Source organism: Ectothiorhodospira marina, from assembly GCF_900109495.1.
GTDB classification, from domain to species: domain Bacteria; phylum Pseudomonadota; class Gammaproteobacteria; order Ectothiorhodospirales; family Ectothiorhodospiraceae; genus Ectothiorhodospira; species Ectothiorhodospira marina.
Genome location: NZ_FOAA01000005.1, coordinates 57,672 through 170,911, shown reverse-complemented (window position 1 = coordinate 170,911; position 113,240 = coordinate 57,672). Strand labels below are relative to the sequence as shown.

106 protein-coding genes, 1 tRNA gene, 3 pseudogenes and 1 riboswitch (2 of these 111 cut by a window edge) are annotated in these 113,240 nt (G+C 62.9%); of the genes and pseudogenes, 34 read left to right on the top strand and 76 right to left on the bottom strand.

Annotated features, from left to right (window positions below):
* Positions 1-35 carry the start of a type II toxin-antitoxin system VapC family toxin gene (locus tag BMY52_RS06580; RefSeq protein ID WP_090252435.1) on the bottom strand. Its footprint begins 397 nt before the window's first position, so the window shows 35 of its 432 coding nt (coding positions 1-35); its start codon is at positions 33-35; its stop codon lies beyond the left edge, outside the window.
* Positions 36-47: 12 nt separating this feature from the next.
* Complete coding sequence (locus BMY52_RS06575; RefSeq protein WP_090252561.1) at positions 48-290, bottom strand: FitA-like ribbon-helix-helix domain-containing protein; 243 nt, start codon at positions 288-290, stop codon at positions 48-50.
* 117 nt (positions 291-407) lie between these two features.
* Between BMY52_RS06575 and BMY52_RS06570 the strand changes: the two genes are divergently transcribed.
* Positions 408-1,226: a transposase gene (locus tag BMY52_RS06570; protein ID WP_245740658.1), complete on the top strand. Its 819-nt coding sequence runs from the start codon at positions 408-410 to the stop codon at positions 1,224-1,226.
* A gap of 646 nt (positions 1,227-1,872) precedes the next feature.
* Here BMY52_RS06570 and BMY52_RS06565 read toward each other — a convergent pair.
* The 8 genes and pseudogenes from BMY52_RS06565 to BMY52_RS06535 all read right to left on the bottom strand — a co-directional run bounded on the left by BMY52_RS06565 (position 1,873) and on the right by BMY52_RS06535 (position 8,646).
* Positions 1,873-2,490, bottom strand: a complete 618-nt coding sequence (locus BMY52_RS06565) for a HEPN domain-containing protein (protein ID WP_281244070.1) — start codon at positions 2,488-2,490, stop codon at positions 1,873-1,875.
* A 37-nt stretch (positions 2,491-2,527) separates the two neighbouring features.
* Complete coding sequence (locus tag BMY52_RS06560; protein WP_090252429.1) at positions 2,528-3,721, bottom strand: DUF262 domain-containing protein; 1,194 nt, start codon at positions 3,719-3,721, stop codon at positions 2,528-2,530.
* A gap of 155 nt (positions 3,722-3,876) precedes the next feature.
* Positions 3,877-4,062: a hypothetical protein gene (locus BMY52_RS15160; RefSeq protein WP_143050436.1), complete on the bottom strand. Its 186-nt coding sequence runs from the start codon at positions 4,060-4,062 to the stop codon at positions 3,877-3,879.
* Positions 4,040-5,332, bottom strand: coding sequence for a hypothetical protein (locus tag BMY52_RS15155; RefSeq protein ID WP_143050435.1), 1,293 nt, complete (start codon positions 5,330-5,332; stop codon positions 4,040-4,042). Before BMY52_RS15155 ends, BMY52_RS15160 begins: the two co-directional genes overlap by 23 nt.
* Before the next feature lie 529 nt (positions 5,333-5,861).
* Positions 5,862-6,133 (bottom strand): annotated as a pseudogene (locus BMY52_RS06550) (transposase); the annotation flags it as partial.
* A 120-nt stretch (positions 6,134-6,253) separates the two neighbouring features.
* Positions 6,254-7,507 carry an ammonium transporter gene (locus BMY52_RS06545; RefSeq protein WP_090252422.1) on the bottom strand — a complete coding sequence of 418 codons (1,254 nt, stop codon included), beginning with the start codon at positions 7,505-7,507 and terminating at the stop codon, positions 6,254-6,256.
* Positions 7,508-7,543: 36 nt separating this feature from the next.
* The gene (glnK, locus tag BMY52_RS06540; RefSeq protein ID WP_090252420.1) at positions 7,544-7,882 is read right to left on the bottom strand and encodes a P-II family nitrogen regulator; all 339 of its coding nucleotides are present in this window, start codon (positions 7,880-7,882) and stop codon (positions 7,544-7,546) included.
* A 68-nt stretch (positions 7,883-7,950) separates the two neighbouring features.
* Entirely contained in the window at positions 7,951-8,646 is a 696-nt protein-coding gene (locus tag BMY52_RS06535; RefSeq protein WP_090252417.1) for a TorF family putative porin, read from the bottom strand.
* Positions 8,647-9,276: 630 nt separating this feature from the next.
* Here BMY52_RS06535 and BMY52_RS06525 point away from each other — a divergent pair.
* Positions 9,277-9,564 (top strand): accessory factor UbiK family protein, encoded by a 288-nt coding sequence (locus BMY52_RS06525; protein WP_090252411.1) that lies wholly within the window; start codon positions 9,277-9,279, stop codon positions 9,562-9,564.
* A 288-nt stretch (positions 9,565-9,852) separates the two neighbouring features.
* On the opposite strand, the gene BMY52_RS06520 is transcribed toward BMY52_RS06525, so the two are convergent.
* The 14 genes from BMY52_RS06520 to purE form a co-directional block, all read right to left on the bottom strand.
* Positions 9,853-10,446, bottom strand: a complete 594-nt coding sequence (locus tag BMY52_RS06520; protein ID WP_090252409.1) for a CBS domain-containing protein — start codon at positions 10,444-10,446, stop codon at positions 9,853-9,855.
* 349 nt (positions 10,447-10,795) lie between these two features.
* Positions 10,796-11,605 carry an indole-3-glycerol phosphate synthase TrpC gene (trpC, locus tag BMY52_RS06515; RefSeq protein ID WP_090252406.1) on the bottom strand — a complete coding sequence of 270 codons (810 nt, stop codon included), beginning with the start codon at positions 11,603-11,605 and terminating at the stop codon, positions 10,796-10,798.
* Positions 11,602-12,621 carry an anthranilate phosphoribosyltransferase gene (gene trpD / locus BMY52_RS06510; protein WP_090252404.1) on the bottom strand — a complete coding sequence of 340 codons (1,020 nt, stop codon included), beginning with the start codon at positions 12,619-12,621 and terminating at the stop codon, positions 11,602-11,604. Before trpD ends, trpC begins: the two co-directional genes overlap by 4 nt.
* Positions 12,618-13,271, bottom strand: coding sequence for an anthranilate synthase component II (locus BMY52_RS06505; protein WP_090252555.1), 654 nt, complete (start codon positions 13,269-13,271; stop codon positions 12,618-12,620). The genes trpD and BMY52_RS06505 overlap by 4 nt, the downstream gene beginning before the upstream one ends.
* A gap of 70 nt (positions 13,272-13,341) precedes the next feature.
* The gene (locus BMY52_RS06500; RefSeq protein WP_090252401.1) at positions 13,342-14,418 is read right to left on the bottom strand and encodes a zinc-binding metallopeptidase family protein; all 1,077 of its coding nucleotides are present in this window, start codon (positions 14,416-14,418) and stop codon (positions 13,342-13,344) included.
* Positions 14,419-14,539: 121 nt separating this feature from the next.
* Complete coding sequence (locus BMY52_RS06495) at positions 14,540-16,417, bottom strand: glycoside hydrolase family 15 protein (protein WP_090252399.1); 1,878 nt, start codon at positions 16,415-16,417, stop codon at positions 14,540-14,542.
* A complete protein-coding gene (gene treZ, locus BMY52_RS06490; protein ID WP_090252396.1) occupies positions 16,414-18,249 on the bottom strand; it encodes a malto-oligosyltrehalose trehalohydrolase in 1,836 nt (611 codons plus the stop codon). The genes BMY52_RS06495 and treZ overlap by 4 nt, the downstream gene beginning before the upstream one ends.
* A gap of 323 nt (positions 18,250-18,572) precedes the next feature.
* Complete coding sequence (gene treY / locus BMY52_RS06485) at positions 18,573-21,311, bottom strand: malto-oligosyltrehalose synthase (RefSeq protein WP_090252393.1); 2,739 nt, start codon at positions 21,309-21,311, stop codon at positions 18,573-18,575.
* A gap of 412 nt (positions 21,312-21,723) precedes the next feature.
* Positions 21,724-23,205, bottom strand: coding sequence for an anthranilate synthase component I (gene trpE, locus BMY52_RS06480; RefSeq protein ID WP_090252391.1), 1,482 nt, complete (start codon positions 23,203-23,205; stop codon positions 21,724-21,726).
* 13 nt (positions 23,206-23,218) lie between these two features.
* A complete protein-coding gene (locus BMY52_RS06475; protein WP_090252388.1) occupies positions 23,219-23,899 on the bottom strand; it encodes a phosphoglycolate phosphatase in 681 nt (226 codons plus the stop codon).
* 8 nt (positions 23,900-23,907) lie between these two features.
* Positions 23,908-24,597 (bottom strand): ribulose-phosphate 3-epimerase, encoded by a 690-nt coding sequence (rpe, locus tag BMY52_RS06470; protein WP_090252386.1) that lies wholly within the window; start codon positions 24,595-24,597, stop codon positions 23,908-23,910.
* Positions 24,598-24,764: 167 nt separating this feature from the next.
* Positions 24,765-25,355, bottom strand: a complete 591-nt coding sequence (locus BMY52_RS06465; protein WP_090252384.1) for a class I SAM-dependent methyltransferase — start codon at positions 25,353-25,355, stop codon at positions 24,765-24,767.
* Positions 25,356-25,372: 17 nt separating this feature from the next.
* Positions 25,373-26,515 carry a 5-(carboxyamino)imidazole ribonucleotide synthase gene (locus BMY52_RS06460; RefSeq protein WP_090252380.1) on the bottom strand — a complete coding sequence of 381 codons (1,143 nt, stop codon included), beginning with the start codon at positions 26,513-26,515 and terminating at the stop codon, positions 25,373-25,375.
* Entirely contained in the window at positions 26,512-27,012 is a 501-nt protein-coding gene (purE, locus tag BMY52_RS06455) for a 5-(carboxyamino)imidazole ribonucleotide mutase (RefSeq protein ID WP_090252377.1), read from the bottom strand. Before purE ends, BMY52_RS06460 begins: the two co-directional genes overlap by 4 nt.
* A 153-nt stretch (positions 27,013-27,165) precedes the next feature.
* On the opposite strand from purE, the gene BMY52_RS06450 reads away from it, so the two are divergent.
* Both BMY52_RS06450 and bioD read left to right on the top strand, forming a co-directional pair.
* Positions 27,166-28,062, top strand: coding sequence for a phosphoribosylaminoimidazolesuccinocarboxamide synthase (locus tag BMY52_RS06450; RefSeq protein WP_090252375.1), 897 nt, complete (start codon positions 27,166-27,168; stop codon positions 28,060-28,062).
* A gap of 72 nt (positions 28,063-28,134) precedes the next feature.
* A complete protein-coding gene (bioD, locus tag BMY52_RS06445; RefSeq protein ID WP_090252372.1) occupies positions 28,135-28,827 on the top strand; it encodes a dethiobiotin synthase in 693 nt (230 codons plus the stop codon).
* Between the two features lie 112 nt (positions 28,828-28,939).
* Here the strand turns inward: bioD and BMY52_RS06440 are convergent, their stop codons facing one another.
* From BMY52_RS06440 to BMY52_RS06430, 3 genes are all read right to left on the bottom strand, one after another.
* Positions 28,940-29,470 (bottom strand): molecular chaperone TorD family protein, encoded by a 531-nt coding sequence (locus BMY52_RS06440; protein WP_177169873.1) that lies wholly within the window; start codon positions 29,468-29,470, stop codon positions 28,940-28,942.
* Positions 29,471-29,810: 340 nt separating this feature from the next.
* On the bottom strand, positions 29,811-30,551 hold the full coding sequence (locus BMY52_RS06435) for a hypothetical protein (RefSeq protein WP_090252367.1): 741 nt from the start codon (positions 30,549-30,551) through the stop codon (positions 29,811-29,813).
* Between the two features lie 154 nt (positions 30,552-30,705).
* Positions 30,706-31,140, bottom strand: a complete 435-nt coding sequence (locus BMY52_RS06430; protein WP_090252364.1) for a hypothetical protein — start codon at positions 31,138-31,140, stop codon at positions 30,706-30,708.
* 343 nt (positions 31,141-31,483) lie between these two features.
* On the opposite strand from BMY52_RS06430, the gene BMY52_RS06425 reads away from it, so the two are divergent.
* The 3 genes from BMY52_RS06425 (at position 31,484) to metF (ending at position 35,822) form a co-directional block, all read left to right on the top strand.
* Positions 31,484-32,902, top strand: a complete 1,419-nt coding sequence (locus BMY52_RS06425; RefSeq protein ID WP_090252362.1) for a dihydrolipoyl dehydrogenase — start codon at positions 31,484-31,486, stop codon at positions 32,900-32,902.
* 114 nt (positions 32,903-33,016) lie between these two features.
* Positions 33,017-33,090, top strand: a riboswitch (S-adenosyl-L-homocysteine riboswitch).
* An 83-nt stretch (positions 33,091-33,173) separates the two neighbouring features.
* On the top strand, positions 33,174-34,589 hold the full coding sequence (gene ahcY / locus BMY52_RS06420; protein ID WP_090252360.1) for an adenosylhomocysteinase: 1,416 nt from the start codon (positions 33,174-33,176) through the stop codon (positions 34,587-34,589).
* Positions 34,590-34,958: 369 nt separating this feature from the next.
* Complete coding sequence (metF, locus tag BMY52_RS06415; protein ID WP_090252359.1) at positions 34,959-35,822, top strand: methylenetetrahydrofolate reductase [NAD(P)H]; 864 nt, start codon at positions 34,959-34,961, stop codon at positions 35,820-35,822.
* Positions 35,823-35,888: 66 nt separating this feature from the next.
* On the opposite strand, the gene typA is transcribed toward metF, so the two are convergent.
* Positions 35,889-37,706 (bottom strand): translational GTPase TypA, encoded by a 1,818-nt coding sequence (typA, locus tag BMY52_RS06410; protein ID WP_090252356.1) that lies wholly within the window; start codon positions 37,704-37,706, stop codon positions 35,889-35,891.
* Between the two features lie 131 nt (positions 37,707-37,837).
* Between typA and BMY52_RS06405 the strand changes: the two genes are divergently transcribed.
* Entirely contained in the window at positions 37,838-38,197 is a 360-nt protein-coding gene (locus BMY52_RS06405; RefSeq protein WP_090252354.1) for a cupin domain-containing protein, read from the top strand.
* A 7-nt stretch (positions 38,198-38,204) separates the two neighbouring features.
* Here the strand turns inward: BMY52_RS06405 and BMY52_RS06400 are convergent, their stop codons facing one another.
* On the bottom strand, positions 38,205-38,450 hold the full coding sequence (locus tag BMY52_RS06400) for a YcgL domain-containing protein (protein ID WP_090252553.1): 246 nt from the start codon (positions 38,448-38,450) through the stop codon (positions 38,205-38,207).
* A gap of 2 nt (positions 38,451-38,452) precedes the next feature.
* A complete protein-coding gene (locus BMY52_RS06395; protein ID WP_177169872.1) occupies positions 38,453-39,220 on the bottom strand; it encodes a hypothetical protein in 768 nt (255 codons plus the stop codon).
* 136 nt (positions 39,221-39,356) lie between these two features.
* Here BMY52_RS06395 and BMY52_RS06390 point away from each other — a divergent pair, with 136 nt between their 5' ends.
* A complete protein-coding gene (locus tag BMY52_RS06390) occupies positions 39,357-39,872 on the top strand; it encodes a GspH/FimT family pseudopilin (RefSeq protein WP_090252351.1) in 516 nt (171 codons plus the stop codon).
* Between the two features lie 209 nt (positions 39,873-40,081).
* On the opposite strand, the gene BMY52_RS06385 is transcribed toward BMY52_RS06390, so the two are convergent.
* Positions 40,082-40,405: a high-potential iron-sulfur protein gene (locus BMY52_RS06385; RefSeq protein WP_090252348.1), complete on the bottom strand. Its 324-nt coding sequence runs from the start codon at positions 40,403-40,405 to the stop codon at positions 40,082-40,084.
* Between the two features lie 244 nt (positions 40,406-40,649).
* On the opposite strand from BMY52_RS06385, the gene speA reads away from it, so the two are divergent.
* Positions 40,650-42,530, top strand: a complete 1,881-nt coding sequence (speA, locus tag BMY52_RS06380) for a biosynthetic arginine decarboxylase (protein ID WP_090252346.1) — start codon at positions 40,650-40,652, stop codon at positions 42,528-42,530.
* Between the two features lie 601 nt (positions 42,531-43,131).
* Here speA and BMY52_RS06365 read toward each other — a convergent pair.
* The gene (locus tag BMY52_RS06365) at positions 43,132-43,539 is read right to left on the bottom strand and encodes a DUF4168 domain-containing protein (RefSeq protein WP_090252550.1); all 408 of its coding nucleotides are present in this window, start codon (positions 43,537-43,539) and stop codon (positions 43,132-43,134) included.
* 262 nt (positions 43,540-43,801) lie between these two features.
* Complete coding sequence (locus BMY52_RS06360) at positions 43,802-44,548, bottom strand: outer membrane protein assembly factor BamD (RefSeq protein ID WP_090252338.1); 747 nt, start codon at positions 44,546-44,548, stop codon at positions 43,802-43,804.
* Positions 44,549-44,622: 74 nt separating this feature from the next.
* On the opposite strand from BMY52_RS06360, the gene BMY52_RS16005 reads away from it, so the two are divergent.
* The 7 genes from BMY52_RS16005 (at position 44,623) to BMY52_RS06325 (ending at position 53,344) form a co-directional block, all read left to right on the top strand.
* A complete protein-coding gene (locus tag BMY52_RS16005; RefSeq protein ID WP_143050434.1) occupies positions 44,623-44,895 on the top strand; it encodes a S8 family serine peptidase in 273 nt (90 codons plus the stop codon).
* Positions 44,895-45,458: a fibronectin type III domain-containing protein gene (locus tag BMY52_RS06355; RefSeq protein WP_090252335.1), complete on the top strand. Its 564-nt coding sequence runs from the start codon at positions 44,895-44,897 to the stop codon at positions 45,456-45,458. The genes BMY52_RS16005 and BMY52_RS06355 overlap by 1 nt, the downstream gene beginning before the upstream one ends.
* A 36-nt stretch (positions 45,459-45,494) precedes the next feature.
* A complete protein-coding gene (locus tag BMY52_RS06350) occupies positions 45,495-45,785 on the top strand; it encodes a hypothetical protein (RefSeq protein WP_090252332.1) in 291 nt (96 codons plus the stop codon).
* A 417-nt stretch (positions 45,786-46,202) separates the two neighbouring features.
* Complete coding sequence (locus BMY52_RS06345) at positions 46,203-48,362, top strand: hypothetical protein (protein ID WP_090252330.1); 2,160 nt, start codon at positions 46,203-46,205, stop codon at positions 48,360-48,362.
* Between the two features lie 69 nt (positions 48,363-48,431).
* Positions 48,432-49,529: a hypothetical protein gene (locus BMY52_RS06340; protein WP_143050433.1), complete on the top strand. Its 1,098-nt coding sequence runs from the start codon at positions 48,432-48,434 to the stop codon at positions 49,527-49,529.
* A 173-nt stretch (positions 49,530-49,702) separates the two neighbouring features.
* Positions 49,703-51,250 carry a hypothetical protein gene (locus tag BMY52_RS06335; RefSeq protein WP_090252325.1) on the top strand — a complete coding sequence of 516 codons (1,548 nt, stop codon included), beginning with the start codon at positions 49,703-49,705 and terminating at the stop codon, positions 51,248-51,250.
* 690 nt (positions 51,251-51,940) lie between these two features.
* Positions 51,941-53,344, top strand: a complete 1,404-nt coding sequence (locus tag BMY52_RS06325; protein ID WP_090252319.1) for an MFS transporter — start codon at positions 51,941-51,943, stop codon at positions 53,342-53,344.
* A gap of 198 nt (positions 53,345-53,542) precedes the next feature.
* On the opposite strand, the gene BMY52_RS06320 is transcribed toward BMY52_RS06325, so the two are convergent.
* From BMY52_RS06320 to gspC, 12 genes are all read right to left on the bottom strand, one after another.
* Entirely contained in the window at positions 53,543-54,322 is a 780-nt protein-coding gene (locus BMY52_RS06320; RefSeq protein WP_177169871.1) for a type II secretion system protein N, read from the bottom strand.
* Between the two features lie 45 nt (positions 54,323-54,367).
* Complete coding sequence (gspM, locus tag BMY52_RS06315) at positions 54,368-54,853, bottom strand: type II secretion system protein GspM (protein ID WP_245740657.1); 486 nt, start codon at positions 54,851-54,853, stop codon at positions 54,368-54,370.
* Positions 54,850-56,091, bottom strand: a complete 1,242-nt coding sequence (gspL, locus tag BMY52_RS06310; protein ID WP_090252314.1) for a type II secretion system protein GspL — start codon at positions 56,089-56,091, stop codon at positions 54,850-54,852. The genes gspM and gspL overlap by 4 nt, the downstream gene beginning before the upstream one ends.
* A 141-nt stretch (positions 56,092-56,232) precedes the next feature.
* Positions 56,233-57,078 (bottom strand): type II secretion system minor pseudopilin GspK, encoded by an 846-nt coding sequence (gene gspK / locus BMY52_RS06305; protein WP_090252312.1) that lies wholly within the window; start codon positions 57,076-57,078, stop codon positions 56,233-56,235.
* Positions 57,078-57,707 (bottom strand): type II secretion system minor pseudopilin GspJ, encoded by a 630-nt coding sequence (gene gspJ, locus BMY52_RS06300; protein ID WP_090252310.1) that lies wholly within the window; start codon positions 57,705-57,707, stop codon positions 57,078-57,080. The genes gspK and gspJ overlap by 1 nt, the downstream gene beginning before the upstream one ends.
* A complete protein-coding gene (gene gspI, locus BMY52_RS15615) occupies positions 57,704-58,057 on the bottom strand; it encodes a type II secretion system minor pseudopilin GspI (RefSeq protein ID WP_425429222.1) in 354 nt (117 codons plus the stop codon). Before gspI ends, gspJ begins: the two co-directional genes overlap by 4 nt.
* Positions 58,058-58,254: 197 nt before the next feature.
* Positions 58,255-58,851 carry a type II secretion system minor pseudopilin GspH gene (gene gspH, locus BMY52_RS06290; RefSeq protein WP_245740655.1) on the bottom strand — a complete coding sequence of 199 codons (597 nt, stop codon included), beginning with the start codon at positions 58,849-58,851 and terminating at the stop codon, positions 58,255-58,257.
* Between the two features lie 47 nt (positions 58,852-58,898).
* Entirely contained in the window at positions 58,899-59,333 is a 435-nt protein-coding gene (gene gspG / locus BMY52_RS06285; protein ID WP_090252303.1) for a type II secretion system major pseudopilin GspG, read from the bottom strand.
* 43 nt (positions 59,334-59,376) lie between these two features.
* The gene (gene gspF / locus BMY52_RS06280; protein WP_090252300.1) at positions 59,377-60,591 is read right to left on the bottom strand and encodes a type II secretion system inner membrane protein GspF; all 1,215 of its coding nucleotides are present in this window, start codon (positions 60,589-60,591) and stop codon (positions 59,377-59,379) included.
* Positions 60,592-60,596: 5 nt separating this feature from the next.
* The gene (gene gspE / locus BMY52_RS06275) at positions 60,597-62,141 is read right to left on the bottom strand and encodes a type II secretion system ATPase GspE (RefSeq protein WP_090252297.1); all 1,545 of its coding nucleotides are present in this window, start codon (positions 62,139-62,141) and stop codon (positions 60,597-60,599) included.
* Entirely contained in the window at positions 62,138-64,081 is a 1,944-nt protein-coding gene (gspD, locus tag BMY52_RS06270) for a type II secretion system secretin GspD (protein ID WP_090252544.1), read from the bottom strand. The genes gspE and gspD overlap by 4 nt, the downstream gene beginning before the upstream one ends.
* A 127-nt stretch (positions 64,082-64,208) precedes the next feature.
* The gene (gene gspC, locus BMY52_RS06265) at positions 64,209-65,129 is read right to left on the bottom strand and encodes a type II secretion system protein GspC (protein WP_177169870.1); all 921 of its coding nucleotides are present in this window, start codon (positions 65,127-65,129) and stop codon (positions 64,209-64,211) included.
* 155 nt (positions 65,130-65,284) lie between these two features.
* On the opposite strand from gspC, the gene BMY52_RS06260 reads away from it, so the two are divergent.
* Positions 65,285-65,875, top strand: coding sequence for an FHA domain-containing protein (locus tag BMY52_RS06260; RefSeq protein ID WP_090252292.1), 591 nt, complete (start codon positions 65,285-65,287; stop codon positions 65,873-65,875).
* Positions 65,876-65,878: 3 nt separating this feature from the next.
* Here BMY52_RS06260 and gpmI read toward each other — a convergent pair whose 3' ends face one another.
* The 10 genes and pseudogenes from gpmI to hisB form a co-directional block, all read right to left on the bottom strand.
* The gene (gene gpmI, locus BMY52_RS06255; RefSeq protein WP_090252289.1) at positions 65,879-67,426 is read right to left on the bottom strand and encodes a 2,3-bisphosphoglycerate-independent phosphoglycerate mutase; all 1,548 of its coding nucleotides are present in this window, start codon (positions 67,424-67,426) and stop codon (positions 65,879-65,881) included.
* Between the two features lie 66 nt (positions 67,427-67,492).
* Positions 67,493-68,299 (bottom strand): annotated as a pseudogene (tatC, locus tag BMY52_RS06250) (twin-arginine translocase subunit TatC); the annotation flags it as partial.
* A gap of 165 nt (positions 68,300-68,464) precedes the next feature.
* Positions 68,465-68,723, bottom strand: a pseudogene (gene tatB / locus BMY52_RS06245) (Sec-independent protein translocase protein TatB); the annotation flags it as partial.
* A gap of 63 nt (positions 68,724-68,786) precedes the next feature.
* Positions 68,787-69,065 carry a Sec-independent protein translocase subunit TatA gene (gene tatA, locus BMY52_RS06240; RefSeq protein ID WP_090252282.1) on the bottom strand — a complete coding sequence of 93 codons (279 nt, stop codon included), beginning with the start codon at positions 69,063-69,065 and terminating at the stop codon, positions 68,787-68,789.
* 66 nt (positions 69,066-69,131) lie between these two features.
* The gene (locus BMY52_RS06235; protein ID WP_090252279.1) at positions 69,132-69,485 is read right to left on the bottom strand and encodes a phosphoribosyl-ATP diphosphatase; all 354 of its coding nucleotides are present in this window, start codon (positions 69,483-69,485) and stop codon (positions 69,132-69,134) included.
* On the bottom strand, positions 69,478-69,882 hold the full coding sequence (gene hisI, locus BMY52_RS06230) for a phosphoribosyl-AMP cyclohydrolase (protein WP_090252276.1): 405 nt from the start codon (positions 69,880-69,882) through the stop codon (positions 69,478-69,480). The genes BMY52_RS06235 and hisI overlap by 8 nt, the downstream gene beginning before the upstream one ends.
* 44 nt (positions 69,883-69,926) lie before the next feature.
* Positions 69,927-70,697 carry an imidazole glycerol phosphate synthase subunit HisF gene (gene hisF / locus BMY52_RS06225; RefSeq protein WP_090252274.1) on the bottom strand — a complete coding sequence of 257 codons (771 nt, stop codon included), beginning with the start codon at positions 70,695-70,697 and terminating at the stop codon, positions 69,927-69,929.
* A 15-nt stretch (positions 70,698-70,712) separates the two neighbouring features.
* Positions 70,713-71,453 carry a 1-(5-phosphoribosyl)-5-[(5-phosphoribosylamino)methylideneamino]imidazole-4-carboxamide isomerase gene (gene hisA / locus BMY52_RS06220; RefSeq protein WP_090252271.1) on the bottom strand — a complete coding sequence of 247 codons (741 nt, stop codon included), beginning with the start codon at positions 71,451-71,453 and terminating at the stop codon, positions 70,713-70,715.
* 24 nt (positions 71,454-71,477) lie between these two features.
* On the bottom strand, positions 71,478-72,125 hold the full coding sequence (gene hisH, locus BMY52_RS06215; protein ID WP_090252268.1) for an imidazole glycerol phosphate synthase subunit HisH: 648 nt from the start codon (positions 72,123-72,125) through the stop codon (positions 71,478-71,480).
* 34 nt (positions 72,126-72,159) lie between these two features.
* Positions 72,160-72,753, bottom strand: a complete 594-nt coding sequence (gene hisB / locus BMY52_RS06210; RefSeq protein WP_090252542.1) for an imidazoleglycerol-phosphate dehydratase HisB — start codon at positions 72,751-72,753, stop codon at positions 72,160-72,162.
* A 180-nt stretch (positions 72,754-72,933) separates the two neighbouring features.
* Between hisB and fnr the strand changes: the two genes are divergently transcribed.
* Positions 72,934-73,722 (top strand): fumarate/nitrate reduction transcriptional regulator Fnr, encoded by a 789-nt coding sequence (fnr, locus tag BMY52_RS06205; protein WP_090252265.1) that lies wholly within the window; start codon positions 72,934-72,936, stop codon positions 73,720-73,722.
* A gap of 74 nt (positions 73,723-73,796) precedes the next feature.
* Here fnr and BMY52_RS06200 read toward each other — a convergent pair whose 3' ends face one another.
* From BMY52_RS06200 to pip, 6 genes are all read right to left on the bottom strand, one after another.
* A complete protein-coding gene (locus BMY52_RS06200) occupies positions 73,797-75,164 on the bottom strand; it encodes a sigma-54 interaction domain-containing protein (RefSeq protein ID WP_177169869.1) in 1,368 nt (455 codons plus the stop codon).
* Positions 75,165-75,399: 235 nt separating this feature from the next.
* Positions 75,400-78,438, bottom strand: coding sequence for an OmcA/MtrC family decaheme c-type cytochrome (locus BMY52_RS06195; RefSeq protein WP_177169868.1), 3,039 nt, complete (start codon positions 78,436-78,438; stop codon positions 75,400-75,402).
* 98 nt (positions 78,439-78,536) lie between these two features.
* Complete coding sequence (locus BMY52_RS06190) at positions 78,537-80,621, bottom strand: MtrB/PioB family decaheme-associated outer membrane protein (protein WP_177169867.1); 2,085 nt, start codon at positions 80,619-80,621, stop codon at positions 78,537-78,539.
* Between the two features lie 58 nt (positions 80,622-80,679).
* On the bottom strand, positions 80,680-81,558 hold the full coding sequence (locus BMY52_RS06185; protein WP_090252256.1) for a DmsE family decaheme c-type cytochrome: 879 nt from the start codon (positions 81,556-81,558) through the stop codon (positions 80,680-80,682).
* 382 nt (positions 81,559-81,940) lie between these two features.
* A complete protein-coding gene (gene dtd / locus BMY52_RS06180; RefSeq protein ID WP_090252253.1) occupies positions 81,941-82,387 on the bottom strand; it encodes a D-aminoacyl-tRNA deacylase in 447 nt (148 codons plus the stop codon).
* Complete coding sequence (gene pip, locus BMY52_RS06175) at positions 82,384-83,340, bottom strand: prolyl aminopeptidase (protein WP_090252249.1); 957 nt, start codon at positions 83,338-83,340, stop codon at positions 82,384-82,386. Before pip ends, dtd begins: the two co-directional genes overlap by 4 nt.
* A 515-nt stretch (positions 83,341-83,855) precedes the next feature.
* Between pip and BMY52_RS06170 the strand changes: the two genes are divergently transcribed.
* A complete protein-coding gene (locus BMY52_RS06170; RefSeq protein ID WP_090252539.1) occupies positions 83,856-84,668 on the top strand; it encodes a PP-loop family protein in 813 nt (270 codons plus the stop codon).
* Complete coding sequence (locus BMY52_RS06165; RefSeq protein WP_090252246.1) at positions 84,656-85,531, top strand: lysophospholipid acyltransferase family protein; 876 nt, start codon at positions 84,656-84,658, stop codon at positions 85,529-85,531. The genes BMY52_RS06170 and BMY52_RS06165 overlap by 13 nt, the downstream gene beginning before the upstream one ends.
* A gap of 1 nt (position 85,532) precedes the next feature.
* Here BMY52_RS06165 and BMY52_RS06160 read toward each other — a convergent pair whose 3' ends face one another.
* From BMY52_RS06160 to BMY52_RS06150, 3 genes are all read right to left on the bottom strand, one after another.
* On the bottom strand, positions 85,533-86,720 hold the full coding sequence (locus tag BMY52_RS06160) for a sensor domain-containing diguanylate cyclase (RefSeq protein WP_090252244.1): 1,188 nt from the start codon (positions 86,718-86,720) through the stop codon (positions 85,533-85,535).
* A gap of 7 nt (positions 86,721-86,727) precedes the next feature.
* On the bottom strand, positions 86,728-87,588 hold the full coding sequence (locus BMY52_RS06155) for an HDOD domain-containing protein (protein ID WP_177169866.1): 861 nt from the start codon (positions 87,586-87,588) through the stop codon (positions 86,728-86,730).
* Between the two features lie 71 nt (positions 87,589-87,659).
* The gene (locus tag BMY52_RS06150) at positions 87,660-87,935 is read right to left on the bottom strand and encodes a PilZ domain-containing protein (protein WP_090252238.1); all 276 of its coding nucleotides are present in this window, start codon (positions 87,933-87,935) and stop codon (positions 87,660-87,662) included.
* A 256-nt stretch (positions 87,936-88,191) separates the two neighbouring features.
* On the opposite strand from BMY52_RS06150, the gene BMY52_RS06145 reads away from it, so the two are divergent.
* Entirely contained in the window at positions 88,192-88,494 is a 303-nt protein-coding gene (locus BMY52_RS06145) for a c-type cytochrome (protein ID WP_090252235.1), read from the top strand.
* An 18-nt stretch (positions 88,495-88,512) separates the two neighbouring features.
* The gene (locus BMY52_RS06140; protein WP_090252233.1) at positions 88,513-89,808 is read left to right on the top strand and encodes an NAD(P)/FAD-dependent oxidoreductase; all 1,296 of its coding nucleotides are present in this window, start codon (positions 88,513-88,515) and stop codon (positions 89,806-89,808) included.
* Positions 89,809-89,840: 32 nt separating this feature from the next.
* Here the strand turns inward: BMY52_RS06140 and BMY52_RS06135 are convergent, their stop codons facing one another.
* From BMY52_RS06135 to BMY52_RS06120, 4 genes are all read right to left on the bottom strand, one after another.
* Positions 89,841-90,038: a YdcH family protein gene (locus BMY52_RS06135; RefSeq protein ID WP_177169877.1), complete on the bottom strand. Its 198-nt coding sequence runs from the start codon at positions 90,036-90,038 to the stop codon at positions 89,841-89,843.
* Between the two features lie 97 nt (positions 90,039-90,135).
* Positions 90,136-93,051 carry a bifunctional diguanylate cyclase/phosphodiesterase gene (locus BMY52_RS06130; RefSeq protein ID WP_090252230.1) on the bottom strand — a complete coding sequence of 972 codons (2,916 nt, stop codon included), beginning with the start codon at positions 93,049-93,051 and terminating at the stop codon, positions 90,136-90,138.
* Positions 93,052-93,053: 2 nt separating this feature from the next.
* The gene (locus BMY52_RS06125) at positions 93,054-94,262 is read right to left on the bottom strand and encodes a TonB-dependent receptor (protein WP_090252228.1); all 1,209 of its coding nucleotides are present in this window, start codon (positions 94,260-94,262) and stop codon (positions 93,054-93,056) included.
* Positions 94,259-94,705 carry a type 2 periplasmic-binding domain-containing protein gene (locus BMY52_RS06120; RefSeq protein ID WP_218140404.1) on the bottom strand — a complete coding sequence of 149 codons (447 nt, stop codon included), beginning with the start codon at positions 94,703-94,705 and terminating at the stop codon, positions 94,259-94,261. The genes BMY52_RS06125 and BMY52_RS06120 overlap by 4 nt, the downstream gene beginning before the upstream one ends.
* Before the next feature lie 235 nt (positions 94,706-94,940).
* On the opposite strand from BMY52_RS06120, the gene BMY52_RS06115 reads away from it, so the two are divergent.
* Positions 94,941-95,438: a transcriptional repressor gene (locus tag BMY52_RS06115; RefSeq protein ID WP_090252534.1), complete on the top strand. Its 498-nt coding sequence runs from the start codon at positions 94,941-94,943 to the stop codon at positions 95,436-95,438.
* Between the two features lie 18 nt (positions 95,439-95,456).
* Here the strand turns inward: BMY52_RS06115 and BMY52_RS06110 are convergent, their stop codons facing one another.
* Entirely contained in the window at positions 95,457-96,197 is a 741-nt protein-coding gene (locus BMY52_RS06110; RefSeq protein ID WP_090252224.1) for a ferredoxin--NADP reductase, read from the bottom strand.
* 103 nt (positions 96,198-96,300) lie between these two features.
* On the opposite strand from BMY52_RS06110, the gene BMY52_RS06105 reads away from it, so the two are divergent.
* The 3 genes from BMY52_RS06105 to BMY52_RS06095 are packed head-to-tail and all read left to right on the top strand — an operon-like array spanning position 96,301 to position 100,157.
* Positions 96,301-97,086, top strand: a complete 786-nt coding sequence (locus tag BMY52_RS06105; protein WP_090252222.1) for a TatD family hydrolase — start codon at positions 96,301-96,303, stop codon at positions 97,084-97,086.
* Between the two features lie 43 nt (positions 97,087-97,129).
* On the top strand, positions 97,130-97,861 hold the full coding sequence (locus tag BMY52_RS06100; RefSeq protein ID WP_245740662.1) for a tRNA threonylcarbamoyladenosine dehydratase: 732 nt from the start codon (positions 97,130-97,132) through the stop codon (positions 97,859-97,861).
* A 43-nt stretch (positions 97,862-97,904) separates the two neighbouring features.
* Positions 97,905-100,157: an EAL domain-containing protein gene (locus BMY52_RS06095; RefSeq protein ID WP_245740651.1), complete on the top strand. Its 2,253-nt coding sequence runs from the start codon at positions 97,905-97,907 to the stop codon at positions 100,155-100,157.
* Between the two features lie 5 nt (positions 100,158-100,162).
* Here BMY52_RS06095 and BMY52_RS06090 read toward each other — a convergent pair whose 3' ends face one another.
* The 4 genes from BMY52_RS06090 to glyQ all read right to left on the bottom strand — a co-directional run bounded on the left by BMY52_RS06090 (position 100,163) and on the right by glyQ (position 104,733).
* The gene (locus BMY52_RS06090) at positions 100,163-100,927 is read right to left on the bottom strand and encodes a lysophospholipid acyltransferase family protein (RefSeq protein WP_238627661.1); all 765 of its coding nucleotides are present in this window, start codon (positions 100,925-100,927) and stop codon (positions 100,163-100,165) included.
* 225 nt (positions 100,928-101,152) lie between these two features.
* Complete coding sequence (gmhB, locus tag BMY52_RS06085) at positions 101,153-101,728, bottom strand: D-glycero-beta-D-manno-heptose 1,7-bisphosphate 7-phosphatase (RefSeq protein ID WP_090252216.1); 576 nt, start codon at positions 101,726-101,728, stop codon at positions 101,153-101,155.
* Entirely contained in the window at positions 101,725-103,803 is a 2,079-nt protein-coding gene (gene glyS / locus BMY52_RS06080) for a glycine--tRNA ligase subunit beta (protein ID WP_090252213.1), read from the bottom strand. Before glyS ends, gmhB begins: the two co-directional genes overlap by 4 nt.
* A 3-nt stretch (positions 103,804-103,806) precedes the next feature.
* Positions 103,807-104,733 (bottom strand): glycine--tRNA ligase subunit alpha, encoded by a 927-nt coding sequence (gene glyQ / locus BMY52_RS06075; protein ID WP_090252211.1) that lies wholly within the window; start codon positions 104,731-104,733, stop codon positions 103,807-103,809.
* Positions 104,734-105,324: 591 nt separating this feature from the next.
* On the opposite strand from glyQ, the gene glnA reads away from it, so the two are divergent.
* The 4 genes from glnA (at position 105,325) to ntrC (ending at position 110,174) form a co-directional block, all read left to right on the top strand.
* Complete coding sequence (gene glnA / locus BMY52_RS06070; RefSeq protein WP_090252208.1) at positions 105,325-106,734, top strand: glutamate--ammonia ligase; 1,410 nt, start codon at positions 105,325-105,327, stop codon at positions 106,732-106,734.
* A gap of 47 nt (positions 106,735-106,781) precedes the next feature.
* Positions 106,782-107,411: a DUF4124 domain-containing protein gene (locus tag BMY52_RS06065; RefSeq protein WP_090252206.1), complete on the top strand. Its 630-nt coding sequence runs from the start codon at positions 106,782-106,784 to the stop codon at positions 107,409-107,411.
* A gap of 290 nt (positions 107,412-107,701) precedes the next feature.
* On the top strand, positions 107,702-108,769 hold the full coding sequence (glnL, locus tag BMY52_RS06060) for a nitrogen regulation protein NR(II) (protein ID WP_090252203.1): 1,068 nt from the start codon (positions 107,702-107,704) through the stop codon (positions 108,767-108,769).
* Entirely contained in the window at positions 108,762-110,174 is a 1,413-nt protein-coding gene (gene ntrC / locus BMY52_RS06055; RefSeq protein WP_090252201.1) for a nitrogen regulation protein NR(I), read from the top strand. Before glnL ends, ntrC begins: the two co-directional genes overlap by 8 nt.
* A 48-nt stretch (positions 110,175-110,222) precedes the next feature.
* Here ntrC and BMY52_RS06050 read toward each other — a convergent pair whose 3' ends face one another.
* The 3 genes from BMY52_RS06050 to BMY52_RS06040 all read right to left on the bottom strand — a co-directional run bounded on the left by BMY52_RS06050 (position 110,223) and on the right by BMY52_RS06040 (position 111,348).
* Positions 110,223-110,627, bottom strand: coding sequence for a Fur family transcriptional regulator (locus BMY52_RS06050; RefSeq protein ID WP_090252198.1), 405 nt, complete (start codon positions 110,625-110,627; stop codon positions 110,223-110,225).
* 56 nt (positions 110,628-110,683) lie between these two features.
* Positions 110,684-111,142, bottom strand: a complete 459-nt coding sequence (locus BMY52_RS06045; protein ID WP_245740649.1) for an NAD(P)/FAD-dependent oxidoreductase — start codon at positions 111,140-111,142, stop codon at positions 110,684-110,686.
* Between the two features lie 132 nt (positions 111,143-111,274).
* A tRNA-Gly gene (locus BMY52_RS06040) sits at positions 111,275-111,348 on the bottom strand.
* 117 nt (positions 111,349-111,465) lie between these two features.
* On the opposite strand from BMY52_RS06040, the gene thiS reads away from it, so the two are divergent.
* The 3 genes from thiS to trmB all read left to right on the top strand — a co-directional run.
* The gene (thiS, locus tag BMY52_RS06035) at positions 111,466-111,666 is read left to right on the top strand and encodes a sulfur carrier protein ThiS (protein WP_090252526.1); all 201 of its coding nucleotides are present in this window, start codon (positions 111,466-111,468) and stop codon (positions 111,664-111,666) included.
* Positions 111,667-111,703: 37 nt separating this feature from the next.
* Entirely contained in the window at positions 111,704-112,516 is an 813-nt protein-coding gene (locus BMY52_RS06030) for a thiazole synthase (RefSeq protein WP_245740647.1), read from the top strand.
* Between the two features lie 88 nt (positions 112,517-112,604).
* On the top strand, positions 112,605-113,240 hold the 5' portion of the coding sequence (gene trmB / locus BMY52_RS06025) for a tRNA (guanosine(46)-N7)-methyltransferase TrmB (protein WP_090252521.1). The gene runs 72 nt beyond the window's last position; 636 of the gene's 708 nt are visible here — the first part of the coding sequence; it begins with the start codon at positions 112,605-112,607; the stop codon falls past the right edge of the window.

Here is a 113,240-nt window from a genome sequence, read left to right as displayed (position 1 = left end):
AGCTCCGAGATCACATTCGTGTCGATCAGGATCATTACCGGTCCGCTTTAGTCAAACCGCAGCGGTTCGGGCATCGGTTCCCGCGGCGGTAGTGGGAGATCAACCCCACCGAGCGCCGCGAACCGGCGGTGGATGGTCTCGCCGAGGTTCTTGGGCGCCGCCGGCTTGCCGATGGCCTGGCGCAGGATTTCCCGCGCTTCCTCCTCCATCGACCGGTCATGCTCGGCCGCGCGAATGCGCAGGCGATGCTTCAGGCCCTCGTCGAGATTGCGAATCGTGATACTGGCCATAGCGCTCTCCATCAAGCTTTCTCAAGATTAAGCTTTGATTGCATTGATATCAACTCTCCAATCACCGTCGAGGCCAAGAAGGGACGGCCAGAACCGGGACAGCCATCATTTGCCATCATGTCCAGCCACTATCACTTGGTGTTGCGTATCGATCAGGGCACCGCCAAGCAGTGGGATAGCGAGCAAGTCATTGAACACTGGGGAAGACTCTACAGTGTGCCAGTGCTGGTCACCCGCTACCAGCGTGGTGAAACGACCAGCAAGGCCGAGAACATCAAGGCCGAGGAAATCATCGAAACCTGGCGCGAACGCCTGACAGACATCTCCTGGTTCATGCGCAGTCTCAATGAATACCTGGCCAGACGGGCCAATGAAGAAGACCACTGCAAGGGCCATTTCTGGGAGAGTCGCTTCAAAAGCCAAGCCCTACTCGATGATGCCGCCGTGCTGGCCTGCATGAGCTATGTGGACCTCAACCCAGTACGTGCCAAGATGGCCGACACACCGGAAGCCTCCGACTTTACCTCCATCCAGCAACGCCTACGCGACATGGCACCGAAGCAGACAAAGCCAACAGATGAGGCTCCCATTAAAGCAATCCCTTTGATGAGACTGGTCCCACAACGCCATGACCCGCACCCCAACAGTATTGGCTTCACACTCCCCGACTATCTGGAACTGGTCGACTGGGCCGGCCGGGAAATCCGCGAAGGCAAACGCGGCTCCATCAACACAACTGCGCCCCCCATCCTGGAACGCCTCCATCTTGATCCCCATCGTCTGATGGACCACCTGCGTGGTGAGGCGATGATAGAAATACCTGTCATGCTTGGCTCGGTAGAGAAGCTGAAACAGACTGTCGCAACATTCGAGCGCAAGTTCGTGAAGGGTATCAGCGAAGCAAGGCGATTGTTCCGACCACCGATTGTTACCTGACCACCCGCAATACCATCATCACGCGTTCAAGCCCAGCCACTCCATGCAGATGTGGCGGACGTCCTATTGCCAAAATATCCCATCTATCAATTTGCAACGCCGAGTAGACAGCTTTCTATTCCATATATGCGCTATGACGGCGTGATCGACACTATTTCCTGGCTAACCAGCTAAGCAATTCATCTGGACTTCGATTTTTAAATCATGCCTGTCCCCGCTTTTCACCGTGACCAGCAAAAGCACCATCCCGGCCGGCATCGTTAGAGCCTAAAAAGGACTGTACGGTTTGCCCTAGGACTTCCCGTGTTATTGTAAGGCAAAGCTGTTGAAAACTATTCCATCCAAGACGGTGCAAATCGTACATATTATTAAAGCCTGCTGATTACCCGATTCATCTTGTATTCGCTATTGGGGAGAAAGCGGACTTGCTACGCCACTGTATAACGCCAATATTCAGCGGCGACCTTTGCGTAGCGAAGCGGAGAAAAGGCCGTCCGGTGGTGGCCCATCAGGGCTGTAACGAACTGAAATGACTGGTTATGTGAACTCATGCCGACACGCAACAGTATTTTGCCAGTATTTTGTTTATGTCCCAGTGTTTTGTCGGTCCCACCATGTGGGCGCGATGCTCACTCTTCCTCTGTGCTCAGGAAGCTTGCGACTCTAGTATTTTCTCGTCTAGTTCCTTCAACCCGTCCAGTAGCTTTCGGACCACTTTATACTCGTCTTCCGGGTTTATCTGCCCGCTAGCCCTTTTCGTCTTATGCGCAGTTTCTCCCCTGTTAGCACCGAAGCTATCAAGGTTTGTCAGCCAAGTCGCGTCGAGCTCCTCGACGACGACTCCTAAGGGAAGCATCAGCCCCTTAAAGTTCTTCTCCTTTACGCCATGGTTGTCACGAACTCGCTTTACGTACTGCCTCTGGGCAATGTCAATTGCCTCGTCGACAGAGCCCTTAACACGGCAACGCGCCTTCGCCAACTTGATAATGTCCTCATTTGCCCTTTCATCGTCGGTATCCCAGCCTGAGTGGTATGCGGCCAGAAAGGACACCAGTATCATTGAAGGCTTCCTGGCTGACTTCCATTCGCGGATAGCCTTTGTCACAGCCTCACGCGCCACATCCTCAAGATAAGATTCGATTTCTGCGTGGACTAGGACACGATACCCGCGAGCCCGGTCCAACTGTCGGTCACTATAGGTTCCCGTCGGCGAGAACTTTGACGGTAGCATGTGCTCTCGAAGCTCTGATAGCCGCGTTCGCATTTCTCTAAATCGCTTAGACACCGGCATTTTCTTCTACCTATGGAGTTCCGGCATCCAACAGTCTCGGCAGGGGGAGATTTGTCCCGAGCAGCTTATTTAGCTTTTCATTCCAACCCGATATGCGGATTTGGGTCGCCCGAGTACTTTTTGTAGTCGTCTCTATAGAGTTCATGAAGGCCCTGTTGTTCTCGCATAATTCCTGGAACGCACCTTGGATTTGAGCTTCATGTCCGGCGGCTGCCATACGAACATCCTGGCGCGCGAAGGCGAGGATTAGAACATCGAAGACCGCACGATTGAATCGTCGTTCGTACGATTGTCCGTTCCACTTCCTGTACAGGTTCTCGCCAAATATCGTCTTCAATGATTGATGTGCCTGCTCGAACTCGTCTAGCTGACCAAATAAAGTTTTCTCCTGTGTATCCCAAGCAGCATTCAGTTTTTTGCAAGTCGCATCAAGAAACTTTTTGAGGTTGCCTGTATATTCTTCGAGGTAGTTCTTAAATGCATAGTATCTAAGCAATAGCTCGGCGTCGCGCATCCTGAAGTCGGGCTTCTTCAGGTTTAGAATTTCGCGAAGCGCAGAGCTTTCAGACGAGGAACGGTCCAGGAACGTAACAAACGGTCCAGGATGAAGAGCTTGCCGAAGCTCTTGCGGCGAAAGCGAAACGCTCCCAGTGTTTAGCCGAAGAAAAACGTGATATAGAAAATCTTCATTTGGCCAGTTTTTAATAACTACCGTTCTAATGGGCTGGTTTTCGAATGCAGAAAGGTCATCATATAGGGCAATATCCTCTTGCAGTGAGCTTAGTGTCTTTCCTTTTAAGTCTTCTCGTATCTCTAAACCCGTAAGCTTCAGCTGTTCGTAGTCTGGGTCATCTTCACGCGCCGCGAACTGTCGAATGCTAAGCATCCGCTGCTTGCCATCCAGCACGATGTATGAACCGCGCCGTTCCTTTGACTCAGCGAGCACAAGCTGAGGAACCGGGAGGCCAAGTATCAGAGATTCTACAAAGAGACTTTTTCTCTTCTTATCCCAAGCGTCGCGGCGCTGGAAATCGGGATTTAGGAGTATGTTGCCCTTGTTGATTTGGTTTATTAGTGTCTCCGTAGTCCAGTCGTTCCCGCTCACGACAGCGGAGGAAAACTGGGACTGATCGAGATCAACAATATCCTCTTCTGTCTCTCGCTGATCTTCTTCCTCGAGAAAATTGCTTTCTTCCTCAGCCATATTTGCTCCTAATGGTTTCACTCCGAGTCCAGCCGTAGTTTACCTCGCATAGGCGTAACGACGGGGGGTGTCATTTGCGCGCTAACGCTCGGCTCTGCGGCTGGCAAAAGTGGAGGCAAAGCCGGAACTTTTGCGAGTCCGACAGCAGCCGTTTGTTATGCATTTTTTCCCCTACGCTCCCGAAACAGTTCCTCAATCGCCTCATCGGCCAAGCAGGTTCCAATTTGAGTGGAATCAAATTTTGAAGACTTCCTACGCTCTTCTGCAGTTAAACAAGGAAAGAGATCGGCTTTTACCTGTTCAAAAGATTTAAATATGTTAGCTTTCTCTTGTGTTTTCATTGCCTAGTCCTCTGAAATAGTTAGCAAAGAAGTGTTGGTTAAGATCTGCAGGGAAGTAGTGTTTTCTTTTTACCCAAATTAATCCATCCCCTTTAGAAATAACAGCTACATCAATAGGGCCTCCTACAGTTTCCATTGATTCAGTGATACGTCTCTTGAAGGCTGTCAAATTTACGAGAGATTCAGCCATGTCTGCCAGCTCATCCTTTGGAAGCACCGTGACCATACGTAACACAGGGTGTGAGTGCTCATCCCGCAAATGCTCACCGAACTTATCAAAAAAACCATTAAGTAGCTTAGACGCTTGCTGATTGAAGCGCTTTTTATCGTCTGTGCTGATCTTTTCATCATCTAAAAGGTCTGGTAAGCGCCTAAATATCTCGCCCAAATAGCTCTCCACAAAATGAAGAACTTGTGGGTTTATCCCATTCATAAATGTGGTGACCATATCTTCTTGTGCGAATGCGATTATCCTACATTCACTTCCACTGGAAATGGAGTGCGACTTACCATGGTTCTTCCGATACTTAAGCCTATTTTCAACAACACCCTCAATATCAAAAGTAAGTACGGACGGATAAATTTCGGTTTCTCCATAACCAGCTATTACTAGCCCAGATACACCCATAGAAAAAATCTGTCTAGTTTGTATGAACGTGGCTATGTCATACAGTTTGGAAGCAGTGGTACCCGTAATTTTAGCTTTTTCAAATATTCTTTCTCTCAGCTCTTTAAATTGCTTAAGGTATTTAGATCGAACTTTTTTTTCAAAGGCTGATGTCATACCTTCAGCGTAAGAATGCCCCTTTAACCTTGAATGATGTTTATTAACTACCGTACGCAAGGCTTCTGTCGTCTCCTCAATACTCACTTGTCCTTTCTGTTGAAGGACCGGGTGCAATTCTTCAAAAAATTCATCCCTTATCAGACTGAAGTATCCATTAACATTACCGAGTAGCCAATTCTTCTGAGACTCTTCTGGGAATGTTTTAGGGCTGTCGTTTAAGTAGTCCAGAAAGTCTGTTGCGTACTGCTCCAAGGTGTCGTAGGTCTTTCCACCTACCGATTTTCGATACGTCTTAATAAGTGTTTCCCAAGGAACACTAAGTAAACCGGCATTCCCATATATCATTACTCCAACAGGAGCTACCTTTGATAGGGAAAATAATTTCAACGCGGAATTGTATATTTTTTGATCGCCAATAGTTACAGCGCTATCTGCCGCTAAGGCTATAGCCGATGCGTTTGCAATTGCGACTTCTGCCGTCATTATTGTCTCCAGTTTCTATAGCTTACTCTCGTTCGCATAACATATAAGCGTTTATCCGCCGTGCGCAGCATGGCGGATAAACGTCTGTTGGACGAAGCCATGTGCTGCACATACTCTAAATAGGGGATTGTATTCAGGGCGAGAGGCCAAGTAGGCGGCATGCAGCGCTCTGAACGGCGCGAGAGGCCTACGCCGGATCCTTTGAGTACATCACATCTATTCCGGAGGTATCCCTGACGGCCCATTCAGGCTCAACATAGCCCGATTTCGTGATGACTTTCAATGTGTCACCCGCACTCGAGCGCGGCCCGTACCAGGGCCGCAGTCAGGGCGGCTTGTCATCAGTCATGTTTCAGTCACTTAGCATCGTCGCTCCTTGAGATGATTGCACGAAATACCCCGCGGGATTTCGGCAATCACACGCAACTGGCCGCTACGGCACCGTGGACAGGGGTAATGCGCCGCTGCCGTACTCGGTGATGCCGCTGGCTTCTGCGGGCCCTCCTGCCGCGGTGAAGTGAACCCCGCCGTTATCCACGCCGAGGACCCGCTGGTTGCTGATGGCGATGCGGTGGGTGTAGCGGCCCAGGTAGTCCACCACCGTCGCGCTATAGTTCAAGCAGGCCTTGGTGTAGACGTTCCACGGGACCTGCATCAGTTCGTCCAGCAGATAGTCGACCTCCCCGGGGCGAGTCACCCGAGACAGCTCCCCACTGTCGGACGCCTGCCTCAAGCTCGCGACCATATGGCCACGAAAGCGCGGGACAGGGCCTTGATGGGGAACAGGTAATTGCTCTTGCTATCCCAAGGCATCACCCTCGGGAACAGCGCCAGTCAGGCGCTGCGCGCCATGCCTGGCGCACCAAAAAAAAGCGGGCGCCTTGGGCGCCCGCAACCACTTCACTCCCTGCAGAGGAGACTTTACTTACGGCCGGCGGTGAACTCCGGGTAGGCCTCGAGGCCGCACTCGGCGATGTCCACGCCTCGCAGTTCATCCTCTTCGCTGACCCGGATCCCCATGGTGTACTTGAGGATCAGCCAGAACAGCAGGCTGGCAACGAAGACGAAGGCGAAGATGGAGGCCACACCCACCAACTGGCCCACGAAGCTGGCGTCCGGGTTGGAGAGGAGCACCGCGAACACGCCCCAGATGCCGGCCGTGCCGTGGGCGGAGATGGCGCCTGCCGGGTCGTCGATCTTCACCTTGTCCAGCAGGACGATGGAGAAGACCACCAGCACGCCACCGATGAAGCCGATCAGGACCGCCAGCGCGGGATGCGGCATCAACGGTTCAGCGGTGATGGCCACCAGGCCGGCCAGGGCGCCGTTCAGGCCCATGGTGAGGTCGGTCTTGCCGAACAGCAGGCGGGAGGCCAACAGGGCGGCCACCACACCGCCGGCGGCGGAGAGGTTGGTATTGGTGAACACCCGTGCCACGGCGTTGGCGGATTCAACGTCCGAGATCTTGAGTTCGGAACCGCCGTTGAAGCCGAACCAGCCCAGCCAGAGGATGAAGATACCCAGGGTGGCCAGGGGCATGTTGGCACCCGGCAGGGCGTTGATCTGGCCCTTGGGACCGTACTTGCCCTTTCTGGCGCCCAGCAGGAGCACGCCGGCCAGGGCGGCCACGGCGCCGGTGAGATGGACGATGCCGGAACCGGCGTAGTCCGAGTAGCCGATGTCGCTCAGGAAGCCGCCACCCCAGCTCCAGAAGCCCTGGATGGGATAGATGAAGCCGGTGAGCACCACGGCGAAGATCAGGAAGGCCCAGAGCTTCATGCGCTCGGCTACGGCACCGGAGACGATGGACATGGCCGTGGCCACGAAGACCACCTGGAAGAAGAAGTCCGACAGGTTGGAGTAGTAGATCTCCCCACCGCTGGCAATCACCTCTTCAGCGGTATTATCCACCGAGCTGAGCATGGGCCAGAAGCTGGGAATGAGCGAGTTGATGCCGCCGCCATACATGATGTTGTAGCCGATGAGCATGAACATGATGCAGGCGATGGAGTACAGCGCGATGTTTTTGGTGAGAATCTCCACGGTGCTCTTGGAGCGGACCAGGCCCGCCTCGAGCATCGTGAACCCTGCGGCCATCCACATGACCAGGGCGCCGGACACGAGAAAATAGAACGTGTCCAGCGCGTATGCGATTTCTATGACTTGGTTTTCCACAATGAATCCCCCGCCAAGTGAGTGTTTGTTCGTGATTTAGAGTGCGTCGGTACCGGTCTCGCCGGTGCGGATGCGAATGGCCTGTTCCAGCGGGAAGACGAAGATCTTGCCGTCGCCGATCTTGCCGGTGTTGGCGGACTTGCTCACCGCCTCGATGACCTGATCCACCAGGGGATCATCCACGGCAACTTCCATCTTCACCTTGGGCAGGAAATCCACCACGTACTCGGCCCCCCGGTAGAGTTCGGTGTGGCCCTTCTGGCGCCCGAAGCCCTTGACCTCCGTGACGGTGATGCCCTGCACGCCGATCTCCGACAGGGCTTCCCGCACGTCGTCCAGCTTGAAGGGCTTGATGATTGCTGTGACCAGTTTCATGTTCGCTGCTCCTTGGGTGGACAGCCGGTCAGGCCGCCCACCGTGTGCGTGGGTGTCTCTGGGTCGGATTAGAAGGACATGACGTAGGAGACGTTGACGCGCGGGTCGTCGATGTTACTGCCCTGGGGTGCGTCGATGTCGTTCTGGGTGTAGGCGAAGGTGAAGTCACCCAGGTCGGTGACCTTGGTGGCGTAGAGGGACCACCAGGTGTAATCGCCGTCGCCTTCGTCGGGGTCCACATAGCCGACGGTGGCGCCCAGGCTGGTGTCACTCATGATGTCGAAGGCGTAACCCAGTTCATAGGAGAGGGTGTCTTCCAGCTCACTGGTATCTGCATTGGTGACGAAGTTGACCATGCCATAGAAGCCCATGAAGTCCAGGGCGCCGTAGAGCTCGCCCAGATCCGCATCGTCCAGCGTGGGATAGGCGTAGTAGATGTAGCCCACATCAAAGCCCACACCGGAATCGCCGATGCCGCCGGCCACGCCGAAGTAGCCATCGATTTCGTAGCCCGTATCACCCCCGCCAAAATCCACGTTGGAGGCCCAGGTGCCGGCGTAGAAGCCACCTTCGTGCTCGTAGTCCAGCCCCCCCTGAACGGCCGCCTGATCGTCCGTCTGGGTGATGCCCCGGAACATGTAATTGCTGGTGAAACCGATATTGGCGCTGACCTCGGCCGAGGCCGTGGAGGTGATGGCCGCGCCCGCCAGCAGGGCGGTGGTCACGGCGGCGGTCAGGGCGGTTTGGGTCAAGGCCTTGCTCATGGATGTTTCCTCTCGCAGGTTGTTGTTCACGTCTGTGGTGTAAATGTCACTGCCGGGAGGGGTAAAGCACTTGGCGTGCCAGGTTTGTTTTTTTCGGTTTTTCAATGTTTTGTGAATTGGCTCACGCTTTTGGTTGTGGGGGGCGCCCTGTTTTGGGTGGCTGGGCGGGGATTCTTGCACTGTGATGGGGCATATCTGCGGTGGGGCTTCGCTATCCCCTCACCCCAACCCCTCTCCCCTGAGGGGAGAGGGGCTCAGCAATGGGGAGTTACCCCCTTCTCCGTTTTGCAAGACATACTGCTGATCACTATGCAATGGAGAGAGGCTCAGCGATGGGGGGTTACCCCCTTCTCCGTTTTACAAGACATACTGCTGATCACTATGCAATGGAGAGGGGCTCAGCAATGGGGAGTTACCCCCTTCTCCGTTTTGCAAGACATACTGCTGATCACTATGCAATGGAGAGAGGCTCAGCGATGGGGAGTTACCCCCTTCTCCCCTCTGGGGAGAAGGGCTGGGGATGAGGGGAGCGGCGGGCACGATGCCAAGGTGGCAAACACGGCGCCTGCCCTTCAATCGGCTTAAGGCGTAAAATAGGCACAACACACGAACACCGCACGGAGGTGCAGCATGATCGACAACAAGAGCCTGGATGAGATGGTCCGCAAACTGACCGGGATGATGCCCGAATCGGTGCAGCATGTTCAGGCGGACATCGAGAAGAACCTCAAGGCCGGCCTGTCCGGCGCCTTCCATCGCATGGATCTAGTGACCCGTGAGGAGTTCGAGGTACAGGCAGCCGTCCTGGAGCGCACCCGCGAGCGCCTCTCGGCCATGGAGCTAAGGGTGAAGGCGCTGGAGAAGGAGTTTTTGGTGCCGCGGGCACAGGGGGATGAGAATCCGGCGGGGGATTTGTAAGAACAGATACAAGATAGGGGCATCTGTACGGGCCGTTCGTGAACGGTCCCGGCGGGGTGTCCGGAGTGGGTGGCCTGTCGGGTGGGTGGGGTGGTATCCGTCGCAACGGCCGGGCGCTTCTCGAAGCGCCCCTACGGTGTTGTGCGTGCCACCGCGATTTGTGCGTGCCGCCGCCCAACCTGTGCGTGTGCCGCCGCGATTTGTGCGTGCCGCCGCCCAGCCTGTACGGGCCGTTCGTGAACGGCCCCGTTGTGCGTGCCGCCCCCGCCAAGGTTTGAACCGGAACCTCTAGCGATTCAACAACTTCTCAATCTCCGCAAAGCTCTGCACCGGTCCCTCGGAGGTGATCTCCACCCCCAACTGGCGGCCGATCTGTGTCAGTGAGAACAGCCCCCGCAAAATCTCGCGGCGCTGATCGTCGTATTCCACCACCAGGGCGTGCTGACGCCCCGCGTCGCGCAGGGTGACCACCACATCCCCCACCCGGGCCGTGACCACATCAAAATGGTCCATCACACTGAGCTCCCCCCGGGGCGTCATCACATGCTGCACCAGTAGGTCGTTGTGCGCGATGCGCTCATCCGAGACCGTCTTCACCGGCTTCTCACCCATGATGTCCCGGGCGGTGACCACCCCGAGCACACCCTCATCCCGGTCCACCACGATCAGCAATCGCACCCCTGCATGGATCATCTTCTGCAGGGCCGCATCCATGGGCATCTCGGGGGGCGCGGTGACCGCCTCCACGCGGCGGAAATCGGTCATGACATCTGCGGCCGGATCCTCCATGGTCACCCGGGAGGGCAGACCCTGACCAAAACGGTGAACCGTGACATGTTCAGACAGCGTATGGGACGGAATCAGAGCATAGCGTGCGGCCATGGCAGCCTCCTTTGGTGTCGGGCTTTTGTTTATTCTCTCCACGCCGTGGGGCGTGGGGTGCCTCACTGGTCAGATTACGCCTGCCGATGGTGGTTGTCGATTCCCGGGCGGGATGGTGGGTTATGGGGTTCTGCCCTTCGCGGGCAGGCCCGCTCCCACGGTGCCCGAGGTCAGCTCTGGACCAAGCCCATCATGGGGCCCGAAGTCAGGTCTGGACCAGAGCCCATCATGGGGCCTGAGGTCAGGTCTGGACCAGAGCCCATCATGGGGCCTGAGGTCAGGTCTGGACCAGAGCCCATCATGGGGCCTGAGGTCAGCTCTGGACCAGAGCCCATCATGGGGCGCGATCTCAGGCTTGGGTGAAGCCCATCATGGCGGCCAGTGCCTGGCCCGGGTCGGGGGCCTTCATGAAGGCCTCGCCGATGAGGAAGGTGTGCACGCCCGCCGTTCGCATGCGCTCCACATCCTCGCGGCTGTGGATGCCGCTCTCGGTGACCAGGAGCCGGTCCTCGGGTACGCGCGTCACCAGGTCCAGGGTGGTTTCCAAGCGGGTCTCGAAGGTGCGCAGGCTGCGGTTGTTGATGCCGATCAGGGTGGCATCCAGGTTGAGGGCGCGATCCAGCTCCTCCCCGTCATGCACCTCCACCAAGGCGTTCATGCCCAGTTCGTGGATGAGCAGCAGAAGGTCCTTGAGGTTCGCATCCCCCAGGGCGGAGGCGATGAGCAGGACACAGTCGGCCCCCATGGCCCGGGCCTCGTAGACCTGGTAGGGATCGATGATGAAATCCTTGCGCAGCACCGGCAAACCACAGGCGGCACGCGCCTCCTGCAGGTAGACCTCATGCCCCTGGAAAAAATCATGATCCGTGAGCACGGAGAGACACGCGGCCCCGCCCTGCTCGTAACTTCGGGCGATGGCTGCCGGGTTGAAATCCTCTCGCAACACCCCCTTGCTGGGGCTGGCCTTCTTCACCTCGGCGATCACGGCCGGATCGCCGGCTTGAATGCGATGGCGCAGGGCCTGTAGGAAGGGGCGCACGACCGGGGCGACATCCATGATGCGGACCAGGTCGTCCAGGGGGGTGTGCTGGCAACGCTCGGCCACTTCCTCGCGCTTGCGGGCGAGGATTTTCTTGAGAATATCCGGTGCGCCGCTCACTGGATCGCCCCCGATACGGCCACCAGCTCGTCCATCTTGGCGGCGGCGCCACCATTGTCGATGACCTGGGCGGCCCGCTGGACACCCGCTTCCAGGGTGTCGGCCAAACCGGTCACGTAGATGGCCGCACCGGCGTTGAGCAGGGTGATATCCCTTGCTGGCCCGGGGCGACCTTCGAAGACGCCTCGAATCAACGCCAGGCTCTCCTCGGCGCTGTCCACCCGCACCGCATCCAGGGGCGTGCGCTCCAGACCGAACGCCTCGGGGGCAATGATGCGTGTGGTGACCTTGCCATCACGCAGCTCCGCCACCCGGGTGGGGGAACCGATGCTGATCTCATCCAGGCCATCCTCGGCATGCACCACCATGACATGACGGCTGCCCAACAGCCTGAGCACCTGAGCCAGGGGCTCCAGCCAATGGGTACTGAACACGCCCAGCACCTGATTGGGGGCGCCGGCCGGGTTGGTGAGCGGGCCGAGCACATTGAACAGGGTACGCACCCCCATCTCGCGACGGGGCCCCACGGCGTGCTTCATGGCCCCATGATGACGAGGCGCGAACAGGAAACCCACGCCCACCTGGTTGATACAGCGGGCCACCTGTTCCGGCTCCAGATCCAGATTGACGCCGGCAATTTCCAGCACATCGGCGCTGCCGGACCGGCTGGAGACGGAACGGTTGCCATGCTTGGCCACCCGCCCGCCGGCGGCGGCCACCACGAAGGCGGCGGCGGTGGAGATGTTGAAGGTGCCGGAGGCATCCCCCCCCGTGCCACAGGTATCCACCAGGTGTTTCGTATCCACCTCCACCCGGGTGGCCAGTTCACGCATGACGGAGGCCGCGGCGGCGACTTCATCCACGGTTTCACCCTTCATGCGCAGCCCCACCAGGAAACCGCCAATCTGCGCGGGGGTGGCCTCGCCGGTCATGACCTGGCGCATGACGGTGATCATCTCCTGCCCGGAGAGATCCCGGTGTTCGGTTACGGCCCGGATGGCCTCCTGCATGTTCATGGTGTCGCCCGCCCCCTGTCTTGGTGTTTGGCGGGATTTTCACGGCCCCCGGGCGACCGGTCAACCACTAGGGGCGTGCGCAGGAAGTTCTGCAGCAGCTCGTGCCCCTGGCGGGTGAGAATGGATTCCGGGTGAAACTGCACCCCCTCCACCGCCAGTTCCCGGTGGCGCACGCCCATGATCTCGTCCAGCCGCCCATCCGGGGTTTCTGTCCAGGCGGTCACCTCCAGGCAGTCGGGCAGGCGGGTCTTGTCGATCACCAGGGAGTGGTAGCGGGTGGCTTCCAGGGGGTTTTCCAGGCCCTGAAAGACACCGATGTCCTTGTGATGCACCATGGAGGTCTTGCCATGCATGATCTCCCGGGCGTGGATGATGTGTCCGCCAAAGGCCTGGCCAATGCTCTGGTGACCCAGGCATACGCCCAGCAGCGGTATTCGCCCGGCAAAGCGGCGGATCACCTCCAGGGAGATTCCCGCCTGATCCGGGGTGCAGGGGCCGGGAGAGATGACGATGCGCTCCGGGGCCATGGCCTCGATCTCGTCTGCGGTGAGGACATCGTTGCGGCGCACATCCACATCGGCACCCAGCTCGCCCAGATACTGCACCAGGTTGTAGGTGAAGGAATCGTAGTTATCGATCATCAACAGCATGATGTGGGCGGGCTCCCGGCAGCGGTCTGTTCGTGTGATGCAAGGAGCATCGTGGATGCCGCGCACCAGGTCAAGCTGGCCGTTCCCCGCCAACGATCCGGTGGATCCATGTCATCTTCTCCACCACCTTGGGGGACAGGACAAATGGGTAGGCAGGGCTGTGTCCCATGCTGCGATTGAGGCTGTTGAGGGCGTAGGTCAACGGCAACCAGTGGTCCACGAGGGCGGTGAATTCCCGCTGTTCATAAGGATCGAAATCCGGCGCGGCACGCAGATGCGCCCCTTGCTCCAGTCGCGGCCCCACTTCCAGCCCCCATGCATGGGCCGTTTCCAGGGTGTCGATGATGTGCAGATAATGGGCCCAGGTCTCTGCCCAGTCTTCCCAGGGGTGACTGCTGGCATAGCTGCTGATGAAGTGCTGCCCCCAGTCCGGCGGCGGCCCCTGGCGGTAATGCCGCTGCAGGGCCTGGGCATAGTCCTCCCGTTCATCGCCGAACTGGGCCCGGAAGGTCTCCAGCCAGGGGGTGTCCCGGATCATTCGTTCCCAGTAGTAGTGGCCCGACTCGTGCCGAAAATGCCCCAGGATGGTGCGATAGGGCTCGGCCATCTTTTCCCGCAGGCGCTCGCGGGTGGCAGGGTCGGCCTCGGCGACGTTGATGGTGATCAGACCCCGGGCATGCCCGGTCATGACGCGCTCGGTTTCGAAGAACTGGGGTTCCACATCGGCCATGAAGGCAAAGGCCAGCCCGGAGGGGTCGTGGGAACGGGGGACCACGGGCAGTTTCAGGCGCAGCAGGCTATAGATCAGGCGGCGCTTCTCCGTCTCCAGGCGGTACCACAGCGTCTTGTTGCCGGGCACGCCCAGATCCGGGATCACCTGATTCAGGCGGCAGGCGGCGCAGAACCCCTCATCTTCTTCAACGGGCACCATCCAGTTGCACACCGCATCGCGGGCGTAATGGTTACACATGCGATAGCGTCTCTGGGAGACGGCACCCACCGGCCGCCACCATTTGCCCTCCTCCGGCTCCAGAGCCGCCAGCTCCAGGGTATCGGGCAGGAATCCCAGGGTGCGGCCACAGCGGGTGCAATGGGTGTTTTCAAAGTAGATCAACTGGCCGCAAGAGCCGCAGTTAAAGAGTCTCATGGGGGTGCGAGTGACCTTCTGAAACGCTCTCGATCATTGAGCATAGCGGATAGCATACGCCTTTAAAGTGAACGCTACGGAGACTCCCTTCCCCTCGGGGAGAAGGGCCGGCTCTTGCCCCTCACCCCAACCCCTCTCCCCCTCGGGGAGAGGGGCCTGGAACGTCTCTTCCATCATCGGGTGTGGTTCGACCGAATCCGGCCCGGGCCAGGTTGATGGCGCTGGAAATCACGCCCACATGACTGAAGGCCTGAGGGAAGTTGCCCAGGAAGGCGCCGCTGGCGGGATCGATCTGCTCCGAGAACAGGCCCAGGGGATTCGCGCGTTCACACAGAGAGTCGAACAACGCCATGGCCTCATCGTGGCGACCCTGCCCCAGCAGATTGTCCACCAGCCAGAAACTGCAAAGCAGGAAGGCCCCTTCGTGACCGCTGAGGCCGTCGGGGGACTCTTCCGGCAGGTAACGATAAAGCAGTCCATTGCCGGCCCCAAGATGCTTCATCACGGCCTTCGTCGTGGCGACCATCTTCGGATGGTCCGCCGGAATCACGCCCCGCAAAGGCAGGGCCAGCAGGCTGGCGTCCAGAGCGCCGCCGCCCAGGTGCTCGGTGAGGGATTCCAGTTCAGGATCCCAGGCGCTTTCCAGGATGGCCTCACGGATTGCCTGGGCCTCGGCACGCCAGTGCTCCACATCCCCGGGCAGGTGATGAGTCTCGGCCAGGCGGGCGCCGCGGTCCAGGGCGACGGCGCACAGGGCGGCGGAGTAGGTGAAAGGACGACCGGCGGTGCGCACCTCCCAGATGCCGTGATCCGGGTTGCGCCATTCCCGGGCAGCGGCATCCACCAGGCGTCGCAACTGCGTCCAGAGCCTGACATCCAGAGAGCCGCCCCATTGTACCCAGCGGTAGGCGCAGTCCAGAATTTCGCCGAAAACGTCATGCTGGCGCTGTTCTGATGCATCGTTGCCCCAACGCACGGGCCGGGCACCCCGGTAGCCGCCCAGATCCGGGTCCTCCCGTTCCGGAGGCGGCACATGGCCATCCACGTCATACAGCACCCGCGGCCAGCCGGCCCGCTCGACGGCGTCCAGCACCCAGCCGATGAAACCTTCGGCCTCATGCTGCAGGCCGATGCGGCCCATGGCATAGACCGAGAAGGCGGCATCACGGATCCAGGCATAGCGGTAATCCCAATTGCGCGGCCCCCCCAGGGCCTCGGGCAGGGACGAGGTGGGGGCGGCGATCATGGCACCGGTGGCGGTGTAATCCATGAGTTTGAGGGTGATGGCGGAACGCCGCACCAGCGCCTCTCGCGGCCCCTGGTAATCGAAATGGGTCATCCACTGGCGCCAGACCTCCAGTGTGGTCTGCAGGGTTTCCTCCGGACGATGCAGGTGAATACGGCGGGCATGCCCCCCCCAGGAGAGCACCAGGTGATGGGTATCGCCGGCGCGCAGATCGAAACACTGATCCATCCCCTCCAGAATCAGGCTGGAGCCCAGATGCAAGTCCAGGCCCGGCTGACGCTCGGGCCGCAAGGTCAAACCCGCGCCATGGGGATCGCAGCGGGCTCCACCCCGGGGGTGAATACGCAGGCGCAGACGCACCCGACCACTGACCACCCGAATGTAGCGCAATAGCTCACCGCGCCCTGCCGGGGCATCTTCCGACAGATCGGCACCAGCCCGCAGGGTGAGCGCATCGGTCACCTCCACGGTGCCGTCGGGACCACTCATGCGGGTGACCAGCACGCCGGTGTCGGGGTGGTAGGACTGGCAGGCGCTGAGCAGGGGTTCGGGGGCGACGGTGAAGGCCCCTCCTTGGTCGTGGTCCAGCAACCCGCAAAACAGGGGGTCGCTGTCGAAACGGGGCACGCAGAGCCAGGAGATGGCGCCGTCCCGCCCCACCAGGGCGGCGGTGGTGCCATCGCCGATGAGGCCATGATCTTCGATGGGGAGGAAATGGCCGCGGCGGGTGATGGGTTTTTCCTGATGGGTCATGGTCTGTTCTGGTTGTTGTCTGTGTGTGAAGCCCCTCTCCCGCTGGCGGGAGAGGGGTTGGGGTGAGGGTGGAAGGGGAGAAGGGAGCAGTCGGGCTCGCTGTCGGATGTTTCCAGGATCACCACCGACTCGGCCGGCAGCTGGACGCCGCCAGCCTCCAGGCTCACCCCGGGTGCCGAGGCGAGCAGGATCTTGCCGGGTTGCTGCATCAACGGCACCCGTTGCCCTGTGGGGGCCAGGTTGCAGGCCACCACGATACCGGGGCGGGACATCACCCACCAGCGGGCCTGCTCATCGCCATGGGCCGTCACCCGGTCCAGGCGGTCGTCGCTGAATGCGGGATGATGCCGGCGCAGGTGGATCATATCCCTGTGCCATTGCAGCAGATCCCGATGCGGCTCCCGCTCCCGCTCGTCCCAGTCCAGGCGGGAACGCTCGAAGGTTTCCAGGGCCTGGGGATCGGGCACCTGCTCCGGGTCCCAGCCGAAGGCGGCGAACTCCCGGCGGCGCCCTTCCCGCACGGCCTCGGCCAGGTCCGGCTCCTGGTGATCGGTGAAGTACAGAAACGGCGTACCCGCCCCCCATTCCTCCCCCTGAAACAGCATGGGCACGAAGGGTGCGGTGAGCACGATGGCCGCGCCCACCTTGAGCAGACCGGTGGACAGCAGTTGGGTGCTGCGATCACCCGCCGCCCGGTTGCCGATCTGATCATGATTCTGCAGGCAACCCACGAAACTGCGCCCCGGCAGATCGGCGGCGCTGCGGCCGTGATGGCGACGCCGGTAGGTGGAATAGTCCCCGGCATAGCAAAACCCCCGGGTGACGGCCCGGCTCAGGTGCGCCAGATCGCCGAAGTCCTCGTAATAGCCCTGACGTTCCCCGGTGAGGGCGGCATGCAGGGCGTGGTGAAAATCCTCATTCCACTGGGCGTCCAGCCCGAGCCCGCCCACGGCCCGAGGCCGGATGATGCGCGGGTCGTTCAGGTCGCTCTCGGCGATCAGGGTGAGATGGCGACCCAGGCGTGCCTGCAGGCGCTCCACCGCTTCAGCGAGGGTTTCGAGAAAATGCGTGGCGGAGGTGTCGATGATGGCATGCACCGCGTCGATGCGCAGGCCGTCGATGTGATAGTGCGCCAGCCAGTGCAAGGCGTTGTCCACGAAGAACCGACGCACCTCGGGGCTGTCGGCCCGGTCCAGGTTGACGGCATCGCCCCAGGGGGTGTGATAGGCATCGGTGAAATAGGGGCCGAACCGACCCAGGTAATTGCCGCTGGGCCCCAGATGGTTGTAGACCACGTCCAGCAGCACCGCCAGACCCTTGCCATGGCAGGCATCCACCAGTCGCTTGAGCCCCTCGGGACCGCCGTAGGGCGCGTGGGGGGCAAACAGGGCGACGCCGTCATAGCTCCAGCCGTAACGGCCGGGGAAGGCGGCCACGGGCATGAGTTCCACATGGGTGATGCCCAGATCCCGCAGGTGATCCAGGCGCGGGATGATGGCCTCGAAGGTGCCCTCGGGGGTATAGGTGCCCACGTGGATCTCCTGGATCACGGCACTGGCCAGTGGCGGGGCCTGCCAGCCTGCGTCGTGCCAGGTGAAGCGGTCATGATCCAGCCACCGGGAAGGCCCATGCACCCCCTGGGGTTGCCAGGCGCTGCGAGGGTCCGGGTAAGGCCCTTCGCCGTCCAGGAGGAAGGCGTAGTCGGTGCCATGTTCCAGTGGCTGACTGTCCCACCACCAGCCATCACTTCGGCAGGTCAGGGGGCGATGTTCACCCTGGCAGTCCAGATGAACCTGATGGGCATGGGGGGCCCAGACACGGGGAATATTCATTTGGGTTGTCAACCAGTTGCCTTAAAATGAATGGACCCATTCAGCTACAGATACTCCCTTCTCCCCCTGGGGGAGAAGGGCCGGGGATGAGGGGGCGAGGCAGGCACTGTGCTGGCCCTCGCCCCTCACCCCAACCCCTCTCCCCCGGGGGGAGAGGGGCTTGTAGCAGCAGGTGCGGCAGGTGCCTCCAGCCCACCCCTCTCCCCGGGGGGGGAGAGGGGCTTGTAGCAGCAGGTGCCTCCAGCCCACCCCTCTCCCCGGGGGGGAGAGGGGCTTGTATCCGTTCATCACCGGGGATGACTCGCCATCGTGATGCATGAGCGTCAGCTGGAATCTCGATTCTGCTCGGGCGCCGGGGGCGGCGCCGACGCGAGCAGCGCCACCGGAAAGCGCGCCAGCAGATCCGCCACTGGGTGCTCGCCGCCCTCCAGGGTGTCGCCGGTGAGCCAGTGGTGCCAGCGCCCCCTGGGCAGGGTCAGCCGGGTATCGGACCAGTCCCCGCCCAGACGCAGGGTGAGGCGTGGCACGATGACCACCACGCCCTCGGCTTGACCGCCCTCACCCGGATCCGGCCCGCGCCGGTAGGCGACCGCCGCTTGTCGCGGGTCACCGGTGGCCTGCAGGGGGTGATACCCGGCCCGCTCATCGAACCAGTGCGGATGCTGCCCCCGCAGGGCCAGGGTCCGGTGGATCACCCACAGCTTGGGCAGGCCTGCTTCCATGTCTTCAAGAATGCGCTCGGGCGCGGGACCGGCCTTGCACACCTCAAGCCATGCCTGCCGCTCGGCAAAATCCACCGGGCGGCGGTTGTCCGGGTCCACCAGACTCAGATCCCACAGCTCCGTGCCCTGGTAGATGTCGGGCACACCGGGGGTGGTGAGCTTGATGAGGGTCTGGGCTAGACTGTTGACCCGGCCCGGTTCGATCAGGGGCGCTGCGAAGGCCTGCAGTTGTTGCAGGAATGTGTCATCGCCCAGCGTGGCCTCGACGAAATGCTGCACGGCCTGTTCGTATTCCGGGTTGTTGTGGGTCCAGGAGGTGTGCACCTTGGCCTCCCGGGCGGCCTTCTCCATGAAGCCCTGCAGACGGGGCAACAGCCCCTTGACGACCTCTTCATCCGCTACGCCGGGCCACACCCCCACCAGGGCCTGATAGTACAGGTACTCCACGGCCGGATCCGGCCCCTGCGACGAGCGATGCCGTGCGTTGTGGGCCCAAAGCCCCCGGACCGCCTCGGCCCAGGCCTCGGGCACCTGGGAGAGCAGGCACAGGCGAGCCCGCACGTCCTCGCTGCGCTTGGTGTCGTGGGTGGAGGTGGCCAGCATGGCCTGTGGATGGCGGCGGTGCGCCTCGGCGCAGGCCCCGTGAAAATCTTCGGGTGACAGACCGAATTGCCCCGGGTCGCCGCCCACCTCGTTCAGGGCGATCAGCCGGTGGTAGCGGTAGAACACCGTATCTTCCACCCCCTTGGCCATGGCCGGACCGGTGAGCTGCTGGAAGCGCAGCGCCAGCTCCGTCTCCCGGTGACCTTCGCGCGCCAGGGTGAGCAGGGTCTCGAGAAACGCCAGCAGTTCCGGGTCCAGGTCGGGACGGCGCGCCTTCACCCGGGACAGGGCCTGATGGATGTGGGCCCGGTCCGTGGGGTGCACGGGCTCGCCAGCACGCAAATAGCTGCGATACACGGGGAAGCAACTGGCGGCCTCCAGCAACACCTGCTGGAGCTGGTGTCGGGTGTAGTCCCGGTGACGGCGCTGGCCTTCGCAGATACTGACGAACAGGGAGGTGAGCCGGTTCAGTTCGCTGCCCAGCAGATCCTGCAGCACCTGGCGCTTGGCCTGGTAGACCTGATCCTCTAAGGGGGCGGTCTCGCCGGTCAGTGCTTCCCATAGGGTCGTCAGTGGCGCCTCGCCATCCGGGTCCACGAACAGGCCCTGCACGCGATTGAGGAAGTCATAGCCGGTGGTCCCGGCGATGGGCCAGTCCTCCGGGAGTTGTTCACCGGGCTCGAGGATCTTTTCCGCCACCACCCAGGCACCGGGGCAGGCCTGGGCCAGTCGCTGGAAATACTGGGCCGGGTCGCGCAGTCCATCCGGGTGATCGATGCGCAGGCCCTGCACGCTGCCCTCCTGGTACCAGCGCAGCGGCAACTGGTGAATGGCCTCGAAAACTTCCTGGTCCTCCACCCGCAGGCCGGCCAGGTCCTTGATATCGAAGAAACGCCGGTAGCCCAGGTCCCGGTCGGCGGTGCGCCACCAGGCCAGTCGGTAGTTCTGGTGTTCGATGAGGGCGTCCAGGGCGTCCGGGTCCTGATTGATGCGTTCCACCCGGGCCAGGATGGCCGCCTGGGCATGGGGTTCGTCTCGGCAGGTGCCGGCCAGCAGTTGATGGATCACCGCCTTGTCCCGATGACGCCGTTCCCGCTGGCCGCCGGTGGTCGACCCGGGGCGGGGCAGTCGGGCGCAGGACTCGGCCAGAAAGCCCAGCAGTTCGCTGCCGCTGTCCTGGTGGGCGCCCCCCAGGATGCCGGCCAGCGACCAGGGGTCCAGCGGGAAGCTGTGTTCGTGGTAGCGCAGGGTGAAGTGGCCCTCATGGAAACGGACCTTGAGTTCGCCATTTTCCAGAATGCGACCGTAGTGGTCCCCCAGCACCGGCAGCAGCACCTTGTTGGGCCAGCGCTCCTCCGAGGCCTCCCAGTCCACATCGAAGTACGGGGCATAGCGGCTCGCGGGGCCGTTTTCCAGCACGTCCCACCACCAGGGGTTCTGGTCACCGGCCACGGCCATGTGATTGGGGACGATGTCCAGGACCTGCCCCATGCCGTGCGCCTCGAGGGCCTGGCAGAGGCGCTGACGGGCGGGCTCGCCCCCCAGTTCCGCATTCACCCGGGAGGGGTCCACCACATCGTAGCCATGGGTGCTGCCGGGGGTGGCCTGCAGGCAGGGGGATAGATACACATGGCTGATGCCCAGCCTGGCCAGGTAGGGCACCTGGGCAGCGGCATCGTCCAGGGTGAATTCCGGTCGCAGCTGCAGGCGATAGGTGGCGACGGGGATGGTGTCCATGGGGCGCCCGGGGTGGCGTGTTCTAAGCCACTAATATGCACGCGCAACCCCTGTCTGGGAAGGGGAGCCCCTCTTGGGTTGCAGCGCGGAACAGGGCCGTTCGCGAACGGCCCGTACGGGGGGCGGGGCAGCCGGGGGGCAGGTGCCCTTGGTTTCTGTGTACGGGCGCTTCGAGAAGCGTCCCGGCGGGGCTGGCGGGGCCGTTCGCGAACGGCCCGTACGGGGGGGAGGCAGCCCGGGGGGCAGGTGCCCTTGGTTTCTGTGTACGGGCGCTTCGAGAAGCGTCCCGGCGGGGCTGGCGGGGCCGTTCGCGAACGGCCCGTACGGGGGGGAGGCAGCACAGGGGGCAGGTGCCCTTGGTCTCTGTGTACGGGCGCTTCGAGAAGCGTCCCGGCGGGGCCGGCGGGGGTGTCTAGCGCCCGGGGTGGACCTCCAGGCCGGCCTCTACCATGGCCACGGCGCGGAAGATGGCGCGGCCCTTGTTCATGGTCTCGGCCCATTCGTTTTCGGGGAGGGAGTCGTGGACGATGCCGGCGCCGGCCTGGATGTGCAGGGTTTCATCCTTGATCACCGCCGTGCGGATGGCGATGGCCGTGTCCATGTTGCCCTGCCAGGACCAGTAGCCCACGGAGCCGGAGTAGATGCCCCGCTTCACCGGTTCCAGTTCGTGGATGATCTCCATGGCGCGGATCTTGGGGGCGCCGCTCACGGTGCCCGCCGGGAAGGTGGCGCGCAGCACGTCCATGGCGCTCAGGCCCGGGCGCAGGCGTCCGGTCACGTTGGAGACGATGTGCATCACATGGGAATAGCGCTCCACCACCATGCGCTCGGTGAGGGCCACGCTGCCGATCTGTGACACGCGGCCGGCGTCGTTGCGCCCCAGGTCGATGAGCATCAGGTGTTCGGCCAGTTCCTTGGGGTCGGCCAGCAGGTCCTGCTCCAGGGCCCGGTCGGCGGCCTCGTCTTCCCCCCGGGGGCGGGTGCCGGCAATGGGCCGCACGGTGACCACGTCGTCCTCCAGGCGCACCAGGATCTCCGGCGAGGAGCCGACCACATGGTGGTCGCCCAGGTCCAGATAGAACATGTAGGGCGAGGGGTTGAGGCTGCGCAGGGCCCGGTAAAGGTCCAGCGGGCGGGCGCTGTAGGGAATGGACAGGCGCTGCGAGAGCACCACCTGCATGACATCGCCATCGACGATATAGCGCTTGCAGCGCTCCACGGCCTCCTTGAAACCGGCCTCGGTGAAGCCGGAGACGAAGTCCGACTCCTGCACCCGCCGTGGGCTGCCGGGCACCCCGGCACTGGCCGAGGCCTCCCGCAACTGGGCCTGCAGGGCATCCAGTCGCCGCTCACCCGCCTCCCGCTCGCCGGGGCCGGCGTGCACCACCAGGTACAGACGTCCGGCCAGGTTATCGTAGGCCACCACCTCATCGCAGACCATGAGCAGGATGTCGGGCACCCCCAAGGGGTCGGCCTTGTCGCCATCGGCCAGCCGGGGCTCGATATAGCCGATGGTGTCGTAACCGAAATAGCCCACCAGCCCCCCACTGAAGCGGGGCAGATCCGGCAGGTCGGGCACCCGGTAACGGGCCTGGAAGGACTCCAGCCATTCCAGCGGATCATCCACTTGCAGGGATTCGGTGACCTCGCCGCCCTCCTCCACCTGGACCTTCTTGCCCGTGACGCGGACCACCTTGCGGGCCGGCAGGCCGATGAAGGAATAACGCCCCCATTTCTCGCCCCCCTGCACCGATTCCAGCAAACACGAATACGGCCTGGCCGCCAGCTTCATGTAGACACTCAAGGGGGTGTCCAGGTCGGCCAGCACCTCCCGCACCAGCGGGATGCGGTTATAGCCCTGGGAGATCAGGTGGTCGAAGTGTTCAGGGGTCATCGGGGGTTCGTCATCAGGCGGTCCGGGCCATGAGGTCGGGGAGTTCCGTGAGGCTATCGATCACCGCATCCGGTCGCTGCTCTCGAATATCGTCACCATGGTTGTAGCCGTAACTGACACACACGATGGCGAATCCAGCGGCCCGGGCAGCAGTCACGTCGCTGCGCGAGTCGCCGACCATCAGGGCGTCTTCCGGGGCCACGTCGAACTGCTCGGCGGCAAACAGCAAAGGGGCCGGGTCCGGCTTCTTCTGTGGCAGGGTGTCGCCGGCCACCACCACCTCGAAATAGCGGTCGATGTCCATGGCTCGCAGCAGCGGCGCCGTGAAACGTGCTGGCTTGTTGGTGACGCAGCCGATGCGCAGATCGTCGCTTGCCAGCGCCTCCAGACCTTCCCGCACACCGGGATACAGCTGGCTGCGCTTGGCATTGTTCTCCCGGTAGATCTCGGTGAAGGCGGCCAGGGCTTGCTCATAGAGGGCGGGGTCCGGGTCGCCGTTCAGGTCGTCCATGAGCGCCCGCTTGACCAGGCGCTCGACACCGTTACCCACCCAGTTGCGCACCTTGGCCTCGCCGCGCACCGGCATCTCCAGACGTTCCATCATGCGATCCACGCTGAAGGTCAGGTCAGGCACGCTGTCCACCAGGGTGCCGTCCAGGTCGAGGAGGATCATTTTGGGGGCTTGAAGGGTCATGATCGTGCTCAGGCCTTGGCCAGTTCCGTGCGCATCTTGTTGATGATGCTGTCGTAATGGTTGGGGTCTTCGCTGCGGGCGGCGCTGAAGATGGCCGACCCGGCCACAAAGGTGTCGGCGCCCGCGGCCTTGATCTCGGCAATATTGTCGGCCTTGACGCCGCCGTCGATCTCCAGGCGGATATCCAGGCCGGAGGCGTCGATGCGGCGGCGTGCCTCGCGCAGCTTGTCCAGGGTGGCAGGGATGAAGCTCTGCCCCCCAAAACCGGGGTTCACCGACATCAGCAGGATCATGTCCACCTTGTCCATCACGTAGTCCAGATAGGACAGGGGCGTGGCCGGATTGAACACCAGGCCGGCCTTGCAGCCCTCGGAGCGGATCAGTTGCAGGCTGCGATCGATGTGATCGGAGGCCTCCGGATGAAAGGTGATGTAGTCAGCCCCCGCCTTGGCAAAGTCCGGGATGATGCGGTCCACCGGCTTGACCATCAGATGCACGTCGATGGGGGCGGTCACTCCATGCTTGCGCAGGGCCTCGCAGACCAGCGGCCCGATGGTGAGGTTGGGGACATAGTGGTTGTCCATCACATCGAAGTGGACGATGTCGGCGCCCGCGGCCAGCACGTTCGTGACTTCCTCGCCCAGGCGGGCGAAGTCGGCGGACAGGATGGACGGTGCGATCAGATCGGCTTGTGCCATGGGTCTTGCCTCGTTATGGGTGATACCGGTCTCCGGTCAGGCGCGTCGCAGGGACGATGGTATCGTTCGTTATGTCGGTATGACTTCCTCGGTGGTTTGGGCAATGTACCTTATGGCGCCGGGAAAATTAACCCGGTCTTATACTCGGGACAGGCATGGGGCACGGATCACCCGGGCTTGCGGGCCATGGCCACGGTGTATTCCCGGCCCTGCTTCACCTTGTCGTAGTTGCCGAACACCTCCTTGAAGGCCCGCTCGATGAAACGGCGCAGGCCCGTGATGGTGACCACGTAGATGCGCCCCCCCGGATGCAGGTGCGCCAGGGCATCGTACAGGTAGAGGTAGAGCATCTCCTTGCCCACCTTGGCGGGGAGGTTGGAGGTGACCAGGTGAAAGCGGCGATCCCCCACGTGGGAGAACCCGTTGCTGAGCATGGCCTCGGCGTTGCCGATGCCATTGAGGGCGGCATTGGTGTGGGTGTACTCCACGGCCACAAAGTCCTTGTCCACCAGCAGGGTCTGCCCCTTGGGGGCCAGCCGGGCCAGGGTGAGGCCAATGGGGCCATAACCACAGCCCAGGTCGAAGCAGTCGTCGGTCTCCTGGATCTCCATGTGATCCAGCAGCAGGCGGGTACCGGCATCGATCCCCCGGGGGGAGAACAGGCCCCAGGTGGTGCGATACTGCAGGGTGTGCCCGCACAAGGTGTCGGAGAAGGTGATGTCCCGGCGTAGGGACTGGATGTATTCGGCGCGTTCCAAGACGGGCTCCCGGGTATTTAATCGTCGGCCCGCACGGCCAGTAACGCGTTGAACAGACGCTCCGCATCCCGGATGGCCTGGTCCTGATCGGTGTCCAGGACGCAGAAATGCCCCATCTTGCGGCCTGGGCGGGCTTCCTCCTTGCCATAGAGATGCAATTTGGCGCGGGGATGGGACAGCAGGTGGCCCCAGTCAGGCTCCCCGTCCTTCCACAGATCCCCCAGCAGGTTGACCATCACCACCGGCGAAAGCAGGCGCGTGTCACCAAAGGGCAGACCGCAAAGCGCGCGGACCTGCTGCTCGAACTGGGAGGTGATGCACGCATCCAGGGTGAAGTGGCCGCTGTTATGAGGACGCGGGGCCACCTCGTTGACCAGCAACTGCCCCTCGGTGGTGATGAAGAATTCCACGGCCATCAGGCCCACGTAATCCAGGGCCACGGCCAGGGCGATGGCGGCATCGCAGGCCTCGCGGGCCGTGGCATCCGGCACCCGGGCAGGCACGATGCTCATGTGCAGGATGCCATCCTGATGGATGTTCTCCGCCACCGGATAACACAGGCAGGCCCCGTCACTTCCCCGGCTGAGCACCACGGAAACTTCCACGGCCAGGTCCAGCTTGCGTTCCAGTACACAGGGCACGCGCCCCAGCCGCTCGAAGGCCTGGCGGCAGGCCTCGGCACTGTCCACGGAGATCTGCCCCTTGCCGTCATAGCCCAGGGCGGCACGCTTGAGGATGGCGGGATCACCCACGGACTGGAAGGCGGCCTCCACCTGGTCCTCCGACGCCACCACCTCGAAGGGGGCGGTGGCCAGTCCGGCCCGGCGGATCATGTGCTTTTCCCGCGCCCGGTTCTGCGTCTGCTCCAGGGCCGCCGCACCCGGGCGCACGGGAACCCTGTCAGCCAGGTGACGCAGGGTATCGGCGGGGATGTTCTCGAACTCGGTGGTGATGGCGGCACAACGCTGTGCCAGTTGATCCAGGGCCCAGCCATCCCCGTAGGCGGCGTGGACATGGTCATCGGCCATGCGGCCGGCGGGACTGCCTGAATCCGGATCCAGCACCATCACCCGATAGCCCAGTGTGCGCGCGGCCACGGTGAACATGCGGCCCAGCTGGCCGCCGCCCAGCATCCCCAGGGTGTGACCGGGCAGGATCATGACGACGGCGGCAGTTGCATGGCCAGCACCGTATCGCGCTGCTCAGCGCGGAAGCGGGCCAGTTGCTCGGCCAACCCGGGGTGATCGGTCGCCAGCATGGAAACGGCAAACAACCCGGCGTTGGCGGCCCCGGCCTCGCCGATGGCGAAGGTGGCCACCGGAATGCCCTTGGGCATCTGCACGATGGAGAGCAGGGAATCCTCCCCCTTCAGGTAGCGGGAAGGCACCGGTACGCCCAGGACCGGCACCGTCGTCTTGGCCGCCAGCATGCCCGGCAGGTGGGCGGCACCGCCGGCACCCGCGATGATGCAGCGAAGACCCCGCGCCGCAGCCTGTTCCGCATACTCGAACAGCAGATCCGGGGTGCGGTGGGCCGAGACCACGCGGGCCTCGTGAGGCACGCCGAAGGCGTCCAGCTGGTTGACGGCGTGTTGCATGACGGGCCAGTCGCTCTGGCTGCCCATCACCACGCCCACGATAGGGGATTGGTTTGGCATCGGCGAAGGGTAATGGAACCGGGTTGGAGTTGAAAGATAAAATTCCAAAGATACAAGATATTGGCGGGGGTGGCCATGCGGATGCGCCCGCGGGTGCATCCGCCCACGCCAGGTCGTACACTGCGGGCCTGATCCATTTTGTGCGAAACCTCCATGCCTGCCCTGTTTGAAAGCCAAGTGTCGTCCCTGCCCCTGATCCACAAGGGCAAGGTGCGTGATATCTACGCTGTGGACGACCATCATATGCTCATCGTCACCACCGACCGCCTGTCAGCCTTTGACGTGATCCTGCCCACGCCCATCCCGGACAAGGGCCGGGTGCTCACGCAGATCTCGGCGTTCTGGTTTGACCGCCTCTCCCATGTGGTGCCCAACCAGTTGTGCGATCTCACCCTGGCGGATGTAATCCCCGATGCCGCCGAGCGGGCGCCGCTGGCAGGGCGCAGTGTGGTGGTGAAACGCCTCAAGGCCCTGCCCGTGGAAGCGGTGGTACGCGGCTATCTGATCGGCTCGGGCTGGAAGAGCTACCAGGCCGACGGCACGGTGTGCGGTCTCACCCTGCCCCCGGGCCTGAAGATGGCCGACCGACTGCCCGAGCCCCTCTACACCCCGTCCACCAAGGCGGAGGTGGGGGACCACGATGAGAACGTGGACTATGCCCACACGGAGCGCACGCTGGGCCCCGAGGTGGCTGCCCAGGTTCGGGACACGGCCCTGGCCCTCTACAAGGAGGCCGCCGCCCATGCCCTGGAGCGCGGCATCATCATTGCCGACACCAAATTCGAGTTCGGCCTGGACGAGCAGGGCGTGCTGCACCTGATCGACGAGGCCCTCACCCCCGACTCCTCGCGTTTCTGGCCGGCGGACACCTACGCCCCCGGGATGAGTCCGCCCTCCTTCGACAAGCAGTATCTGCGCGACTATCTGGAAACCCTGAACTGGGACAAGACCGATCCGGGTCCGGCGCTGCCTGATGAGGTGGTTGCCCAGGTGGCCGCCCGATACCAGGAGGCCCTGGAGCGGTTGACCGGGGAGACACTGGCGGACTGACGGCCAGACGTTCGACTGGAAAGAACTCGGCTGGAAAGAACTCGGCTGGAAAGAACCAGGAGGCAGGAATCCATGAGCAGTCTCATGTACGGCACCGGGCTCTTCATTACCGGCACCGATACCGGCGTGGGCAAGACGGTCGTCGGCTGCGCCATCCTGCGGGCCTTGAGGGCCCGCGGTGTGAACGTGATACCCCGCAAACCCGTGGAGTCGGGCTGCCGGGAAGAGAGCGGTGGGCTTTGGCCGGAAGATGGGGCGCAACTCATGGAGGCCGCGGGAGGCGGCAGTCTGGAGCAGATCACTCCGTGGCGCTTCACCCATGCCCTGGCCCCGGACCGGGCCGCACGCCTGGCCCGCACCCGGATCAGGCTGGATGCGCTGGAATCCGCCTGCCAGCCCACCCCGGGGGAGACAGGTTTCCGGCTAGTGGAGGGGGCCGGTGGCTTTCTGTCGCCCCTGGCGGAAGACGGTCTCAACGCTGACCTGGCGATGCGCCTGGGCCTACCGGTGCTGTTGGTGGCCCCCGACCGGCTGGGCGTGATCAATCACATCCTGCTGACCGCCGAGGCCATCCAGCGCCGTCAGCTACACCTGGCCGGAGTGGTGCTCAACGATTGTGCCGGACCGGGTCCGGAGGGGATGGATAACCGGGGGGATCTGGAGCGCAGGCTGCAGACACCTATCTGGTCGTTTGCGGCGGTGGAGGGCGGGGAATTGCCGTCGGACCTGGATGGACTGGCAGACTGGGTGAGGGCAATCCTATGACCCCCATCAACATTGGCGTGAGGGTCTGCAACGCCCCCTCGGGCGCGCTGGGTCCATGACCCCTCTCCCGCTGGCGGGAGAGGGGCTGGGGTGAGGGTGGTGACGAGCCTCCTCAATGCCGGGTGTTTCGCTCGCTGAACAGCATCTCCAAGCGCGCCCCCAGGGCGCGGTAGAGCTCCACCCGGGCCTCGGACTGCAGACAACGGGCGAAGGGGGGCACCCAGCCCGAGAGGTGATGCCAGATCACACGCCAGCCAGCCGGGGCGTTGGACAAATCCTGCTCCAGATACCAGGCCGCGTAGATCAGTTCCATGGACAGGGAGTCAGGCTCACGGCCCTGCAGGGCGATCCCCGCCTGACGATACAAGCGCTCCAGATTCGTCCCCCCGCCAGCCAGCACCTGAGCACTCCAGGCCGACTCCCGGGCCGGGCAGTCATCCATGACCAGCAGGCGATCATACTCACGGCGCAAACCCGAGAGCCCCAGGTGGCGAATCTCCATGACCGCCGGTGACAGCCAGGTCCAGCCCTTGGCCATCTCCTCCAGTGCGTCAACGGTCTCCTGAGTGGGCGGCGAGAGCAGTCCACTCAATATGCAGAGCTCGTCCACATCCAGTTCATCGCCGGGCAAGTCGTTTTCCATCAGTCGATTTCCATACGGCGGCCCTGCAAGGCCGTCAGGCATCAATCAACCTGCGGTGTTGTCGGTTGGGGAGAGGCCCCAGGCCACCCAGGCCACGACTATGCGATCGGGGTTCATGGAAGGAAAATCGAAAACCCCGCAGACCTTGAGCCGGATCAAGAAAGACGCAGCCTGACCAGGAAGACGGGGGAAAGGAGCCGGACAGGCACGATTCTCGGCCCGCCCTGCCGTGGGTGACAAGAACACAACCAGGTAGCGGCGCTACGCGAATCCCCTCGGGAGGCTCGCGCCGCGCGCTATCCTTCCCCGCCTGGAAGAACGGGACTTGCCGCGCACCGGATCAGGAAGACTGGGCGGCTTCGGCGGCCTGTTCAACGGCTTCCAGCACCTGCTCGTCCATCTCGGGCAATTCAGGCGCCTCTTCACCACTGGCCTTCACCTGATCGATCAAGGATTCAGACACCTTACGCAACTCGCGATACTGTTCGGCGAGTTTGGCACTGCCTTCCAGGGCTGCCTGGAACTGAGCGAGTTTTTCGTCGACCTCTCGCTTGTCCTTTCGCAGCGCGTTGAGCTGAGCCTCCACCTGCTTGCGGGCATCCGACTCTTCGTTCTTCTGCTTCTTGAGTTGCTTGAGCTTCTTGACGACGTTTTCGGGGGTATCGGCCAGCGACTTGTTGATCGCCTTGAGGGCCTTTTCCTTTTCCACCAGAGAGGCCTTGATGGCCTTCATTTCCTTGGTGTGGGCCACGCGCTCGGCGGCCATGTCCTGTTCCCCGCTTTCCAGCTTGGCCTGGGCCTCGGCGCGGGCGGCTTCCGCCTGCTTCTGGGCCTTTTCACTGGCCTTCACCTTCTTTTCCATGGCGTCAATGGCTTCCTTGGCCTGCTCATTGGTCTGCTTGATCTTGCGGTCGGCTTCGTTGCCCTTCTGGATGGCGACATCCAGGGCGACCTTGAGTTCGTCGGCACTGCAATCCGGGTCCAGACCCAGGGCGTCTGTCGCGCCCTTCATCAGTACTTGCTTGCTGACGGCAAGTTCCTTCCAGACTTTCAGCTGTAATTCTGCTTCTGCTTGGTTCACATATCACTCCTGCTAACGCATGTGCATGTCAATTTGATGGGTGCGGCCATTCGTGGGCGCGCATTCTATCTCATCTGGAATGCGAATGCTGCACCCGAAGTCAAGCACCGTGGGCCGTCCCATGGCCGGCCTCACGGCTTCACCCATCGATTGCTCAGGCGGCCCGATAAACGCCGCGACGCGGTGAGTCCAATTTGCCCTGACGCTTCAGGTAACCCAGGGTCTGGCTGATGTTCTTGACGTCCAGGCCGGCCTGTTCTGCCTGAGCACGGATCTCACTGATGGTCATCTCGCCCTGATCGGAGACGATCTGACACAACACCTGACTGGGGCCTGCCTGGGAACCGCCACGACCCGCGCTGCTGCCACGGCCGGTTACGCGCCCCCCCAGTTTTCTGATTTCACGATCCAGCGCCGCCAGCTCCTTGCGATGCTGCTTCACCAATTCACGGCGCTTCTCACGCAGGGCCTCGCGTTCCTGACGACGGGCCTCTTCCTTTTCGGCAGCCTCCTGTTCTTCACGCCGACGGGCCAGCGCAAAGAGTTCTTCCGAAGACATCTCATGGGGGCTCTTCATCTGTTCGGTCATTCTTCTCTCCAAAACCGTATTGAATGCTTATTCAACGCAAACGCCCGGACCATGGAGCCCGGGCGCCTTTTCTTTTCCTCGGTGATCCATGTCTGGCGCTTTCATCACTCCAGGCAGGACTCCGGTGCCCGGCGAATTATGGCATAGAGTGAAAACACTTTCATATTTTTTGTCATTCCCGGTTTGCGCGGATCTCGAGATTTGTGAATGTGATTTTCCCCAGATCATGCAAGTGGACCGAACCCACCCTTCCACGCACGATCACACATCACGACGCACCATATTGCATGAATATCAGCAAACGCTTATTTTGAATGGCAGACACAGCATCGAGGAGGCATCCATGCCCCAGGACATCCAGACAGACGTAGCCATCATCGGCGCCGGTACCGCCGGCCTGTTCGCCATGAAACAGGCTCGCAAGGCCGGCAAGTCGGTGACGATCATTGACCCGGGCCCACTGGGCACCACCTGCGCGCGAGTGGGCTGCATGCCCTCGAAAGTGGCCCTGCATGCCGCCCATCTGTGGGACCAACGAGAAGAAATGGCCGCGTATGGCGCACACGGCATAGAGCAATTATCGCTGGACCGGGATGCCGTCTGGGACCGGGTCAGTACGATGCGTGACCGATTCGCCGGCAAAACGGAGGCAAACGCCCGCAAGGCCATGGGGGATGACCTGCTGGAGGGCCCGGCCCGCTTCCTGGAACCAACCGTGCTCGAAGTGGCCCTGCCGGACGGCAAGCAGCAGGTGGTACGGGCACAGGCCGTGGTGATCGCCAATGGCTCGCGCCCCATCATGCCCGACTGGCTCGCCCCCCTGGGGGATCGGGTGGTGACCACCGACACCCTGTTCGACCTGAAACATCTGCCCGATTCAGTGGGCGTGCTGGGGCTTGGCGCCATCGGCCTGGAAATGGGACTGGCCCTGTCACGCCTGGGCGTGCGCGTGATCGGCGCCGACATTGCCAGATTCCCAGCGGGCATCAGCGATCCCGAACTGGGGCAGCAGGTGGTTGAGCAATTCAGTGCCGAGTTCCCCCTGTGGCTGGGAGAGAGCGCCGAACTCAGCAAGGAAGACGACGGTATCGTGATGAAGACGTCCCAGGGCCGGGAAAAAGTGGACATGATCCTGGCATCCCTGGGCCGTCGCCCCAATACCGACACGCTCAATCTGGCCGATGCCGGATTTGAATTAAACGATAAAGGCCAACTGCAATTCGACCCGGCCACCCAGCAGGTTCAGGATCTGCCGGTATTCATCGCTGGGGACGTGAACGGCCAACGCCCCCTGCAACATGAGGCCGCAGACGAGGGCACCATCGCCGGCTTCAACGCCGTGCGGGGCATCACCCGTTTTCGTCGCCGAACGCCGTTGAGCATCGCCTTCACTCATCCGGACATTGCCGTGGTCGGCGCGCGATTGGAGGATCTCGACCCGGATGAAACCCTCACGGGCACAGCCGATGGCAGCGGCAATGGCCGGTCTGTGATCCTGGGCGCACAGAGCAATCTGATTCGTCTCCATGCGGATGCGAAAACCGGTCGTCTCAGGGGGGCTTCACTGATGGCCACACACGGTGAACACCTGGCGCATTTACTGGCCTGGGCCATCCAGCGTGGAGAAACCGCGCAGGATCTGCTGGCCATGCCATTTTATCATCCCGTGGTGGAAGAAATACTTCCCGACGCCCTGCAGGAAATCGTCTCCCAGCTACCGGAAAAGGACGACCTGCCCAAGGGATTTCTCCGCGAGGCATAACAGGAGTTTTTCATTGGGATGACAGGATCTTTCGTGCCCGATTGCCCGGCGGCGATCGGGCACGAAACGACCCCGGTGTGAAATTCCTGACTGAATGCGCTATACTTTGCGGCTCTGTCTGAGGAGCGCTGCAACGGGTCATCGAATCCGCCAGGCTCAGACACCTCCTAAAACGGCGCTCGCTGTACCCGCGAAAGTGGTCGGCGAGCTGAACTGTTTCGCTGTGCTCCGACCGCTTCGCACTCGCCCAAAAGATTTAAGGAGTGTGTTCATGAACGCAGTCGTTGATAGTCAGAACCACGATTACGCCGTAGCCGATATCAACCAGGCCGACTTTGGCCGCAAGGAAATCGCCATCGCCGAGACCGAAATGCCCGGTCTGATGGCCACCCGTGAAGAATACGCCAAGGACCAGCCGCTGAAGGGCGCCCGCATCGCCGGCAGCCTGCACATGACCATTCAGACGGCCGTGCTGATCGAAACCCTGAAGGCCCTCGGCGCAGATGTGCGCTGGGCTTCCTGCAACATCTTCTCCACCCAGGACCACGCTGCTGCGGCCATCGCTGCCGGTGGCACCCCCGTGTTCGCCTACAAGGGCGAAACCCTGGAAGAGTACTGGGAATACTGCCACAAGATCTTTGAATGGTCCGATGGCGGCACCCCCAACATGATCCTGGACGATGGCGGTGACGCCACCCTGCTGATCCACCTGGGCGCCCGCGCCGAGAAGGATCTGTCCTTGGTGGACAACCCCACCAATGATGAAGAACGCGTGCTGTTCGCCCAGATCAAGGAACGCGTCAAGAGCCAGCCGGGCTGGTACTCCAAGGTTCTGAAGAACATCCAGGGCGTGACTGAGGAGACCACCACGGGCGTGCATCGCCTGTATCAGATGGCGAAGGAAGGCTCCCTGCCGTTCCCGGCCATCAACGTGAACGACTCGGTCACCAAGTCCAAGTTCGACAACCTGTATGGCTGCCGTGAGTCCACCGTGGACGCCATCAAGCGTGCCACCGACGTGATGATTGCCGGCAAGACCGCCGTGGTCTGCGGTTACGGTGACGTGGGCAAGGGCGCTGCCCAGTCCCTGCGCGCCCTGTCCGCCGAAGTGTGGATCACCGAAATCGACCCGATCTGCGCCCTGCAGGCTGCAATGGAAGGTTACCGCGTGGTGACCATGGAAGACGCCTGTGACAAGGCCGACATCTTCGTCACCGCCACCGGCAACAAGGACGTGATCACCGCCGATCACATGTCCCGCATGAAGGATCAGTCCATCGTCTGCAACATCGGTCACTTCGACTCCGAGATTGACGTGGCTGGCCTGCGCAAGTACGAGTGGGACAACATCAAGCCCCAGGTGGACCACATCATCTTCCCGAAGGGCAACCGCATCATCCTGCTGGCTGAAGGCCGCCTGGTGAACCTGGGCTGCGGCACGGGCCACCCGAGCTTCGTGATGTCCAACTCCTTCACCAACCAGACCCTGGCCCAGATCGAGCTGTGGGTGCATGGCGACAAGTACAAGAACGACGTGTACGTGCTGCCCAAGCACCTGGACGAGAAGGTGGCTTCCCTGCACCTGGGCAAGATCGGCGCCAAGCTGACCAAGCTGACCGACGACCAGGCCCAGTACCTGGGTCTGCCGGTGGAAGGTCCGTACAAGCCGGAACACTACCGGTACTGATCGCGGCGCCGTGGGCTTGGGGCGCCTTCGTGCACCCCTGGCGCGGCACGCGAGCCAGGCAGCGCCCTTCGGGGCGCTGCCACTTGGGTGGCCCCGGATTCCGGGGCCTTCCCGTGTCAGCGGCGTCTACAGTGTGCCCCGCACCCCTGCCCTGCCCTGCCCCTTTCAGATTTCCTTCCCTTGATCGCATTCATCCGGCATGACTGACGCATCGACGCCGGCACTGGATGGCAAAGACCCGAACAGGATGACAACACCTCCTGACATGGCCCTGCCGACTCAGGCCACGGGGAATCCTGCCCATCCCTACCGACGTGACCCGTTGACCCGCGATCGAATGCCTGCCCGCACAACTTGCGAGGACCTGACATGAAGACCCAGAAACAGCACGAACGCACGTTCAGTTTCGAGTTCTTCCCGCCCAAGAACGACGAAGGCGCGAAGAAACTGAAGGACACCTGGACCGACCTGGCCCAACTGGAACCCCGCTTTTTCTCCGTGACCTACGGTGCCGGCGGCTCCACCCAGGCCCGCACCCTGGAAACGGTGCTGGACATCCACAAGAACTCCGGCGTGGATGCCGCGCCGCATCTGTCCTGCATCGACTCCACTGCCGAGCAGATGCGAGGCATCCTGCAACTCTACAAGGACAACGGCCTGCGCCACATCGTCGCCCTGCGCGGCGACCTGCCCTCGGGCATGCGTGACCCGGGCGAGTTCCGCTACGCCAATGAGCTGGTGGAGTTCATTCGCAAGGAGACGGGCGATCACTTCACCCTGGAAGTGGCGGCCTACCCGGAGTTCCATCCTCAGGCACCCAACGCCCTGAAGGATATGCAGAACTTCAAGCGCAAGGTGGATGCCGGCGCAGACTCGGCCATTACCCAGTATTTCTACTCGGCAGAGGCGTATTTCCGCTTTGTGGAAGATTGCGAGAAATTGGACATCAATATCCCCATTGTGCCGGGCATCATGCCCATCACCAACTACAAGCAGCTGGCCCGCTTCTCGGACGCCTGCGGCGCCGAGATTCCTCGCTGGATTCGCAAGCGCCTGGAGGCCTTTGGCGAGGATTCCGCTGCCATCAAGGCCTTTGGGGAAGAGGTGATCACCGATATGTGCGCCCAGTTGCTGGAAGCCGGGGCCCCCGGCCTGCACTTTTACACGATGAACCAGTCCGGCCCGATCAAGGCCATCTGGAAGAACCTGGGGCTGAAGCCGGAACCGAAGTAAGGTTCAGGGCCACCCGACCCTCACCCCAACCCCTCTCCCGCCAGCGGGAGAGGGGCTTTCCTTAATTCAGCCTGCCGAGCGTGCGGCGCGCTTGCGTTCATGCTCCAGCAGCAGCTTCTTGCGCAAACGGATGGAGCTGGGGGTGACCTCCACCAGTTCATCATCTTCGATGAACTCCAGCGCCTGCTCCAGCGACAGGCGCAAGGGCGGGGTGAGGATGATGTTCTCGTCAGAACCCGCTGCACGGATGTTGGTGAGCTGCTTGGCCTTGAGCGGGTTCACCACCAGGTCGTTGTCCCGACTGTGGATGCCGATGACCATGCCCTCGTACACCTCCTCACCGGGGCCAATGAACATGCGGCCGCGATCCTGCAGGTTGAACAGGGCAAAGCCCAGGGCCTTGCCGGCGCCGTTGGCAATCAGCACCCCATTGTTGCGCGGCGCCACGGCGCCGGGACGGAAGGGGCCGTAGCTGTCGAACACGTGATGCAGGATGCCGGTGCCGGAGGTCGCGGTGAGAAACTCCGTCTGAAAGCCGATCAGGCCCCGGGAAGGCACCCGGTAATCCAGGCGTACCCGACCCTTGCCATCCGGGATCATGTCCAGCAGCTCGCCACGACGACTGCCCAGCTTCTCCATGATGGCACCCTGATGCTGCTCCTCCACGTCCACCGTGACCATTTCATAGGGCTCTTCCTTCTCCCCATCCTTCTCACGCACGATGACCTCGGGGCGTGACACGCCCAGCTCGTAGCCTTCGCGACGCATGTTCTCGATGAGGATGGACAGATGCAGTTCACCCCGCCCGGACACACGGAACTTGTCCGGGTCATCCGTCTCTTCCACCCGCAGGGCCACGTTATGCTTCAGCTCTTCCTGCAGCCGGTCGCGGATGTTACGGGAGGTCACGTACTTGCCATCACGACCGGCAAACGGGGAGGTGTTCACCTGAAAGGTCATGTTCACCGTGGGTTCGTCCACGATCAGCGCCTTGAGGGGTTCAACGGCAGAGGGATCACACAGCGTATCGGAGATATAGAGCTCATCCATGCCGGTGAAGGAGATGATGTCCCCGGCACTGGCTTCGGGCACTTCCACCCGCTCCAGCCCCTTGAAACCCAGGATCTGCAGCACCCGGCCATTGCGGACGTTGCTTTCACGGTCCATGACCTTGACCGGGGTGTTGGTCTTGATGCGCCCCCGCTTGATGCGGCCGATGCCGATCAGGCCCTGGTAGGAGTTGTAGTCCAGGGACGACACCTGCAACTGGAACGGGCCATCCGGATCCACGGACGGCGGCGGCACCTTGTCGACGATGGTCTGGAACAGGGGCGTCATGTCGCCTTCGGTGACATCGTGCTCCATGCCGGCAAAGCCTTTCAGGGCCGAGCAGTACACCACCGGGAAATCCAGCTGTTCCTCATCGGCACCGAGACGATCGAACAGGTCGAAGATCTGGTCCACCACCCAATGGGGCCGTGCGCCGGGGCGATCCACCTTATTGATCACGACGATGGGCTTGAAGCCCATGGCAAAGGCCTTGGCGGTCACGAAGCGGGTCTGGGGCATGGGACCGTCCACGGCATCCACCAGCAGCAGCACCGAGTCCACCATGGAGAGCACGCGCTCCACCTCTCCGCCAAAGTCGGCGTGTCCGGGGGTGTCCACCACGTTGATACGGTAGCCCTGCCAGTCCAGGGCGGTATTCTTGGCGAGGATGGTGATCCCACGCTCCTTTTCCAGGGCGTTGGAGTCCATCATGCGTTCCACCACCTGGGCGCGCGCATCGAGGGTACCCGACTGCTGCAGCAATTTGTCCACGAGGGTGGTCTTGCCGTGGTCCACGTGGGCGATGATGGCGATATTGCGAAGCTTGTCGGTCATGAAACGTTCGGCCTTCCGGGGGTGCGGTCATTGCAGGGCTGGAGATTATACTCCCCATTGCCGGACGGGGATATGTGCGTCATGGCATCATGGAAATCACCATTAGCGCCTCCGGGCGCAGGAGGCACCCAATGAAAACCCGATATCAGGACATCGCCGCCTACGACACCAAGGATGGGTCGGAAATCCGCGAACTCATGCACCCTCGGCTGCACGGTGATGGGGCACAGAGCCTGGCTGAAGCCCTGGTGCATGTAGGCGCCTGCACGACGCTGCACCGCCACCCCGTCACCGAGGAGATCTATCACTTCACCCAGGGCGGGGGCATGATGCAGATGGGCTCGGAAGAGTTTCCAGTCACGACGGGCGATACCGTGCGCATCCCGCCCGGCACGGCGCACAGGGTGCGCAATACCGGGAACGTTCCCATGCGCATCCTCTGTGCCTGCACACCGGCCTACAGTCATGAAGACACGGAATTGCTGGAATAAGACAGCCTTATACCGGCTGATCGTTCTCGGGCGGCATCTGTAAATGAAAACCCTGGTTCTTGAGGTTGGTGAGCACCTGCAGGGGATCTTCCCGAGCCAGTCGACGATCAGGGGTCAGAACCAGCTCCAGGGCAAACTCCGGCTTGCCCAACAGATTGAGCAACCCGTCGGGGATGTTGGAAAAATCATCCTTGCCGGGCAGAAAGACATAGGTATCCTGCCGACGGGAGCTGCGATAAACATAGCACTGCATCATCAGTCCTCAGTGGATTGGGGGGCTTCGAAGATGACCGCAGGCGCCGGCAAGGCTTCGACCGACTCAGCATCCGGCCGCACCCGTGGCGAGGCACCCGGTGCATCCCAGACTTCCATGCGCCGCACGTCGTCGCGGCGATATTCAAAGGCCACATGTCCGCCCTGCACTATTTGCTGAACGAACAACGAGCGGGCGGTCGCGGCAATGAGATTGCCCTCGCGCACGTCCCCATCCGCCAGGGTGAGGCGCACACGCTCACCCTCCAGTGCGCCCCATTCGGCGGGAATGGCCTGCCGATAGGCCCATGAGGCGGCCTGGCGATCCGGGGCAAGACGGAAGCTCTCCGCCGGTGGTAGCGGCTGCGCCGTGGTGGGTGCGTAGGGATCGAACTCAATGATCTCCAGGGGCTCGCCGGTTTCTTCCTCGATCTGGCGCACCAGCGCCTGGTTGGGCAACTCTTCATCCCAGGGCCGGGTGACCGGCATCTCCATGTCCACCTCAATGTCGTGCCGGGCCAGTGTTTCCCTGACGGTGCGGTCCGCACCGCCATACAAGGCAGCGGCCACCACCACCAGCCCCATCAGGCTGAGGATGAAGCCCACCCGAGCCCGCCGCCAGTACAACAGCACGAAGGCCAGCGACACCCCCGGCACCAGGTTGATCAGCCCCCAGAGCAGTTCACGGCGAAAACCCGCCGCCACCACGAGCCCGTAGCCCAGAAGCGTCAGCGCTGCACCCAACAGCAGGGCGCCGTCCTCCACGGTCATGTCTCTACCCTCATGTGGTGGCCAGGGAATCCAACGGGCCACAGAGTATAGCGCGACTGCGTTGCAGTCCGCTCACGGCGGCGTTAACCTCGCAGATGGCCCTAATGGCTCATTTCAACCTCAAGGAGAGAGGCCCATGCCCAGGGAACATGGCATCACACTGGTGGAACTGCTGGTCACACTGACAGTGGCCACCTTGCTGGCCACCATCGCGTTGCCCGGCTTTGCCGGCCTGCTACAGGAGCAACGCCTGGTCACCGCCACCAACGACCTGATGGCAGGGCTGCGCCTGGCCCGGTCCGAGGCGGTGCAGCGGGGCGAAGGCGTGCTGATCTGTCCCTCGGCCGACGGCATTCACTGCCAGGAGGAGGCGTATACGGTGGGCTGGATCGTGCGCCTGGCGCCTGAGTCCGACGCGGACGTCTCCGAGTCGGGTGAGGTGTTGAGGGTATACGGTGGCCCACCCCATGCCGTGAGCATTCAGGCCAACGGCACCATGAGTCAATACATCGCCTACCGGCCAGACGGTCAAACCCGACAGATCAACGGTGGCCTGCAGATGGGCACGGTGTCGCTATGTCATGGAGAGAAGGGGCGGAGGATCATCATCAGCCGCACCGGGCGGGCACGGGTGGAAGGGGTGGATTGCTGAGTGAAGCAGTGGGCCCGTGCCATCCGCGGTCGGGGGCCGCTCCCACGGGGGGGGGTGTCCTGGGGGCTGGAGGCCAAGGCCCCGCCCCCCCTGTGGGAGCGGGCCTGCCCGCGAATGGGTTTGGCGGCGGGGGGTTGGGTGCCGTGCCCGCCGCCATTCGCGGCCGAGGGCCGCTCCCACGGGCGGGGCGGGGCCCTGTTAGCTGTGGCTCAGCCCACCCAGGCGCTGCACCAGCCACCTTCAGCCACCAGACTACCGGGGAACACGGCGCAGGGGCCCCACCCTTCGGCGCTGGGATCGGTCCACAGGTCACAGTTGCTGCAAACCTGACCCTCCTCATAGGCATCATGGTCGGCATCGCTCGCAGCGTGGACGTAGTCCAGGGCCTCAGCCTGCGCCGAGCCTTCATCCAGACGTTCCATGGCCTGGGCGGTGGTGCTCCAGCCCAGGCCGGCCATGGGCACGGCCAGCAGGCCATAGGCACCGAATTTCAGGAACCCGCGGCGGCCGGCGTTGTGGTCACGATCATTCATGTCTCTTCTCCTGCAATGGGCTTGAGGTGAACCTGAAATTCGATGCCGGCCCGGCCGCGTGGCCTCTGATTCCGCAATCATGGTGTGTCGCATTTCCCTGCCAGACCACCGTGTGTCGCTGGACGTGGCACCCCGTGGACACGGTATCGAATCGCGTATTTCGCCGCAACTCGAGGTCAACGGGGATACCGTCCACTTCACCTGCGTTATCATGGCCCCCGCATAAAGACCTGAAGACCCCCCCATGACAGACTGGACCACGGAATCCGCCCGCCAGACCTACAACATTGATCACTGGAACGGTGGCTATTTCCACATCAATGATGAAGGGCGAGTGATTGTCAGACCACCGGCCCATGCCGGACACCCTGGCGTGGACCTCTACGAGCTGATCTCCCGGGTGAAGCCCATGAACATCGATGTGCCGGTGCTGGTGCGCTTTCCCGACATCCTGACCGATCGGGTGGAACGCCTCACCCGGGCCTTCCGGCAGGCCTTCGAGGAGACCGAGTACCCCGGGCGCTACACCGCTGTCTATCCCATCAAGGTGAACCAGCAGCGCAGCGTGGTGGAGCGCATCCTCACCTATGGGGTGGACAAGGTGGGGCTTGAGGCGGGCAGCAAGCCTGAATTGATGGCGGTACTGGCCCTGTCACGGCCGGGTGGGGTGATCGTCTGCAATGGCTACAAGGACCGGGAATACCTGCGCCTGGCCATGATCGGCCAGATGCTGGGTCACCGGGTGTACATCGTCATCGAGAAGCCCTCCGAGCTCAAGGGCGTGATCGCCGCCGCCCGGGACCTGGGCGTGAGACCCTGCCTGGGGATGCGCGTGCGCCTGGCCTCGGTGGGCAAGGGTAAGTGGCAGAACACCGGCGGCGAGAAGGCCAAGTTCGGGCTCTCCTCCGCGCAGGCCCTGCACCTGCTGGAGCAGCTGCGGTCCCATGACATGCTGGACTGCATGCAGCTGCTGCATTTCCACATGGGCTCGCAGATCGCCAATATCCGCGACATTCAGGCGGGCATGTTCGAGGCCTCGCGCTTTTTTGCCGAACTGCACCGCCTGGGCGCCCCCATTCAGGTGGTGGATGTGGGCGGCGGCCTGGCAGTGGACTACGAGGGCACCCGCTCGCGCAACCTGTGCTCGATGAACTACAGCCTGCAGGACTATGCCAATAGCGTGGTGCGCATCCTGGCCAACACCTGCCGGGAGTATGACCTGCCTCACCCGGAGATCTTCACCGAATCCGGTCGGGGCACCACGGCCCACCATGCGGTGCTCATCACCGATGTGATCGATACCGAGCGAGCCCCGGTGGCGGCGGACATCCAGCCCCCGGACGAGGATGCCCCCGCGGTACTGCTGGACATGTGGCGCCTGTTTGAACAGGCCGAAGACAATGCCCCCACGGAGGTCTTCCACAACATGCTGGACTGGCTCGGGGAGGTGCGCTCCATGTTCTCCCACGGCCTGCTGGACCTGGAGCACCGGGCGCTGGCCGAGCAGATCTACTTCGCCACCTGTCGGCGGCTGCTGGTCACCCGAGCGGATCGCCTGCCCCGGGACATCGGTGATGAACTCAACGAGAAGCTCTCGGACAAGTACTTCTGCAACTTCTCGGTGTTTCAATCCATTCCCGATGCCTGGGCCATTGACCAGATCTTCCCCATCATGCCCTTGCATCGATTGAACGAGCGACCCACACGCCGGGCCGTGCTGCAGGATCTCACCTGTGATTCCGATGGGCATGTGGATCGCTACGTGGACGGCGAGACCACAGCCCCCAGCCTGCCGCTACATGAGCTGCGGGAGCATGAGGACTACCTGCTGGGCATCTTCATGGTGGGGGCGTATCAGGAGATCCTGGGGGATCTGCACAACCTCTTCGGCGACACCGACGCCATCAACGTGGTGCTCAAGGAGGACGGCGGTTACGAGGTGGTGGAGCCGGAACAGGGAGACACGGTGGCCGAGTTGCTGCGCTATGTGCACTACGACACTGAGCTACTGGCAGGGGCGTATCGGCAGAAAGTGGCGGAATCGGGGCTGGAGCCCTCGCGCCAGGCGCAGGTCCTGGCGGAGCTGGATCATGGTTTGTCGGGATATACCTACCTGGAGGAGTGAGACGCCTCGGGATCAAGCTCACGAGAAGCCTGCGAGGCGCTCACCATGTGCTCCATCAGATCACTCCGGGTCCGCGGGCGGCATCTCCAGGCCACCCTCCCCGCCATCATCCGGGGGCATCTCCAGGTCTCCTCCCGGGGGTACAGGCGGTTCACCCATACCGCCGCCGGGCTGATCACCTGGTGCCGGCGGAGGGGCTCCCATGCCCCCACCTGCCGGGGGCCCGGACGGCTGCCCCATGCCTCCGCCGGGCTGACCATCCGGTGGTGGGGCACTACCCGGAGGTGGTGCTGTTCCGCCCCCGGGGGGTGGTGCGGGCTGTCCGGCACCCGGCGGTGGAGCGGCCCCACCGCCGGGCGGGGGCGCAGGCTGTCCAGCACCGGGGGGCGGGGCCGCCCCACCTGGCGGCTCCATGCCGCCACCCGGGGGAGCACTATCGGCTCCCGGAGTACCGAATCCACCGCCAGCCGGCTCTCGATCCATTGCCTCGCGGTCACCAGGCTCAAAGCCCGGCCCGGCCATCACTGCAAACGGCACCACCGCCAGCAGGGCCAGACCTTTCGCTGAATATCTCATGGCTGACCTCCCAAGGTTGTGATAATTACTGGCGCTCTTCGGCCATTTGCACCACCTGATCCAGCAGTTCCGGATCGTTCTGTAATGCCATGGCCACCTCGTTGTATTCCTCCGCGTTCATGCCGGTGTCCTCAACGGCCTGCACCATCTCCTCCTGGGCTTCCTGGTGCAGGGCCTGGGCCTCCTCGGCATCCGTGGCATCCTCCAGGCGCTGGGCGAAATCCTCGTTCACTTTCTGCACTTCCACGAAGGCATCCACAAAATCGTCGATGGTGCCCTCGGAAAGATCCACATCAGCCCCGGGCATGGCGCCCTGCTGCTCCGGCGGCGGCGCGCCGCCTTCCTGCCCCCCCCCGCTCTGGGCCCCCGCGACACCGGACACGGCAAACAGGGTGGCGAAGGCACAGGTGAGTGCTGTTTTGCGAAATTCCATTGGACCCTCCAGAGGGAAATCTTGGATGTGGAGGCCATACAGCATGGGCCATGCCAACAGCCCGACACAAATTGATAACCCATTAAAAACAATAAGTTAAAAACTCAACCATCGCCGTCGACCATGAGGACACCCAAGATGAGGGTGTGTCAAAAAAAACCATGGGTCACAGAGCCAGTGTCAGATTGACCTGGTGGCGTGGAGCAAGGCGCCAACCCGCAGGGATGCAAGCATTCCCGTGGGCACATCCCCCCGACGGCCGCTAGTGATCCAGATCCGGAATCGCCGGGGCCCGGCGGCGGATTCTGACGGCCTCGTCCTCGTCCCCCAAGGTCTCCCGCACCTGGGCCATCAACAACAGGGCACGCCCCTGGGCCTGAGTGTTGGGGAAATGTTCGTTCACATATTCGGCCCTGGCCAGGGCCTGCCGGTGGTCCCCCTGTTCAAATCGGGCCTGCGCCATGCGCAATTCCGCATGAGCCAGGCCCTCCCGCAACGCCACCAGATGCGGAATCACCTCATCCCGATAGGCGGAATCCGGAAACTGCCGCACCAGGTCACGGAACAATGCAAAAGCCTCCCGAGCGGCGGCTGAGTCCTGGTCCGGGTCCGGCACCTGCTCCCCCTCATGCAGGGCCTGCCAGGCGGCAAACCGGGACAGTCCCGCCAGGTAGTAGCCATAGTCAGCATGAGGATGGCCCGCAAACTCTCTCAGAAAGGCAACACTCTGCTCCCAGGCAGCATCCAAGGCGCCGTCCGAAAGGCACAGGTAAGCCACCTCAAGCCGCGCGTCGGCCATCACCGCCGCCTGAGCCCCCTGCTGAGGGGCGAGCCTATCCATGGCCTGAGTCGCAGCCTCGCAGTCCTGCTCGTTCAGGGCGCGCTTCAGAGGCGAATCATCCACCTCGCCGGGTTCGTCCCCGGGCACGCTGGCGCAACCCGCCAGTACCAGGCTCATCATGAGCAGTGCGATCAAGGGAAGGGAGAGATTCGGGAGTGATGATTTCATGAGATCAGGGGACCATCAGCCAAGCCGGCGACACCTTAGCATGAGACGATCACCAGAGCAGTAGCCGCTCCCATATGACGTCCCTCCAGGAAGGAGGCTCATCTGCCTTCACCCAGTTCAGTCGACGAACGGTCGTCCAGGGATGCACAGAGCGTCCCCTACTGAATGGCTTAGCCCGTAGCATTTCCTGCGCCGGAAACACCGATGCCTCGTACTGCCTGGTGAGTGGCACCTCCATGTCGGCCCCCATGGTCAGCGGCGCGGCTGCCCTGCTCTGGTCTCAAATGGACATGGATGATCTTTCCTGGAAACGCGTGCGCGACGCATCCTCACCACGACACGCATAGTGGAAGACGCCCATCCCACCCTGACCGGTGGCATCCTGGATCTGGGTCGATTGCTGAACGAAGAGCCGGCCAACCTACTCCCTTTTCAGCCCACTTATCTTGAGGTCCGCCGGGGAAACGACGGTATGAAATTGAGTTGGTTGAACAACTCTGCCAGCGCCACGGGCCAGACCATGGAGCGCTGCGATGCGCATGAACTCAGTCAGGATGGATGCACCGAAGATGACTTCCTGCCTCTGGGCGCCCTGGATCCGCAGACCAGCGAGTTCACAGACGCTGACGCCTCCGCACTGGAAGGGACGCTTTACACCTACCGCATACGCGCCTCCAGCGCGCAGGGAAACTCCCCCTGGTCCAACACGACACAGATTGTCACGCCCCCGCTGGCCCCCGCCGATCCCAACGCCACCCGTTTCAGTGACGGCATCCGCCTGACTTGGACCAACCGCTCCCAGACCGCAGAACGCCTCCGCTTGGAGCGGTCGCGCGATGGCGGTGCGTTCGAAGAGATCGCCGAACTCCCCCCCGATAATGAACGCTACGAAAACACGCTTACCCGGTAAGGTGACTACCGATATCGTCTATGTGCCGACCACGGCGTGACCGGCTGCTCGGACTATGCCACCACGGACACGGTGCAATTCCGCCTGCGTGCCTCATCCAACGGCAGCACCTGCCTGGTGAATTCCGCCACCGCTGGCCTACCGGCCCAGGAACGGGAACGGGAACGGGAACGGGAACGGGAACGGGAACGGGAACGGGAACGGGATACCGTGCCCACCGCCCTTCGGGATGAGAGGCTCAAGCCCCATCGGTCGCTGGCTGGTCACCGCCTATTATCGCGCCAGCCCTGGTCTGGTGGAGTGGATGGAGAGGTCGGGACGGCGTAAGCGGGCAGTGCGCAGGGTGGTCCTACAGGTGGGGAACTGGGTGGCCAAACAGGGAGAACCCTTGTCTTCAGGCCGTTCCTAGCCCCATTGGATCTCGATGAACTGAAGCCGCATCCACTCCGGTCCCCCTGGCCGTTAACTTTTCCTCCTCTCCATGCCCCCTCTGACGATCCCAAGTGCTGCCCCCAATGCCAGGCTGGGTGTGCGCGCATCAGGAATTGCCCCTGTAGGGATTTCCCTACAAAAAATGTGATCAACGTCGCGTTTTTACGGACGACCTGCAGCCCGTTGCGTTGATGGGCCAAGCACACTAGTTGAGAAATACGGCGGAACCAACGGCTTGGCAAGCCCAGGCATTAGATCCGCACGAATTTCTCGGTAATACAAAAAGTTTCCGAAAAAAATAAGGGGTTATCGATGTCAGCAAAAGTCCTTGGGGTTCCTTCCGTCATTGCCAGTGCCGTTCTTCTGGCCGCCTGTGGTGGCGGGGGAGGCAGCAGCGGTGGCGACACCACAACGCAGACCGCCACCGTCACGGGGGTCGCTGCGAAGGGCTTGCTGTTGGGCGCGCAAGTCGAGGCCTGCGCCGACATGGAATGCCGGGAAATCGTGGCCGAAACCAAGACGGATGATGATGGACGCTACCAGCTCCGTCTGCCGGTGGATGAGCACTTCGTCATTCGGGTACGGCATACCGAACACGCACAAATGATTTGTGACTTACCACAAGGTTGCGGTGATGAGGTGAAGTGGGGAGAGCCTGGGCTCATGCCGAAAGACATCACCCTACGCTCCATCGCCCGTGTGGATCGAACCTCCCAGGAGGTCTCCGCCCACGTGACACCACTGACCGAGTTGGTAATGATTGCCGCCCAGGTGAGCAATGCCGGAGCAATCACGCCCCCACCCGAAAAGGCCACTGAAAACGGCCAGGAAGCAGTCCTTAAACTGCTTGGAATCGAAGCAGACACTCCGCTGGACCTGACGAAATTGGAGCCCGTGAACATTACCAAGGGCGACCACCTAGAAGCTGCCACTCCCGAGCAACGCAATCTCTCCGTGATCTCGGCGGCATTCGGCAGGAAGGACGAGACTGCACGCTTCATTTCGGATTTTGCTAAGGGATTCTTTAGCGAAACGACACAAGATGACATAAATAAACTGCAAGAAGCAGTCGACAGTTTGAACAACAAGACTGAACAACAAGCCAAAATCAACCCCACCGCCACATCTGATATACCTCTTACCCCAGTCACAGATTCTCAACGCAGCCAGCTCAGTCAAAATGCCATCGCAGTGCGCAATTTAGTTGAGGATATCCGTACTGTCGGCATCGATATCTACAAACAGTATGACGAGGCAGACTTACGGAACACAGGCTTGCTTGGGCAAATTCAGGGCATCGAAGACTTCGCTCAAGACGCCATCCTGTGGAATTTCGAAGCGCTCGCAAGGGTCAATGATGCCATCAGCAACGGTTTGATCGAAGAATACGCAAACGATCCGGAGTGCGCGCTTCAATGCTCAGATACTCCCAATAGCGTGGATCTGCAAACTGATCTAGGTGCTGACAATGACATCAGCGGCACCCTGACCCGGGTCGGCGATCGTTGGACTCTGGACAACGGTCGCCTCTCGACCCTCGATGGGGATCCGATCGACGTGACAGTGGAATTCACCGTACCGAAGGTCCTGGGTGAGAATCAATTTGCGTTTGAGATACTCTCGGCCAAGGCCCAAGGACTGGGAGCACAAGTGGAACTATCTGATGCCCGTCTCAGCGTAGTTGCGGACCAACCCTTCACGCAGGATCAATTAAGGGATGACATCCCCGTGGAAGGAGATGGCAACTTCCTGCGTCGGCTGGAACTGGCCGGCACGCTGAAGCTGCAATACACGGATAACGAACAGATCCTCGCCTTTGAGGGTTCCACGAAATTCCTCGCGGCCACCAACAACAACATGATTGAAGATAACCGCGGCAACCCCGAGTTGGATGGGGATACCCTGCTGCCGGTCTCCTTCCGTCTTGATGGCCGTTTTGACAATGGTGTTTTAGGTGATTATCTGAAAGCTGAGGTACTCGTCACGCTGGACAACGCGAATGAATATTCATTGGTGCAAAATCAGGGTGCTGCCAGTTCCGAAGGGACAGGGGATCGCTTCCCTCTTGCGACGATGCAAGTAAAGACCGCCGGTCGCATCACTGAAAACCTTCCTGAAATGGACATACTCTTCCGCCTGCAGAGAACTGGCGAAGAGGATGCCAAGGCTTCAATCACCCTGGGCTGGAACGGTTACAACGACCAGACCGCGCGCCGCTTCTTAACACTGGAAATGGCGTATTCAGGTGACACTGAAGACCTGGGCTTGATGGCCACCAATGCCTCGGGCGCCACATTTGAGTTGCTACCCCGAAATCAATATGCCAGCAACGATGTAGTGGGATATGTATTCATGGACGGCGCCCGGCATGCAACCATCCGGGAAGAAAGGTCTAACGTCTTCACCATCACCTATCACTTCGATGAGGAGGGGAATCGCTCCACCAAAGAAGCGTTTGAGACGTTGTTCTAACATCTCATATAGGCATTAAGATCTTGGGCCACGATGGTACATCGTGGCCCTTTTTTTGATGGGCACACCATGATTCGAATGCTCTTTCCTTTGGGGCTGGCCACTGCGACATTCGTCGTGCCTCAGTTGGCTTATGCCGATAATTGGCAACTCCACTATGCGATCAACAGCCAGAGCTTCAGTGACTCGGCCTCCATCCATGACCTAGCCAAGGACTGGCGCAACGAACCCACACCATCGGGTAGCATCGCGTACTCCCGCAACCGCGTCACACTGGGAGCCAGACGAGAGAACGTCTCGGTGGATCTTATCTATCGTCAGGACTGGATCTTTGAGTTCCACCCCGACACAGCGCAAATTGTCTACCGCGACAAGAACAAGATCCCCTTGGAGCCGGGGCAGGATTATCGGGTCAAGCTTCGCGCCCGAGCCCTCGGCGCGGAGGGTATCCGGCTGGGGTTTGAATCCGATGCGAACGAAGGCTGGGGGCTTCGCGGCGCGGTCAGTTTGCTGCAGGTCTCCGAATTCCAGGAAGGACGGCTCACGGGAAGGGTTGCGGAAAACGCCGATGGACACTTCGAAGGTTTGGGGCAGATCGACTACCGATACGATGAAGACCATTTTTTATCTCACTTGGCATCGCCCCCTGACGGCTATGGTTTCGCGGTGGACATCGGGATTTTCTGGTCGAACGAACAATACTACGCCAGCCTAGACATCGAAGATGCCTGGACACGATTTGAATGGGAAGACGCCCCATATACACGGGGCCAGATCGATACGGACCAGTCCAGCTTCGATCCGGACGGCTACGTGAGCTACAGACCCCTCCTGAGCGGAGTGCGTGGCACCGAATACTACAGGCCTACCAACTTCCTCCCCAGAGCCACCACAGGCCAACTGGGAATGCGACTGGAGCAATGGGACGTATCAATCAACACCTTCCATTTCCTCGGCACCTTGTGGCCGGAGGCCCAGCTCACATACGCCACACAAGGCCGAATGCACTACAGCGCGGCTTATGAGGCCAAGAGCGACCGAATCACATTAGGGATCGCCAGCCAAACCTCGACCCACTCCTTTCAGTTTCAACTGGGCATGGACAACGAACGCTGGCAGGAAGCACACGCTCTGCTCATAAACCTTTCCGGCGCCTGGCAGTTTTGACATATGCCAACTGACGCAAACGCCTCCTCAAAGAATCAACCGTTTATCTGGAATTTGGACCCAGGTTTACAAAAGTCGACACCGGCTACCGTTGCCCCTACGGCTCCTCGCTCCTAGAGTCAGAAGAAACACCTCGTATTGAGGCCATTCCCTTTTTGACCGGGAGTCATTAGATGAACGCTCTACCCTACTACGCCCTCAGGATCCGTTATCTGATCCCCCTTGCTGTGGGTCTGCCCCTGACCTTGACTGGCTGTTTCGCGAGCAATTCGAGCGGCACGGATGAGTCGGAGGCGCTGGAGGATACGTTGTGGATAGCTTATCAGGATGGACCCAACGGCCTATGGAACACCATCGACACGGGTGACGCGAACGTCGCGGGGCAGCTGGGTGATTCGGCCGTGACAGCGCTTCAGGAGGCGATTGATGGGGTAGAGAAAGAGACCTTCAGCATTACATTGCTCATGGCAAACGCCGAGACCCGCCACGTGACGGCCTTTACGATCCACTTGGCTGCAGAGGACGTCAAGGATGTAGATCTTGAGCGTCTCGTAAAGGCCCTGCAGCGAGATGACGAGGATACTCAGGTAGAAGTGCAGGTATCTAATTTCTCAGATGAAGAGAATTCATTCAGTGCTCACATTGGATATTCCAGGACGTCTACCACTCTCAGTAATATCGAGCCTGGCAACGTCGATGATGTCGAACAACTTACGATAAACACTCTACCCGGCGTTCGTGACTTGGCCATCTTGACTAAAATCGGGGAGTCACCAGCCCAGACCAGCACAATGGATGCCCAAGCAGTCGATGGCCCATCTGCAACCCCTCTGCGACTCATCATTTCCAGGGACAAACAGATTCCTGACGACCTTGGAGAGTCACTTGTTTGGACGATTGACCTGAATTCACCTGAGGATGATGCGTCGAGAACCGACTACGAAATAAGTCATGATCCAGCCGAACTATCCTTTACGGAACCTGACACCCTTGAAGATGCTTACGTGCATTTCTTCAGCAAGAATAATACTTACGTTGATCTGACAGACAACTGGACTGAAGGCGATCAAGCACTGACTTACTGGGTCACCAAAGGGGATGAGCAAAGCGCAACAGGAGACCGGCTAATTGCAGTGGGTGAGTGGGAAGTTGAGACAAGCGAAAAAATCAGCTATCGCTATCATGCTACCGCCTTCGAAACGCATGGCCTGGCGGAAAAACCGACACTCTCAAGACCTGACGAATTCACAGGTCATGTCAGCGACTCTCTGTCAGCTGGTGTACTACTACCCATCATGGAAAACGCCAAGTATGTCTCTGCAATACTCTCTGCCGAGGGTGTAACGACATCATCATCTTACTACCTATTCAGTGCTGAATACCTTGATGAGGCCGGCGACCTCAATTACCACCATACTGCGGTGGCCTCCAGCCAGTGGCTCACCTCGCGGGATGTCACTGGATTCGGTACACCCGACATGTCACAGGTCAGCGAGTGGAATGACATGTGGTCCATACCGGCACCTGCGGAGCGCTTGAACTGGGTCACAGCGGTGATTTCGGGTAACCTTCCCCACCTCAGCCAGGTCGTGGAGGCCATTGATTCACGGCCAATTGAAGGTATTCCAGACATCATCCCCTTCGAGGTGGGCGACTCAGTAGCTGCCGTCATCAACTACGACCCTGAAACCGCTGAACTCAATCCCACTGTGGAATTCTGACAGACAGATATCAACAGCGCTCAAGGTTCGGTGTTGTTTCCCAGATTATTGCCCGCCCCTTTTCCCACGCAGATCCTGGCTGCAGGCCGGGGGGTTTCCCGGATTATGCCCTCGGATGGAGGATTCATGGAAGGTGAACGGATGCGGGAAGCTGAGGGCGCGAGAAATCAGAAGGGATCCTGCTCGTCGTCGAACAGGGAGGTCTGGCGACAGGCACAGATCCTCCAGATCCTGCCTCGGGTCCAGATAGCGTACCTGGTCACCATCCTGAACCCAGCGCTCCAGGGGCGTCATCTCGTCCAGGGGTCAAAGTGCAGAACCCGGCCCGCGAAGTCCTCGGTGATCATGGCGTCGATTTCGGCGATCAGGCGGTTGCGTCGTTTGTCCTCGGATATCATCGCTGCCCCAACAGGATCATTACCGGTCCGCTTTAAGGGCCTGGGCGTTCTTTTTGCCTTCCATGACGGCGCTGAGGTCGACGACCTTGGCGCCCACATGACTGCGCATCTTCTTGATGAGCTTGTCGGCCATGGGGCTGCGTGTGGAGGCCTTTTGGAGGTCGGGGTGCTTTTCTTCCTGGTCATAGGTATCACCTAGCCACGGCCCGATCCCACCCAACCACTGGCCTCCCAACCCGCTTCCCCTGTATCTTGTGGGACTTTCCCGTGCCCACGAGATGCTGAGCCTCAGATGACCCAGACCACCGCATCCGAACCACCCCACAGTGCCCACCGGATCGGGCCCATCTATCTGGCGCCCGGGGTCATGCCGTTTCATGGCTGGACCTTCTTCTACGCGGGCTTTGTGTCCATTGGCCTGATCGTGTTCATCACCATCGGGCAAACCTATATCCTCAACGAGCACCTGAACATCCCCATCGAGGAGCAGGGCACGCTCAGCGGCGACCTGGTGTTCTGGACCGAGGTGGTGGCGCTGCTGCTGTTCATCCCGGCGGGCATCCTCATCGACAAGATCGGGCGAAGGCCGATCTATATCGCTGGCTTCATGCTGACTGCCGCCTGCTATGTGCTGTATCCACTGGCGGGCTCGGCGGAAGACCTGTTCATCTATCGCATCTTCTATGCCATGGGCATCGTGGCCATCGCCGGGGCCCTGTCCACCGTGCTGGCGGACTACCCGGCAGAACGCTCCCGGGGCAAGCTGGTGGCCATCATCGGCATGCTCAACGGATTGGGGATTGTCATCATCGGACAGATGTTCGGGGCCTTTCCGGACATCTTCACGGGCATGGGAGTGAGTGGCACCGATGCGGGTCTGTACACCTTCCTGATGGTGGCTGCACTGGCGGCGATCTCGGCGGTCATCATTGGTTTCGGGCTCAAGCCGGGGGTCCCCCCCTCCAGGGAGCCTCAGCCGCCGGTGCGGGAGTTGCTGTTCACAGGCTTTGCCCAGGCGCGCAATCCCCGCATTCTGCTCTCCTACGGGGCCGCGTTCATCGCCCGCGGCGACCAGTCCATCAATGCCACCTTCGTGGTGCTGTGGGGCACCACCGTGGGCATCGGCATGGGGATGAGTTCCGGTGAGGCAGTCATGCAGGGGACGATCATCTTCATTGTCACCCAGGTGGCGGCCCTGGTGTCCGCGCCGTTCCTTGGGCCCATCATCGACCGACTCAACCGGGTGACGGCGCTGGGCGTGTGCATGGCCATTGCGGCGGCCGGGAACCTGGCCATGTTCTTCCTGGCCAACCCCCTGGCGACCTATGCCTACGCGTTCTTCGCGCTGATGGGGATCGGGCAGATGGCCGTGTTCCTGGGGGCTCAGTCACTCATCGGCCAGGAGGCGCCCAAGCCCAAGCGGGGGTCGGTGCTGGCGGCCTTCAATATCAGCGGGGCACTGGGGATCCTGTTGATCGTACTCATCGGCGGTCGGCTGTTTGACCAGATCGACCCGCGGGCGCCGTTCATTCTGGTGGGCATCATCAACTTCCTGCTGATCTTTGCCAGCCTGTGGGTGCGCATCAAGGCCCCGGGCAAGACCATCTCCCAGGTGGAACTGGAGCGGGATGCGGGTCTGGGCGCGGAGGATGATCCCTGGATTGATCCCACGCATCGGCCGGGTGGCGGCACTTAACGTGACGTGAAAGCACCCAGGTTCAGCTACGGAAGCTCCCTTCTCCCCCAAGGGGGAGAAGGGCTGGGGATGAGGGGGTGGGGGAGGCACTGTGCCAGCCCTCGCCCCTCACCCCAACCCCTCTCCCCGCAGGGGAGAGGGGTGCGATCTATCCATGGGCCAGGAAATCCCCAAGGGGTCACCAGTGCGGGCCGCGCCTCACAGCCTTCCGCTCAGGTTGAGCGGGATGCGCCCTTCGCTGTCCTCCCGCCCCATGAGGCTCAGGGCCTGACCCAGTCCGGGTTCGGCCTGGTCACGGGCACCCAGCCGGCCCTGGATCTGCCAGGGCCCCACCGGGCTCAGGCGGGCGGTGGCTTCCAGGAACAGGGGGCCACCATGGTCGCGCGCCACGGCCCGGAGCCGGCCGTCGTCGTCGGTGCCCAGTTCCGCACGCAGGTCGCCCAGGGGGATGGCCTGGGGTAGCCCCGAGGCGGCCCCCAGCCAACCCAGGGTGCCTTCGGCCTGGGTGAAGCCCGACTCGTGGTGAACATGCACCGCCGGAATGTCGGCCAGGATGCGCCCCTCGACGATCACCGGGAAATCCAGGAAGGCATCCGCCAGGTAGGCAGCCGGCAGGTCCGCCCGCAGGTTTTCCAGACGCATCCCGTTGGGGCGAAGGCCCAGTTGCACACTGCCCCCACTCCCGGGTCCGGCAAACTGGATGTGTGTGCGCAACTCGCCGCGCAGCAGCGGCCAGGCAGACACCTGCCAGGCCAGCCCCTGTAATGACAGCGCTTCCCAGCGCAGTTGCTGAGCCCCACCGGACCACACGGAACCCGACAGGCCTTCCAGGGCCAGGTCCGACGGTAACCAGCCACGGTCCCGGGCCAGATCGTGGGCCAGGGTGGCGGGCCATGTGGCCAGGAGGAAGACGATGTAGGCGATCAGTCCTGCCAGGACGTAGTGCCAGGGCTTGAGGGCGGGGCTTTTGAAGGGCACGTTGCTCAGAGACTCCATCGTGATGAATGGATGCGAGGATCGGGGTCAGCTTTCCAGCACCAGCCGCACGTTCACCCGACCCCCGGCGGCTTGTCGATCCACCACCAGGCTGCTGACCTGGACGCCGTACTGGCGACTGAGTTCATCCAGCCACAGGAGCATGTCGTCGAAGGGGGTGTTTTCCATCCACACGCGCACGGTATGGCCACCCTCGGGCTGAACGCGCCGCAGGGTGCCTGCCAGGGGGCCGGATTGGGCGGTGGCGTCGATAATGCCCAGCAGGGATTGCCCGCCCATGTCGGCAGGGGCCGCCTGGGTCTGGCCGCGGGCACTGCGGATCTGACTGGCGGCCTGCTCCATCCAGGCGAGATCGCCCTGCAAGCGGACCACGTCGCGCTCCATGGCGGCGACACGGTCACTCAGTGGCAGCCAGATGAGCCAGTAGGGCAAGGCCACGCAAAGGAACAGACCTCCCACGATCAGGATGCGTCGATCGCGCACCGACTGTTCACGCCACCATGCCTGTATCATGAACCCGAACTCCGGATCAGAATGCGGCTCTCCACCCGGTCATCCCGGGCGCTGGCCGACTGGATATCCACGGACCAGCCCGCTTTCTGCTCCAGTTGCTGCTTGAGACGGTCCAGCCCCTGCAAGTCAGCCAGGTGCAGATCCAGGTCCAGCCGACCCGCCTGGTAACGCAGCCCCTGAATGCTGAGGCCCTCCGCATCCGCCAAGGCCGGCGCGGCCTGTGCAAGCAGATCCTGCAGATCCGAATGGATGCCATCCGGTCCCGATGAGAGCCCCCTGAGGGCCGTTTCCATCTGGCGCCTGGGATCCACGATACGCCCCCCCGGGAAGGTCTGCTGGTAGACCTCCACCATGCGTTCTTCAAGAGCGGCCTGCTCGGCCCGCAGGGACTGCAGGTTCCATCCCAGACCGACAAACTGGATCACCACCCAGGCCAGCAGCACACCGGCCGCGAGCCGCCAGGGCCGCCAGAGGTGATCCAGGGAGTCCTTCAGGCTATAGGGGCCACAGAGCAGATTGAGCGGAGGACGCGACGGCCAGTGTGCGATCAGGTGTTCCAGCAGGCTCGAAGACGTCTCGACGACCTGCACCGTCAGAGCATCCGTATCGCCCAATGCCCGCAGCGCATCATCCTCCGGCCGTGCGGGCCCATGACGCAATAGCTTGAGTTGTTTTGGGCGCTCATCCTCCGGGGCCTCCTGCAGGCGCCGCCGCAGCAGGAAGGCGGCATTGTCCCGCTCCATGGTGAAGCCCATACCCTCCCCCGTGGACAGCCAGCCCTCATCGCCCTCCAGCCACAACACCCAGGCACCCGCCTCAGTGGGCAGGAGCGCAGTCTCCGGCACCACCTGATCCGGCTCCATACCGGCCTTGCGAACGGCATCCAGCCAGGCCGTCATGTGGGTGTGGGCAACCACTGCCACCGTCAGACTGCCATCGGCATGCCGGGCACCCGGGACAAAATGCAGGGTCTCCACATCATCCGCCAGCTGGTCTTCCAGGGCATAGGGCAGCGCCCGGCGAAGTGCCCTGGGGTTACGAGTGGGGATATGTGCCTGGGTCAGCAAGACCCGGGTGCCAGGGACCAGAACCCGGCAGGCGACATCCGGTGCCCGGGCCCGCAGGGCATCCAGCGTGTCAGTGCCCAGGGGCGTGAGCCTGCCATCGGATGCCTGCAGCACAGCCTGCCAGGTGCTGCCTTCCGGGTGAGGTCTGAGGATGAGAAGACGCTGGGTCAACGGGTTAGGCTCCTGGGGTCAGGACCCCATGTTCGATCAGGTTGGCGAGGCGTGCAAGGGGGGCCGTGGGGCCTTGGCGTTCGCGGCCAGGGCCGCTCCCACAGGGGCACCTTGAGGTGTGTGTCCGCTCATGGGCCACGCTCAAGGACCGCAGGGGATCTGCTCACGCAGGATCACCCGCTGCTCGGCCACGTCCAGCAGGCTGCAGAGCAGAAAGCGCCGGTCGGCCAGTTCGGTGCGCACGGCCAGGCGATAGTAGCGAGACGTGAACTCTGTCTTCTCATCATCATCCGTGTCAGCGTCCGCCTCGCCGAAGACCTCGCGAAGGACATCCGGTGCCTCGGCCAGGTTCATGCCGGCCTCCGTGCCGGGCAGCGCCGTCAGGTAGGGGGCCACCTCCTGCCAGACCTCGTCGGTCACCCCACGCACCAGCCGCAGTTCCGTGGCACTGAGCATGGGCTGGTTACCACTCAGGTAGGGTGGCTCCAAGCTGTGATAGCCGGGGTCGTCGGTCTCCGGATCCAGCCAGTCGATGAGGCTTCGGGTGAGGCCGTCGCTGTCCAGGGTGACGCCCTGGGCCTCCACCGAGATGGCATCCAGGAGTTGCACGAACCGCTCGTGCACGGATTCATCCTCCGTGGCCAGGTCGTTGATATTGAACCGGCAGTGCATGTCCTCCAGCCAGACAGTGAGATCGGCATCCTCCAGCACCACGGGGATGGGGGGGGAGAGACACCCCTCCCAGGGCAGGTCCACGTCCGCGTTCTGATGCACCTCCCCCAGCAATCGCAAGGCATAGGCCTCGGCCCCCAGTGACAGCTGGTAGGCCTGGTCGTGGGTGAACACGTTGGTGGTGCGGCGGATGTCCATGTGCTGTCGGGTGGCCATGGAGACCGCAGCAATGGTGGCCAGCGTCACCACCAGCAGGGCGGTGAGCAGCGCCACCCCCCGCTGTCTGGCCGGTGACTGGAAGGATCGGCGCGCCATCAGAGCACCGCGTACAGGCGGGAGATCCGGCCCATGCCGTCCAGATCCAGGATCACCTCCACCGCCAGGGGCAAGGGGGTCAGGCCCTCTTCCTGGCCGGCGGGGGGCCAGTAGTCCAGGGCCGCCGTGCCCCCGGTACCCTCGCGGTAATGGAAGCGCACCTCCCAGTCCTGCAGGGCGGCCGCGTCCTCCCGGCTCAGCAGGGGCATGCGGCCGGTGGGCGCCTCCTGCCCCCCATCCAGGGCGGACCAGTAGAGACGGTAGAGGGTGCCCTGCTCCATTTCCCAGGCCACGCGTTGCAGGCTGCTGCGAGCCGTGCCACTGCGGGCACCGGCGCGGATGAGTTCCAATCGGGGCGGTTCGCGCAGGCCGGAAAAGCGCAGCGGCGGTAGAAAATCCCCGTAACCGTCCCGGGCGGGACGCTGGGCGATCTGTTCGAGATCGCGCCCCAGCAGGGTGAAGGCCAGTTGCACCTGGGCCAAGCGCTCGGCAGAGGCCGCCGTCATGGCCTGAGCGTCCAGCACGGTGCGCAGGCCGCCGTAGGCCATCACCGATACCAGGGCGAAGATGCCCAGGGTGACCACCAGTTCCAGAAGGGTGAACCCTCGCTGCGTGTCCCGGCTTGTCATGGATTGAGGAACCCGGTGAGACTGGCCAGGTAGGGGACATCCGGGTCGTCCTCGTCGCGCACGGTCACCTGGATGCGGGGCACAGCCCCCAGGGTGTAGCCGGCCACATCCAGATCCCGGGGCTGGATCTCCACCTGCCAGTACCATTCCTGCTCGGCCATGATCACCGCACCCCGGCGGGTGCCCCGGGCGGGCTCTTCCATGCCGGCGCGATAGCGCGCCATCACGTTGCTGGCCACCCAGTGGGCGTGGGTGCGGTCCCGCAGGTAGGCGGCATTGCGGGCGTTTTCGCTGGCCACCTTGATGACGGCCCCCATGGCCACGGCCAGGATGGTCACCGCCACCAGCACCTCCAGGAGGGTGAAACCTGATTGCCGGCGTGATTCAGCGGGACCCCCTGCAGAAAAAGACCCGGTGGGAGCGGCCCTTGGCCGCGAATGGTGCCGTCTCCGGGCTCTGGCTATTCGCGGCCAAGGGCCGCTCCCACAAGGGCTCCCACAAGGGCTCCCGAATGGGTTCCCGAAAAGGCTTCCACTGGAGGGGAGCCTCATCGCCTGTCCTCCGGGCGTTTCATCTGGATGCGCCCATTGGGCTGCCCCTCAATGATGAAATAAGGGCGACGGGTACGGTCGCCATGCACCTGCACCTCGAAGGGGGTGATTTCCCCGGTGATGCCCAGATAGACATGGGGCGCCGGGTTGTCCAGGGTGCGATCCAGGCTCACGGGGATACCCTCCAAACGCAGCTCCAGCTCAAGGCCCAGGTCCTCCAGGCTCCGCTCCCGCAGCTGGCGGTCGGCCTCCAGGGGCAACCATTCATAGGTGCGCTCGCCCACCTCGAACTCCCTCAGGAAGGTATAGCCGTGGCGGGAAAAACTCACGGCGGTCTCCTGGGCGGTGAGGATGCCCTCGTCCCGGGCCAGGTCCATGAGGGCCACCATGCGCCGCGCCTCCTGCTCGATCATGCGGTCACGGCCCCCATCTCCCACCGCGATCACTGCAAAGGTGAACATCACGCCGATGATGAACAGCACCACCACCAGTTCCAGCAGGGTGAAGCCCCGGCCTCGACGGGCCATGGCACCGCCAGGGTTGCCGGAATAACGGTTCCTGCCCGCAGCGGCGAAGGCACGAATCGGATGCATCACTGCTCGGTGAGTAGGGGGGCCGATGGTTGCCTGATCACGCAGGGTCAGTCACCCCAGTTGCCGATCTCGGCGTTCATGCCCTCGCCCCCCGGGCGCCCGTCGGCGCCGAAGCTGTAGAGATCGAAGTCCCCCCGGGAGCCGGGATGCAGATACTGGTATTCATTGCCCCAGGGGTCCGCGGGCAGACGATCGATATAGCCGCCCTGGCGCCAGTTGCGGGGCTCGGGCTGCCCGGAGGGGCGCTCAACCAGTGCTTCCAGCCCCTGATCGGTGCTGGGATAGGTGAAGTTGTCCAGTCGGTAGAGGTTCAGCGCACTCTCCAGCGCCCGGATGTCGTTCTGGGCCTTGGTGATGCGGGCGTCATCCGGGCGATCCATGACGCGGGGGACGACGATGGCGGCCAGGATGCCGAGGATGACCACCACCACCATGACCTCGATGAGGGTGAAGCCCTGTTGGGGGTGTCTGCGGGATGTCATGGGTGCAAATCTCCTTGTGGATGATGAAGGGTTGAACCAGCCCTCAGGTCACCAGCTGGTTGAGTTCGAAGATGGGCAGCAGAATGGCCAGGACGATGATGAGCACCACCACGGCCATCACCAGGATCAGCAGGGGTTCGAGCACGCCCATGAGCATGGCGATGCGGGTCTCCAGCTCCCGCTCCTGATTGGCTGCCGCCCTATCCAGCATGTCGTCCAGGGCACCGCTGGCCTCGCCGCTGCGGATGAGATGCACGGTCATGGGCGGGAAGTAGCCCGTGCGCTCCAGGGCCACGCCGATGCCCGAGCCCTCGCGCACCCGCTGGGCCACGGTTTCCACCGCCGCGCGCATGGGGCGGTTGGCCATCACCTGGGCGGCAATGCGCAGCGCCTCCAGCACGGTCACGCCGCTGGCAGAGAGGATGGACAGGGTACGGGCAAACCGTGCGGTATTGATGCCCCGGGTAAGCCGACCGATCAGGGGCAGACGCAGCAGGAATCGGTGCCAGGCATACAGGGGCCGGGGGCGACGCAGCAGGCGCTCGATCACCAGGGCCCCGAGCACCAACGCAACCAGCAGGTACAGTCCATACTCCCGCAGCCCATCGCTGACGGCAATGAGCGTGCGGGTCAGCCAGGGCAGTTCCTGACCGATACCCACGAATACCTGCACCACCTCGGGCACCACGTAGGTGAGCAGGGCCACGGTCACCAGCAGGGCCATGGTGGTGAGGATGGCCGGATAAAACAGGGCCAACTGGATCTTCTGGCGCATCTGCTGGCGGTTTTCCGTGTAATCGGCCAGGCGGTCCAGCACCACGTCCAGGTGGCCGGACTGCTCGCCGGCGGAGACCGTGGTGCGGTAGATATCCGGGAACACATGGGGGAAATCCCCCAGCCCACGGGCCAGGGTGTGCCCCTCCATCACCCGGGTACGCACTGCCATGAGCATGCTGCGGATGCGGGCCTTCTCGCTCTGGCGAGCCACGGTGCCCAGGGCCTCCTCCAGGGGCAGTCCGGAACGCACCAGGGTCGCCAGTTGCCGGGTGATCAGGGACAGATCCATGGCACTGAGACCACGCGCGATCCCCGGCAGCTTGAGGCGTCGTTTCTCACGCTGCTGCACCGCCTCCACCGACAAGGGGGTGAACCCCCGCTCGCGCAGTTGTTGCCGCACCTGGCGGGGGTTATCCCCCTCCAGCACACCCCGGGCCTCCCGGCCTGTGGGTTTGAGGGCGGTGTATTCAAAGGCGGGCATGGCGCTCAGTCTTCCTTGGTGACACGCAGTACTTCCTCCACGGTGGTGTCACCGGCCAGGATACGTCGCACCCCATCCTGGCGGATGCTGGGGCCATGCTGACGGGCATGACGTTCCAGGGCCTGTTCGCCGGCACCATCATGGATCAGGGTACGCAGGGCGTCGTCCACCTCCACCAGTTCATAGATGCCGGTGCGTCCGCGATAACCCAGCTGATTGCACTCCGGGCAGCCTGTGGCACGGTACAGCGTGGGTCGCTCCCCGGCCGTCAGCCCCAGCAGGCGGGCGTCGGTCTCGCTGGCCTGATACGGTTGCCGGCAATGGGTGCAGAGCAGGCGCACCAAGCGCTGGGCCAGCAGGCCCACCAGGGTGGAGGACAGCAGGAAGGGTTCCACCCCCATGTCCCGCAGGCGGGTGATGGCGCCCACGGCGGTGTTGGTGTGCAGGGTGGAGAACACCAGGTGACCGGTCAAACTGGCCTGCACGGCGATGTGCACCGTGTCCACGTCGCGGATCTCCCCCACCATGACCACGTCCGGGTCCTGACGCAGGATGGCCCGCAGGCCGCGGGCGAAGGTCATGTCCACCTTGCTGTTGATCTGGGTCTGACCCACCCCATCCAGGTAATACTCGATGGGATCCTCCACCGTGAGGATGTTGCGCTTGCGGTCGTTGAGCTGGGTCAGCGCCGCATACAGGGTGGTGGTCTTGCCCGAACCGGTGGGACCGGTGACCAGCACAATCCCGTGAGGGCGGGCAATCACCCGCTGCATGGACACCAGACTGTCGGGGTCCATGCCCAGATGGGTGAGGTTCAAACGCCCGGCCTGCTTGTCCAGCAGGCGCAATACCACCCGTTCGCCATGACCACAGGGGAGCGTGGAAACCCGCACATCCACTGCACGGCCCGCCACCCTCAGTGAGATGCGGCCATCCTGGGGCAGGCGCTTTTCGGCGATGTCCAGGCGCGCCATCACCTTGATACGGGAGATGATCAGGGGCGCCAGCACGCGGGGCGGTTCCAGCACCTGGCGCAGCACGCCGTCCACCCGAAAACGCACCGTCAACCGGGACTCAAAGGGTTCGATATGGATATCCGAGGCGTTCTCCTTGATGGCCTCGGTGAGCAGGGCATTGATGAGACGGATGATGGGGGCGTCGTCCTCGGTCTCCAGCAGGTCTTCCGGCTCGGCCAGACTCTGGGCCACGCTGTCCAGGTCATCCTCTTCACCCATGCCCTCCATGAGTTGCATGGCATCATTGGCACTGCTCTCGTAGCGTGCCCTCAGGATGGCATCAAATCGGGCCTCAGGGGCCGGCTCCAGCTTCAGGGGGCGCCCCAGATGCCGGCGCAGTTCCGCCAGGCTCTGGCTGCTCACATCCTCCCGACAGACCACGTGCACCGCCGTGCCCTCCTCCTCCATGACCACCACGCCATGGCGACGGGCAAAACCGAAGCTGACACCTCGCACCTCCGGCGTCGATTCTGTCTCCGGTGGGACGTCCGGCAGGAGTTCGCCGGGGATCTCCAGATCCTGTCGGGCGTTCATCGGCGTGACGGCGGTGGCTGGATTGACAGGCCGGCGGCCCGGGCCTGGTTGCTGGCCTCGAAGGGCGGCGGCAGGTGCAGGAGTTCATCCCATTCGGGCAGGAGTGGCACCGTCTCATCATCCATCATCAGCACCCCCAGTTCCCGGGAATAGACTTGCTCGGCGCGCATGTGATTGTACTTGCTGGCGGTGAGGCCCGCCTGAGTGCTGCGGTCGCGGACGATCACCGGACGCAGGAACACCATGAGGTTGCGCTTTTCCTTACGGGAGGAGTCGTAACGGAACAGGCGACCCAGGCCCGGGATACTGCCCAGACCCGGCACCTTGCTCTCGGTCTGCACCAGCACATCGTCGATAAGCCCGCCGAGCACCACCATGTCGCCATCGTCCACCATGACACTGGTGCGCAGGCTGCGCATGTTGGTGATCAGATCAGCGGCATCCAGGCCGGAGACACTGGGGGCCACCTGGGAGACCTCCTGCTCGATCTCCAGTTTGACCGCATTGCCTTCATTGATTTGTGGTTTGACCATGAGTTTCACACCCACATCCTGGCGCTGAATGGTGTCGAAGGCCTGCCCGGACTGCTCGATGGCACGGCCGGAGCGGAAGGGCACGTTCTGACCCACGATGATCTCCGCCTCCTCGTTATCCATGGTCAGCAGGCTGGGGGTGGAGAGGATGTTGCTGGCCGAATCGCTGGCCAGGGCGCTCACCAGGGCCGCAATGGTGGTGCGCCCGGAATAGCCAATCCCCCCAAGGGCGAGCCCACTGCCAAACTCCACATTGGAAAGATCACCCGACTGCAGTCCGCTGGCCACCCCCACCAGGCTGGGGCTGGCACCCTGAAAGTTCAAAATGCCGATACCATCGCGCTCCGAGCCCACGGCCCATTGAACGCCCAGTTGCCGGGCCCGCTCGCTGGAGACTTCGGCAATCACCGCCTCCACCAGCACCTGGGCGCGCCGTACGTCCAGTTGCCGGATCACGGCCCGCATGTCCCGGATCACATCCGGAGGGGCATTAAGCACCACGGCATTGGTGCTCTCATGGGAATGTACATGAATACTCGGCGCCTGCTCTGTGCCCCTTTCCGTATGGAAGGACTCAGCCAGGCCGGAGAGCACATCCGCCACGTCCGCCGCATTGGCATAGCGCAGGTACACCACCTGGGTGTTGCCCCCTTCCACCGGAATATCCAGATGAGAGATCACCGCACGGATAGCCACCCGGCGTGCGGGCTCGCCGCCCAGCAGGATGCTGTTGGTGCGCTCATCGGCGATCACCTGCAATTGAGCCGAGGGGCGTTGACGGCCTTCGGCCGACTCCATGGTGGTGATGATGCGTGCCACCTCGGTGGCGGAGGCGTGCTCCAGGGGAATCACCTCCATGGAGTCGCGGGTTTCCTGGTCGATGCGACCGATGATCTCCACCAGGCGGCTGACGTTGCTGGCGGTATCGGACACCACCAACGTATTGGATTCCGGCGACGCCGCCAGATGGCCACTTTGCGGCACCAGCGGCCGCAGGATCGGCACCAGTTGTGCGGCATCCACATGGTGGACCGTGATCACGCGGGTCACGTAATCCCCCCCGCGTGCCTCCACACGGTCAGAGATGGTAGGCACCTCCCCCTGCTTGGCAATGGCGTCGGGCACGAGGCGAACCACCCCATCCGACTCGATGGCGGCAAAGCCATGCACCCGCAAGACCGAAAGAAAGACGTCGTACAACTCCGAGCGGTCCACCGGGCGACCCGATACCAGGGTGACACGCCCACGCACCCGGGGGTCGACGATGAAGTTGGTGCCGGTCTCCTCGGACACGTAGTCGATCACGGCGTTGATATCCACGTCGCGGAAATTGAGGGTCGCTTCCGCGCCATTATTGGCCAGTGCCAACAGCGGCGCACCGCCCAGAAAGAGCATGAGCAAGCCCATCAGGGACAGGCGGGCACGGCGTATCGCCGCTGGCCAGGGCCGTGGATCAATCAACACGTTGCGTCCTCTTGTCTGATGTCGGGCAAGGTGGGTCACCTGATGCGAGTCGGTTGCGGGGTGAGGTCGATCAGGAACCCAGGGGTAGCGTGACCGTCATGACCCGACCCTGCCGCTCCAGTTCCAGCGTCACCTCCCTGGCCTGGGACAATTGCCCGGCCAGGGCCTGTGGATCGTCGATGTTGCTCACGGCCACCCCATTGATGGCGGTGACCACGTCCCCGGGCCTCAGTCCGGCCTGGCGGAACAGGGCTGCATCACGCCGGGGGGCAATGGAAAACCCCTTGATACGCCCCTGATCCATCACCGGGCGAATGCGCATCGCCTCCATGAAGCGGTTCGGATTCTCCAGCCAGTTGTCACGCCGGACGGCCAGGTCCGCCGCCAGGCCTGCGTCCACCGCAGCCGTCGAGCGGGAATCACGGCCCGAGGAATGCTCGATAGTGCGTTGCACGGCCTCCTCCCCGACCTGTTCCCGAGGCAACCGCAGCATCTCGAAGCGTCCCTGCCGGGAGAGGATCACGCGGTCGCCGAAGACCTGCTCCAGGGTGGCATTGCCAGGCAAGGAGGCGCCAACCCGGTAGTGCTTTTCATCCTCACCTTCTCCGGAGATCAGGGCCGTACCCAGACGGGGATCGCCGAAGGCAATCACGCCCTTAAGGCTCAGGCGCAAGCGGGTCTCGGGAGCTTCAGTGGGAACAGGAGGCGACTCCACCGTGCGCTGCGCCTGGCCAAACAGATGCAGCCGGGCAACGCCCTCCAGGCCATGGCCCTGAGGCCCCCCGGTGATCACCGGGGGGGGCGCCGGACTGGCGGAGACTGCAGCCGCCACGGGGGCCGAAGGGGGGACCACCATATTCCAGGTCAACCGAGCCAGGGACCCGGCCAACAGGATCACCAGTCCCAGCGTCACCCAGGGGGCAAGACGGGCTAGGTGATCCGGCTTGGGCCTGAAACGCCCCGCGCCGGCAAGGCTGGACACACTGAACATGAAGAGTGACCGCGTGGTAGAAAGGGTCTTGGACTGCGATGCTATCACGCACTTGCACTTTGGCAACATGCCTCGAGGACCATCACAGCGTTGAACTTCGGCTTTGGTTATACTCTGCCCATGGTCAACGTCTGATGACATCAGAAGGCAGGCACATGGACATCAGGAGGCAAGGAGAACGGCGGCGTTATGACTCACGCCCCTCCTATCCGTTCAGGGACAGCCAGGGGGTGTGGGTCACCCGCAACCGGCGGCGCCAGCTGGATCGGCGCTCCAGCAATGGAGACAGCCCCCTGGAGGGTTCCAAACCGTCTATTGCACCCACGACGCGCCCGAAGGCAACGGTGGCGATGCTGGACACGGCCCGGCATTCATCCCCGGCGCTGCGCAACCTCAAAGGGCGCAGCCTGCTGCTGCACTACCGGGACGTGGTGGTCAATCTTTACGAAGGCAAGGACGACTTCCTGCTGGGTCGACGCAGCCGCTGTGACCTGGTCATCCCTCAGGATCATGTCTCCCGCGAACATGCCCGCATCGTCCATCGAGACGGGGGCTTTGTGCTCGTTGAGCAAAGCCTCAACGGCACCTACCTGAAGGTGCCCTCCGGGGAGGAGCGGATGATTCACCAGGAGACCGTGCCGCTCCAGGGCTCAGGCTACCTGAGCCTGGGCCGCCCACTCACGGACAATGCCGATCACCTGGTGTATTTCTACTGCCGTGAGGCGAGCGACTCGCCCAAGACCTGAGCCTTAGCCGGGCACCGACTCCAGCAGCAGAGAGCGTCCGGTCATTGCCTCCGGCTGTTCCAGCCCCATCAGTTGCAGCACTGTGGGGGCAATGGCGCTCAGTCCGGCGCCGGTGATCAGGCGCCAGTTTTCCTGATCGATGATCATGCAGGGCACCGGGTACATGCTGTGCTGCGTGTGCGGCTCGCCAGTCACCGGATCGACGAGTTCCTCACAGTTGCCATGGTCGGCAGTCACGATGGCCGAGTAACCCTGTTCAATGGCCGCGTCCAGTACCCGGCCGACCTGGGTATCCACGGCTTCCACAGCTGCCACCACGGCCTCATACACCGCTGTGTGGCCCACCATGTCGCCATTGGCGAAGTTCACCAGCACGAAATCATATTGGCCGCTTTCCAGGGCCTTGATGGTGGCATCGGCCACTTCCGGCGCGCTCATCTCCGGCTTGAGATCGTAGGTGGCCACCTGCGGCGAGGGGATCATCACATGGTCTTCGCCCTCGGCGGGCTCTTCCACGCCGCCGTTGAAGAAGAAGGTGACGTGGGCGTATTTCTCCGTCTCGGCGCAATGGAACTGCTTGAGCCCCTGGCGGCTGATGATCTGGGCCAGGGTGAGTTCCGGGCGCTCGGGCGGGAAGGCCACGGGCAGATCGAAGTGGGCGTCGTACAGGGTGAGACAGGTTACCTTGACCGGCTCGAAGTCCCCACGCTCGAAGTGCTCGAACACGCCCTGACTGAGGGCTGCGGTCAGTTGGCGCGGCCGGTCATTGCGGAAGTTGAAGAACACCACCGGGTCGCTGCCCTTGATGAGGCCCTGCTTCTGGATCACCCGGGGCTTGATGAACTCATCCGTCTCGCCAGCCTCGTGGGCGCTGCTCAGGGCAGCGCGGGCGCTGGAGGCCTTCAAGCCCTTGCCATGCACCATGGCATCGAAGGCCAGTTGAATGCGATCCCAGCGCTTGTCGCGATCCATGGCGTAATAGCGACCGCTCACGGTGGCAATGCTCCCGCCCACCTCCTTGAGCAGGGCCTCGAGTTCCGGCAGGTAGTTAGGGGAGGCCTTGGGGGCCGTATCACGTCCATCGGTGATCATGTGCACCATGGGCTTGGCGCCATGCTGGGCACACAGGCGAATCAGGGCATGCAGATGTCGGGTATGGCTGTGCACGCCCCCGTCAGAGACCAGTCCCACCAGATGGAGCGGTCGCCCAGCGGATTTGGCGGCCCTGGCGGCTGCGACCAGGGCCTCGTTTTCCGCAAAACTGCCATCTTCGATGGCGTCGTCAATACGCACCAGATCCTGTCGGATGATGCTGCCACAGCCCAGGGTCAGATGCCCCACCTCGGAGTTGCCCATTTGCCCATCCGGCAGGCCCACGGCCCGACCGGCGGTTTCGATGACCGTATGGGCATGGTGGGCCAGAAAGTTGTCCAGGCGCGGGGTATTGGCGTCATGGAAGGCATTGTTGAGTTTGCCGGGGTTCACCCCGACGCCATCCATGATGATCAGCAGGGTGGGACGGCGGGGGGTGTTCGGGGATGACTGCGACATTCAGGTGTCCTGTCGTTGACGATTGCGACGTTCCTCGGCCTCGGCACGGTCGAGTTCCTCATCCATGTCGGACCCAGAGAGGGGGCCATCGGTTTCATCGTCGGGATCCGTGCCATCGGCCTCGGCCTTCTTCTTGATCATGATCCGGGAGAGGATGATGCCAATCTCGAAAAGCAGCCACATGGGCAGAGCCAGCAGGGTCTGGGAAATGATGTCCGGTGGCGTGAGCACCATGCCGACGATGAACACACCCACGATCACGTAGGGACGCTTGGCCGCCAGTTGGCTGGGCGTGGTCAGTCCGGTGGCCACCAGCAGAATGGTGGCGATGGGCACCTCGAAGGCGATGCCGAACGCCAGGAACAGCAGGATGACGAAATCCAGGTAACGGGAGATATCCGTCATCACCGAGACCCCTTCCGGGGCCGAGGCAGTGAAGAAGGCAAAGATCAGCGGGAAGACCACGAAATAGGCGAAGGCCATGCCCAGGTAGAACAGCAGGGTACTGGAGACCAGCAGGGGCACCGCCAGGCGTTTTTCATGTTTATAGAGCCCGGGGGCAATAAAGGCCCAGGCCTGATAAAGCAGGAAGGGCACCGAGATGACGATGGCCAGCATCAACACCAGCTTGAAGGGGATCAGGAAGGGCGCAGCCACCTCGATGGCGATCATGCTGGCCCCTTCCGGCAGGTGGGCCATCAGCGGCCCGGCCAGGTAGGTATAGATGGTGTTGGCGAACGGGAACAGGGCCAGGAACACCACCAGGATGGCCAGGATGCTGTGCAGCAGGCGCGTGCGCAGTTCAAACAGGTGGGACAGGAGGGTGCCCTCACCCTCATCGCCGGGTTGGGTGGATTCAGGCTTGTGATTCATCTTGGGACTTCGCCGGCTTGTCGGGATCGTTGCCACCGCGGGATGTCTTGCCCTCGGCCTTCGCCTGAGCCTTGATCTGATCGGCAGGCTTGGGGAAGTCCCCGTCGCCGTCTTCCTTGATCTCTTCTTCCATGGATTTGACCTTGTTCTGGGTCTTGTCCACTTCGCGGCGCAGGTCCTGCTCGGTGTCTTCCATCATGGTCTTGAGGCGATTGATTTCCTTTTCCTGATCCTGAAGCATCGCCTTGAGTTCGTCGGTGCGCAGCTCCTGTTCGATATCGGAGCGCACGCTGCTGACGAAGCGTTTGATCTTGCCCACCCAGCGACCGATCTCGCGGGCCAGCTTGGGCAGGCGCTCCGGCCCCACGACCAGAAGCGCCACCAGGGTGATGATGATCAGTTCCCAGAATCCGAAATCGAACATGCGCGCTCGTCAACCGACATTTGAGGGTGGCCAGGGGTTGCCCCGAGGGGCCGCCAGGGGGGGTCAGGCCTGGCGCTCGCCTTCCTTGGGCTTTTCCTCGGTGGCCTTGGAATCGAACACGCGCCCGCCCTTGTCTTCCAGGGGTTTGCCTTCCTCGGACTCGGTGGACTGGCTGGCGGTGGTGTCGCCCTCGGTCTCGCCGTCCTTCACCGACTGCCGGAAGTTTTTGATGGCACTCCCCAGATCGCCACCCATGTTGCGCAGCTTCTTGGTGCCGAACAGCAACACCACGATGACCAGAATGATGAGCAATTGCCAGATGCTGATGCCGCCGAAACCCATGTGTTGCCTCCTGATGTCTTTGAGGATGCCTGAATCCAGGTGCCTATGTGTCGGTTATACCAGAAATCACCCCTTCAGGTCGCCCACCCCGGGGGAGCGGCCCTGGCGGCTGGCCTTTTCCTCAAGGCCCGAGAGACCGAAGCGGCGTTCCAGTTCGGCCAGCACCTGCTGCGGTCCGAGCCCCTGATGGGCCAGCAGGACCAGGCTGTGGAACCACAGGTCGGCCATTTCATGGACCAGTTGATCCGGCTCGCCGTTCTTGGCGGCCACCACGGTTTCCGTGGCCTCCTCACCCACCTTTTTGAGGATGCTGTCCAGGCCCTTGGCATACAGGCTGGCCACGTAGGAACTGGAGGCGTCTGCGCCTTTGCGCGACTCCAGCACCTGGGCCAGTTGCTCCAGCACACGATCATCACTCATGGGACTTGCCTCCCCCGTAGATGGCGTCGGGATCCTTGAGCACCGGGTCCACGTCCACCCATTGGCCGTCCCGGTACTGGTTGAAGAAGCAGTGATGCCGGCCGGTGTGGCAGGCGATGCCGCCCTTCTGTTCCACCGTCAGTAGCAGGGCGTCGTAGTCGCAGTCCAGGCGGAGGTCATGCACCACCTGAACATGACCGGAACTCTCGCCCTTGTGCCACAGCCGGCCCCGGGAGCGGGACCAGTAAACGGCCTCACCCTTTTCCAGGGTTTGCGCCAGGGCCTCGCGGTTCATCCAGGCCATCATGAGGATCTGGCCGGTGCCTTTTTCCTGGGCGATGACCGGAATCAGGCCCTGGTCGTTCCAGCGGATGATGTCTAGGGGGTTTTGTGTCATGAGTCGTGAGCCATGGGGGCTGAAGGCCCCGGGTTACTGAATGTTCAAAGCCGGACTTCCACGCCCTGCGCCCGCATGAACTGCTTGGCCTCCTCCACCGTGTGCTCGGCAAAATGGAAGATGCTGGCCGCCAGCACGGCGTCGGCGTGGCCTTCAGTGACGCCATCCACCAGGTGCTGCAGCTCACCCACGCCGCCGGAGGCGATCACTGGAACACTGACCGCGTCCGAGATGGCTCGCGTCAGAGGCAGGTCGAAGCCCTGGCGGGTGCCGTCGCGGTCCATGCTGGTCAGCAGGATCTCACCGGCACCGTTGGCCACCATGCGCTGGGCCCACTCGATGGCATCCAGGCCCGTGGGCTTGCGGCCGCCATGGGTGAAGATCTCCCAGCGCAGGGGCTCGCCCGGCGCGGAGACCTGTTTGGCATCGATGGCCACCACGATGCATTGGGAACCCACCTTGTCAGCGGCCTCACGCACGAAATCCGGGTTGAACACGGCCGCCGTGTTGATGGAGACCTTGTCGGCACCGGCGTTGAGCAGCCGGCGGATGTCGTCCACCCGGCGGATGCCGCCACCCACGGTGAGGGGAATGAAGACCTCTTCGGCCACCTGCTCCACCACGTGGACAATGGTCTCGCGCTCGTCGGAACTGGCGGTGATGTCCAGAAAGGTGATCTCGTCAGCGCCCTCGGCGTCGTAGCGGCGGGCCACCTCCACCGGGTCGCCGGCATCGCGGATGTCCACGAAGTTCACGCCCTTGACCACCCGGCCGCTGTCCACGTCCAGGCAGGGGATGATGCGCTTGGCTAGCATCGGCTCGTGCCCTCCTCAGCCAGCGGCATACTGGTCCACCAGGGCCTGGGCTTCGGAGAGCTTGACGCCGCCTTCGTACAGGGCGCGCCCGACAATGACGCCGTCAATGCCCTCGTCGGCCACTTCACACAGGCGTCGGATGTCCTCAATGGAAGTCACCCCGCCGGAGGCGAAGACGGGCACATGCACGGAGCGGGCGAGGCTGACGGTGGAATCGATGTTCACACCCTGCATCATGCCGTCACGGGAGATGTCGGTGAAGATGATGCCCGCCACGCCGTCCTGCTCGAAGTGCTGAGCCATATCCTCCACATCGTGGTGGGAGAGCTTGGACCAGCCGTCGATGGCCACCTTGCCATTGCGGGCATCCAGACCCACGATGATGCGGCCGGGGAATTCCAGGCAGAGATCATTCACGAAGTGGGGTGCACTGACCGCCTTGGTGCCGATGATCACCCACTGCACACCGGCATCCAGGTAGACCTGCACGGTGTCGTCATCGCGGATGCCGCCACCCACCTGCACCGGAAGATCCGGAAAGCGGCTGACGATCTCACTGATGATCTCGGCATTACGGGGCTTGCCCGAGATGGCCCCGTCCAGGTCCACCAGGTGCAGGCGCCGGGCGCCCTCGTCCACCCATCGGGCAGCCATTTCCACCGGGTTTTCCGAGAATACCGTGGAATCATCCATGCGCCCCTGGCGCAGGCGCACGCACTTGCCTTCTTTCAGGTCGATGGCCGGAATCACCAGCATGATCAAAATCCCCTGGGTTGGTCTTTAAACGCCGCCGGTCCAGTGCATGAAGTTCTTCAGCAGGGTCAGCCCCGGGGCGGCGCTCTTTTCCGGGTGACACTGGATGGCAAAGATGTGGTCCTGGGCCACCGCCGATGCGAACGGTAGGCCGTACTGCGTGGTGCCCGCCACCACCTGAAGACTGGAGGGCACCACATGATAGCTGTGCACGAAATAGAAGCGGCTGTCCTGTTCGATGCCGTCCCATAGGGGGTGGGCCCGGGTCTGTTGGACCTGATTCCAGCCCATGTGCGGGATCTTGAGCCGCTGGCCCCGCTCGTCGATTTGATGATCCTCGAAACGGCGCACGCCACCGGCGATCAGCCCCAGGCAATCGGTTCCCCCGTTCTCATCGCTGCGATCCATGAGCACCTGCAAGCCCATGCAGATGCCGAGAAAGGGGCGCGTGGTGGCAACCTCGGTAAGCACCGGGATAAGGGCCCGATCCCGCAGGGCGGCCATGCAGTCCCGCGCCGCCCCCTGGCCGGGAAAGACCACTCGATCCGCCTCGAGGATGTCCTCGGCGCCTTCCATCAGGCGGACCCGTGTATCGGCCGGCGCCACGTGTTCCAGGGCCTTGACCACGGAACGCAGATTGCCCATGCCGTAATCGACCACCGCGACGAATTTCATGAGATCAGGATCTTCAGCAAGCTCTTGGGAAGGGTTACAGGCTGCCCTTGGTGGAAGGCGTCACGCCCTGCATGCGGGGATCCGGCTCGGCGGCCATGCGGATGGCCCGGCCAAAGGCCTTGAACAGGGTCTCGGCCACATGGTGGGCATTATGCCCCCGCAGGCTGTCCAGATGCAGGGTGACACGGGCGTGGTTCACAAAACCATGGAAAAACTCCTCGAACAGATCCACGTCGAAATCTCCGATACGGGCCCGCGGATACTCTACATGGTACGCCAGACCCGGGCGGCCGGAAAAATCCACCACCACCCGCGACAGGGCCTCGTCCAGCGGCACATAGGCATGACCATAGCGGCGGATGCCCTGCTTGTCCCCCAACGCCTCGGCGAAGGCCTGGCCCAGGGTGATGCCCACATCCTCCACCGTATGGTGGGCGTCGATGTGCAGATCCCCTTCCGCCTGGATGCTCAGATCCAGGCAACCGTGGCGAGCCACCTGGTCCAGCATATGATCCAGGAAAGGCACGCCGGTGGCGAACTCGCCACGGCCCTGACCGTCCAGGTTCAGGCGCACATCGATGCGGGTTTCCAGGGTATCTCGCTTGATCTGAGCTGTGCGGGGGTTCATGGCTTTGAACAGACCGAATGGCAAATCGGCATCCTAACACAGCCAGTGGCAACACAGTGGGGAACAAATTCGCATCTTGCTTGTCATGGCCCCCCGCCTTCGGTAAGGTGCCAAAAAAGTGCAACATTGACTTCGGCTGTGTTCAGGCGGTCATTGCACCGCGGGAGTGGTTGAACCGACATGTCGGCCCCGAAGATTCTAGACCTTGGCAGTCTCAAGCAGGCCTGCAAGAGTTGCAGTCTGCACGACCTGTGCCTGCCGCTTGGGGTGGGAGATGAAGAACTCCAGATGCTGGAGCGAATCATCAACCGCCGCCGTCCCCTGCAACGCAAGGACCACCTCTACCGACCGGGTGACCGACTGCACTCCATCTATGCGGTGCGCTCCGGCACGGTGAAGACCTACACCCTCACCGACGACGGTCAAGAGCAGATCACCGGCTTTCATCTGCCCGGCGAGTTGCTGGGGCTGGATGCCATCAGTGACGGCGTGCATCCCTGCGCCGCCCGCGCCCTGGAAACCACCAGCATCTGCGAGATCCCCTTCGATCGCCTGGAGGAACTCTCCGTGCGCATCCCGGGGTTGCAGCACCAGTTGTTCCGCATCATGAGCCGCGAGATCCAGACGGACGAGCAATTCATGATGCTGCTGGGCAAGAAGGCCTCCGACGCCCGCCTGGCGGCGTTCCTGCTGAGCCTGTCCACCCGTCTGGGCATGCGTGGCTTCTCTCGTACCGAATTCAACCTCACCATGTCCCGCAACGACATCGCCAACTATCTGGGCCTGGCGGTGGAGACCGTCAGCCGGCTGTTCACCCGGTTCCAGAATGCCGGACTGATCGAGGTGCACCGCAAGCTGATCACGATTTACAACCTGGATGGCCTGCAGGTGGTGGCCGGCGCCCAGCCGGTGGAGGAACCCCGGTGCTGCAAGGGTCAGTGCGAAGGAGATCAGCCCGAGGGGAATTGAGGGTTTCTCCTGAGCCAGAAAAGAGCCACAGAAAAGGGGACAGACCCCTTTTCTTCCCTTTTCTTCGAGGGTGACTACTGTTCCATCTGGAGCCCGTGCAGACGCAGGCGGGCGCGCAGGGTGTTGCGTGACATGCCCAGTTCCTCGGCCACGCGACTGCGATTACCGGCGAATGCCTCCAGCAGGGATTGCAACGTGAGCCCCTCAACCTCATCCAGCAGTTCTTTCACCCGGCCACCTGCGATGGCACGCTGGATCAGGGCCGTCAGCGCCGTTTCAGCGTGAGTGTCACCCCTGTTCGCGCCATCGGGAAAGGAAAAACCGTTGATGCTGCCCACCCGAGTGCGCACCGCAGCCTGATAGACCGCATTCTTCAGTTCCCTTACATTCCCAGGCCAGTGATAGGCTACCGCCGCCGCCTGGGCCGGCTCGGAGATATCGGTAATGCGCAGCCCCAGGTTCAGATTGACATCCGAGACAAAGGCTCGCAGCAGGGGGCGCACATCAGCAGGCCGCTCACGCAAGGGCGGAATGTGAATGGGTAGTTGCGACAGTCGATAATAAAGATCCTGTCGGAACCGACCCGCCTCCACATCCTGCTCCAGGTTCCGATTGGTGGCAGCAATAACGCGCACATCAGCAGCACGGGGTTCGGAGTCGCCCAGACGATGGAACTGCCGGTCCTCCAGAAAACGCAACAGCTTGGCTTGAAAGGCCAGGGACATATCCCCGATTTCGTCCAGGAGCAGCGTGCCCCCATGAGCCGACTCGATCCTGCCCACACTATCAGTGACCGCGTTGGTATAGGCGCCTCGGGTGTACCCGAACAGTTCCGCCTCCAGCAATCCCTCGGGGATGGCCGTGCAATTGATGGCCACATAGGGCTGCCTGGCCCTGGATGAGTGACGATGGATGCAATAGGCCGAGACCTCCTTGCCCACCCCGGTCTCGCCGGTAAGCAGCACGTTGAGGTCGTTGGAGGCGGCCACGCCCAGTTGCTTGTAGACACTGAGGATCTGAGCGGAAGTACCCAGGATCGCCGGGCAGTCCTCGCGTAATACGTCGGTCTCGTCCCCATCAATGCAGCCTGCACGGGCCTCATCAATGGCCTTCATGAGTTGCTCGGGACACAGGGGATCGGTCAGCACATCCAGCGCACCCAGGCGGGTGGCAAGGATCACCTGTTCGGGCATCAGGCCCTCCCCCACCAGGAGGGTGGGCAGGTGGCCGCTGGATTCCAGGAAAGCTTCAAGCCGGGGCAGCCTGGGGGCGTCGACCCCGCTCTCGCGGACCAGGGCCACGGCAGCCTTTTCCATGCCGGCCATATTTTCCAGTGAGACATACTCAAACGCGAGGCCCTGGTCACGCAAACGCTGCTCCAGCTTCTTGCACTCATAGCCATGCCAACCGATCAGCATGACGTTGCCGGTCATGGTATCCATCGCTCTCCTCCTGGCCCTGCCATGTCTATTGAATGTCGCATGGCTCTTGGTGTGCCTTTGCCGCATAAGCATATCGAGCGCGGCGATAAGTCATATTGATTATTATCAAAGATAATACTCGTATAACCAGCGAGGCCTTGGGGGCAAGCCCGGGATGAAAAGAAGCCCCCTTTCCCGGTCGGGAGAGGGGGCTTAAGAGACCCCGCAAAGGGCCTGGAGGATCGCTCAGTCCGTGTTATCGGGGGCGCACGTCGTGCACTTGGCTGATGTCGGCCTCACCACCCGGGCCATGGCAGCTGACGCAGCCTTCCTGCATCGGGTCGGGGTTATCCAGGGTGGCCGTCACCGAGCCGCCGCGGGCCAGGATGTGGGATTCCAGCCAGGCCTCGTCGGTGTGGCAGGAGGTGCACACCGAGGCGATGGGGCTGAACCTCTCATGCTGGTGGATGTTGGTCAGGGTGTTATCGGCACCGAACTGACCGGTCCCGGCGTTGGTGAAATTCGCATTATCCCAGTCGAAGGTGCGGATGCTGGAGCCGATCACGCCGGCCTGCAGGGGCAACTGATAGCTGTCGTCCACATGGCAGGTGCTGCAGTTGCCCACACTGCCCGGGAAGTGGGCCTCGCCTTCCCACGGACCCTGAGGATCCCAGGGCCCCGCCGGGGTATCACGGTCCAGGGGACCACCGAACACGACATCCCGGAGCTGAATCCCGTCACCGCCCATCTGGGCACGGTGAACATGATGGATCATGCGCTTGAAGTCCTTGGACTCCTCGAACTTACGGTCGTAGATCCCGAGATTGCCCAGGCGGCCGAAGGCGACGAATGGCTGGGTACCCGCCGAGATATCCGTATTGTTGGGGTTGTGGCAGAGCACGCAGAGTTCAGGATTGTTGCGCCGGTTGGGACCATGCTTGGCAAAACGGAGGTGGCAGGACCGGCAGGTCTGCTCCACGTCCACCACCTGGCGCCGCGGCTCGGCCACGGCGTTGCCGATGGCGAATTCGGTGGTGCGATGCAGGGCATTGACCAGCGGGGTGCGACCGTCATCCCAGATGCTGTCCACATCCCCCCGGGCCTCCAGGGGCACCACCTGTTGCTGGGCCGCGACGGTGCCCACACCATGCTCGGGCAGGTTGTCCAGGGCCTCGTCCGGCAGTTCATAGGTCAACTCGTAGTACCCATTGCCCGCCTCCAGAATCGTCAATCCCGAGCCATTGCCACCATTGGTCCAGCAAGTTGCGGAGCAACTGACATCTGTGGTCCGACCAGGCCAGCTGGGGTTGGTGGAATGAGTGTAATCCGCAGAAATGAGCCCGGAAGCATTCTGTTCCCTCCAGCCGATGACGAAACCCAGTTGGAAACGGGCGTTGTCATCATGACGCAGGGTCGTGTTCCGGCCATCATCGCGCACCCGCAGGCGGAAGCTGAGGGTGCCCGCCTCATGATCCAGGGTGGCCCCTTCGGAGCCGAACTGAATAGCGAGTTGATCCTGACGGATGGCGGCGCGGGTGAAGCTGAGGTGGGCACGGTTCATGCGGACGCGGTTCATACCGCCCTGTCCAATGCCTCGCAGCCCGATATTGTCGACATCGCCAACAATGTCCTGGTTATGGCAGCCGCCGCATTCGTTGCCGGTGCTAAAGAGGCTCGCGCCGGTGGCGCTGGCGACAGTGCCATCCCCATCCGAGCGGCCCCACAGGTCCGTGTCGTCGTCGAACCCGGTGCGATGGCCCGTGCGCCAATCGCCTCTGGGGCCCGCGTCACTGGCGCCAAAGCGGGCCGCCAGCATGGCCGGAAGGGTCTCGTCGTCCTGGCTACGGTTCCAGCCAGACTCTGGGGTACCGGTAAAGCCAAAACCACCTGCGCTGTCCTCATACCAGAACACGTTGTCATGGCAGGAGGCACACACCTCCACGGTGCGGGCACCGCCCTCGTGCCAATTGTCCCCATCCGGGGTCACCACGGCCAGTTGCTGACGGGCGAGGCGATCCTCGCCACCGGCCAACAGGATCAACTCATCACGGGTATCCTGCCCCATGTGGCATTTCACGCAGTTGTCGATCCCATAAGAGGCCGTGCGGGGCAGCGGGTTACCGTCCGGGTCGAGCCCCTGATTGCTGTAGTTGCCCACGGGATCTACCCCGCCATCCTCATGCACTGCCTGAGGGAACCGCAGGTTGCTGAAATTGTTGTTGCGAATGAAATAAGGGACACCGGCACGCACACTGGGCAGGGTCTGGCCGCGGTGGAGCTTGTGAATCATCTGCTTGAAGTCGATGCTGCGACCACTGACCGGGTCCACGCTGCCGGGATTGTGGCAGGTGACACAGTAGTTGGGCTCCACCCGGTTGCCACCGTGCTTGGCCAGGGTGCTGTCGTGGCAGCTATTGCAACTCTCCAGGGAGATGATGTCGCGGGTGGCGTCCACCCCGTGCGTGGGGGGGTCACCGGTCTCCGGGATGAAATCGAACCAGGCATTGGTGGCAGGCAGGCCGCCGCCCAGCTGCATGCCGACACGGTGGGTCCAGTCGGGATTGTAATCCACCGTATAAGTCAGCGTTTTGCCAGAGCCTTCAATACGCACCCCCCTCGGGAGGGTGGTGCCGTCGGCCCAGGTGCAACGTACATCCCGCCCCAGGTCCGCGGAGAATACATGCTCATCGTGTGAGCCCTCTTCAACGCATCGCCACAGGTCTTGCAAATTGTCACCACTGATGGTGCGTGACGCCTCATTCACGTTGAGGCTGTAGGTATAGCGATACTCGCCGTTGCCCAGGTTCTCCAGTTCACCGCTGTTCTCCACGGCCCCCTGGATGGCATTGCCGAACATGGGCGCCCCATCGGGGTTATCCTCGGACACGGCATGGGTCCAACCCGTGGGATTCACCTGCCTTTCCCGGGTGATGTAATTCACCCAGTCATAACCCACCCCGTATCGGCTGCGCGGGGCCAGCTTGGCGAAGGTGAAACTGGCACTAGAGAGGTCGGTGATGGGGGCGCCGGTTTCATCCAGGAGGGTGAACTCCACCACGGGGTGGCCATTCGAGGGTACCTGGGCACTGGTGATGCTCAGTCCAGGGCCCGCCGCCGGCGCGGTGGCCACGGGTGTGGTGGTGGTTGCATCCACCGAATCGTCGAAGCCGCTGTCGCTCGGCAGACAGCCCGCCAGGCCCACGGCCAAGGTTGCGCATAGCAGGGTGACGAGGGCGCGCGGCACACGCCAGGTCACCGGTCGTGATCGGATGACATCATCGGTCATGGATGACATGCTCTCCCCCTCCGGGTCGTGATGGTCTTGCAGCCTGGGTTGCGGTCCATTCCCTGGGTGTTGTTGTTGGTTTGGCATGATGTCTGGCCCTGTGATTGTCAGAACCGGTAGCGCAGGGCGCCGGCAATCAGGTGTGTGGTGTAATCGGGGCTGTCCTGGTCCAGGAGGACCAGGTTGCCGACGCCGGTGACCCCCACGCCGTCGATGCCCCAGTCCTTCTCCTGGTAGCGCTCCACCATGTAGCGGAGGCGGAAGTCCAGGTTTTCGCTCACCTTGTAATCCCCGTAGAGGCTGACCTGGGTCAGCCGGGACTCCAGGCTGGGATAGACACCGCCCCCGCCGCCCTCCACCAGGGTGCGCATCCGGCCAGAGGTTTCGATATGCAGCACCTCGGCGCCCAAGGTGAACCGGTCGGGCCTGAGGTCGTACTCACCCCCCACGCCCAGGGTGACGGACTCATCGTCACGGTCCGAGCGCCAGTTCCGCGGAGCGGCAAACGCCAGGGCCTCTCGACCCGCCTGGCGGGCCTCGGTGTTCTCGTAGGCATAAAAGCCATAAGCCGTGATCCGATCGGTGGGCACCCAGGACAGGTCCACGGCCCAGACCTGACGTTCGGCCTGTTGCAGGCCCAGTTCCGAGCGGGTGTAGTCGTCATCGATCCACTGCACCCGGGGCGTGACCTGAATACGGTCGGTGATGTGGAAGCTGGCATAGAGATTGGCGCTACGTCGGTCCCGATCGGCCAGGTAATACTGGCGCAGTTCCTCGGGGGCCGTTTGCCGCTCGTACTGGGAGCCGCGCTGTTCGGCATGGCCCAGTTCCATGTTGAGGCTGGTACGGGGCAGGGCCCGGCTGCGAATGCCGATCCGGTAGGCGGTCTCGTCGGTCCGCTTGCGATCGGAAAAGGTTCGTTCATTCTCGTCCCGGACCACCCCCAGGCTCAGATGGGTGCGGTCGTGCACCCGATAGCTGGCATCCAGATGGTAGCGATCCTGGGTGTAGCTGACCGGGCGGGTGGACCGAATCAGGTTGTCGATCTCGTATTCGTAGACGTCGGTGCGATTGTCCCGGTCGTCATAGCGATAGCCGGCCCGCAGATTGAGCCGGGGATGGGGCCGGCCGCTGGCGCGCAGGTTGACCAGGGTGGTGTTGATGCGACCATCAAGCGAGGCGGGCAAACCGGCCACGTCTTCCACGAACCGCTCATCCTGGGTCATGTGCCCCAGGGCCAGGTCGGCCCCAACGCGACCGGTGTCGGCGAAGCTGTAACCCAGCGAGCCGGTCACCTGGTGGAACTGATTGTCCGGCTCCAGGCTCACGGTGCCCGCGTTGTCGCCGGCGTCGGACCAGTCCAGGCGGGTGGCATCGGGCACCTCCAGACTGCGGCCATCACGCTGCGAGAATACCGACAGCTGATAACCGAGGCGCCCCTGCAGTTCGTCGGCATCGTAGGTGACGTCTGCCTCGAAGCGGGTGGTCTCATAGTCCACCGGTACCGGCACCAGGGCAGAACGCTCCTGGGTCCAGAGGTGGTTGTTATTCACCCCGCGAATGATCGTGCCTTCCTTCCGCTCGTAATGCACGGCGGTGCTGGCCCGCCAGCGCGAATCCAGGTTGACCCGCCCGCCCACGCCGACGCCCTGTCGGGAGGTGCTCAGGTCACGCCCTTGCAGGAAGCCCTCGGCGGTGGCGCGCCCCCCTTCGGCGGGCAGACGCAAACGCCCGGAACCGCTCCCGCGGTAGGGGGTGCCCACATCCCGGTAGAGGGTGTTGGGGATCTCCCGGTAGTAGAAGAAGCTGCTGTAGCGACCTTGATCACCGGCCTCCAGACTCAGTCGGCGTGAGTCCAGGCCCAGATTGCGCCCCTCCAGCTCCCAGTAGCGAGCGCTTTCACTGTTGTGCGCGTCCTGCCCCTCAAATCGGAACCCCAGATCCAGGAACCATCCTTCCTCGTTCACGCCGGTAAAACGCCCCAGACGGAAGGAGTCATCGTCCAGGTAGCCCAGGCCGACGCGCACCTCCCGCTTCACCTTATGCTCCATGCCGGGCCGATTGGCGATGACGGTCGCGGCCTCCTGGGCGGCTTCACGCACCTCGTCATCCTCATCGGCCCAGGCCGGGAGATGGGCCAGACCGAGGGCACACAGGGCGGTGATCAGCACGGTCTTTCTTGGTGTATTCATGGCGTGTTCTCCTCTCATAGCCTCTTTTGCGCTCGCACTTGCCCTGGCCCTCGGGTGATCACTCCCTGAACACACGACCGCGGGGATGGTTGGTGCCGTGGATCTGGCTGTGGCAATTGAGGCAACTACGCCCCTGCACCCGGAAGTCCATGCCGGCGCCACTGAGACCGACGTCCGAGTGGGTGCCCAAATGGCACTGCTGGCACAGGGTGGGGGCCCGGGCGTTGAGCAGGGGGCGATGGATGGAGCCGTGAGGGTTATGGCAGGTCACGCAGGACTCACGGGCCGGATTGTGCTCCCAGAGGAAGGGCCCACGTTTCTCGGCGTGGCAGTTGAAGCAGGTCTCGTTGATCGTATGCCCGACCAATTTCCTGAGACCGGGGGTGCCATGTGGATTATGGCAATCGGTGCACTGCATGATCCCTTCGGGCACCGGATGGTGGGAGGGCTTACCGAAATCCGAGCGGCGATCCAGATGACAACTCCCGCAGACCTCCATCTGGGTATCGGCCTTGAGCAGTTCCGGTCGTTCGTTGTGCATGGCATGGCAGTTGACGCAGGCCAGCCCGGCGAACTCATGTGTGCTGCCCTTCCAGTGGCTACGGGCACCCTCCTCGTGGCAGCTGAGGCAGGGCTCGTTGAGGCGCTCGGGGGTTTCCTTCTCGATGTTGAACAGGGTTTCCATGCCCCGGCCATGGCAGGTGATGCACACCTCATCGGAGAAAGGCGTGCGTTCATCCGCGGTAAAGGCATGCGGCGAATTGAAGATCCGCTGCACGTGTTCCTCGATCTGCGCCGTGCGGTCCACCACCACTTCGGGGATCTTGTCCACCCCGCGAATGGGACGCTCGGGATCAGCGTCCATCTCCCAGGCGATGGTCGCGTTCGCGGTCACCAACCCGATAGCGGCAACCATCAGAATCAGCCAGTGCCTCATTACGTCCCCCTGTGCTGACGGGTCCTTTGTTGTAGGTGCCCCCGACCGTGGTGTTGTGCTCGGGGGCGGATCAGCGGACGGACCCGTCTTCACAGAGGTATTTGCAGGACTTATGCCAAAACCATGAAAAAGATAATGGATTGATTAAGCGATGGTTTTTGTATGGCCTTTGAGGTGGGGCGCGAGCACAAATTGATCAGGCGCAAATGAAGGCGGTCAAAATTCCACCAAGGAAAGTAGGGTCATGGGGGAGCGCAAGGGTCGTTCACGAACGACCCGTACGGGGATGTCGGGGTATTGGATACAGGGGGAGTAAATCCAATCGCGTAGGGGTCGTTAAAAGGGAAAAGGGGTCTGTCCCCTTTTCCGGTCCTTTTCCGGGTCAGGCGGGTGGAACGTGCAACTGGAAGGTGACGGGTCCATCATTGGTGAGCGAGACGGCCATGTGGGCGCCGAATTGGCCTGTGGCGACGTGAGGCCAGGCGCTGCGGGCCTGGCTGACCAGCTCGTTGAATAACCGCTCGCCTTCCTCGGGTGGGGCAGCGGGTGTGAAGCTGGGCCGCATGCCCTTGCGGGTGTCGGCGGCCAGGGTGAATTGCGGTACAAGCAGCAGGCCGCCCTGGATGTCCCGCAGCGAGCGATTCATACGCCCCTCGGCGTCCTCGAATACCCGGTAGCCCAGCAGACGCTCCAGCAGGCGTTGGGCCTGGGTGGTGCCGTCGCCCCGCTCCACACCCACCAGCACCAGCAGGCCGGCGTCGATGGCTCCCACCGTGTATCCCTCCACCGCCACGCTGGCACGCGTGACCCGTTGCAGCAGGCCGATCATGCCAGGCGCTCCGCCAGGGCATCGGTGGCAGCCATCAGTTCACGGACAATGCCCGGTTCGCTGGCAGAGTGACCGGCATCGGGGATAATGTGCAGATCCGCCACGGGCCAGGCCTTGTGCAGGGCCCAGGCTTGATCCACGGGACAGACCACATCGTAACGGCCATGCACGATGGAGCCCGGGATGTCGCCAAGGCGATCGGCATCACGGAGCAACTGCTCCGGCTCCAGAAAGCACCGGTGCTTGAAATAATGGCATTCCACCCGGGCCAGACTCAGGGCCACGTATGGGTCCTGAAAATGCGCCACCACCCCCGGATTGGTGGTCAAGGTGGCGGCACGCCCTTCCCACTGAGACCAGGTCTTGGCAACCGCCATGCGCGTCACCTCATCATCACTGGTCAGCCGACGGTAATAGGCCGCCACCATATCATCGCGCTCCGCCTCGGGGATGGGGGCTACATAATCTTCCCAGTAGTCCGGGAACAGGCGTCCGGCTCCGTCCTGGTAAAACCATTGAATATCCCGGGGCCGGCACAGAAAGATCCCCCTGAGGATCATGCCCAGCACCCGATGCGGATGCTGCTGGGCATAGGCCAGGGCGAGGGTGGAGCCCCAGGAGCCACCGAAGAGTACCCAGCGATCGATCCTCAGGTGTTCACGGATGCGCTCCATGTCATCGACCAGATCCCGGGTGGTGTTGCTGTCCAGGCTTGCGTGAGGGGTGGAGCGGCCGCAACCCCGCTGGTCGAACAGCACGATCCGATACCGCGCGGGATCGAAGAACCGTCGGTGCCACACATCACAGCCGGCCCCCGGTCCGCCATGGAGGAAGATCACCGGTAGCCCGGAAGGGTTGCCACACTCCTCCAGATACAGGCGATGCGTGTTATCCACGCTCAGGTGCTGGGAGCCATGGGGGTGGATGCTGGGGTAAAGAAGATCACTGGGCATGGGTACTCACCGGTAGGGTGGGAATCTCGATCCGTATTTTAAGAATAACAACGCGACGCATGTGTCGGAGAGTTCAAGGAATGGAGACGATCATGCCCAGGCCAGGCGGCGCTCGGGCCGCGCCCGGAGAGCAGGCATCGGGTTGGATGAGGGAGGCAAAACGGGGGGCTTTTCGGGCCGACGCTGCCGTGTAGGAAAATCCCTACAGAAAAAACCTGCAAAACCACGAAAAAGGGGCTTTTCGGGCGATGCCGACCCGACGCGCTGTGTGGGATCATATTCCCCATGGTGCAAGACGCGCCGGGCAACGGACCCTGGAGTGCCGGGATCAAGGATTGAGACCAGCCAGGCGTGGAACGAATCCACTTAGGAGGCAACGGAAGCCGATTCAATCACCTTAGGCCAGGACGGCATCACCCTCGTCAGGGATGACGAGGGTTTTTTTTTGCCCGGACGATGTGGACATGCTCCCCGGGCTTGCCCGCCACCCTTCCAATGGTTATCGTCGGGCGGCCATGAACCAGCCCATACGCCCCTCTCGTTCCCTGATCCGTTGCACCGGTCGTGCCATCGGCGATTTTCGCATGATACGGGAAGGGGATCGACTGCTTCTGGGCCTATCGGGAGGCAAGGATTCGCTCACCCTTCTACATCTGTTGTTGTATTTCCAGGCCCGGGCACCGGTACGCTTTGAGCTGGGCGCGGTCACCATTGATCCTCAGACCGGGCTGACCGACAAGCGCGCACTGATACCCTACCTGGATCACCTGAAGGTCCCGTATCATTATGTGAGTGAGCCCATCCTGGAGCGGGCCGAGAAGCATCTGGACAACCACTCGTACTGCGCCTTCTGCTCACGCATGCGCCGGGGATTGATCTACCGTACCGCCCGGGAACAGGGTTACACCACCATCGCCCTGGGCCAGCACCTGGATGACCTGGCCGAAAGCTTCCTCATGAGCGCCTTCAACGGCGGCCGACTGAAGACCATGAAGGCCCATTATCGGGTCGAAGCCGGCGATCTGCGGGTGATCCGGCCGTTGGTTTATGCCCGGGAACGTCAGATTCAGGATTTTGCCCGCGCCGCCGCGCTGCCCATCCAGGAGGAAAACTGCCCCACCCACTACGGCACGCCCACCCAGCGCCCGCGCATGAAGGCGCTACTGGCTGAAGAGGAGGCCGATAATCCGCACCTCTTCAAGAGCCTGGTCCGCACATTGATGCCGCTGATGTCTGCGGGCCTGGAGGATATCCCCCGGGAGGATGAAGCCGATGCCTCACCGGCCCTCACCGGCACCACGGAGACCCTCATGTCATGGAAGCCCTGATCCGGCTGGCCTTTGCCCTGCTGGCTCGCCTGCCGCTGAGGGTCAATCATGCCCTGGGGGCAGGCCTGGGCTGGCTTGCCTGGAGACTGCCCACCGAACTGCGACGGGTGTCGCTGATCAATCTGGCGCTGTGTTTTCCTGAGAAGGACGCTCACTGGCATCGGCGTGTGGCGCGGGCCAGCCTGATCGAAACGGGCAAGACCCTCACCGAGGCCCCCTGGCTTTGGCGGGCGGGCCCCCAAAAGATCAATGCATTGCGCCACGCCGGCGAGGGAGAAGCGCATCTCGCCCAAGCGCTGGCATGGGGTCGTGGCGCCTTTTTCGTGTCGCCACACCTGGGTAGCTGGGAATATTCCGGATTGCAGGCCGCAAGCTTTGGCCCCATGACCAACCTCTACCGCCCACCCCGCCTGCTCGCCCTGGAGGCTCCCCTGCGGGAGGCCCGACAGGCCACCGGGGCGCAACTGGTGCCCACTGACCGCCGTGGCATCCGCCTGATCAAGGAGGCGCTGTCCCGGGGTGAAATTGTTGGCATGCTGCCAGACCAAACCCCCAAGGGGGCTCAGGGGGTGTTTGCCCCCTTCTTTGGGCAACCGGCCATGACCATGACCCTGCTACCCAAACTGGCTGCCCATCGTCAGACACCCGTGGTGTTCGCCTTCGCCGAGCGTCTCCCACGGGGGCAGGGGTATCGGTATCAATGCATCCCGGCAACGGAGGCCCTGTACGACCCTGACCCACAAGTGGCGGCCACGGCGGTGAATCAGGCGGTTGAGGTGCTGATACGGCGATGCCCCGAGCAATATATGTGGGGTTACAAGCGCTTCAAGATCAGGCCCGCAGGGATGCCCGGGCGATATTGAGTCAATGATTGTCCAGCAGTTCCAGCGTGGACACCCGCAGGCAATCTCGACCGGCATCCTTGCTGGTATACATGGTGAGATCGGCCCGGGACAGCATGCCCTCCAGCACATCCCCCGGTGAAGGGTCTTGCCTCGGCCCCTCCAGCACCAGGGCGCAGATGCCGATACTGGCCGTAATCCGCTGCGGCTCGGAGCCATCAAACATCCATTCCAGGCCAGCAAGGGCCTGACGGATGCGTTTACCCAGGCCGATGGCCCCGTCCAGATCCGTGCCTGGTAGCAGCAACACGAACTCCTCGCCACCGAAGCGGGAGAGCACATCGCCCTCCCGCACCAGTTGCCCCATGGCCATGGCCACATCGCGGAGCACCCGATCACCGGCGGCATGACCAAATTGGTCATTGAACTGCTTGAAGTGATCCAGATCCAGCAGGATCACTGAAATGCCCACACCCTGACGCAGGGCGCGAGCGACAATCGCCCGGGCCTCGGCGAAGAAGAATCGCCGGTTGTGCAGGCCCGTGAGATCATCGAGCACTGCCAGGGTCTGGAACCGTTGCTGCAACTCACGAGCCTCCTCCAGGGCCTCCTCCAGCTCGCGAGTCCGTTGTCCCACCTGCTCTTCCAGGCGGTGGACGTGCTGCCAGTTGAGCAGCATCTGCCCAAGAAAGTGGGCGTAGAGGGTGAGCAACCTCTCTTCATCCGGACCAAAGGCTTCGCTTTCGGTGTGAGAGACATTGAGCACGCCCAACACGCCATCGCCACTGCGGATCGGCACCGAGATGAGGCTCGAGATCTCCGGACTGGCCTCGGCGGGCAACGACAGGAAATCGGGGTCATGACGGCAATCGGAGGCGTACTGAACCATCCCGGTGGCCACCGCGCGACCCATCACGCCATTGCCCACAGGGAAGGCGCGGCGCGCGACTTGACCAGGCAGGCCGATCAAGTCGGCCCAACTCAGGCCGGCGGCATTCACCAGTTCATCACGCTCGCACAAGAAGACCGAGCAACGTGACATATTCTGGTTTTCCAGCAGCCCCTTGAGGGCCTGATCCAGCATTCCCCGGCGATCGGTCACAATGGGGCTGACCTCGGATAAACCCTGCAGGGCCGAGAGAAAGTCCAGCAACTGGACTATCCGCCGGTTGGTCTCTCTGTAGGCTTCGGCAAAGGGTGTTAGATCCACGGTATCCTCAAGAGGCAGACATCTGTCGACTGGCCGCGAGCATCGCCTCCCGCTGCTCACGACATGCCTCGACAGCCTTATCGATGGCAGCCACGGGCAGATCCAGCCGGCCCAGAGCCGCCCCGGCGGGGCAGATCTCAACCTGGTCGAACAGGGCTTCGGCCAGCACATCGCAGACCCCGACCAAGCCCACCAGGCGTGCGTGATCTCCGTGATAATCCGGTTCGGCATAATGGCGCATGGCCTTCGCCGCCTCGGTGGGCAGGTGCCAGCGCTCGGCCAGGATCAGACCCGCCATGTGGTGATCCAGCCCAAGGTGCTGCTGGGTGCGAGCCCCCATCACGCGGGCATCAGCCTGGCGCCCCCCGGCCAGCACCTGTTCCATACCTTCAGGTTCCAGGTCGCACAGCACGATCACGCCCAATTGGCGTAATAGCGCGGCCAGATAGGCCTGCTCGGCGTTCAGCCCCCCGGACTCCACGTGCCGGGCAAGCTCCCGCGCCAGGCGGCCCCCCACCATGGAGACAAACCAGTAGCGGTCCAGGTCCAGGGAGCGGCAACGGTGGGGGGAGAGATGGCCGTTGATCAATAACCCCAGGGCCAGCCCCCGGACCATGTTCAGCCCGAGGCGGGAGATCGCGGCCTCCACCGAGAACACCTGCCGCGCCCCCCCGAAATAGGCGGTATTGGCCACACCGACCACACGGGCAGTCAAGGCCGGCTCGGTACTGATCAGGTCGGCCAGTTGCCGGATGGGCGTGTCACCGGCAGCCAGTTCCCGAAGCAACGAGTCGGCCACCTGGGGCAGTGGAGGCAGATCCTGCAGGCGTCGGATACGGCCTGCCTTGGTGTCGAGTCGTTCGGGCATCCCAGGACTATACACGTTCGCTTTTGCAGCCGGCTCTCCGTCAGCCGGAAATACGCGACCTCCCATGAGAGTCATTCCGCAAGGAACTCCACGGCCACTTCCCGATCGCTGACCCGTACCACACGCCCATGAACCACGGGCGGTGCCTCTCCATCCCCCAGGGTGCCCTCGACGCGCACCTGGATGCGCTCTCCGACCACCGGAGCGTCTTCTCCCGAAATCAGCAGCAGCACGCCATTGCCGCTCAGATCACGGGTTTGAACCCGGCGGGCGGGCTGACCCTCACGAAATAATTCCACTGCCACCTCCACCGGCAGACGGGGATGCTGACGCCGATCCGATTCCATCTCTTCAAAACTCCCAAGGACTGGCACGGTCCGGCCACAGGGCGGACAGGGCATTCATGACAAAAGGTTCTTATAACCTGATTTATCCATATTAGATCAATCGCCACACCTGACTATATATTGACCCATCGCAAGCAAATCGCGATTGGACCCCCGTGCGGTTCTAAAGATATGCTGATAATGAATTAGGCAAACATCAAACCGAGAATCCATGTTTCAGACGAGAACAACGACCACCCGGAGGAACTGGCCCATCATGATACGCAAACACATTACCGTCGCCACCCTGGCCCTGGCTGCCATCGGAGCCGTTGCGGTGGCCCAGGCGGAAGTCACCCGGGGCGAGCTGATGGCCAACACCTGCTTTGCCTGCCATGGCACGGACGGACACAGCGCCGGCTCCATCCCCAGCATCTACGGGTATCCCCCCGAGATCCTGGTCGGTCAGATGAAGGCCTTCCGTGAGGGGCGGCGCCCGGCCACCGTCATGGACCGTCACGCCACCGGCTACTCCGATGAGGAGATCGAACTCATCGCCGAATACCTGAGCCGACAATAAAGCAGGGGGGGTTACACCATGGAACACAGATTTTCCCGCAGAAACTTCATCCGTGCACTGGGGGCTGGGGGGGCCGCCACTGCCCTGGCCGCTTGCGGCACCCTGCCCGGGCGGCGCCCTCGCGGCCCGAATGTGGTGGTCGTGGGGGGCGGTCCCGGAGGTGCCACCACCGCCAAGTACCTGAAACGCTTCGACCCCAACATGCAGGTCACCCTGGTGGAACCCAAGGCCACCTACCATACCTGCTTTGGCTCGAATTGGGTGTTGGGCGGCCTGGCCGGAATGGACAGCATCGAACAGACCTACGGGGCGCTGAAGGATCAACACGACGTGAATGTCGTGAAGGACACGGTCGCCACCATCGATCCCGATGCCCGACAGGTGCGTCTGGCTGGTGGAGACACCCTATCCTACGACAAACTGGTGTTATCCCCGGGGATTGATTTCCGCTTCAATGCGATGGAAGGCTACAGCGAAGCCGTTTCACGAGACATTCCTCATGCCTGGAAGGCAGGCGAGCAAACCCGCATCCTCAGGGATCAGTTGCGCGCCATGGATGATGGCGGTGTGTTCGTCCTGGTGGCTCCGGGCAACCCCTTCCGCTGCCCGCCCGGGCCCTATGAGCGTGCCAGCATGGTGGCCCACTACTTCAAGCAGCATAAACCCCGCTCCAAGGTCATCATTCTGGATAACAAGGAGAGCTTCTCCAAGCAGGGGCTGTTCATGGCCGGCTGGGAGCAGCTCTATGGAGACATGATCGAGTGGGTGCCCAGTTCACAGGGGGGCCAGGTGGAGCAGGTGGATCCGGCCACCCGCACCGTGTATTCAGACGGCGGACTCACTCGCTTCCGGGCCGACGTGCTCAACGTCGTGCCACCGCAACAGGCGGGGGCTATTGCCCAGGAGACCGGTCTGGCGAACGATACCGGCTGGTGCCCTGTGGACCAACTCAGCTTCCAGTCCGAGAGGAACAAGGACATCTTCGTGATCGGGGATGCCTGCATCGCCGGTGCCATGCCCAAGTCGGGCCACTCGGCCAACACCCAGGGCAAGGCAGTGGCGGCGGCCATCGTACGGTCCATGAATGATCAGGAGATGCTCCCCCTGTCCACAGTGAACACCTGCTACAGTCTGGTGGGACCGGACTACGGCATCACGGTGGCTGCGGTCTATCGCTTCCAGGATGGCGGTATCGCCGGCGTGCCCGGTTCGGGGGGCGTAAGCCCGTCGGAGGCCAGCCATGCCTTCCGCCGCCAGGAGGCCCGTTATGCTCAGGGATGGTACGACAGCATCACGGCGGATACCTGGGGCTGACACAGCCCGGGGCGGACCTGAAGGTCCGCCCATCAGGCATTCAGGTCGGGGATCAGTTGGCTCTCCAGTCGGGCGATGGAATCCTTCAGGGTGAGCTTGCGTTTCTTCAGTCGGGTAAGACGGATCTGATCCACGAACGGCCCTTCGGACAGGCGATCAATCGCCTCGTCCAGGGCACGATGCTCCTCTTTGAGTTCGCTCAGCCGCGTTTGCGCCGAGTCCAGATTCAGGATAGTCAAGCAGGATCCTCCGCCACGGGCTCGAGATCATCATCCCAGATCCCCGGCACGGGCGCCATGCCCTCCCACAGACCTCATGCAAACCCGATCAGGACAAGGGAAACACCGGGTCGGATTGCACCAGCGCGTGGGCTGCCCCTCTTTCCAGGGCCGGAGCAAACAAATAGCCCTGCCCCACCTGGCATCCCAATTCACGCAGATGCGCCGCCTGACCGACGGTCTCGATCCCCTCGGCCACCACGGTCTTGTCCAGGGCACCGGCGATGGAGATCACCGCCCGGACGATGGCCGCGTGCCCGGCATCCATACCCAGACGACGCACGAATGAACGGTCAATCTTGACCACATCGAAGGGGAAGTCCCGCAACTGGCTCAGGGAGGAGTAACCGGTCCCGAAATCATCAATACACAGGGAGACACCGATGTCCTTCAGGCCATTCATGACGTGATGGGCCTGGGCCGCGTTTTCAATCAGGGCGGACTCGGTGAGCTCCACCTTGATGCAGGCACCCGGCACCTGATGTTCCTCCAGGGCGGCGGCCAGGGTGGGGACCAACTCCGGGTCCCGCAACTGCTTGCCCGAGACGTTCAGGTTCACGGGCAGGCAGGAAGCGCCAATGGCAGTGCGTTCCCGATGCCAGCAAGCCGCCTGGGCCACGGCCTCGTGGATGACCCAACGCCCCAGGGGCATGATCAGACCACAGTGCTCAGCCACCGGGATGAAGACATCCGGCGGAATCGAACTGCCATCCGTTCGCCGCCAACGGGCCAGGGCCTCGAAGCCAGCCAGGCAACCCGTATCCAGAGAGACCAGCGGCTGGTAATGGAGCTGAAATTCCTGCTCCTTGAGGGCACGCCGCATGGCGTTCTCGAGGTTGAGCCGCTCCACCGCTTGCGTGTGCATGGAAACGTTGAAGAAGGCACTGTCTCCGCGGGCCCGGGATTTGGCCTGGTACATGGCGGTATCGGCATTGCGCAGCAACTCATCCGCCCGCAGATCCTCATCGGTGCCCTTGGCGATACCGATGCTGAAGCTGATGAACAGTGTCTCCTCGCCCGCCTGCATCGGTTGGGCCATGACATCGCGAATGCGCTGTACCACCTTGTGAATTTCGTCTTCGTCGGGCAGGTCCTCCAGCAGCACCGTGAATTCATCGCCCCCCAGACGTGCCACTGTGTCTCCCGGCCGGAGCAATCCGCGCAGACGGTCGCCCGCCTGCACCAGCACCCGATCCCCCATGGCATGCCCCAGGGAGTCGTTGATGGTTTTGAAATCATCCAGATCCAGGAACAGGACAGCGAACTGGAAGTGGGCGCGACGGGATCGGTAGATGGCCTGAGTGAGCCGATCCAGAAAGAGGGTGCGGTTGGGCAGGCCGGTGAGGGCATCATGCAAGGCATCGTGCTTGAGCCGCTCCTGGATACGTCGCTGCTCGGTGATGTCTGTCATGGATCCGGCCATGCGATGAGCCACGCCCTGATCATCACGCACTGCCAGGCCGCGAAAACGCATCCACCGATACCCCTCCTGCTCATGCAGGACACGTTGATCACTTTCCAGCCAGTCGCTGCGGCCCTCCAGATGGGCCTTCAGATCCCGTCGCAGGCAACCCACATCGTCGGGGTGAACACGCACCCACAACACCTCCGGCGCCTCCCCCAGGTCCATGTCCCGACAGCCCAGCATGGCCTTCAAGCGGGGCGATAAATAGATGCGATCGGTCTCCAGATTCCAGTCCCACAGGCCATCGTTGGCCCCGGCAGCGGCCAGTTCGTAACGCTCTCGCTCCACCGACAATTCCTGCATCCGGGCGGACAGTGAGCGGTTTTTGCGCTGCACATCCCACTCCAGGGATTCCAGGCGATCCGCCAGACCCAGGGTGATGCGCTCCAGCAGGGTCAACTCATCAGGCAGACGTAGGCCTTGCGAGAGGTCGATCTGTTCCCTCGCTGCGTCGAATCGGTGCTCGGCCAGCAGGGGAAGCAACTGGGCCACGCGCCTCAGGCGCCGCAGGGGTTTGCGGGTCAGCGCCACCACCGCCAGCATGAAGACCATGAGCCCAGCCAGACCAATGAAGAGGTTCTGCCAGCGGGCCGTGCTGATCTGACGCCGGGCCTCGGTCACGTCCGAGATGACCGCCGCCAGTACGTGATCGTCCGCGTGGGTACCTGGCAGGTCAAAGGGCATCATCTCGAAATACCGATCCCCCAGCACGGCCTCACGGCGCCCCTGTGTCGCCAGGGTGCTTTGTATCTGCCCGGTCGTCTTACCCTCCAGCAGGGGCAGCACCTCATCCCGGCGGGTCAGGGCCACCAATTGCCCACCCTCGCGCTGGGGTCGCAGATCCAGGGTTCCGTCCGGCAACGCCTTGCCCATGGGATCCTGGATCAAGGCGATATCCAGCTGCGAGATGCCCTGGAACGCAAGCACCAGATCACCCAGCGTGCGGCCGAGCACGATCGCCCCGATGGTGCCCTCCTCTCCCAGAATCGGCGCCACTGCCTTGGTCAGGCACAGATCCTGGCAGTGGGTGAACACCTGGGGCTCTTCAGTCAACAGCACATCGTCAATCACCCGCTGCATCTTGGGGCAGTCCTCACAGGGCGGCACCCCCACGCTGGACTGCAGCATGACCTCCCCCTGGGCATTCAGAAACACCGCCAGGGCCAGGTCCGTGTCCATCTGCAGCGAGGCCCAAAGCGGACTGAAGGCCATGGCCAATCGGTCGGCGTTGCCGGCCTGCAAAGCCTCGCGCACCCCTGAGAGGGCGGGGACCAGATGGGCCAGATTGAGCAACTCCGCGTGGGACTGCTGAGTCAGCCCCTGCAGTTGCTCCAAGGCCCGGGTCTGCTCCAGGGCGCGCTGGTCCTCGTACTGCTGTTGCAGGTTGTGATGATTGAACAGGGCAAAGGTGGCCAGCAGGAGGAGCAGGAGCACGCCCAGGATAACCAGAAACTTCCACTTGAGGCTGACGAATCCTTGGGAGACGGTTTCCTGATACATGATCAAAAGGTGTACGAGGCCTGAAGGGCAAACAGATCCCAACGCACCTGCCCGCCCCCCTGATCGAATTGCGGATTGTCTGCCAGGGGCGTGAGGGCTGTACCCTCAATGTGGTGCCACTCGGCCCGCAGCAACCATTGGGGGGTCGGCCGCCAGCCCGCGCCCACGGTCCATTGATGCTGATAAAAGCGATGCGGCGCCCGCGGTAACGGTTCGAACTCGCGGGACTGGCGCGTGCCGCTGCGGTCACGGGTATCGTTCCAGTGCTGTTCGTGACGCACAACCCCCTCCCATTGATGGTTGAAACGATAGGTACCCTGAAGATAGTAACCGGCCTCGGTGTAAGCATCTCCGGTGAGCGGTCCGTAACCCTTGGGGTGAAGACGCCGGATGACCCCCTCGGTGGTCAGGCTCAATCGCTCGCGGTTCCATTCGGCGCTCAGCACCAGAGCATCCACCGAGGTCTCACCGGCCGCCAGGGGAGGGCTGGTCAGGTCACCAGGGCGATACTCGGTACGCACCCGGGAATAGGTGGCCCCCAAGCGCAGGGCGCCCCCATCCCTTTCATAAAGCAACCGGGCATTCTGCCCGCTGGTCAGTTTCAGGTCTCCCGGGGCATCCTGGGTGCGCAGGAAGGCGGCCTGGGTCTCCTCCTGCAGGGTCGCGGGCACGGCCACTCCCAGATCGAACTGGAACAGGCCTCGATCCGTGAACCACTGCCAATAGGTATGCAATCCATCCGCACCGATGTAGAAATCCCGTACACCCAGCCCCTCCACATAGACGGTCTGAGGCAGGAGAATCCCCGGCCGCGTGGTGGCCACGTCCCGGGTCTCATTGTAGAAGCCGATGGGAATCTTGGCGCGACCGAGGCGGACACCGCCAATCAACGGACCGTCCAGAAAGCGGTAATCCACAAAACCGTAATCCAGGCGAGGATCACCGTCATACAACTCACCGGCACGCCGGCTCACCACCTGGGCAGCCAGCGACAGGGACGGGGTGACGGCATACCGGGCATTGATCCCCAGTTCCGTCAACTCGAAGCTGCCATCGCGGCTCGGCCCGTAATAGTCGTTGCCATTGGAGTAAAGATAGCCCTGGCTGGCAAATCCATGCAGTTCCAGCGGCCCGCCGGCTTGTACAGGCGCCCCCCACAGGCTCCCAAGTACTGCCAGAGAGAGACAGACGCCCTGGCCCCGGCGTTTCATCGCCCAGCCTCCATGCTGATCACTCGAACGTCCGGATGATCCACCGGGGCGCCCACGTAACCAATCCCCCCGGGAGTCTGCCCCACCCGACGCAGCATCTCCTGCGGGGACTCCACAATGACCGGGCCTCGACCCGTTCCCGAGTAGATCACCCGGTTCCAGGCATTCTGCAACTGGTAGGGAAAGACGCCGAGCACTTCCTTGCTGAAGGCCTCGTGGTCCGGGTGGCGAGTGTCCAGTACGAACACGGTGAGGCGCTCTCCTTGCAGGCTGTGCAGGCGCATGCTGAAGATGGCCCGGAGCATGGGCAGGGTGATGACATCGTCCTGGAGAGATTCATGGGCGATGACCATCGGAGGGGGGTCGGCGTTGGCCGATGGCACGATCAGCAGGATCCATGACAACAGACACATGCGAGCCACGGCCTTCAGTCCCCTGAACACGAAGCCATTCCCTTTCATCCTGTCCCTGACTACCCCATGGGCCGGCCCTTTGGTTACCTGCCTGTATGGTGTGATCTTCCCGGCTCGCACCTCATGACCGGCCTGCGATTGATCTGTTTTCAACCTTATCCCAAGCCCCGGAGCGCGTCCACTCATGAGCGACCGGCCGACAGATGGCGGTCTGACCTTCCACCTGAGTATGATGAGGGGCCATGGCAGTCACACGAGCGCCCTGATGGCACAAAACTCACCTCATGCCGAGCCCCATCATGACCATGCCGCCTGCATCCGTGGCGCCATGGACAGCGCCGAGCGCCTGTGCCGGGAACGGGGCGTGCGCCTCACGCCCCTGAGAAAACGGGTGCTGGAACAGATCTGGCAAAGCCATGAGGCGGTGAAGGCCTATGAACTGATTCATCAGCTCAGCTCGGATGACCACACCGTGAAGCCGCCCACCGTGTACCGGGCGCTGGAGTTTCTGCTGACCCAGGGCCTGGTGCATCGCATCGAGAGTCTCAATGGTTATGTGGGCTGCATCCAGCCCGAGCAGGCCCACGACACGCTGCTGCTCATCTGTCGGCAATGCGGCGTGGTGACGGAATTGGCCGATGCCGGGGTCACCGAGGCCTTGCGCCAGAAGGCCTCGGCCCAGGGCTTTGCACTGGATCAGCCGGTTGTGGAGGGGCGAGGCCTATGCCGGCAATGTGCCAGGCAGCGGGATGCGGGGTCATGACTTTGTCTCCACCCCACGTCACCAGTAATTCTCGGTGGTGATATGGCCCGGCTCACGGCGCCGATTGCGTGTCATGCCTCGCGCCTTGAGCACGGCGCTGGTGTCGGTGACCATATCCGGATTGCCGCAGATCATCACCTGAGACACGTCCGGCGTCAGCGGCAACCCCGTATGCCGCTCCAGCAGACCGTTCTCGATGGCCGCCGGCACCCGCCCCGGCAGGGTCCCCCGGACTTCCTCGCGACTGACAAAGGGAACGAACTGGAACTGGCTGCCTCGATCGCGAAAGTCCTGGATGGTCTTCTGATAGGTCAGCTCCTCGGCAGTACGCACGGCGTGCACCAGCACCACCTTGTCGAAACGTTGCCAGGGCGTCTCCGTCTTGAGCATGGACAGGTAGGGCCCAAGCGCGGTGCCAGTGGCGAACATCCACAGGACATCGGCATCGGGAACCTCATCCATCACAAAGAAGCCGTTGGCGCGGGACATCAGTTCCACCGTGTCTCCGGGGCCCATCTCCTGCAGACGATGGGTCAAGGCCCCTTCCGGCACGGTAATGAAGTAGAAATCCAGCGGCCGTTCTTCGGGCGCATTCACGTAGGAATAGGGCCGGGCAACGCGCTCCCCCTCGATGGTGACTCCCAACCGGTTGAACTGCCCCGCCTTGAACTCATCCACGGGCGCCTCCACCCGCAGCGAGTACAGTCGCTGCGTCCAGCGCTTGAGTTCAACCACCTCGCCCGTTAACCAACCTGCCATGAGATTTCCCTTGGCCCTTGATGGGCCTCAATCGATACACCTATAACCTGTCGCCCCCCGATGATTTTTTCAACGCCCCGGGGTTTGGGGTTATTCTTGAGTCATGCCTTCTCTCAGTATAGATAGTCACTGCCACTTCGACGTGGCGGCCTTCGATCCCGACCGGGACACCTGCTGGGCGCGGGCCCGCGACGCTGGCGTGGGGGCCCAGGTTGTGCCGGCCATTGACCGTTATCACTGGGAAAAGGTCCGTGATGTGGCCCGTCGCTACCCCGGCATTCACCCGGCCTATGGTCTGCACCCGGTTTACCTGGACCGGCACCAGCTCGGGCACCTGGAGGAACTGGCTGACTGGCTCGGCCGTGAACAGGCAGTGGCCGTGGGCGAATGTGGCCTGGACTGCTTTGTGGAGGGCCTGGACTTTGATGACCAATGGACCTATTTCACCGCTCAACTGGACCTGGCGGTGCAGTTCGGGTTGCCCGTGATCGTCCACGCCCGCCGCGCCGTGGACAAGGTCACCCGGGCAGTGCGCGAAAGACCACGCCTCACGGGCGTCGTGCACAGTTTTTCCGGCAGCCGCCAGCAGGCCGACAAGCTGCTGGAGCAGGGGATGCTGCTGGGCTTTGGCGGACCCATCACCCACCCCCGCGCCCAGCGCCTGCGGCGCTTGGTGAGCGAACTGCCCCTGGAGGGCATTCTGGTGGAGACTGACGCCCCTGATCAGCCCAGCGCATCCCACCGGGGGGAACGCAACGAACCGGCATTTCTGCCCGAGATCATCCACACCCTGGCCCAGCTCCGCGACGACAGTCCGCTCAATGTGGCCCGGGCCACCGCCGACAATGCCCGCCGTCTGTTCCAGCTGCCCGCATCATCTGACGATTGAGCCATCCGTGACCGAAACACCCGACATCCACGAACGCACCCGCATGCTCCTGGGCAACGCCGGCCTGGAACACCTGGGCCGCTGCCACGTCTTCATTGCTGGCCTGGGCGGAGTGGGCGCCAGTGCCGCCGAGGCCATTGCCCGGGCTGGCGTTGGCCACCTGACCCTGCTGGATCACGACGTGGTGGGCCCTTCCAACCTCAATCGTCAACTGGTGGCACTGCACTCCACTCTGGGACGCCCCAAGGCACAGGTGATGGCCGAGCGCATTGCCGACATCAACCCGGTAGCGCGGGTCACTGTGCGACAGGACTTCCTCAGCCCCGATAATGTCACCGATTTGTTGCCGGACACCTGCGACTTCGTGCTGGACGGTATCGACTCCATTGCCTGCAAGGCGGCACTGATCCATGCCTGCCAGGAACGTGGTCTGGCAGTGGTCTCCAGCATGGGGGCCGGAGGACGACTGGACCCCACCGCCATTCGCGTGGGCCAGCTGGCGGCCACCGAGAAGTGCCCCCTGGCGCGGGAACTGCGCAAGCGCCTGCGTCGTCTGGGGGGGCACCTGGATTACCCGGTGGTGTACTCCACCGAGACCCCTATCAAGGGAAGCGAACACCGCCCCATCGATGGACAAGTCTCCGGTCGACCTCGCGCGGTGAACGGTACGATCTCCTATCTGCCCGCCTTATTCGGGCTCACCCTGGCGGGCGAAGTGCTGCGCGGGCTGCTTTCCAGCGCCCCCCTGCCCTGTAACCCCTTGGCTGGTCTATAGTCTGGAGCTGCAGGCACAACAGGACCCCGTGTCAGGGAGACCCATGCGCAAGACTGAAACCCGGCCGCCCAGCGGCCCCTCCCGGGCGAAGGGCAAGGCCGCGCCCGATGACCTCGAACGCATCATCGCCCAGGTGCATGCCATGGACAGGGTGCCCGATGCCTGGCAGGGCGTTGACCGCATGCCCACCATGATCCCCTACATGGCCAAGGCCGTGGATGAACTGCAGCGCATTTACGTCAGTCCGCGCCTCAAGCAGTGGATGGGCGGCCAGGGCAAGGGCCGGTTTCTCAAGGATCACGACCGCTGGCTGGCTCACCTTCACCCCGATGACCGGGCTTCGGTACTCACGGCCCTGCAGGAGACTCGCGAAGCCCAACGTGCTTACTGCCTGGAGTATCGACTTCAGGACCAAAACGGTCAGGCCCACTGGGTTCGGGACATGGGGGCCTACGTCCATGACGGCCGCCCCGAGCGCGCGGTCATCCAGGGCCTGATGATGGAGATCCTGGAATCACCCCAAGAAGCGCACGCCACGCTGGCCAAGGAGCCCGCCCATCCACCCGCGTCCCCTGCCCTCACGGAGGCCCCGCAACTGGCCCGACATCTGCACCAGCTACTGGATCAGGCGCCCATGGCGCTGTTCGCGGTGGACGCACAGGGGCAGATCACCTACGTGAACCAGCAAGCACTCACACAACTGGGCTATGCACGGCCCGACCTGCTGGGCCGCCAGGCCCATGGCCTGCTCATGAAGGCCCAGGAGGACGGCACGCCCGTGGCCTGGCCGGATTCACCTCTGCATCACGTGCTGCACACCGGGGAGGCCGTGGAGCGGCAGGACACCGTATTATGGCGCCGGGATCGCCGGGCCCTGCCGGTCCATCTGGGCATCACACCGCTTCGCGCGGGGACCGCCGCCAGCGGCGCCGTGGCGACCTTTCAGGACGCGACGGAATACCGTTCCATGTCCACCCAGCTGGACTATCAGGCGAGTCACGACCCCCTCACCGGCCTACTCAATCGCCGTGAACTCATGTTCCGTCTGGAGCGTGCCCTGCACGACGCCCGGCATCGGCACGTTCAACACGCGCTGGCCTACCTGGACCTGGACCAGTTCAAGCTGGTCAATGACACCAGCGGCCATCAGGCCGGGGATGAATTGCTGCGCCGCATTGCCACCTTGTTCACCGATCACGTCCGTCCCGGAGATGCGCTGGCACGCCTGGGAGGGGACGAGTTTGCGGCGATACTGCACGAAGTCAGTCCTGAGCAGGCCATGGGCCTGGCTGAGGACATGCGCAAACTGGTGGAAAATTATCGCTTCCCCTGGGAGAACCTTCAGTTCTCCCTCACCGTGAGTGTGGGGCTGGTGCCCGTCAGCCGCCAGAGCAGCAGTGGCCTCACCCTGCTCTCCGCTGCCGATACCGCCTGCAACGCCGCCAAGGAGACGGGGCGTAACCAGGTGCATGCCTTCAACAAGGACGATACCAGCCTGATGCGAATGCAGGGGGATATGCACTGGGTAAACCGCATCCACTCGGCAGTGGAGAACAATGGGTTGCAACTGTTCTGCCAGCCCATCCGGCCGGCGGCCCTCGAGGGGAAGGACGCAGGAGCACACTTCGAGATCCTGGTGCGCATGCGCGATCACGACGACAAGCTCATTCCCCCGGCGGCCTTCCTGCCGGCGGCGGAACGCTACAACCTGTCGACCCGGATCGACCGCTGGGTGGTGCGCCAGACGCTGGCATGGATGAGCAATCAGCGTGATCGCCTGGATGCCCTGGATGCCTGTGCCATCAACCTGTCGGGACATTCAGTGGGCAACAGCGAGTTTCTCAAATTCCTGCTGGAGGCCTTGCAGGAGTCGAACCTGCCGCCGGAGAAGTTCTGTTTCGAGGTGACCGAGACCGTGGCGATATGCAATCTGGACAATGCCCGGCACCTGTTCTCGTCCTTGGGTTCGCTCGGCTGCCGCTTCTCCCTGGATGACTTTGGCAGTGGCATGTCGTCCTTTGGCTATCTCCGCAACCTGCCGGTGCATTATCTGAAGATCGACGGTCTGTTCGTGCGCGATATCGCCCAGGACGAGACCGACCGGGCGCTGGTGCAGTCCATCAACGACATCGCGCACGTGATGGGCAAGCGCACCATTGCTGAGTTCGTGGAATCGGACGCCATCCTGCAGGTGCTACGGGAGATGGGGGTGGACTATGTCCAGGGTCATCACATCGGCCACCCGGTGCCCCTGGAGTCCGTTGCACTGGGTGCGGATCCCTCTGGGGCGGCGTGAGGGCTTTACGAACCGGTCGGGGTCTGCGGGCTTTCGGGGATCCCGCATAGGACATGGGTGCGGGTCTCGATCCACGCTTCCGCGTCGGCCATGATCTCATCGGCCTTGCGGCCCTGTGTGGGGATCGGCGGGCCGATCTCCATGCGGATGGTGCCGGGATATTTGATGAAGCTGCCCTTGGGCCAATATAGCCCGGCGTTGTGGGCCACGGGGATCACCGGACGACCGCTGCGGGCGGCCAGGACCGCGCCGCCCAGCTTGTAACGACCTCGCTCCCCGGGGGCGGTGCGGGTGCCCTCCGGGAAGATCACCACCCACAGGCCCCGCTGCAGCCTGTCCAGTCCCTGTTTGACCAGCTGGCTGATGGCCTTGCGTCCGGCCGAGCGGTCCACGGCGATGGGATCGACCAGGGACATCCCCCAGCCGAACAGGGGGATGCGCATCAGTTCCTTCTTGAGCACCCAGACCTGGGGCGGGATCACCCGCTGCAGCCCCAGGGTCTCCCAGGTGGACTGGTGCTTGCAGAGCAGCACCTTGGCTTCTCCAGCCAGGTGTTCGGTGCCGGTGACCTCGAAGCCCAGACCGCAGGTGACCTTGAGCCACCAGACGTTGAAGTGGGTCCACCGGGAAAGGACACGGAATCGACCGTGCCAGTCCAGGAGGGTGAGCAAGGGGAAGAAGCAGGCGAACACGACGGTGGAGCCGGCAAAACCGGCCCAGAACAGTGTGGCGCGCAGGTAGAGCAGCAGGGATGGCTGGGGTCGGGTCACGGGGTCATTTCAGGGGTTTTGGGCAGGCTGCATGATAACCAGCGGGACTAACGCGGGCCAGTGCCGGGGGCGGCGGCATGGCCGAGCTTCAGGGGTGGCGTTCTCCCGAGGGGGTGGGGCCCTTGCGGCGGGACGCCGTGAATACGTCCCTGTAGGCTTGACCGCCGCATCCATGCGGCGAACACCCGCCTCCAGGGACCCACCCCCTCGGGAGAACTGGATGCATCACTGGCTTCGCTTGGAAGGGCCTCCCTTGGATGAGGGACACTGACCGAGAAGTGCCTGTACCACCTCCGCCAGATCCTCGTAGGCGGGGATGCCCTGGGGGATACGGCCTTCGGCCAGGGCCCTGGCGCCGTTGCCCGTTCTGACCAGCAGAGGGCGGCAGCCAGCGGTGGTGGCGGCCTCAATGTCTCGAGGAGAGTCGCCCACGGCGGGCACGCCGGTCAGGTCGACGTCCAGATCACGGGCCACCTGGTGAAACAAGCCCGGCAACGGCTTGCGGCAGTCGCAACCATTGTCCGGGCCGTGGGGGCAGTGATAGATGCCCCGCAGACGCCCACCGACTGATTCCACCGCCTGGGTCATCCGCTGGTGGATGGCCTCCAGGGTGGCAGCGTCGAACAGTCCCCGTGCCAGTCCGCTCTGGTTGGTGACCACCACCACCTGCCAGCCCGCCCGGGTGAGCCGGGCGATGGCCTCCAGGCTTCCGGGCAAGGGGGTCCATTCCTCCGGCGACTTGATGTAGTCGGGGGAGTCCTGGTTGATGACGCCATCCCGGTCCAGAAGGATGAGCTTCATGGCACCCGGGACAGGTCCGCCACCCGCAGGAACAGGCCCGCCAGGCGGTTGAGCAGGGCCAGGCGGTTATCGCGCAGGGCAGCATCCTCGGCCATCACCATCACCTGATCGAAAAAGGCATCCACCGGCTCGCGCAGGGTGGCCAGTTCGGTGAGCCCCTGGGTGTATTCGCCCACATCGAAGTGGGCCGACACCGGCGCCCAGAGTGCTTCAAGCCGTTCGTGCAGGGCGCGCTCGGCGTCCTCCTGGAGGCGCTCCGGGTCAACCTGTTCGGGCAGGTCGCCTTCCACCTTGCGCAGGATGTTGTGGATGCGCTTGTGGGCCGCCGCCAGGGGTTCCGCCTCGGGCAGGCCCAGGAAGGTCTCCACGGCGCGCACGCGGCGGTCAAAGTCCAGGGGTCGGGTGGGCCGCACCGACAATACGGCATCGAACACCTCCGGGCGGATGCCCCGGTCGTGGTAGTAGGCGCGCAGGCGCTCCATGACGTAGTCCAGCACCTGGGGGACGGCCTCCATGGCCGGCACGGCGTCCCCGTAACCCCGGGCCGCCTGTTGGAGCAGGTCTTCCAGATCCAGCGGCAGTTCCGCCTCCACCAGGATGCGCAGCACGCCCAGAGCGGCGCGGCGCAGGCCAAAGGGATCCTTGGCACCCGTGGGTTTAAGACCGATGGCGAAGATGCCCACCAGGGTGTCCAGACGATCGGCCAGGGCCAGCACCCGCCCCACGGCCTCACCGGGCAGGTCATCGCCAGCATGGCGGGGCAGGTACTGGTCCTCCAGGGCCCGGGCCACGGAGGCGGCCTCGCCGTCGTGCTGGGCATAGTAACGGCCCATGGTGCCCTGCAGTTCGGTGAATTCGTAGACCATCAAGGTCTGCAGGTCACACTTGCACAGGTGTGCTGCGCGACGGGCCTCTGCCTCCGGTGCGCCGATCTGTCCGGCCAGATAACCGGCCAGTTGTTCCACCCGTAGGGTCTTGGCATGCAGGCTGCCCAGCTTCTGCTGGAACACCACATGGCGCAGGCCGTCCAGGTGGCTTTCCAGGGGACGCTGACGCTGGCGATCCTGCTTCCAGAAGAATTCAGCATCGGCAAAGCGTGGCCGGATGACCCGCTCATTGCCCTCACGCACCCGCTCCGGCTCCCGGGAGTCCACGTTGCTGATGGTAATGAAATGGGGCATCAGACGGCCCTGCCCATCCACCACGGCGAAGTATTTCTGGTTGTCCTGCATGGTGAGGATCAGGGCCTCCTGGGGCACCTCCAGGAAGCGGGATTCAAAATGGCCCACCACGGCCACCGGCCATTCCACCAGGGCAGTGACCTCGTCCAGCAGCGCCTCGTCCAGCACGGCGCGCCCCCCCAGTTCGGCGGCGGCCTGTTCCACCTGGCTCCGGATGGTCTCGCGCCGTGTATCGAAATCCGCCAGCACATGACCCTGCTGCGCCAGCAGATCCGCATAGGCGGCCGGTTCTGGCACACGCAGGGGCTCGGGATGGTGGAACCGGTGCCCACGGGTCTCGCGCCCGGCAGACACACCCAGGAGGGTGGCCGGGATCTCACGATCCCCCAGCAGCAGGATGACCCAGTGCACGGGGCGCACGAATTCCGCGTCTCCATCGCCCCAGCGCATGCGCTTGGGAATGGGCAGCGCGGCCAGCGCCGATTCCACGACCCCCGGCACCAGCTCGGTCGTCTCACGACCCGGCTCCACATGGCGGTGCACCAACCAGGCGCCCTTGTCGGTCTCCATGCGCTCCAGTTCGGACACCGGCACGCCGCAAGAGCCGGCGAAACCCTGCGCCGCCCGGGTGGGCTGACCCTCGGCATCAAAGGCGGCGCTGACCGCCGGGCCGCGGCGTTCCATGGACTGATCCGCCTGTCGCGGCGGTACGTCCTTGATCCATACCGCCAGGCGGCGAGGCGCGGCGTAGGCCTGACACACCCCGACCTCCAGGCCAGCCTCTGCGAGCCCCTGGGTCACGCCTCGGGCAAACGCATCGCGCAGCTCCCGCAGGGCCTTGGGCGGCAGTTCTTCGGTGCCGATTTCAATCAACAGATCCTGTGTATCGCTCATGTCTTACCCCTGTCCGCCTTGAGCCTGGCCATTGCCTTGGAGCATCGGAAAACCCAGGGCCTCGCGGGCCTCGTAGTAGGTCTTGGCGACACTCCGGGCCAGTTCACGCACCCGCAGGATGTAGCGCTGGCGCTCGGTCACGGAAATGGCGCGGCGGGCGTCCAGCAGGTTGAAGGTGTGGGAGGCCTTGAGCATCTGCTCATAGGCCGGCAGGGGCAGGCCCTGTTCGATCAGGAGACGGCTCTGCTGCTCGCAGGTATCAAACCAGGCAAACAGGCGTTCCACGTCGGCGTGTTCGAAGTTGTAGGTGGATTGTTCCACCTCGTTCTGGTGGTAGACATCCCCGTAGGTGACCACCCCCTGAGGGCCGCGGGTCCACACCAGGTCGTAGACGCTCTCCACCCCCTGCAGATACATGGCGATGCGCTCCAGACCATAGGTGATCTCACCGCTCACCGGCCGGCAGTCCAGGCCGCCCACCTGCTGGAAGTAGGTGAACTGGGTGACCTCCATGCCATTGAGCCACACCTCCCAGCCCAGTCCCCAGGCCCCCAGGGTGGGGGACTCCCAGTTGTCCTCCACAAAGCGGATATCGTGCACCAGCGGGTCGATGCCGATGGTCTTCAAAGACCCCAGGTACAGGTCCTGGAAGTCCGGGGGCGAGGGCTTGAGCAGCACCTGGAACTGATAGTAATGCTGCAGGCGGTTGGGGTTTTCCCCGTAACGTCCGTCGGTGGGGCGGCGTGAGGGCTGCACATAGGCGGTGCGCCAGGGCTCGGGCCCCACGGCCCGAAGAAAGGTGGCCCAGTGAAAGGTGCCGGCCCCCATCTCCATGTCATAGGGCTGGAGCAGCACACAGCCCTGGCGGGCCCAGTAGTCCTGCAGGGCCAGGATGAGGCCCTGGAAGGTTGAGGCGTCTTGAGAGGACATTCAGATCGACCCGAAGTGATTCGTGATTGGCATGCCGGCGGCAGGCGCGGGCAAGGCGCCGCATTATAACGGCGCCGACAGCAGCCAGACCAGCACCGTCCCTTGGGAGCGGCCCTCGGCCGCGAAGATCGCAGCCACCCAGGCGTCCGGCCCTGCCGAGGGGGGTGATCCTGGAGGCGGGTGTTCACCGCATGGATGCGGTGGTCAAGCCTACAGGGATGTATTCACGGCGTCCCGCCGTAAGGAACACCCCCCTCGGCAGGGCCTGCCCCCGATGCGAAACCCAGGTGCTCATGCCAGATACGCCCTTGGCGGCCGGGGGCCGCTCCCACAGGGGGCCACGGGTCTGGGGCAATGCAGGGTATCGCCCTGCCCCAATATGAGGCGTGATACCCTGTACTGCACTATCATGGTGCGACGCCGTGACCCTATTTTGGGCATGGAGCCCCGCTCAGGCCCGTATTTCGACCACTCACACCATGGCACGGTCCATGCATTATCTCGACCGAACGTTTTTCAACGCCCCTGCCGCCTGATCAGTGGGCAACCCATTTCAAAGTGGCAATCATTCAAGTCCCTGGAGGAGCACGCATGTCAGCAAGCGACGTACTCAACATGATCAAGGAAAACGACGTCAAATTCGTCGACTTCCGTTTCGTGGACAGCCGCGGCAAGGAGCAACACGTATCCGTCCCCGCCCACACCATCGACGAGGACGTCCTGGAAGGCGGCAAGATGTTCGACGGCTCCTCCATTTCCGGCTGGAAGGGCATCAACGAATCGGACATGATCCTCATGCCCGATACCGAAAGCGGCGTCATGGACCCCTTCTTCGACGAGCCCACCCTGAACCTGCGCTGCCAGGTGGTGGAACCCACCACCATGCAGGGCTATGATCGCTGCCCCCGCTCCCTGGCCCAGCGCGCCGAGGCCTACCTGGCCAGCACCGGCATTGCCGACGGCTGCATGTTTGGCCCGGAAAACGAATTCTTCGTCTTCGACGACATCAAGTGGGGCACCTCCATCCAGAACTGCTTCTTCCAGATCGACTCCGACGAGGCCAGCTGGAACTCGGAAAAGGTCTTTGAAGACGGCAACATCGGTCACCGCCCCACCGTGAAGGGCGGCTACTTCCCCGTGCCACCGGTGGATAGCCTGCAGGATCTGCGCTCTGCCATGTGCATGGTCCTGGAAGAAATGGGCCTGACCACCGAGGTGCACCACCACGAAGTGGCCACCGCCGGCCAGTGCGAAATCGGCGTCGGCGCCGCCTCGCTCACCCGCAAGGCTGACGAGGTGCTGATCCTCAAGTATGTGGTGCAGAACGTGGCCCACAACTACGGCAAGACCGCCACCTTCATGCCCAAGCCCCTGGTGGGCGACAACGGCAGCGGCATGCACGTGCACATGTCCCTGTCCAAGGACGGCCAGAACCTGTTCGCCGGCGACAAGTACGGCGGCCTCTCCGAGACGGCGCTGTACTATGTGGGTGGCATCATCAAGCACGCCCGCGCCCTGAATGCCTTCACCAACCCGTCCACCAACAGCTACAAGCGTCTGGTGCCCGGCTTCGAGGCCCCGGTCATGCTGGCCTACTCCGCCCGCAACCGTTCCGCTTCCATCCGCATTCCGTGGGTGTCCAGCCCGAAGGCCCGCCGCATCGAGGTGCGCTTCCCCGACTCCACCGCCAACCCCTACCTGGCCTTTGCCGCCCTGCTGATGGCCGGCCTGGACGGCATCCAGAACAAGATCCACCCGGGCGAAGCCATGGACAAGAACCTGTACGACCTGCCCCCGGAAGAGGAAAAGCAGATCCCGCAGGTGTGCGCTTCTCTGGAAGACGCCCTGGACGCCCTGGACAAGGATCGGGAGTTCCTGACCGCCGGCGGCGTGTTCACCGACGACGTGATCGATGCCTACATCGACCTGAAGATGGAAGAAGTGACCCGCATGCGCATGACCACCCACCCGGTGGAATTCGACCTGTACTACAGCCTGTAATCACCGGACCCGAGCGGTCATCGTGATTCAGCCAGAGGCCCCCGACAATGTCGGGGGCCTTTTTGCGTGTGCTTGCCCGCCACACCCCCCTGCGCTATGGTCAAGCCATGGACGCGCGCCTGATCATCCTGCCCCTGCTGTTCACCCTGGCCACGCCGACCCTGGCGGAGGTGTATCGCTGGACCGACGAACAGGGCAACACGGTCTTTGGCGACACCCCCCCCGATGGCGTGGACGCCACCCCCATCAACGTGCGCAGCCCCTCGGTGACGCCGGGCATGCCCGATGCCCGCGAGATCCTGGAGCGTCCCACCCCGCGAGAGGCGGCACAGGCACGAGAACAGGCAGGCGACCCGGGCTATACCGGCATCCGCATCGCCAGCCCCGGGAATGACGGTGTGGTGCGCACCAATCTGGGCGAGGTCAACGTATCCGTGCAGGTGGAACCCGAATTTCGGTCTGACCAGGGTCACCAGGTGCGCATCCTTCTGGATGGCCAGACCGCCGCCGAGGGCGAGTCCACCCAGCTTACCCTGGAGGGTGTCACTCCGGGCACCCATACCCTGCGGGCCCAGATTCTGGACAGCAACGATCGGACCTTGACGGAATCCGAAGACAGCACCTTCCATTTGCTGCGCACTACCGTGCAGCAGCCATCCCGACCCGGCGGCAACTGAACCGCCTTCCTCTCGCCGTGCTCGGGATCCGGGCCATGTCCTTGCGTTGCGTTGTCTGAGACCCGGTGAGGCGCCCCTCCCCCCCCGGCGCATTCGCCCCCCCACATGGCAGGCCCATCCTTATTGCACCATAATAGTGCAACGGCGCGTGTACCTTCGATCATCCACCCCCTGATCCTGATCCTTGGCCGCACCTCGAAGTGGCGCCACGCCTCGGTCCGGGGCCAGATGACGCCCGATCCCGGTGCATGCAGCCATGCTGGTTCGTTTCTTGCAGAAGGAAAAAGCATATGTCCCAGGATCACACACTGCACCGACATCTGCTGGAGAACCTGACCACCGCCCTGCTGGTGGCGGATGAGCACCTGCGGCTGGACTTCATGAATCCCGCTGCCGAAATGCTCATGGAGATCAGCCTCAACCGCGTGCGCGGACTGCCCATGCGCGACTTGTTCCGCGAGGACGAAACGCTGCTGGGCAGCCTCCAGCAATCACTTCACACGGGACACCCCTTCACCGAACGCGAACGTGTCCTGGCGCTGCATTTCGAGCGAGAGGTCACGGTGGACATCACCGTTTCTCCGATTTCCGAACCGGGCAGCCCACGACGCCTGCTGATCGAACTGGTGCAGGTGGATCGCCAACTGCGTATCACCCGAGAGGAACAACTCCTCAATCAGCAGTCCGCCTCCCGGGCCCTGCTCCGGGGCCTGGCCCATGAGATCAAAAACCCCCTGGGTGGCCTGCGCGGCGCCGCCCAGTTGCTTGAACGAGAACTGCCCGACCCGGAATTACAGGAGTACACCCGCATCATCATTGGCGAGGCCGACCGGCTGCAGAACCTGGTGAATCGCATGCTGGGGCCCAACAACCTGCCCCAGCGCCGCCGCCAGAACATCCACAAGGCCCTGGAGCATGTCCGCAACCTGGTGAGCGCGGAAGCCCTCGAAGGGGTGGAAATACGCACCGATTACGACCCGAGCATCCCCGACGTCAACGCCGATCAGGACATGCTGATTCAGTCCATCCTCAACATCGTACGCAATGCGGTGCAGGCCGTCGGTGAAGCAGGGGTGGTTCGACTGCGCAGCCGCGTGCTGCGCCAATACACCATAGGCCAGGTCCGGCACAAGCTGGTGGCCCTGATACAAGTGATCGACAACGGTCCCGGCATCAGCGAGGAGGTTCGCGAACGCATTTTCTTCCCCATGGTCTCGGGCCGCGACGGAGGCACGGGGCTGGGCCTGTCCATTGCCCAGTCCCTGATCAACCAGCACGGCGGGCTGATCGAATGCACTTCACGCCCCGGCCAGACCGTATTTTCCCTGCTGCTACCCGTGGAGCTGACGGATGAGTAATCGAGAGCATATCTGGGTCATTGATGACGATCGTTCGATCCGCTGGGTTCTGGAGCGCACCTTGAGCCGCGCCGGCATCGAGGTGACGTCCTTTGCCTCTGCCGCCGAGGCCCTGCAGGCCCTGGAACAGGACGTACCCGACGCACTGATGACCGATATTCGCATGCCCGGCATGGATGGTCTGGAGATGCTGGGGCGGCTGCAGCGGGATCACCCCGAGCTGCCGGTGATCATCATGACCGCTCATTCCGACCTGGAGAGCGCGGTCTCCGCCTATCAGGGCGGTGCCTTCGAATATCTGCCCAAGCCCTTCGACGTGGATGATGCCGTTTCCCTGGTGCATCGGGCCTGCCAACTGCGCCGGGAACGTGGGCGCGAAGCACCTCAGGACACGGAAAAAACGCCCGAGATCATTGGCGAGGCCCCGGCCATGCAGGAGGTATTTCGGGCCATTGGGCGTTTGTCCCGGTCCAATATCACCGTGCTGATCAACGGCGAATCCGGCACCGGCAAGGAACTGGTAGCACATGCCCTGCATCGCCACAGCCCCCGGGCCCACATGCCCTTCATCGCCCTGAACACTGCTGCCATCCCCAAGGATCTGCTGGAATCCGAGCTCTTCGGTCACGAGAAGGGCGCCTTCACCGGCGCCCAGAGTGCCCGGCGCGGTCGCTTCGAACAGGCCGATGGCGGCACCCTCTTCCTGGACGAGATCGGCGACATGCCGGCGGAATTGCAAACGCGTTTGCTACGCGTCCTGGCGGACGGCGAGTTCTATCGGGTCGGGGGGCATCTGCCGGTGAAGGTGGACGTACGCATCATCGCTGCCACGCACCAGAACCTGGAGTCCCGGGTGAAGGATGGCCTGTTCCGGGAGGATCTCTTTCATCGACTCAATGTGATCCGCATTCACGTGCCTTCCCTGCGGGAACGCCGCCAGGACATCCCCCTGCTGCTCAACCACTTCCTGGGACTGGCAGCAGCGGAGTTGAACGTGGAACGCAAGGCGCCACTACCAGAAGTGCAGGAATACCTGTCCACCCTGGATTGGCCGGGCAATGTGCGGCAACTGGAGAATCTGTGCCGCTGGCTGACCGTGATGGCCTCGGGGCGCGAGATCCACATGAATGACCTGCCCGCGGAACTGCATGAACGTTCTTCCAGCGGGGAGATCAGTGACTGGGAGGACGGCCTGGCTCAATGGGCCGAGCAGGAACTGGCGCGGGGGAACTCCGCGCTGCTGGAGCAGGCCACCCCGGCCTTCGAACGCATCATGATCCGCGCCGCCATGAAGAAGACCGGCGGACGCCGTCAGGACGCCGCCCGGCTGCTGGGCTGGGGGCGCAACACGTTGACGCGCAAGATCAATGAACTACACATGGATGAGGGACAGGACACCCCCTGAACCCGCGAACCCGCACAAGCCGGTCATGATCCCGGATACCTGTGGGATTCAGCCCTGTCTCACCCGCACGATCACATCCACGCCCTCTACCCGCACGCCCTCAGGCAGATCAGGCAACGCGCCGATATCCACGTGCTCCAGGGCCAGATCTTCCAGGTGGCCGGAGTCCATGTGGTACATGTGATGATGCGGCTCCAGGTTGGAGTCGTAAAACAGCTTGGCCGGGTCCACCACCACTTCGCGCACCAGGCCCTTTTCGGCAAACAGCCCGAGGGTGTTGTACACCGTGGCCTTGGACACCCGGTAGCGGCGTTCACTGGCGAGGGCCAGTAGCTGCTCGGCGGAGACATGCTGCGGCCTCTCGAACAATAGTTCAGCGATATCCAGGCGTTGCTGGGTCGGCGTAATGCCGTGATCCCTCAAGCGTTTGACGACAGCCTCTCGATCGGGCATGGCGAATGTGCTCCGCTGTGACTTATACCCCAGTATAACCCTCAACTAGACAAAGTCTAGTTCGCGTTATTTCGTCGAACAGGAAAATCTCCCCGGTCGATCCGGTAGGGCGATGGGTCACAGATGGGCGACTGCCCCATGATCAGGTCAGTGAGCAGGCGGCAGGCACCGATGCTCATGACCACACCATTGCGGTAATGGCCGGCGTTGACGAAAAGCCCCTCCACTTCAGGATGCGGGCCGATGTAGGGGATCCCCTGGGGCGAACCCGGGCGCAGTCCGGCCCAGTGTTTTTCGATGGGCAGGTCGGCCAGGGCCGGCACCAGACGGGCCGCCGCCGCGTGAAAGGTCTGAGCGGCCGCCTCGGTGGTGGACTTGTCGAAACCGACATTTTCCAGCGAACTGCCCGCCAGCACGTGACCATCGCGGCGCGGAATGATGTACTGGTCCTTATTCAACACCATGCGGCTGATCAGGCCCGGCGGGCCGCGGAACAGGATCATCTGGCCACGCACCGGCTCGATGGGGGGCGCCCCCAGGGACAGCAGCAGCCCCCCCGGTCCAGGCCCCGCCGGCCACCACGATACAATCGGTCATGGAATCACCCGCTGAGGGGAATGGGACAACGCCAGAAAACAGAGGGGAACTGGAGCGGGTGATGGGAATCGAACCCACGTCATCAGCTTGGGAAGCTGAGGTTCTACCATTGAACTACACCCGCACGACACCCATAGTGTATGCGGTTACACGGCGGTTCTCAACGGGGGATGGCGTGCCACCCCGAGAACAGCCGGATCGGTTAACATGACGGCCTTTTCCAACCCAGAACACGCTCATGATGGAACTCATAGTGAATGGCGCATCGCGCCAGGTGTCCGAGCAGTTCACTGCCGCCGACCTGGTGGAGGACCTGGGATTGACCGGACGCCGCCTTGCGGTGGAGGTCAACGGCGAGCTGCTGCCGCGCAGTCGGTTCAACCAACACCATTTCAATCCCGGCGACCGCGTGGAGATTGTCCAGGCCATCGGCGGCGGTTGACCCCCTCATTGACCAGAGATTGCATACGGTACCCCTCATGTCGAGCATAGCTACTGAAAACAATACGCCCCGGGAAGACACCCTGACCATCGGCGAAACCACCTACCGTTCGCGGCTCCTGGTGGGCACAGGCAAATATAAGGACCTGGATGAGACCCGAGACGCCATCGACGCCAGTGGCGCCGAGATCGTCACCGTGGCCATCCGGCGCACCAACATCGGGCAGAACCCGGGCGAGCCCAATCTGCTTGATGTGATTTCCCCGGACCGCTACACCATCCTGCCCAACACCGCCGGCTGCTACACCGCCGACGATGCCGTGCGTACCTGCCGGCTGGCCCGGGAACTGCTGGACGGTCACGACCTGGTCAAACTCGAAGTGCTGGGTGATGAAAGAACCCTTTACCCGGATGTGGTGCAGACCCTCAGCGCCGCCGAAACCCTGGTGGCCGATGGCTTCAAGGTGATGGTGTACACCAGCGACGACCCGATCCTGGCCAAGCGCCTGGAGGAGATTGGTTGCGTGGCGGTGATGCCCCTGGCCGCCCCCATTGGCTCGGGCCTGGGCATCCAGAACCGTTACAACGTAATGGAGATCGTGGAAAACGCTCAGGTGCCCATCCTGGTGGACGCCGGTGTGGGCACCGCCTCCGATGCGGCCATTGCCATGGAGCTGGGCTGCGACGGGGTCCTCATGAACACGGCCATCGCCGCCGCCCGAGACCCGGTGCTCATGGCCTCGGCCATGAAAAAGGCCATCGAGGCGGGCCGGGAGGCGTTCCTGGCGGGCCGGATGGCGAAAAAACGGTATGCTTCCGCCTCTTCGCCGCTGGAAGGGACGTTTTTCTAAAGCCTGGAGTGGAGAGCCCCTCTCCCCCTTGCGGGAGAGGGGCTCCGATTTCACTACCTCTTACAACCCGCGTTTGCCGCCGTTTCCCATGACAGCCACCCACTCACCGCCACACCATCGCCCCATTCGCAGCTTCGTGCGTCGGGAAGGACGCCTCACCGTGGGCCAGCAGCGGGCACTGGAGCTGCTGGGGCCCCGCTGGGGCCTGGAGTTCGCGCCCGAGCCCCTGAATCTGGAGGCCCTGTTCGGGCGCCGGGCGCCGGTGACCCTGGAAATCGGCTTCGGCAATGGCGAACCCCTGGCACAGATGGCCGCCCACGCTCCGGAGCGGGATTTCATTGGCGTGGAGGTACACCGCCCGGGGGTGGGGCACCTGTTGCAGCAAGTGGAGGATCGGGGACTCACCAATGTGCGTGTGGCCTGCCATGACGCCGTGGAGATGCTCAACCGGCAGATCCCGCCCGGAAGCCTGGATCGCATTCAGATCTATTTCCCCGACCCCTGGCCCAAGAAACGCCATCACAAGCGGCGTCTGGTGCAGCCAGCCTTTGTGGACCTGCTGGCCACCCGACTGCGTGAGGGTGGCATCCTGCATCTGGCCACCGACTGGGAAGACTACGCATGGCACATGCTTGAGGTGATGCAACAAGCAGAGGCTTTCACCAATCAGGCTGCCGATGGCGGTTTCAGCCCGCGCCCCACCTACCGCCCCCTGACCAAATTT

Excerpts from the sequence above, each read along its gene's own strand:
- BMY52_RS06575 (WP_090252561.1), bottom strand. The coding sequence starts at position 290 with ATGGCCAGTATCACGATTCGCAATCTCGACGAGGGCCTGAAGCATCGC.
- BMY52_RS06570 (WP_245740658.1), top strand. The coding sequence starts at position 408 with ATGTCCAGCCACTATCACTTGGTGTTGCGTATCGATCAGGGCACCGCC.
- BMY52_RS06565 (WP_281244070.1), bottom strand. The coding sequence starts at position 2,490 with ATGCGAACGCGGCTATCAGAGCTTCGAGAGCACATGCTACCGTCAAAG.
- BMY52_RS06560 (WP_090252429.1), bottom strand. The coding sequence starts at position 3,721 with ATGGCTGAGGAAGAAAGCAATTTTCTCGAGGAAGAAGATCAGCGAGAG.
- BMY52_RS15160 (WP_143050436.1), bottom strand. The coding sequence starts at position 4,062 with ATGAAAACACAAGAGAAAGCTAACATATTTAAATCTTTTGAACAGGTA.
- BMY52_RS15155 (WP_143050435.1), bottom strand. The coding sequence starts at position 5,332 with ATGACGGCAGAAGTCGCAATTGCAAACGCATCGGCTATAGCCTTAGCG.
- glnK (WP_090252420.1), bottom strand. The coding sequence starts at position 7,882 with ATGAAACTGGTCACAGCAATCATCAAGCCCTTCAAGCTGGACGACGTG.
- BMY52_RS06535 (WP_090252417.1), bottom strand. The coding sequence starts at position 8,646 with ATGAGCAAGGCCTTGACCCAAACCGCCCTGACCGCCGCCGTGACCACC.
- BMY52_RS06525 (WP_090252411.1), top strand. The coding sequence starts at position 9,277 with ATGATCGACAACAAGAGCCTGGATGAGATGGTCCGCAAACTGACCGGG.
- BMY52_RS06520 (WP_090252409.1), bottom strand. The coding sequence starts at position 10,446 with ATGGCCGCACGCTATGCTCTGATTCCGTCCCATACGCTGTCTGAACAT.
- trpD (WP_090252404.1), bottom strand. The coding sequence starts at position 12,621 with ATGAACATGCAGGAGGCCATCCGGGCCGTAACCGAACACCGGGATCTC.
- BMY52_RS06505 (WP_090252555.1), bottom strand. The coding sequence starts at position 13,271 with ATGCTGTTGATGATCGATAACTACGATTCCTTCACCTACAACCTGGTG.
- BMY52_RS06500 (WP_090252401.1), bottom strand. The coding sequence starts at position 14,418 with ATGAGACTCTTTAACTGCGGCTCTTGCGGCCAGTTGATCTACTTTGAA.
- BMY52_RS06495 (WP_090252399.1), bottom strand. The coding sequence starts at position 16,417 with ATGACCCATCAGGAAAAACCCATCACCCGCCGCGGCCATTTCCTCCCC.
- treZ (WP_090252396.1), bottom strand. The coding sequence starts at position 18,249 with ATGAATATTCCCCGTGTCTGGGCCCCCCATGCCCATCAGGTTCATCTG.
- treY (WP_090252393.1), bottom strand. The coding sequence starts at position 21,311 with ATGGACACCATCCCCGTCGCCACCTATCGCCTGCAGCTGCGACCGGAA.
- trpE (WP_090252391.1), bottom strand. The coding sequence starts at position 23,205 with ATGACCCCTGAACACTTCGACCACCTGATCTCCCAGGGCTATAACCGC.
- BMY52_RS06475 (WP_090252388.1), bottom strand. The coding sequence starts at position 23,899 with ATGACCCTTCAAGCCCCCAAAATGATCCTCCTCGACCTGGACGGCACC.
- rpe (WP_090252386.1), bottom strand. The coding sequence starts at position 24,597 with ATGGCACAAGCCGATCTGATCGCACCGTCCATCCTGTCCGCCGACTTC.
- BMY52_RS06460 (WP_090252380.1), bottom strand. The coding sequence starts at position 26,515 with ATGATCCTGCCCGGTCACACCCTGGGGATGCTGGGCGGCGGCCAGCTG.
- purE (WP_090252377.1), bottom strand. The coding sequence starts at position 27,012 with ATGCCAAACCAATCCCCTATCGTGGGCGTGGTGATGGGCAGCCAGAGC.
- BMY52_RS06450 (WP_090252375.1), top strand. The coding sequence starts at position 27,166 with ATGCCTGCCCTGTTTGAAAGCCAAGTGTCGTCCCTGCCCCTGATCCAC.
- bioD (WP_090252372.1), top strand. The coding sequence starts at position 28,135 with ATGAGCAGTCTCATGTACGGCACCGGGCTCTTCATTACCGGCACCGAT.
- BMY52_RS06440 (WP_177169873.1), bottom strand. The coding sequence starts at position 29,470 with ATGGAAAACGACTTGCCCGGCGATGAACTGGATGTGGACGAGCTCTGC.
- BMY52_RS06430 (WP_090252364.1), bottom strand. The coding sequence starts at position 31,140 with ATGACCGAACAGATGAAGAGCCCCCATGAGATGTCTTCGGAAGAACTC.
- BMY52_RS06425 (WP_090252362.1), top strand. The coding sequence starts at position 31,484 with ATGCCCCAGGACATCCAGACAGACGTAGCCATCATCGGCGCCGGTACC.
- ahcY (WP_090252360.1), top strand. The coding sequence starts at position 33,174 with ATGAACGCAGTCGTTGATAGTCAGAACCACGATTACGCCGTAGCCGAT.
- metF (WP_090252359.1), top strand. The coding sequence starts at position 34,959 with ATGAAGACCCAGAAACAGCACGAACGCACGTTCAGTTTCGAGTTCTTC.
- typA (WP_090252356.1), bottom strand. The coding sequence starts at position 37,706 with ATGACCGACAAGCTTCGCAATATCGCCATCATCGCCCACGTGGACCAC.
- BMY52_RS06405 (WP_090252354.1), top strand. The coding sequence starts at position 37,838 with ATGAAAACCCGATATCAGGACATCGCCGCCTACGACACCAAGGATGGG.
- BMY52_RS06400 (WP_090252553.1), bottom strand. The coding sequence starts at position 38,450 with ATGCAGTGCTATGTTTATCGCAGCTCCCGTCGGCAGGATACCTATGTC.
- BMY52_RS06395 (WP_177169872.1), bottom strand. The coding sequence starts at position 39,220 with ATGACCGTGGAGGACGGCGCCCTGCTGTTGGGTGCAGCGCTGACGCTT.
- BMY52_RS06390 (WP_090252351.1), top strand. The coding sequence starts at position 39,357 with ATGCCCAGGGAACATGGCATCACACTGGTGGAACTGCTGGTCACACTG.
- BMY52_RS06385 (WP_090252348.1), bottom strand. The coding sequence starts at position 40,405 with ATGAATGATCGTGACCACAACGCCGGCCGCCGCGGGTTCCTGAAATTC.
- speA (WP_090252346.1), top strand. The coding sequence starts at position 40,650 with ATGACAGACTGGACCACGGAATCCGCCCGCCAGACCTACAACATTGAT.
- BMY52_RS06365 (WP_090252550.1), bottom strand. The coding sequence starts at position 43,539 with ATGGAATTTCGCAAAACAGCACTCACCTGTGCCTTCGCCACCCTGTTT.
- BMY52_RS06360 (WP_090252338.1), bottom strand. The coding sequence starts at position 44,548 with ATGAAATCATCACTCCCGAATCTCTCCCTTCCCTTGATCGCACTGCTC.
- BMY52_RS16005 (WP_143050434.1), top strand. The coding sequence starts at position 44,623 with ATGACGTCCCTCCAGGAAGGAGGCTCATCTGCCTTCACCCAGTTCAGT.
- BMY52_RS06345 (WP_090252330.1), top strand. The coding sequence starts at position 46,203 with ATGTCAGCAAAAGTCCTTGGGGTTCCTTCCGTCATTGCCAGTGCCGTT.
- BMY52_RS06340 (WP_143050433.1), top strand. The coding sequence starts at position 48,432 with ATGATTCGAATGCTCTTTCCTTTGGGGCTGGCCACTGCGACATTCGTC.
- BMY52_RS06335 (WP_090252325.1), top strand. The coding sequence starts at position 49,703 with ATGAACGCTCTACCCTACTACGCCCTCAGGATCCGTTATCTGATCCCC.
- BMY52_RS06325 (WP_090252319.1), top strand. The coding sequence starts at position 51,941 with ATGACCCAGACCACCGCATCCGAACCACCCCACAGTGCCCACCGGATC.
- gspM (WP_245740657.1), bottom strand. The coding sequence starts at position 54,853 with ATGATACAGGCATGGTGGCGTGAACAGTCGGTGCGCGATCGACGCATC.
- gspK (WP_090252312.1), bottom strand. The coding sequence starts at position 57,078 with ATGGCGCGCCGATCCTTCCAGTCACCGGCCAGACAGCGGGGGGTGGCG.
- gspJ (WP_090252310.1), bottom strand. The coding sequence starts at position 57,707 with ATGACAAGCCGGGACACGCAGCGAGGGTTCACCCTTCTGGAACTGGTG.
- gspH (WP_245740655.1), bottom strand. The coding sequence starts at position 58,851 with ATGCATCCGATTCGTGCCTTCGCCGCTGCGGGCAGGAACCGTTATTCC.
- gspG (WP_090252303.1), bottom strand. The coding sequence starts at position 59,333 with ATGACATCCCGCAGACACCCCCAACAGGGCTTCACCCTCATCGAGGTC.
- gspF (WP_090252300.1), bottom strand. The coding sequence starts at position 60,591 with ATGCCCGCCTTTGAATACACCGCCCTCAAACCCACAGGCCGGGAGGCC.
- gspE (WP_090252297.1), bottom strand. The coding sequence starts at position 62,141 with ATGAACGCCCGACAGGATCTGGAGATCCCCGGCGAACTCCTGCCGGAC.
- gspD (WP_090252544.1), bottom strand. The coding sequence starts at position 64,081 with ATGGGCTTGCTCATGCTCTTTCTGGGCGGTGCGCCGCTGTTGGCACTG.
- gspC (WP_177169870.1), bottom strand. The coding sequence starts at position 65,129 with ATGTTCAGTGTGTCCAGCCTTGCCGGCGCGGGGCGTTTCAGGCCCAAG.
- BMY52_RS06260 (WP_090252292.1), top strand. The coding sequence starts at position 65,285 with ATGGACATCAGGAGGCAAGGAGAACGGCGGCGTTATGACTCACGCCCC.
- gpmI (WP_090252289.1), bottom strand. The coding sequence starts at position 67,426 with ATGTCGCAGTCATCCCCGAACACCCCCCGCCGTCCCACCCTGCTGATC.
- tatA (WP_090252282.1), bottom strand. The coding sequence starts at position 69,065 with ATGGGTTTCGGCGGCATCAGCATCTGGCAATTGCTCATCATTCTGGTC.
- BMY52_RS06235 (WP_090252279.1), bottom strand. The coding sequence starts at position 69,485 with ATGAGTGATGATCGTGTGCTGGAGCAACTGGCCCAGGTGCTGGAGTCG.
- hisI (WP_090252276.1), bottom strand. The coding sequence starts at position 69,882 with ATGACACAAAACCCCCTAGACATCATCCGCTGGAACGACCAGGGCCTG.
- hisF (WP_090252274.1), bottom strand. The coding sequence starts at position 70,697 with ATGCTAGCCAAGCGCATCATCCCCTGCCTGGACGTGGACAGCGGCCGG.
- hisA (WP_090252271.1), bottom strand. The coding sequence starts at position 71,453 with ATGCTGGTGATTCCGGCCATCGACCTGAAAGAAGGCAAGTGCGTGCGC.
- hisH (WP_090252268.1), bottom strand. The coding sequence starts at position 72,125 with ATGAAATTCGTCGCGGTGGTCGATTACGGCATGGGCAATCTGCGTTCC.
- hisB (WP_090252542.1), bottom strand. The coding sequence starts at position 72,753 with ATGAACCCCCGCACAGCTCAGATCAAGCGAGATACCCTGGAAACCCGC.
- fnr (WP_090252265.1), top strand. The coding sequence starts at position 72,934 with ATGTCGGCCCCGAAGATTCTAGACCTTGGCAGTCTCAAGCAGGCCTGC.
- BMY52_RS06200 (WP_177169869.1), bottom strand. The coding sequence starts at position 75,164 with ATGGATACCATGACCGGCAACGTCATGCTGATCGGTTGGCATGGCTAT.
- BMY52_RS06195 (WP_177169868.1), bottom strand. The coding sequence starts at position 78,438 with ATGTCATCCATGACCGATGATGTCATCCGATCACGACCGGTGACCTGG.
- BMY52_RS06190 (WP_177169867.1), bottom strand. The coding sequence starts at position 80,621 with ATGAATACACCAAGAAAGACCGTGCTGATCACCGCCCTGTGTGCCCTC.
- BMY52_RS06185 (WP_090252256.1), bottom strand. The coding sequence starts at position 81,558 with ATGAGGCACTGGCTGATTCTGATGGTTGCCGCTATCGGGTTGGTGACC.
- dtd (WP_090252253.1), bottom strand. The coding sequence starts at position 82,387 with ATGATCGGCCTGCTGCAACGGGTCACGCGTGCCAGCGTGGCGGTGGAG.
- pip (WP_090252249.1), bottom strand. The coding sequence starts at position 83,340 with ATGCCCAGTGATCTTCTTTACCCCAGCATCCACCCCCATGGCTCCCAG.
- BMY52_RS06170 (WP_090252539.1), top strand. The coding sequence starts at position 83,856 with ATGAACCAGCCCATACGCCCCTCTCGTTCCCTGATCCGTTGCACCGGT.
- BMY52_RS06165 (WP_090252246.1), top strand. The coding sequence starts at position 84,656 with ATGGAAGCCCTGATCCGGCTGGCCTTTGCCCTGCTGGCTCGCCTGCCG.
- BMY52_RS06155 (WP_177169866.1), bottom strand. The coding sequence starts at position 87,588 with ATGCCCGAACGACTCGACACCAAGGCAGGCCGTATCCGACGCCTGCAG.
- BMY52_RS06150 (WP_090252238.1), bottom strand. The coding sequence starts at position 87,935 with ATGGAATCGGATCGGCGTCAGCATCCCCGTCTGCCGGTGGAGGTGGCA.
- BMY52_RS06145 (WP_090252235.1), top strand. The coding sequence starts at position 88,192 with ATGATACGCAAACACATTACCGTCGCCACCCTGGCCCTGGCTGCCATC.
- BMY52_RS06140 (WP_090252233.1), top strand. The coding sequence starts at position 88,513 with ATGGAACACAGATTTTCCCGCAGAAACTTCATCCGTGCACTGGGGGCT.
- BMY52_RS06130 (WP_090252230.1), bottom strand. The coding sequence starts at position 93,051 with ATGTATCAGGAAACCGTCTCCCAAGGATTCGTCAGCCTCAAGTGGAAG.
- BMY52_RS06125 (WP_090252228.1), bottom strand. The coding sequence starts at position 94,262 with ATGAAACGCCGGGGCCAGGGCGTCTGTCTCTCTCTGGCAGTACTTGGG.
- BMY52_RS06115 (WP_090252534.1), top strand. The coding sequence starts at position 94,941 with ATGGCACAAAACTCACCTCATGCCGAGCCCCATCATGACCATGCCGCC.
- BMY52_RS06110 (WP_090252224.1), bottom strand. The coding sequence starts at position 96,197 with ATGGCAGGTTGGTTAACGGGCGAGGTGGTTGAACTCAAGCGCTGGACG.
- BMY52_RS06105 (WP_090252222.1), top strand. The coding sequence starts at position 96,301 with ATGCCTTCTCTCAGTATAGATAGTCACTGCCACTTCGACGTGGCGGCC.
- BMY52_RS06100 (WP_245740662.1), top strand. The coding sequence starts at position 97,130 with ATGCTCCTGGGCAACGCCGGCCTGGAACACCTGGGCCGCTGCCACGTC.
- BMY52_RS06095 (WP_245740651.1), top strand. The coding sequence starts at position 97,905 with ATGCGCAAGACTGAAACCCGGCCGCCCAGCGGCCCCTCCCGGGCGAAG.
- gmhB (WP_090252216.1), bottom strand. The coding sequence starts at position 101,728 with ATGAAGCTCATCCTTCTGGACCGGGATGGCGTCATCAACCAGGACTCC.
- glyS (WP_090252213.1), bottom strand. The coding sequence starts at position 103,803 with ATGAGCGATACACAGGATCTGTTGATTGAAATCGGCACCGAAGAACTG.
- glyQ (WP_090252211.1), bottom strand. The coding sequence starts at position 104,733 with ATGTCCTCTCAAGACGCCTCAACCTTCCAGGGCCTCATCCTGGCCCTG.
- glnA (WP_090252208.1), top strand. The coding sequence starts at position 105,325 with ATGTCAGCAAGCGACGTACTCAACATGATCAAGGAAAACGACGTCAAA.
- BMY52_RS06065 (WP_090252206.1), top strand. The coding sequence starts at position 106,782 with ATGTCGGGGGCCTTTTTGCGTGTGCTTGCCCGCCACACCCCCCTGCGC.
- glnL (WP_090252203.1), top strand. The coding sequence starts at position 107,702 with ATGTCCCAGGATCACACACTGCACCGACATCTGCTGGAGAACCTGACC.
- ntrC (WP_090252201.1), top strand. The coding sequence starts at position 108,762 with ATGAGTAATCGAGAGCATATCTGGGTCATTGATGACGATCGTTCGATC.
- BMY52_RS06050 (WP_090252198.1), bottom strand. The coding sequence starts at position 110,627 with ATGCCCGATCGAGAGGCTGTCGTCAAACGCTTGAGGGATCACGGCATT.
- thiS (WP_090252526.1), top strand. The coding sequence starts at position 111,466 with ATGGAACTCATAGTGAATGGCGCATCGCGCCAGGTGTCCGAGCAGTTC.
- BMY52_RS06030 (WP_245740647.1), top strand. The coding sequence starts at position 111,704 with ATGTCGAGCATAGCTACTGAAAACAATACGCCCCGGGAAGACACCCTG.